We start from the raw sequence: 111,422 nt of genomic DNA, 5'->3' as shown, positions 1-111,422 counted from the left end.
GCCGTAATCATGAACATCGGTCTGGGCGTCATGGCCGTCATGGCCGGGTTCGAGGCGGCGGCCGGACGGATGGGGCCCGGCGATGTGACGGCGGCGGTTTTGATCATGATCAGCCTGTATGCGCCGCTGAACATTCTGGGCTTCGCCTACCGGGAAATCCGGCAGTCCTTCATCGACATGGAGGAGATGCTGAAGGTGACTCGGCAGACGCCACAGGTGGCGGATGCGCCCGACGCCGTGGCTCTGCCGAGGTCAGCGGAAGGATTCGCATCCGAGCTGGCGTTCGAGGACGTCGGCTTCCGGCATGATGCGCGGGCGAACGGGCTGGAGGACGTGTCCTTCGTCGCCGCCCCGGGCACGACGACCGCGCTGGTCGGGCCTTCGGGGTCTGGCAAGTCGACGATCGTCAAGCTGGCGCTGCGGCTGCTGGACCCGCAGGAAGGTCGGGTGCTGATCGACGGGCGCGATGTGCGGGCGGTGACGCAGGAAAGCCTGCGGGCGGCGGTGGCGCTGGTGCCGCAGGACGTGGCGCTGTTCAACGATACGCTGAGGGCCAACATCGGCTTCGCACGGCCGGGGGCGGACGACGCCTCGATCTGGGCGGCGGCGGATGCGGCCGAACTGGACGACTTCATCCGGGCGCTGCCGGACGGGATGGAGACGGTCGTCGGCGAGCGCGGGCTGAAGCTGTCCGGAGGGGAACGTCAGCGGGTCGGGATCGCGCGGGCGTTGCTGGCGGATCCCTGCATCCTGATCCTCGACGAGGCTACCAGCGCGCTGGACAGCCGGACCGAGGCGGCGATCCAGAAGACGCTAAGGAAGGCGCGGACGGGGCGGACCACGCTGGTCGTGGCGCACCGTCTGTCGACCATCGCCGATGCGGAGCAGATCCTAGTGCTCAAGGCCGGTCGGATCATCGAGCGCGGGGCGCACCATGAGCTGGTGGCGCGTCAGGGCGGGGAGTACGCCGCCCTGTGGCGCAAGCAGACGCGCGGCGCGAAGGTCGGGCTGACCTAGCCCAGCCGGCCGATGGCGTAGAAACGGTCGGCGCGGGCCTTGCGGAGCTCGTCGGGCGACAGGCCCGAGAGCTTCTGCAACTCGTCGGTCAGCACGTCGCCGACGTTGGCGATGGCGACCTCGCGATCAGAGTGGGCGCCGCCGATCGGCTCCTCGATCAGGCGATCGACGATCTTCAGCTGCATCAGGTCTGGGCCGGTGATTTTCATCGCCATGGCGGCGTCCTTGGCCCGCGCGCCGTCGCGCCACAGGATGCCTGCAGCGCCTTCCGGCGAGATCACTGAATAGATCGAGTGCTCGAGCATGATCACCCGGCTGGCCGAGGCGATGGCGATAGCGCCGCCCGAGCCGCCTTCGCCGGTGATGGTGGCGATGGAGGGCACGCCCAGCGTCAAGCCGCGCTCGGTCGAGCGGGCGATGGCCTCGGCCTGACCGCGCTCCTCGGCGCCGAGGCCCGGATAGGCGCCGGCGGTGTCGACGAAGGTCAATACGGGCAGGCCGTACTGCTCGGCCATGTCCATCAGACGGACCGCCTTGCGATAGCCCTCGGGCCGGGCCATGCCGAAGTTGTGGACGACGCGGGTCTGGGTGTCGTGGCCCTTCTCATGGCCCATCAGGACCACGGACTGGCCGCGGAAGCGGGCCAGACCGCCAAGGATGGCCTGATCGTCCCCGAACTGACGGTCGCCCTTCAGCTCGACGAAGTCGGTGAACAGGCCGTCGACATAGTCGACGAAGTGCGGACGCTGCGGGTGACGCGCGACCTGCGTCTTCATCCACGGGTCGAGACCCGAATAGATCTTCTTGCGCAGCTGCCCGGCCTTCTTGCGCAGGCCCTCGATCTCGGACTCGAAAGAACCGGCGGACGCTGTGGCCGAGAGCAGCGACAGCTCATCGATCTTCGCTTCGAGATCGGCGATCGGCTTTTCGAAATCGAGATAGTGGGTAGCCATCAAGGCGTCCGGTAAAGGCGCGCCGGGCGGCGCAGCGGAAGGCGGCGGAAACTAGTCACGTCAACGCCGGGGGGCAAGCGCGGTTCAGTCCTCGCGCGCCAGCGGATGTTTCGAATGGACCACCTGCGACAGGCGATCCGTGGCGACGTGGGTGTAGATCTGGGTCGTGCCGATGTCGGCGTGGCCCAGCAAGGTCTGGACGACGCGCAGATCGGCGCCGCCTTCCAGCAGGTGGGTGGCGAAGGCGTGGCGCAGGACGTGGGGGCTGACGCGGGCGGGGTCTATGTTGGCGTCGATCGCGGCCTGATCGAGAAGCTGGGCGAAGCGGCGGGGGGTGAGGTGGCCCTTCGCCGAGGATGATGGGAAGAGCCACGGACTGTCGGGCCCCTTCTCCGGGCGGGCGGCGTCACGGGCGACCAGCCAGCCTTTGACGGCCTCCCGGGCAGAGGCGTTGAGCGGGGCGAGACGCTCCTTGCCGCCCTTGCCGCGCACGATCAGGTAGCCGGGATCCCGGCGGACAGCCTCGACGCGCAGGGCGAGCAGTTCGGACACGCGCAGGCCGGAGGCGTAGGCCAGCTCGATCAGGGCGAGCAGGCGCAGGCCGGCGGCGCCGTCCCGGGCGGCGACGGCGGAGAGGATGGCGGTGACCTCGTCGCGGGAGAGGACCTTGGGCAGGCTGCGTCCCTGTTTCGGGGCGTCGAGGCGGCGGGAGGGGTCGTCGGCGCGCCAGCCTTCGCCCAGCGCGAAGCGGTAGAACTGGCGCACGGCTGAGCGGCGGCGGGCTTGCGTGGCGGGCGACAGGCCGCGCGTGGACAGGGACTGGTACCAGCCTTCGATGGCCTGTTCATCCGCCTGCATCAGGCCGCCGGAGCCGGAGTCGGCGTCTTCAAGGTCGCGGGTGTAGGCCGACAGGGTGTGGGGCGAGGCGTCACGCTCGACCGACATCATCTCCAGAAAGGCCTCGATCTGCGGCGTCACCGGCTGTGACGCCTTGCGCGGAGGGCGCTTCCTGTAGAGGTTCGCAGCGTTATGCCTTCCCGCCGAACGTCCGTCTCCGCCGTACCACGCCATTCCCAACCGGGAGACCGGGCGTGAGCGAGGGTGAATCGGTTCCGGCGCATGCGCGCACCATAGCCCTGGTCGGGCTGATGGGGGTGGGGAAATCCACGGTCGGAAGGCGGCTGGCGAACAGGCTGGGGCTCAAGTTTGCGGATGGGGACGCCGAGATCGAGACGGCGGCGGGCATGTCTGTCTCGGACATCTTCACCAGCTTGGGGGAGGCGGAGTTCCGGGCGGGAGAGGCGCGGGTGATGAAGCGGCTGCTGGAGGGCCCGCGCATCGTGCTGGCGACCGGCGGTGGAGCGATCCTGAACGCGGACACGCGAGCGGCGCTGAAGGCGCGGGCGGTGACGGTATGGATGCGGGCGGATCTGGAGACCGTGGCGCAACGGGTGCAGCGGCGCGACACCCGGCCGCTGTTGAGGGGACACGACCCGCTGGAGCGCCTCAAGGCGCTGGCGGAAGCGCGCTACCCGCTCTACGCCCAGTCAGACCTGACGGTGGATGTCGGCGGCGGCGCACACGCGCAGGCGGTTGAGGCGATCCTGAAGGCGCTGAAGGCCCATGAGGCGGCGGAGGCGGAAGCATGACAACGACGATCGCGGTCTCCGGCGCAGGTTTCCGGCCTTATGACGTCGTGGTGGGCGACGGCCTGCTGGCGGAGCTGGGCGCGCGGGTGGCGCCGCTGGCGCGCGGACGCACGGTCGTGGTGTCGGACGAGACGGTGGCCGCGATCCACGGGCAGGCGGCGCTGGATTCGCTGCGGGCGGCCGGGCTGACGGCGGAACTGGTCGCCGTGCCGGCAGGCGAGGGCTCGAAGTCGTTCGCGGAGCTGGAGCGGGTCATCGACCGGCTGCTGGCAGCCGGGCTGGACCGGACCGACCTGATCGTTGCGCTTGGCGGCGGGGTCGTGGGCGATCTGGCCGGGCTGGCGGCGGCGTTGTTCATGCGCGGGATCGACTTCGTGCAGGTTCCCACGACGCTTCTGGCGCAGGTGGATTCCTCTGTCGGCGGCAAGACGGCGATCGATACGCCGAGAGGGAAGAATCTGGTCGGGGCCTTCCATCAGCCGCGGCTGGTGCTGGCGGATATCGCGGTGCTGAAGACCCTGCCGGCGCGACAGCTGAGGTCGGGGTGGGCCGAGGTGCTGAAGCACGGGCTGATCTGCGACGCGGCCTTCTTCGACTGGCTGGCGGGCGACGGGGCGGCGGGCGCGACGGGGGACGCGGAGGCGCTGCATCGCGCGGTCGTTCGCTCTGTCGAGATCAAGAGCGCCATCGTCGGCGAGGACGAGAAGGAAGCCGGGCGACGCGCCCTGCTGAACCTCGGTCACACCTTCGGTCATGCGATCGAGGCGGAGCTGGGCTTCGATGAAGAGGTGATGACGCACGGCGAAGCGGTGGCCTTGGGGTGCGCGCTGGCTTTCCGGTATTCGGCTTCACGCGGGCTGTGCGATGCGGCGGAGGCGGCGCGGGCGGAGGCTGGCCTGGCAGCGGCCGGATTGCCAACGCGGCTGGATCACATCGGGCCATTCAGCGCGGAACGGCTGCTGGCGCGCATGGCCGGCGACAAGAAGGCGGAGGGCGGACGCCTGACGCTGATCCTCGCCCACGGCGTGGGCGAGGCTTTCGTTGAGAAAGGGGCGGACGCTGATGCTGTGTTGGCGTTCCTGAAGAGCGAAGGCGCGGTCTAGTCCACCGCGCGGCAGTCGGTCGGCTCGCGGCCGTCGGAAGACCAGTTGGCCATCACGCCCTTGCCGCGCAGCTCATAGCCTGAGGCGCGATACCAGATGCCGTCGGCGGAGCGTTCCTGAAACAGGTCGACCGCCTCGCCGTTCGAGTTGCGGACGGTGGCCATCTGACGCGGGTTGTCGAAGTCGACCGACAGCCGCTCGCCGTTGTTGCACAGGTAGACGGTGCGCACGACCCGGTTGAGGGCGCGGTCCTGAAGCTCGGCGCCGGTGCGGCGGCGTGCGGTCTGGGCCTCCTCGGCGCGCTGGCGAACGGCGTCGCCGTCGGTAGGGGCCTTGGAGGGCTGCTGGCCACAGGCGGCCAAGCTGGCGGCCGCGACGAGCAACAGGACGGGACGACGCATCAGGGAACAAGCCTTGCCGTTGGGACGCTGGCCCGATCAACGCGCCGTGTCGGACCCCGTTCCTTTGCGCCGGGCGCGGAAGAAGGCGCGCAGCAGGTCGCCGCCCTCGTCCGCCAGAACGCCGCCCTGAACCGTGGGGCGGGAGTGACAGGTGGGCTGTTCGAAGAAGCGGGGGCCGTGAGCGACGGCGCCGCCCTTGGGATCGTCCGCGCCATAGACCACGCGGCCAATGCGGGCGTGGCTGATGGCCCCGGCGCACATGGCGCAGGGCTCAAGCGTCACATAAAGGGTCAGGCCGGTAAGTCGGTAATTATTCAGCTTTTTCGCGGCAGAGCGCATCGCCACCATCTCCGCGTGGGCGGTCGGGTCGTGAGCGCCGATGGGGCCGTTGCGGCCTTCGGAGACGATCTGGCCCGTCGACTCGTCGACGATCACGCAGCCTACCGGAGTCTCTCCGGCGTCCGCCGCCGCTTGCGCAAGGTCGAGCGCCATGCGCATGAACCGCTCATCATGGTCAGCCATCCCCGAGACAACGACAAGAAGCCCCGCCCGCGTCAAGACGACCGGAAGGACGGCCCCCGAAAACCTTTCGCCAAGGGTCCGCGCGACGGCGGTCCCAAGGGCGCGGGAAAGGGCGGCCCCAAGGTCGAGGAAGCGCCGAAACGCAGCGAGCGTATCGCCAAGGCGATGGCGCGCGCCGGCATTGCCTCGCGCCGCGAGGTCGAGCGCCTGATCGGTCTCGGCAAGGTGGCGGTGAACGGCAAGATTCTGGATACGCCCGCGACGCTGGTGACGCGCGAGGACGTGATCACCGTGGACGGCAAGCCGGTCGGCGCGGCCCAGGCGACGCGCGTCTGGCGGTATCACAAGCCCAGCGGGCTGGTGACCTCGCACAGCGATCCGGGCGGACGGCCGACGGTGTTCGACGCGCTGCCCAGCAGCCTGCCGCGGGTGATCTCGGTCGGGCGACTCGATCTGAACACCGAGGGCCTGCTGCTGCTGACCAACGACGGCGAGCTGAGCCGGGCGCTGGAGCTGCCGGCGACCGAACTGGTGCGCCAGTACCGGGCGCGGGCGCGCGGCCGGGTCAGCCAGCTGCAGCTGGACACGCTGAAGGACGGCGTGACCGTCGACGGCGTGCGGTACGGGCCGATCGAGGCGACGCTGGACAAGGCCAAGGAGACCGCGGACGGCGAGAAGTCGTCGGCCAATCTGTGGATCAGCGTCTCGATCACCGAGGGCAAGAACCGTGAGGTCCGCAAGGTGCTGGAGCATCTTGGCCTGACGGTGAATCGCCTGATCCGTCTCGCTTACGGACCGTTCCAGCTGGGCACGCTGCCGGTCGGGTCGGTGGAAGAGGTCGGTCCGCGGGTGATCCGCGAGATGCTGGCCCAGCACATCCGCCCAGAGAACCTGCCGACGGGCAACACCGTCGAGACTCCGGCGCCGATCCCGGGACGCCGGACGAAGGCGCCGATCGTGAAGGGAAGCTCCGGTTCAGCCATGTCGGATCCTTCGCGCAAGCCCAGCCGGGTGAGGGCGGCCGAGAGCGCGGCGGCCGAGGGCGGCGACACCGGCCGACGGGCTCCGAAGAAGGACGGTTGGGCGAAGGCCAAGCCGAAGTTCGAGCATACCAAGACCTTCAAGCCGCGTGCGCGCACCGAGGCGGCGCCGAAGGCCGAGGGCGCGGGCGAACGGCCGAAGCGCGTCTTCAAGCCGAGGGACGACCAGTTCATCGACAAGCCGCGCGGCGAAGTCCGGGGCGGCGGCACGCGGGGCCCGGGCAAGCCGGCGAGCGGTGACGCCAAACGGTCGTTCGACCGCAAGCCGGGCGGAAAGCCCTTTGCGGGCAAGCCCGGAGGGCGGCCTGACAGCCGGGGCGGACCGAAGCGCGGGCGCTGATCAGCGGGGCGCGGGGCGACCCCGGGCCAGCAGTTCGATGGCGATCAGCATCACCAGCATGGCGACAAGCTCCGCGGCCAGATAGGCAGGCGGCATGGCCCGGCCTGTCTGGGCGGCGGCGGAGAACGGCTCCAGAAACCATGCAATGAAAAGGTTGTTGGCCCAGTGGGCGCCGATCCCGAAGGCGATGCTTCCCAGCCGCAGGGCGGCCCACGCCCAGACCATGCCTGACAGCATCCGGGCGATGAAGGCGACCGGGTCGGGGTCGAGGTGGATCAGTGAAAACAGCGCGCCGTTGAGCAGCAGGACAAGCCAGACCCGGCGGGTCAGGCCGCCAAGGATGCGCAGCAGGACGCCGCGGAAGATGATCTCCTCGGCCGCGGCGGCGAAGAACAGGCCGACAGCCGCGGCGGCGGCGTAGAGCAGGCGCAGCCGGAGCGGCTCGCCGGGATCGAGGATGGGCGAGACGCCGCCCCCCTCGAGCAGGGCGAACAGAGGCCACTGCACGAACAGGATCGCCATCAGGGCGACGAAGCCGACGCCCAGCTGTCGCCAGCCGCCGGACTGATCGGGCCAGAGGAAGGCGCGGCCGGGGCGGCGATAGACGATGATCGCCGCCGCCAGCAGGCAGAGGGTCATCAGCATCAGCATGACCGCCAGGGCGATGACGAAGCTGCTCTCGTCCGTCAGCGGATAGCGGCCGGCGTTGCCCTCCATCATGGCGGGATTGAACAACTCGACCCCGGACCCGCTTGCCAGGCCAATGAAGGCGCCGGCCGCGATCATGAAGGCGATCAGGAAGGCGCCGCCCAGGGCGACGAAGGCGAGCAGGCCCAACCACGGTCGCGGGGTTGCGGCCCCCTCGACATAGGGGCCGCGGCGGACGGCGTCGGCGGCCTGTCGCAGGGCGGCGGGCGAGAGCAGGAGGCGCAGCATCGACGATCCTTGCAATGACCCGCGATTCCGGTCCAGTGCGGGCGCATGAGGATCGTTGCTGGATCGCTGAAGGGCCGGGCCATCGTCGCGCCGGAAGGGCAGGGCACGCGGCCGACGTCGGACCGGGCGCGGCAGGCGGTGTTCAATGTGCTGGAACATGCGGCGTGGAGCGAGCCGCTTGACGGCGCGCGGGTCATCGACCTGTACGCCGGCTCGGGCGCGCTGGGCTTCGAGGCGATCAGCCGGGGCGCGGCTTTCGCCCTCTTCGTCGAGATCGAGGATGAGGCGCGCGGCGCGATCCGCGAGAACGCGGACGTCTATGGCGTTATGGGGCGGACACGGGTGCACCGGCGGAGCGCGACTGATCTGGGTGTTCGGCCGGGCTCGGACGACGAGGCCTTTGACCTGGCCTTTCTGGACCCACCCTACCGCAAGGGACTGGGCGAGCAGACGCTGGCGCGGCTGATCGAGGGGAACTGGTTGAAGCCCGGGGCGATCGTGGTGTTCGAACGAGGCTCGGACGAGCCGGAGATCGAGACGCCGGGCTATGAGCGGCTGGATGCGCGCGATTATGGCGCGGCCCGGGTGCTGTTCCTGCGGCGCAGCGTCGGCTAGTCCTTCCATAGCGGCGTTCGCCGGGAGGAAACATGCTGGGCAGGATCATTCGGCGCGCAGGCGCTGTCGTGGCCTTGATGATGGGTTTGACGCCCGCCGTCGGCTGGAGCCAGGAGGTCGCGGTGACCGAGGTGCCCGGCTTCCCGCACGCCAAGGTGTACGCGACGGAGGGCGCTGACCCACGCCCCGTGGTGGTCATCCTGCATGGCGCCGAGGGCGGGACCGAGGCGGGCGACCGGTTCGGCCCGATCCTGGCGCGCATGGGCTATGCGGCCGTCGGGTTGCCCTACTATTCGCCGGACTGGGGCGCGTATGGCCCGCCGAAGGCCCTGCCCGAGATCGCCGGCAGCTTCGTGGACATCCCCGTGGATCAGCTCGGCCGGCTGCGTGAGGCGTTGAAGACGGTCCCGGCCGCCGATGTGGAGCGCTTCGGCCTGCTGGGCGCGTCCAAGGGGGCGGAGTTCGCCCTGATCGCCGCCAGCCGCTATCCGTGGATCGACGCGGTGATCGCCTATACGCCGTCGGATGTGGTCTGGGAGGGCTGGGGGCTGGAGACGATCGAGGCCGAAGGCGCGCGATCGTCGTTTTCGTTCGAAGGACAGGCGCTGCCGTTCATGCCCTATCGCGGCTTCGTTGAAGGACTCATGGCCGGGCCGGGCGCGGCCGACATGCGGGCCATCCACGCCAACGGCCGCGCCGATCATCCGGAGAAGGAAGCCGAGGCGCGCATCCCGGTCGAGACCTACGCCGGGCCGCTGATCCTGATCGCGGGCGAGAAGGACGCACAGTGGAACTCGGCGGACGCCGCCCGGGCGATCGTGGCGTCGCGTCAGGCGGCGGGCCGTGAGACCACGGCGCTGATCTATCCCGAGGCGGGCCACGATCTGGTCGGCGACGGCGGTCCGCGCGAGAGCCTTCGCAGTGGCGGAACGCCCGAGGCCAACGCCGCCGCTCGTGCGGATGCGTGGCCCAAGGTCGTCGCCTTCATGCGTGAGGCGCTCCAGCCCTGAGGCGTCTCTGACGGATGTCTTTGCGGTGAAGCTGGCTACTGACAGGATGGCCTGAAGCCAGTTCCAGACACGAGCGCCCGCATGCCCCCGATCGATCGCCGCAGCTTCCTCGTCGCCAGCGCCGCCGTGGCGGTCTCACCCGCTCCGGCGAGGGCGCGGGAGGCGGGGTGGGTCTCCAAGGCCAATATGCCGTGGGCGGTGCAGGAGATCTATGCGGCCGTGCATGACGGGAAGATCGTCACGGCAGGGGGGCTGGCGATGCGGCGGGATGCGCCACTGCACGTCGAGGACCGGGTGGGGATGTACGACCCCGTGGCCGATCGCTGGGAGGAGGGCCCAAGGCTGCCGGCGCCCCGGCACCATCCGATGCTGATCTCCGGCGACGCAGACCTATATGCGATCGGGGGTTATGCCGTGTCGCCGGCGGGGGAATGGACCAACCAGACGACCGGCTGGGTGCTTGCCGAGGGTTCGTGGAAGCCGATCGCGCCGCTGCCGTCGCCACAGGCGGAGGCGGTGGGCGTGGGCTGGGGCGAGACCCTGCATCTGGTCACCGGGCGGACCCCGGCGGGCGAGGCCAACGGGAACTGGAACGATCAGGCCGACAGCGACCGGCACCTGATCTATCACGTCGGCGACGACCGGTGGTCGGTCGGCAGGCCCTGTCCGATGGCGCGGAACAGCGCGGCGGCGGCGGCGATGGACGGGGCGATCTGGGTCGCGGGCGGGCGCACCGTCAGTGGCGGCGGCACGGGGCGGCTGGATCGGTACACGCTGTCCGAGGACCGCTGGGACACCCTGGCGCCGGTCCCGAGGTCTTATGCGGCGAACAATCAGGTCGGCGGCGGGCTGGCCATGGCGGCGCTGAACGGCCGACTGGTCGCTTTCGGCGGCGAGTGGTTCCGGCCGCGCGCGCAGGGTGGCGGCGGCGGGGTGTTCGCCGAGACGTGGTTGTACGATCCGAAGCGCGACCTTTGGGAGGCCGGGCCGGAGATGAAGACGCCCAGGCACGGGCTGGCAGCGGCGGCGATGCAGGACGCGGTCTACGCGATCGCCGGCGGAGCGGTGGTGTCCGGCGGGCGGGCGACAGGGACGGTCGAGTCGTTCCGGTTCTGACGCCGGAGAGGATCAAAGGCATGACGACTGTCCCAGATCATGACGCCTATATCGCCGCGGCCCCGGAGCTGTTTCGAGCGCTGCTGATCCGGCTTCGGGCACAGCTGGCCGAGGCGCTGCCCGAGGCGGAGAAGATCATCGCCTATGACATGCCGGGCTTCCGCATCGCCGGAGCGACAGTGGCCGGATATGCCGCCTTCAGCCGACAGTGCGGCCTCTGCCTGCCACTGGAGCGATCACCGCCTGCGCGGACGACCTGACCGCCGCCGGGCTCAAGTTCAGCAAAACCGGCGTGACGTTTCCGAGCGGAAGCCCATTCCGGGCTCGTTGGTCGCCCGCTTGGCCCGCGAGTCGCGTAATGCGCTCAAGGCCTCACTCAGTGCGCCGCTAGCTGCTGCGAACTGAATACAGAATCGCATTGCTGATGGCGTAGACGGCGCCGTCTGCACCGACCAGTGTCGGCGTGTAGGCCTGACCAAGCCCAGTGTTGAGCCGGATATCCTGCGACAGGGTGTTTGTCGTAAGATCCCAGCGGTACAGGATCCCGTCCTCCGCCGTCGCGAGCAACGATCTGCGAAACGGGTCGGCGACCATGGTGTTGTTGCACCACTCGAACCGCCCTGTTGCGCTGCCGTCCGAAGTTGGACTGATGATCGTCATGACTTCGCGCATCACCTGAACGCCCGGTACAATCGGATCGGCCTGGCTCATCCTCGGGTCGAGCACGGCCATCCTGTTGCGTCCGTCTCCCGTCCCTATACCTCTGTAGTTGTTGTACTTTTGTGCAAGCAGATAGGTCGACGGACCGCTATACCCGGGCGCCATCGATGCCGGGATCACGCTGGGCATTACGTCCCACCCGAAGCTGCCCGGCACACCTACGGGATTGAGCTGTGCGTCGAACTGCAGCAGCCATCCGCGCGCGTTATGCGTCGGGAAACGCGCCTCCGACACGCCGTAGAACACACGGCCATCAGGTCCGATCACGGGAGCTGACGTGCCGTCGTCGCTGATGCGCGCACCAACGCCGAGGTTCGGATCCATCAAGGCGACTGTTGCGCGGGTTGAAAGCGTCGTGCTGTCGAGCGCGAGCAGGGAGCCTGTCCCTGTCTGGTACCGGTTGACCGCGATGTAGACTGTGCGGCCATCGGGCGAGAGAGCCGGCGCGCAGTTCATCGCGGGCTTGTCGATTGAAGCGTCACCGGCTGCTGCGGCCGCACCGACCCAGCGGCCCACGCCGTCGGGTGATATGCGGGCGATGCCGCTCAGCAGTCCCGCCGGATTGGCGCCGGTCACCACGAACCCGAAGAAGATGTTGCCCTGCGCGTCGGCGGTCAGCGGCGTATTGATGAATACCGTGCGGTCGAACGACGCCGGATTGGCGTCATAGGCAGCCGCGCCGTAGAAAACCTGCGTCGCGAAGGGTTCGATCAGCGCGTCTGCGTCCGTGCGCATCAGCAACTTGCCGCCGGCGCCCGGCGCATAGAGCCGGCCCTGCTCGGTGAGCAGGATGTTGTAGGGGGGGACCCAGTTGCGCGGCGGGCTGATGTAGTCGGTGTTCAACGTCCATCTGGCCGCGCCCGTCGCACCATTGCGGCCCTCGACCCGGTAGCCGCCGGTAGCGCCCGTCTTCACAGGAATCACGACCGTATTGTTCGTCGTCACGACCGGCGAGCCGTAGTGGGTGAGGAGCGCGCCGCCTGCCGTGTATTGCGGCGCCAGATCAACCGGGGCCGACCAGGTGATCCGCCCGAGATCCTGCGAGGCGACCGCGCTGACGGCCGTATGCTGCGCATCGCGCCCGTAGCCGAACCACGCGGCGGGCGTGGTGGGAGGCGGTGGAGGCGGAGGCGGAGGTGGCGGCGGGGGAGGGGGTGGTGGTGGCGGCGAAGACGATCCGCCGCCCCCACATGCAGCGAGCAGGGCTGCCGACGACAGCATCGTCAGCGTGCCACGGCGCGAAAGCGGGGCGGGCGACGAGGACTTGGAGCGGTTACGCATATTGATTACTCAAATATTACAGTCGAAAGCGAGATTTATTCTACACTGACGCATTTTTGATTCGACTCAAAGCGAGAAATGCTAACCTCGATACTCATGGAGAGACGGCGACGCTTCAGCATCGGGACATATTTCAGAACGGGATGGCGATGAACCGGGGGGTAAAACGAGGGATTGCGCTCGCTTCAACGCTTGTCCTGGTCGCGTGCGGGGATGGGGGAAGCAACCGGCAATCCTCCACCCCGGCCGGTGTGGCGGAACTGACGACGATCGACTTCGCGCACGTCGCTGACTACGCGACGCCGACGCTTCCCACTTGGTTCGATGAGACGGTCACAGTGCTGGACAACAGCCCGGAGACCAATGCCGTCGATGACCGGACAGCCACGCTGGGACGGGTCCTGTTTTATGATCTGCGGCTGAGCACGAATGACCGGGCGTCCTGCGCCTCCTGCCATCAACAGAGGTTCGGCTTCACCGATCCTATGCGGTTCAGCAACGGGATCAGCGGCGCCGCGACGACTGACTTCCACGCGATGCGGCTCGGCAATCTGCGCTACTGGCGACCCGGCACCACCTTCTGGGATCGGCGCGCGACCAGCGTGGAAGCGCAGGCAAGCCATCCGTTCCACAGTCTGGTCGAGCTGGGCTGGGGCGGGGCTGCGGGCGGCTTTGACGACCTGATCCGCAAGATGGACTCGATGTCCTACTATCCCGATCTGTTCGAATGGGCGTTCGGCGACCCCGCGATCACAGAGCCGCGTATCCAGCAGGCGCTGGCGCAGTTCGTGCGCGCGATGATCTCGAGTTCAAGCCGTTGGGACGATGGCTATGCGCGGGTCTTCTCGCCCTCCGCGCCGAACCGTGCGCTGGATGTCGACCTGCCGAACTTCACGCCGGAGGAGAACCGGGGCCGGCATCTGTTCATGACCGGCGTCGGGCAGGGCGGCGCCGGCTGCTCGGCCTGTCACCTTCCTCCCACCTTCGCCCTGACGGCGGATACACGCAGCAACGGGCTGGACGCCGGAGAGACCCGCCTGTTCAAGGCGCCATCGCTGCGCAGTGTCGGGCTGACGGGGCCCTATATGCATGACGGCCGGTTCGCGACCCTGGCCGAGGTGGTCGACTTCTATGACCACGGCATTCAGGACGGCCCGGCCCTCGACGATCGCCTGCGTCAGGGCTCCGGGCCGCAGCGCCTGAAGCTGAGTGTGGAAGACCGTGCGGCGCTGGTCGCCTTTCTGATGACGCTGAACGACACCGCTCTCACCACAGACTCGCGCTTCAGCGATCCGTTCCGGCGGCAAGTCCCGCCAGCCCCCGCGCCGCCGCCGTGACCTCGGCCCAGGTCACGTCGAAGCCGGCCTCGTCGCCGAACCACGGATCGACCACGGACTGGCCCTCGCGGCCGGGAACGTGGTCGAGCAGCAGGCTGAGTTCGGCCGTGGCGTCGGCGGGAGCGAGGCGGCGCAGGTCCTTCAAATTGTCGTGGTCCAGCGCCACGATGTGGTCGAAGCGGGTGAAGTCCGCGCGGGTGACCTGACGGGCGCTTAAGGAGCGGATGTCGACGCCGTTGCGGGCGGCCGTGGCGATGGCGCGTGGGTCCGGCGGTTCGCCGGCATGCCAGTTCCCCGTGCCGGCGGAGTCGACGATCAGGTCGAGGTCGCGACGGCGGGCTTCGTCACGCAGGGCGGCCTCGGCGAGGGGCGAGCGACAGATGTTGCCGAGGCAGACGAAGAGGATGGAGGGCATGGGGGGCTAGTGGGGATTGATTAGCCGGGCCCTAGCTTCAGCAACGCCTAGTCGCAGCTGAACGCCGATGTCTTCGAAAGTGTCACCTCGTCCTCCCAGTCGAACGATTTCGTCGGCGAGTCGTTCGGCAGCCTGATCTAGCCGGGTCACGTCTACGAGCTCCTCATCCATAAAAGTCTCTACCCAGTCGGACGATGCTTTCATCAGACGATCGACTACGCCAGCCCAACTCGCTCGTGCCGCCATGATGAGGTCTACAGACGTCGTAGTCGGCAGTTGATCTAACCGAAATTGCCCCAAGCTTTCTGTGATGATCGTCGTTGCCGGGCTTTCGAGGACGGCGAGGGCATACTCCGTCCGGCGCTGCTCTAGCTGCGCAAAATCGGCATTCGCCTTACTCATACTGGCATGAGCAGAATTCACGACAATCAACGCCGCTTTCAACAGCCGAAGTGAGTTTGCACGCTCGGCATCAGCTCTTTCGAGCCGATCATCTTCAGCAACTTTGAGGGCCAGATTGCCTTGATTGCGGGCAGTGCGAAGCGACACGTAAACGGCGGCCACAGTGGCCAGCCCAGCCGCCCATTCGGCCGCCGACCCAAGCTGGCCAAGAGCAGGACCAGCAAGGAATCCAGTCCAACCCACTACAGAGATACCAAACCAGAATTTTGTCCACGGCGCATCCATTGCCGTAACCTAACATCTCGCCTTTGCTAAGCGAGATCCCTTGGGTTGCGAACTTCCCGTCGGCCTTGACCGCACATCACCTCCGCCCGAACAGCCGCTCCAGATCCGCCAGCTTCAGCTCCACATACGTCGGCCGCCCGTGGTTGCACTGGCCTGAGTGTGGGGTCGCTTCCATCTGTCTAAGCAGGGCGTTCATCTCGGGCGCGCTGAGCACCCGCCCGGCCCGCACGCTCCCGTGGCAGGCCATCGTCCCGCACACCTCGGCCATGCGCTCCTTCAGCGACAGGGCGGCGCCGTGTTCGGCGAGGTCGTCGGCGATGTCGCGGATGAGGCCTTGCACGTCTGTGTCGCCGAGCAGGGCGGGGGTTTCGCGGACGAGGACGGCGCCGGCGCCGAAGGGCTCGACGATGAGGCCGAGCTCGGCCAGTTCGTCGGTGCGGGCGGCGACGCGTTCGGCCTCTGACGGGTCGAGCTCGACGACCTCGGGGGTCAGGAGGGTCTGACGGGTCACCGCGCCCTCGGCCATCTGGGTTTTCATCCGCTCATAGACGAGGCGTTCGTGGGCGGCGTGCTGGTCGACGACGACGAGGCCGTCGCGGGTTTGGGCGACGATGTAGGTGCCGTGGAGCTGGGCGCGGGCGGCGCCGAGGGGGTAGTCGAGGGGATCGAAGACCTCGCCTGTGGGCATGGGAGCCGGGGCGAAGTCGGGCGGAGCCTCGACGCGGGCGCTGCGCTCGTTGAGGCCGGGGATGACCTGGGCCGTGGCGGTGGCCGGGGCGGCCCAGCCCTGCCAGCCGGACCAGCCCTGCGCGGACGGGGCGGAGGGGCTGTAGCCGGAGCCGAGGTCGGTGTGGGGGCGGAAGCCGGCGAGGGCGTCGGCGGCGACGGTGGTGGAGGCGCGGTGGCCGGCGGCGGCGAGGGCGTGACGCAGGGCGCCGACGATCAGGCCGCGCACGAGAGCCGGGTCGCGGAAACGGACCTCGGCCTTGGCGGGGTGGACGTTCACGTCGACGTAGAGCGGGTCGATGTCGAGGAAGAGGACGGCGGCCGGGTGGCGGTCGCGGGCAAGGAAGTCGGCGTAGGCGCCGCGCAGGGCCCCCTGCAGCAGGCGGTCCTTCACCGGGCGGCCGTTGACGAACAAGTACTGGTGGGCGGCGTTGCCCCGGCTGTAGGTCGGCAGGCCCGCGTAGCCGCTGAGGCGGACGTTGTCCCGTTCCTGATCGATCAGCAGGGCGTTGGCCTCGAAGTCGCGGCCCAGCAGGGCGGCGAGGCGTTTCAGCCGGCCTTGATCGCCGGGGTGTTCGGCGGGCAGGCGCAGGGTGGTCTTGCCGTCGAGGTCGAGGGTGAAGGCGACCGTCTCGTGCGCCATGGCCTGACGCTTGATCTCTTCCGAGATGGCCATGGCCTCGGAGCGTTCGGACTTCATGAACTTCAGCCGGGCGGGGGTGGCGTAGAAGAGGTCGCGGACCTCGACGCGGGCGCCGTGCGGGCCGGGGAAGCCGGCGGGGGCGACCGGGCGCTGGTCGCCGCCCTCGACGGTGATCTGGTGGGCGTCGCCGCCGTCTTTGGGGCGGGAGGTGATGGTCAGGCGGGCGACGGAGCCGATGGAGGGCAGGGCCTCGCCGCGGAAGCCGAGGGTGTGGATGCGCAGCAGGTCGACGTCGCCGGCGTCGTCGGGCTCCAGCTTCGAGGTGGCGTGGCGCTCGATGGCGAGGGCCAGCTGGTCGGCGGCCATGCCGTGCCCGTCGTCGGCGATCAGGATGCGGGTCAGGCCGCCGCCGTCGGCCTGGATCTCGACCCGGGTCGCGCCGGCGTCGAGGGCGTTCTCGACCAGCTCCTTGATGGCGCTGGCGGGGCGTTCGACGACCTCGCCGGCGGCGATGCGGTTGACGGTCTCAGGGGGAAGGCGGCGGATAGGCATGACATTCTTTGTGCGCGAATAATCTGAGCCCGAACGCAAGGGCGTTCGGGCCGATTTCGCTGAATGTGAAGTATGGCCTGATTGCCGGGGGACAAGAAGACCGCAACGCTTGGCTAACGGCGATATGCAGGCCATTGTCCCCACGGGCAGGGAGAATAGATATGCGCAGTCTGTGGTTTGCAGGCGTGGCGGCGGCCGCGCTGCTGTCGGGGCCGGCGGCGGTGGCGGATGCGACGGCGGAGGCGGCGCTCGATGCGTTGCTGCAGAATCCGCCGATCTGAGGTGAACCGAATCGGGCTGACGACGCCGCAGGCGCGCCGGTGGCCGACATGGTCATGGTGGACGGCATCGGCTCGGACGGGTTCGATGTGGATGCGAACCCGGAGGCGCAGGCGTGGTTCAACTACGGCGTCCAGCTGCGCTGGGCGTTCCAGCATACGGAGTCGGTGCGGGCGTTCCAGAAGGCGCGGCTGCTGGACCCGACCTGTGCGATGTGCGCCTGGGGCGAGGCCTGGGCGATGGGGCCGAACCTGAACGGCGGGGGCAATGAGGATTCGGTCGCGCCGGCCGCGCTGAAGATGGTGCGGGACGCGCGGCGTAATGCGCGGGACGTGACGCCGGTGCAGCGCCAGCTGATGGATGCGCTGATCCAGCGATACTCTGGCCGCAAGGAGTCGCGTGACGATCGCTACGCCCGGGCCATGGACCGGCTGGCCAAGCGCAATCCGGACGACGTGCAGATCGCGACGATCGCGGCGGACGCCCAGATGCTGGCGGCGGAGTATGGCTGGAACGACGACGGCACGCCGAAGGACCCGCGCACGGGCCGGGCGCTGACCATTCTGGAAGAGGCTCTGGCCAAGGCGCCGGACGATCCGGGCGCGATCCACCTGTATATCCATCTGACCGAATGGTCGGCGGACCCGCACAAGGCGATCCCGTACGGCGAGCGGCTGGCGGCGCTGACGCCGAACGCCAGCCATCTGGTGCACATGCCGTCGCACACCTTCTATCGCGTCGGGCGGTACCGGGACGCGATGGAATCGAACATCAACGCCGTGGCGCTGGACCTGAAATATGACGGGCTGGCGCGGCCGCCGGGCGGGGTGAAGGGCATGCCGCTGCATGGCCACAACATCCACTTCGGCATGGGCGGCGCCCTGATGGCGGGCGGGGGGGAGCAGGGGCTGAAGCTGGCCGAATGGTTCCTGCAGACCTATCCTGACATTCCGGCGGACAACGCCTGGCGGCAGATCATGGCGAACGACGCCTATGCGATCTACGGCCGGTTCGGCACGCAGGCGCAGGTCGCGGCGCTGGAACAGCCGCCCGAGAGCCGGGTGCTGCTGCGGGTCAGCTGGCACTATGCGCGAGGCGAGGCGGCGGCGCGGGCGGGCGATGCGGCGGCGGTAAGAGCCGAGGCCGAGGCGATCGACGCCTTCCGCGGCTCGGCCAACTTCGGCTCTGGCCGGATGGCGGAGATGGCGAAGCTGTTCACCGAACTGTCCCAGCGCATTCTGGAAGGCCGGGCGGCGATGATCACGGGCGACGCCGATGCGGCGGTGGCGGCCTATACGCGGGCGGCCGAGATACAGGCCATGGAGGAGGAGGGCGGCGACCCTCCCGTGATCTGGTATCCGACCCGACGCAGTCTGGCGGCGGCGCTGCTGGCGAAGGGCGATGCGGCGGGGGCGAAGGCCAAGATCGAGGAACTGCTGAAGGACTGGCCCAACGATCCCTACAGCTATTTCGTCCTGGCCGAGGCGGAAACGGCGCTGGGCGACCGCGCGGCGGCGGCCGAGGCGATGCGGATGTCGCGGGTCGAGTGGATCGGCGGAGAGATGAAGCTGGGGCTGGCCTAGCCCGCCTTCGCCGCCCGGATCGCGCGGTCCAGTTCCGCCGGCTGGATGCTGGCCTGGGCCTTGCCAGCGACGAAGAAGGTGGGAGTGCCGACCAGCTGGAGCACGCGGCCGGCGGTGTCGGTGTCGGCCAGATGGCGGGCGACGTCGGGGCCGGCCATGTCGGCGTGGGCCTGGTCCAGAGTGACGCCGTGGGCGGCGAGGACGGCGTTGATGCTCTGTTCGTCCAGCGAGGGCTCGGCCATCAGGGCGCGGAAGACCTCAAGGTATTTGCCCTGACGGTGGGCGGCCAGCGCGGCGCGGGCGGCGTGGTGCGAGACGCCGTCGGAGCCGCGGTCGAGGATCGGCCAGTCCTTGAACACGAAGCGCACGTCGGGGTGGGCCTGCATCAGGCGCAGGACCTCGGGCGCGGTCGCCTTGCAGCCCGGGCAGCGGAAGTCGAAGAACTCCACCACCGTGACCTTGGCGTTCGCCGGGCCGAAGGCGGGGTCGCGGGCGTCGACCTGAAGCAGGGCGGGGTTCTGGTCGGCGCGTTCCTGGATGGAGGCGACCCGAGCCTGGTCTTCCTTGGTCTGCAGGGCGTCGCTGACCTCCTGAAGCACTTCGGGGTGGGTCAGCAGGTAGGTCCGGACGCGCGTATCGAACGGGCCGCTGACGACATAGGGAGCCACCGAGGCGATCAGGGCCACGATCGCCACAACCAGGGCGGCGACGCCCGCACGGCCTTCCGAGAAGTAACGGCTGACACCGGATTTTTCGGGCGACGGTTCGGGCGTGTCGGTCATGCGGGTTCTGATACTCAGCCTGCGGAGGCGGGAATGACGGCGGGGCGGTTGCGGGACTGGCGGCGGTCCAGATCGTCGACATCGTCCTGGGTGGCGCCCGAGGCGAAGACGATGTCCATGGCGCGGGTCCATTCGGCGGTGCCGGGCTGGAGCCGCTCACGGGCGCGCAGGGCGAACTGGGTGGCCTGTTCCTTGGCGCCGGCGGCGAAATACATCTCGGCCGAGGCGAGGCGGGCTTCGCCCTCCTTGCCCTGACTGGCGTAGGCCTGACTGAGCAGACGCCAGCCCATGGAGTTGTCGTGTTCCATGGCGGTGGCGCGCTTCAGCTGGTCGATGGCGCTGTCCAGCTTGTCGGGGTCGCCGGTCTCGATCATGGCGTGGGCCAGGTTGATGCGCAGCAGCGGAGCGTCGGGCTTGATTTCGACCGAGCGCTGGTGGGCGCCGATGGCCTCGGCCGGACGACCTTCCTCGAACAGGATCTGACCCTTCAGCTCCCAGAAGTAGGGGTTCTCGGGCTGCTCGCCGAGCAATACGTCGACGGCCGCGAGCGCCTTGTCGGTCTGGCCGTCGCGGTACAAGGCGATGGCGTGGGCGTAGCGGCCGGGAAGGGACGTGTCCGTCTCCGGGTAGTCGCGCAGTGCCTGCGCCGGCTGGTCCATGAAGGCGTGGATCTTGGCGAGGACCAAGGCGTGCTGGGCCATGCGTTCCGGGCTGTCGGTCTTGCTGTAGTTCGACTGCTCGGTGACGTAGCGGCGCAGATTCTCGATCCGCTGCGACGACAACGGGTGGCTGCGGAAATAGGGGTAGCGGCGGGCGTCGGAGAAGACTTCCTGCGACCGGAAATTCTCGAAGAAAGTGACCAGACCGCGCCCGGATTCCCCGGCGGCCTGCAGGGCGCGGGCGCCGGTGTTGTCGGCCTCGCCTTCCTGATGGGTCATGTAGCGCAGGGCGCTGAGGGTGCCGAAATACTGGCTGTTGCCCAGCAGCACGGCCCCCGCGTCAGGCGCCCCGGCGGCGATGGCGAGCGCGCCCAGGGCCATGGTCATCAGCATGGGCTGCATGCCGGCGTTCTGGGCGCCGTCACGCAGGGTGTGGCGGTTCTTGATGTGCCCCGCCTCGTGCGCGATCACGCCCAGCAACTCCCCGGGGTTGCGGGTGCGCAGGATCAGACCGGTGTTCAGACCCATGATCCGTCCGCGCGTGGCGAAGGCGTTCAGATCGTTCTCGTTGATCAGCAGGATCTCGATCTCGGACGGTTCGAGGCCCATGGCCGTGAAGACCGGGTCCGACCATTCGTGAATGATCGTCTCGATCTCGGTGTCGCGGATCGCACTCTGGGCCGCCGCGGGCGACGCCGCGGCCAGCGTCATCGCGACGGCGGCTGCGGCGCCCAGCGCGCGGACGACGGTCCTGGTTAGCCACGGCATCGCGGTCTCCCGAAAACCAGATACGCCCCCGCGTCCCGACATGGTCACAATCTAATCGCGGCCTTTCAGCGGCGCCACCACCCACGCTTGGGCTTTTCGGGCGGCGCGACGATCTGGTTCGGATCCTCGGCGATGATGGCGGCGACGTCCACCTCGGGCTCCGGAGCCGGCGTCCGCTCGACGACCGGCGCGGGCTTCGGTTCCGGCACGGTCGGCTCAGGCGCGGCAGCGCGCTCCTCGACGGCCTCGGCGGGAGTGACGTCCAGCGGAGCGACCGGGGCGACCGGTTCATCCTCGTTGGGCTCGACGTCCGACACCGGTGCGATGTCCGAATGCTCGGTGGCGCTGGCGGAGACCTTGCGGCGCACGCGGCGACGCTTGGGCTCCTCGACGATGGGCACCGGGGCTTCGTCCACGACGACAGCCATCGGCGTGTCGGGCGATCCGTCCGGCGGCATGCCTTCGTTGGTGGCGCGGGTCTCGACCTTGACCTCGTGCGTCAGGCCGGCGTCCGAACCGCGATCCCGGCCCCGGCCGCGACCGCGACGGCGGCGTGAGCGGCCAGCCCGTTCACCGCCGGGCTCGCCCTCGGGACGCTCGCCCACGAACTCCTCGACGTCGGCGGCGGCAGTTTCACTTGCGGCAGCCTCGGCGCGCGGGGCCCGCTCGGGGTTGATCGGGTCGAACCAGACGTAGGGATCGTCCAGCGACGGCGTACGGCCTCGCACCCAGAAGAAGGCGTCGCGCTCTGGTGCGCCTTCCTCACGGACCCGGCGTCCGCCACGACGACCGCGACGACGGCGGCGTCCGGCTTCGGAATCGTCGTCGTCCTCGCCGGCGTCGACCGGAGCGGCCTCCACGGCGGCATCGGCGTCATCGCGCGATCCGCCACGGCGACGGCGGCGACCGCGTCCACGACCGCCTTCGCCGTCGTGGCGTTCGGCGCGTTCGCGGGGTTCGTCGTCATCGGAGTCTTCGCGATCGAGACCGTCGTCATCGTCGTCGATGATCTCTTCGTCGTCCTCGTCCTCGTCGATGTAAGCGCTGTCGTCGAAGTCGTCGTCCAGATCCACGAAGACCTCCGCGCCCTCGGGCGGGGTGAAGTCCTCATTGGTCTCGGTACGCTCGATCGTCTGCTCGCCCTGACCCAGGGTGTCGTCGATCAGGATGACGACGTTCAGGCCGCGCTGGTCCAGCAGGCTCTGCAAATAGTCGCGCTTGTGGTTCAGGATGTAGAGGCCGACGGCGGTGCAGACGCGCAGGTTCACCGATCCCGCGCCGTTGCGGCCCGCCTCGATATCGACGGCGCGCAGGGTGACCAGAGCGGCGCTCTCGGCCGAACGAATGCGGCCGGCCCCCTGGCAGTGGGGACAGATCTCGGTGGCGCCCTCGATCACGCCGAGGCGGCGACGCTGGCGGCTGATCTCCATCAGGCCGAAGCCGGAGATGCGGCCCATCTGGATGCGGGCGCGGTCGCGGGCCAGCGCATCCTTCAGCGCCTTCTCGACGGCCCGGTTGTTCTTCGACTCCTCCATATCGATGAAGTCGATGACGATCAGGCCGGCGAGGTCGCGCAGGCGCAGCTGGCGGGCGGCCTCGACGGCGGCCTCGAGATTGGTCTTGAACGCCGTCTGCTCGACGTTGCGTTCCTTGGTGGCGCGGCCGGAGTTGACGTCGATGGCGACCAGCGCCTCGGTCTGGTTGATGACCAGATAGCCGCCTGACTTCAGGTTCACGACCGGCTGGTGGATCTGGGTCAGGATCTCCTCGATGCCGTTCGAGGCGAACAGCGGGCGAGATCCCTGGTACAGGTGCACCTTCTTCGCCTGCGAGGGCATCAGCACCCGCATGAAGTCGCGCGCTTCCTTGAAGCCCTGCACGCCCTCAACCTGGATGCCGTCGAAGTCCTTGTCGAACATGTCGCGGACAGCGCGGCGGACGAGGTTTTCTTCCTCGTAGATCAGGGCGGGGGCGTTGGAGGCCAGGGTGGTCTCGCGGATCGTCTCCCACAAGCGCAGCAGATATTCGTAGTCGCGCTTGATCTCGGCCTTGGTGCGCTTGGCGCCGGCGGTGCGGATGATCAGGCCCATACCGCGCGGCACGTCCAGCGCGGCGGCGGCGGCCTTCAGACGCTTGCGGTCGGTGGCCTGGGTGATCTTGCGCGAGATGCCGCCGCCCTTGCCGGTATTGGGCATCAGCACGCAGTAACGGCCGGCCAGCGACAACCAGGTGGTCAGGGCCGCGCCCTTGCCGCCGCGCTCGTCCTTGACGACCTGCACCAGCAGGATCTGACGGCGCTTGATGACGTCCTGGATCTTGTAGCGGCGCATCAGGCGGCGCTTCAGACGCTCCTCGTCGGCCAGACGGGCCTCGGGATCGGCCTCGTCGTCGGTGCTTTCGCGGCCGAGGTCATCCTCGTGGTCATCGTCATCATGCGCTTCGGCCATGATGGCTTCGCGGTCGGCGACCGGGATCTGGTAGTAGTCGGGGTGGATCTCGTTGAAGGCCAGAAAGCCGTGGCGATTGCCGCCATACTCGACGAAGGCGGCCTGAAGGCTGGGTTCTACCCGGGTGACCTTGGCGAGATAGATGTTGCCCCGAAGCTGACGCTTCGAGCGGGATTCAAAGTCGAATTCCTCGACCTGACGGCCCTCGACGATCGCGACGCGCGTTTCTTCCGCGTGCGCGGCGTCGATCAACATGGTCTTTGACATGGAGTGGTTCTTTCTGGCGCGCTCTGGCCGGGCCGGTCAGCGCTGGGCTGACGGGCGGGGCGGCTCGCCGAATGGGGGTGATGCGGGCGGACGCGTGCGCACGGTCGTCGCCACGACGATTGTCGCGGGCGGCGGCGGTCGGTTCAGACCGGTTAAAGGCGCAGGCGGCAGTGCCCATTGATACAGTTCGGTCCTGAACCCGTTCGCGCCCGATAAGGAGGCGGCGGCTGGGTTCGGTCGTCGCACCGGTCGCCTGTCGGGCTTCCGGTCCTCGGATCATTGAAAGTCATCGCCGCGGGGAATGCGCATCCGGTCCGGCGGTGAGCCGAAGGACGCGATCTGTTCGCGAGCGCTACAAGCATAGTGACGCTGTAAGCGAATTGAAAGGCGAATGGCTTTAACGCCTTGTCGACTCTGTTCGCCCATCATCCCGCCGCCGAAGAAGGTGGGTATCCGTCAGAATGCGCGGTCTGTTGCGTTTCAATCTGTCGAAGTGGCGTGGTCGCGAGTGGACGATGACGGCGCTGTCGTTCGTCGTGCTGTGCGCCATGCTGGCGATCGGCGGGCGGAGCCTGGCATCGGGCGCCATGGGCGAGGTGATGCGCGTGCGGTTCGGGGGCGACGCCGAACGGACGCGGGTGGTCATCGATCTGGACCGGACCTCGCGCGGGCAGGTGGTCGACAATGGCGATGACGGGCGCGTCGTCCTGTCGCTGGCTGGCGTTTCTCCCAATGCGGGCCTCAACGGGACCGGAGCCGGTCTGGTGCGGACGTGGCGGGTCGCGGGCGCGGGCGGCGCCTCGCGTCTTGAACTGGAACTGGCGTCGAGCGCCGAGATCGAGCGGCGCTTTCTCCTGCCGCCGGGCGACGGGATCGCTCACTATCGATATGTCGTCGACCTGAAGGCGACCGGTCGGGCCCCGACGGCGCGCACGACGTTGCCGCAGCGTCGACCAACGCCGCGCACAGAGCGGCCGCTGATCTATATTGACGCCGGACACGGCGGGCGCGATCCGGGCGCGCAGGGCGCGCATGCCCGGGAAAGCGAAGTCACCCTCGCGGCGGCGCTCGCCCTGAAGCAGGAGCTTGAGCGCACCGGACGCTATCGTGTGCGGATGACGCGCGAGGCGGACACCTATGTCGACCTGTACCGCCGCGTGTCGATCGCGCGGACGGCGGGGGCGGACCTGTTCATCTCGCTGCACGCCGATGCGGGCGGCGATCCGGCGACGCGGGGGGCGAGCGTCTACACCCTGTCCGAACAGGGCGCGGGTCGGGCGGTGCGGGAGTTCACGCGCGGCGAGAACTGGCACCGCAGTCTGAACCTGCCGGGCCGCGACGCCTCGGTGGACCGTATCCTGCTGGATATGACCCAGCGCGAGACCCAGAACCGCTCGGCGGTGCTGGCGCGCAGCCTGCTGGGCGAACTGGAATCCTCGAACCATCCCATGCTGCGTCGAAGCCACCGCGACGCCGGTCTGGCGGTGCTGCTGGCGCCCGACGTGCCGGCTGTGCTGCTGGAGATGGGCTTCATCACCAATCCGGAGGATGAGCGCCTGCTGACCGACACCCGGGCGCGCCGTCGTCTGATGCGGGCGGTGGCGGAAGGGATCGACGGCTATTTCTCGGCGCCCGCCGGAACGATCCAGATGGCGTCCACCGGCGCTGTCGGGGCGCACTGACAGGCTGAGGCCAAAGACGCTCTAGCCGACGGCCCCCGACGCGGTCTAAACGAACAGTCGCGCGTCACTCGGAGTGCATGGTGAAGATAGCCGAACGCTGGTTCGTGATGGCGGGCGTGGTCCTGCTTGGCGGCATCGCCGCAGCCGGGCTGGCGCTGGCGGTCTATGCGGCGTGGCTGTTCCACGATCTGCCGGACGCGTCCGAGCTGGCGGACTATCGCCCGGCGACGGCGACGCGGGTTTACGCCGGCGACGGCACCCTGATCGGCGAGTTCTCGGACGAGCGTCGGATCTACGTCTCCTACGATCAGGTGCCCGAGCAGGTGCGGCACGCCTTCATGGCGGCCGAGGACCAGAACTTCTTCAACCACGGCGGCATCGACGTGTCGGGGCTGGGCCGGGCGATGTTCAAGAACGTCTTCAACGCGGCCACGGGTCGGCGTCTGGAGGGCGGATCGACCATCACCCAGCAGGTGGCGAAGAACGTGCTGCTGACCAATGAGTCGAGCATCAACCGCAAGGTCAAGGAGGCCATTCTGGCCAACCGACTCGAGGCGGTGCTGACCAAGGAGCAGATCCTCGAACTGTATATGAACGAGATCTTCCTCGGCTATCGCTCGTACGGCGTGGCCGCGGCGGCCTACAACTATTTCGGCAAGTCGCTGGACCAGCTGACGCCGGACGAGGCGGCGTTCCTGGCGGCGCTGCCGAAGGGGCCGAACAACTATCATCCAAAGCGCCACCCCGGCGCGGCCAAGGGCCGGCGCGACTGGGTGCTGGGCGAGATGCGCCAGAACCGCTGGCTGAGCGAGGGCGATTATGAGCAGGCGGTCGCGCGTCCGCTGGTCGCGCAGGACGCGCCGCGCCGGGCCCAGTACGCGGACGCGGACTTCTTCGTGGAGGAGGCGCGCCGTCAGGCCATCGCGCGCTTCGGCCGGGAGCAGGTGCAGCGCGGCGGCTACTACATGCGCACGACGCTGGACCCCACCCTGCAGTCGGCCGCGCGCGACGCGCTGATGAAGGGGCTGGAGAACTACGATCGTCGCCACGGGTGGCGCGGGGCGTGGGGCACGACCGACTTCGCCGAGGGCTGGCAGGCCAAGGCTATGGATGGCCAGCGTCCGCCCGAGCGACGGGCGTGGGAGGCCGCCGCGGTTGAGTCCGTCTCGGGCAACAGCGTGCAGATTCGCACGGCCAAGGACGACCGGACCGGAAGCCTGATCAACGCGGACGCCGCCTGGGCCAATGCGAACAGGCCGCTGAAGCGGGGCGACCTCATCTTCGTCGAGCGGACCGGTTCGGGCTATGCGCTGAAGCAGGTGCCGATCGTGAACGGGGCGCTGGTGGCGATTGAGCCGACGTCGGGCCGGGTGCTGGCGATGGTCGGCGGCTATTCCTACGCCCTGTCCAGCTTTAACCGGGCCACGCAGGCGGAGCGCCAGCCGGGGTCGGCGTTCAAGCCCTTCGTCTACGCGACGGCGCTCGAGGGCGACTACACCCCGGCCTCGATCGTGCTGGACGCGCCGATTAGCTTCGCGGGCGGGCCTAACGGCACGCGCTGGAGCCCCGAGAACTACAGCCGCCAGTACTATGGCCCGCAGACGCTGCGGCGCGGGCTGGAGCTGTCGCGGAACGTCATGACCGTGCGGCTGGCCCAGAGCATCGGCATGAAGAACGTCGTCGACCTCGCGGACAAGATGGGCGTCGGCAAGATGCAGCCGAACCTGTCGGTGTCGCTGGGGGCGGGAGAGACCACGCCCTATCGCCTGACCGCCGCCTACGCCGCCTTCGTCAACGGCGGACGCCGGATCGATCCGTATCTGATCGAGATGGTTCAGGACCGGGACGGCGAGACCATCTATCGCGCCGACGACCGACGCTGCCGCGAGTGCGGCCGACCGTTCAGCGGTCAGGAATCGCCGCGACTGCCGGCGCTGGGCGATCAGGTCATCGATCCGATCACCGCCTATCAGATCAGCTCGATGCTGGAAGGCGTCGTGCAGCGGGGCACAGCCGCCAGCGCGCGAGGGCTGGGACCGTTCGTCGGCGGCAAGACCGGCACGACCAACGAGTACCGTTCGGCCTGGTTCGTGGGATTCACTACCGACATCGTGGTCGGGGTCTTCATCGGCTTCGACGACAACCGGTCGCTCGGTTCCGGCGAAGCGGGCGCGTCGGCCGCCGTGCCGGTGTTCACCGAGTTCATGCAAGCGGCGCTGCGCGAGCGGCCGGCGCGGCCGTTCGTCAAGCCGAAGAACGCGATCTACCGCTCCGTCAACGGCATCGAGGAAGCGTTCCGCCCCGGCACCGAACGGCGTCGCGAGGAGAACCAGCGTCCGCTGGGGCCGACCACGCCGCTTGGTCCCCAGAACTATAACGAGATGGTCCAGCGCGAACGCGAGCAGCGCGACGCCGGCCCGCCGATCGAGGGGCCGAGCCAGCCTGCCGCGCCGCCGCCGAAGAAGGAGCCGGCCGAGGACTTGAGCGGGCTGTACTGAGGCTCTAGGTAAGGGCTCACCCGGGCGCGCTTGGAAACGAGCGCGCCCTTAGTTTCTTCTCTGTCCCTATCGCTCGACCCGCGGGGTCTCGCTGTTTGAGGGACGCTGTCGCACGGAGTTGCGCATGAGACCGGATGTCGAGGCCATGAAGGCCGACATCGAGCAGAGCATCGCTCTGCTCAGGAGGCGTCTTTGACTGGGATGTCGCTCTAAGAAAGCTCGATGAGCTGAATGCGCGGGTCGAGGACCCGACGCTGTGGGACAATCCCGAGGCCGCACAGGCGGTGTCGCGCGACCGGTCGCGGCTGGAGAGCCAGGTCAACACCGTCCGCGAGATGGAGACCGGGCTGGAGGAGGGCGTGATGCTCTCTGAAATGGCCGACGAGGAAGGCGACGAGGCGACGCTCGACGAAGCGCGCGCACAGCTGAAGGCCATCAAGGACCGCGCCGCCCGCGCCGAGCTGGAAGCCCTTCTGTCCGGAGAGGCCGACGGGAACGACGCCTATCTGGAAGTGAACTCCGGCGCCGGCGGCACCGAGTCCAATGACTGGGCCGGCATGCTGCTGCGCATGTACAGCCGCTGGGCGCGGGCGCACGGCTATGAGGTCGAGATCGAGGCCGAGGAGTCGGGCGAACAGGCCGGCATCAAGTCGGCGACCATCCTGATCACCGGGCCGAACGCCTATGGTTGGCTGAAGTCGGAATCGGGCGTGCACCGGCTGGTGCGCATCAGCCCCTACGACGCCGCCGCCAAGCGCCATACCTCGTTCGCCTCGATCGGGGTGTCGCCAGTGGTCGACGACGCCATCGAGATCGACATCAATCCGTCGGACGTGCGGACCGACACCTACCGCGCCTCGGGCGCGGGCGGTCAGCACATCAACAAGACCGACTCCGCGGTGCGACTGACGCACATTCCGACCAATACAGTGGTGGCCTGTCAGGCCGGCCGCTCGCAGCACCAGAACCGCGAACAGGCGTGGAAGATGCTGCGCGCCCGCCTGTACGAACTGGAGCTGCAGAAGCGCGAGGCGGCGGCGCAGGCGCTGGCCGACGCCAAGACCGACATCGGCTGGGGTCACCAGATCCGGTCGTATGTCCTGCAGCCGTATCAGATGGTGAAGGACCTGCGGACCAACGTGGAGACGTCGGATACGCAGGGCGTTCTGGACGGCGATCTGGACGAGTTCATGGGTGCGGCGCTGGCGGCCCGGGTTGGCGAGACCCGCGGCTCGACGACGGAGTAGGGCCGCCTAGGCCCTGATTTCGAAATCCACGACCAAGGGCAGGTGGTCCGACGCCGCGCGGGCCATGGGCGAAAGCGGGGCCAGGACGCGCGTGATCTCGATTTCCGGGCTGACGAAGCAGTGGTCGATCCGGATCGCCGGGAAGTTGGACGGGAATGTCTTCACCGTCGGCCGCATCTTCAGCAGGCGCTGGCAGTCGCCCAGTTTCGCCGCGAGCGCCTGATAGGGGCGGGTGATCGACGTGGCGTTGAAGTCGCCGGTCAACAGGGTCGGACCGACGCACTCCTCATGCCCCAGCCATGCCGGGCCGCAGAGCGCCGCCGCCTGCAGCCGCTGCTCGCGCGGCACCAGACCCAGATGGGTGTTGATGACGTTCAGCGAGGCGCCGCCGATCTCTATCCGGGCCCACAGGGCGCCGCGCGGCTCCAGCCCCGGCACGCCGCGGATGGTCGGCAGGGCGCCGGACTTGATGAGCCGCTCGGGGTGCGGAGTCAGGATGGCGTCGCCGTAGAGCTCGGCCTCGACCCGCATGGCGGCGTGGAAGTGGACCTGCATGGCGAGGTGGTCCGCGATTGTCTGCGCCTGATCGACGTGGCCAGTGCGGGCGCGGCCGACGTCCAGCTCCTGCAGGCAGACAATGTCCGGCTCCTGCTCGGCGATAACGGCGGCGATGCGCGCGACGTCGAGCCGGCGATCCATGCCGACGCAGCGGTGCACATTGTAGGTGAGGAGACGGGGCATGGGGCGGGTTCTGGCTAAGCTCTTTCGCCGCTGATTGCGACCTCAAAGCGGCGTCAGATGACGACCAGCCGGTCCGCCACCTCATTGGGATTGTCCGGGCGCGGAGGGAAGTGCGCGGCCAGCACCTCGCCGCACAGGGCGATGGCGCGTTCGAAACCGGCGGCGGGGTCGTCGGCCTTCATGCCGTCGGCCAGCGCCTCGGCGGCGTCGGCCCAGACTGCATCATCGACCCTGGCGTGGATGCCCTCGTCGGCGACGACCTCGACCTGATGATCCGACAGAGAGGCGAAGATAAGCACGCCGGTGCGGGCTTCGGTGACATGCAGGCCGTGGGCAAGGAACTGTTCGACGGCGGCACGGCGCACCCGGGCGCGACGGATGCTGCGGGGCGTGATGACGCGGCGGACTCCGGGGATGCAGGTGAAGGCGTAGGCCAGTCCGAAGACCAGCGCCTGAACGAGGGCGTAGGCCAGCAGGCTCTGGCCGATCAGCACCGCCGGCGCGACGTTTGCGGCTTCCCAGCCGAACGTCGGCAGGTCGGGGATGAAGCCGAACGGGATCAGGGCGATAGGCAGGATCAGCGCCGCGGCCGCTGACCACAGCAGGGCGACGTCACGATAGGACGACACGCGCCGGGCCAGCACGCAGAAGACCTCGCCGGAGGTAGCCGCCTCGGCCGCCGCGATGGCGCGGGCGATGCGGGCGTGGGCGTCGGGAGCGAGTTCTTTCACCATCCGCCTGACGCGCCTCCGCCGCCGAAACTGCCGCCGCCGCCGCCAAAGCCGCCGCCACCAAAGCCGCCGCCGCCACCGCCCCAGGACGACCGGCCGCCGCGCTGGGACGCTGCGCTCGCCGCGGCCGCCCAGAGCCAGGCGTTGTTGCGCCGTCGTCCGCGCCGTCCTCCACCGCCCATGGCGAACAGGAAGAAGAGGAGAAGCAGGATCAGGAAGATGGTCCCGACGCCGATCGCTGGGGCTGGAGAGCTGCGCTCTTCCGCAGCCTGCGCCGCGCGGGCCTGCGCCTCAGACGGATCGAGGCGGAGCTGCTCGTCGATCGCATCGACGCCCTGAACGATGCCCCGCTCGTAATCTCCATCACGGAAGGCGGGCAGGATGTCGTTGCGGATGATCAGGCCGGACAGGGCGTCGGTCAGGATCGGCTCCAGCCCGTACCCGACCTCGATGCGCACCTTGCGATCGTCGCGGGCGACCAGCAGCAGGACGCCGTTGTCGGTCTCGTTCTGGCCGATGCCCCACGCCCGACCGAGCTGGTAGCCGTATTCCTCGATCTCATAGCCCTGAAGATCGGGCACGGTGACCACGACCAGTTGATCCGACGTGGTGGTCTGCAGGGCTTCCAGTTTCGCGGTGATCTGGCTCTCGGCTGCAGGCGAGAGGAGTTCGGCCTGATCGACGACGCGCCCGGTCAGGGTCGGGAAGTTCGGTGTGCGCTGGGCGAAGGCACTCGGGGCGACGAGCAGGCAGGCGACAAGCGCGATCAGCCAGACCGTCGCGAGACGGACCACCGACGGTCGGGCCGGGATCACCGCGCCGGCGATCACTGGGCCGGGGCTGGCGTGGCGACGGGCGGGGTCGATCCGGGCGTGACCGGCGCCGCGGTTCCGCCGGGCTGGGTCGCGGGGTTCAGGCCGTCGAAGTTGACCGTCGGCGCCGTCTGGGCGCTCTCGGTCGCGGCGAACAGCTGCATGGGCCGCGAGCCGCCGTGGATGGTCTTGGCCCACAGCACCGTCGGGAAGGTCCGCAGCGTCGTGTTGTAGGACTGGACAGCCTCGTTGTAGTCGCGCCGGGCGATGCCGATGCGGTTTTCGGTGCCCTCGATCTGGGTTTGCAGGACGAGGAAGTTCTGGTTCGACTGCAGCGTCGGATAGTTCTCGACCACCATCAGCAGACGCGACAGGGCCTGCGACAGCTCGCCTTGCGCGGCCTGATAGCGCTGGAAGGCCGCGGGATCGTTGACGGTTTCCGGGGTGACGGTGACGCCCGTAGCGCGGGCGCGGGCCTCGACCACCTGCGTCAGGGTCGTGCGCTCCTGAATGGCCGCGCCCTGAACGGTGGCGACGAGGTTGGGGATCAGGTCGGCCCGGCGCTGGTACTGCGACTGGACGTCAGCCCAGCGCGCCTTGGCGGCCTCTTCCTGGGTCGGGATGGCGTTGACGCCGCAACCCGTGGCGGCGGGGGCCAGCACCGCGACGGCGGCTATAGCGGCGAAACGCGAGTTCAACCGAGGCATGGACATCTCCTGACAGCCGGGAACCGGTAAAGGACTATCGGGGCTCAGCCGTTCCCGTTCAAGCGCTCAGCGAGTCCGGCTCGACGCCGGCGGCGCGGCAGGCGGCGGTATAGGTGTTGGCCAGCAGGCAGGCGATGGTCATGGGGCCGACGCCGCCCGGGACGGGCGTGATGCAGCCGGCTACGGCGGCGGCTTCCTCATAGGCGACATCGCCGACGACCCGGGTCTTGCCCTCCGCCGCCTTGACCGGATCGCGGGAGGGCACGCGGTTGATGCCGACGTCGATGACCGCCGCGCCGGGCTTGATCCAGTCGCCGCGCACCATCTCGGGACGGCCCACGGCGGCGACGAGGATGTCGGCGGTGCGGCAGAGGGCCGGCAGGTCGCGGGTGCGGGAGTGGGCGATGGTGACGGTGCAGCTCTCGCCCAGCAGCAGCTGGGCCATCGGCTTGCCGACGATGTTGGAGCGGCCGACGATGACGGCGTTCAGGCCGGTCAGGTCGCCGAGCTGATGCTTCAGCAGCATCAGGCAACCCAGCGGGGTGCAGGGGACCAGCCCGGGCAGGCCCACGGCAAGACGGCCGGCGTTGACGACGTGGAAGCCGTCCACATCTTTGTCCGGATCGATGGCGCCCAGCACGGCCTCGCTGTCGATGTGCGCGGGCAGGGGTAGCTGTACGAGGATGCCGTGAATGCCGGGATCGGCGTTCAGGTCGGCGATCAGGTCCAGCAGATCGGTCTGGCTGGTCGTGTCCGGCAGGCGATGGGTGTCGGAGCGCATTCCCGCCCGCTGCGTGGTTTCGCCCTTGTTCCGGACGTAGATCTGGCTGGCGGGATCTTCGCCGACGATGACTACGGCCAGACCGGGTTTCACGCCACGGGTCGCTTCCAGTCGAGCGGCGGCGGCGGCGACGCGGTCCACAAGTTCGGCGGCGAACGCCTTGCCGTCGATCTGGGTCGCGCGGGCGGGGTCGGCCATCGGAAAGGCTCCGGTCGTCAGGAATCGTGCGGTCACGGCGATTTACAGACGCGGCGGTTCGGCGTCTATGATCGGGTCCGCAATCAGGGGTCCCGCATGCGTCGTTCCATCATTCTCGCCGCCGCCAGCAGTCTGGCTTTCAGCGCGGTTCCGGCGCTGGCGCAGGAGGCGTCGCCGATTGCGGTGGGGGCGACGGTCAATGGCGAGATCACCGGCGAGGACGCGACCGCGGATGACGTCCACTACGACGGCTACAGCTTTCAGGCGCGGCGCGGACAGCGATTCGAGATCAATCTGAGCTCCGACGCCTTCGACGCCTATCTGGAGCTTCGCGGCCCGGGCGGTGAGGACGGCCTGTTGGACAGCGACGACGACGGCGCGGGCGAAGGCACGAACTCCAGGCTGCGCTTTACCGCCACGGAAGACGGGACCTATCAAATCCGCGCCCGCCCGCTGGGCGAGGGGGAAGGAGCCTATACGCTGAGGCTAGCGGAACGTCCGCCAGCGGGTCGCCCGCCCCGCCCGGCCGGCATCCGGATCGGTCAGAGCCAGAACGGTCAGCTGTCGGACACGGATCCGGAGACCGACACCGGCGACGCCTTTGACGCCTACAGCTGGCGCGCGCGGCAGGGTGAGAGGGTCGCGATCGTGCTGGAGAGCGAGGACTTCGATCCGGTGGTTCGCATCGGCCGGATGAACGGCGGCGCCTTCGAGCAACTGGGCGAAAATGACGACGGCGGCGAGGATGGGCTGAACTCCCGGCTGGTCTTCACCGCGCCGTCGAACGGCGAATATGTGATCCGCGCGATGTCGCTTTCGGGCTCTGCCGAAGGCCGTTACCGGCTGGCGCTGGAAGAGGGACCGCCGCCGGTGCAGGCGCAGCCGATCGCCGTCGGCGACACCGCGAACGGTGAACTGGCCAATGACAGCAAGACCAGCCGCTATCGCTTCACCGGACGGGCCGGCCAGCGTGTGCGCGTCGAGATGAGCTCGGATGACTTCGACGCCTTCCTGGAGCTGTTCGACAGCAATGAAGCCAGTCTGGCGACGGACGACGACGGTTCTGGCGACGGGACCGACTCGCGGCTGATCTTCACCCTGCCGGCGGATGGCGACTATCTGATCGAGGCCCGCGCCTTCTCGGAGGGGACCGGCGATTACACCCTGAAGCTGAGCGAGATGGAGCCGGAGAAGGCGCCGGAGACGCTGGCGTTCGGCGCGAAGATCGAGGGCGAGATCGGCGAGGGTGATTCCACCGACAATGAAGACCGCACCTTCGACGCCTTCACCTTCGAGGGACGCGAGGGCCAGCGCGTCCGCGCGATCATGCGCTCGGGCGATTTCGACACCTTCCTGCAGGTCGGCGCCGCCGAGGGCGAATTCTCGGCGCTGGGGCAGGACGACGACGGTCTGGGTGAAGGCACGGACTCGCGCCTGAACTTCACCATCCCAGAAGACGGCACCTATGTGCTGCGCGCCTCGCCGCTGGGAGCGGACGGCAAGGGGCTGTACTCGCTGGAGCTGATCGATCGCGGGCCGCAGCCCGAGCCGGGCAGCATTCTGGTCGGGTCGACGGCGCGGGGTACGCTGAGCGAGAGCGACGCGACGGCCGAGGACAACAGCTTCTATGACGCCTATCGCGTGACGCTGCGCAAGGACGAGAAGCTGCTGATCACCATGGTGTCCAATGAGGTCGACAGCTACCTGACGGTCGGCCAGCAAAAGGGCGAGGCGTTCGAGTCGATGGCGACGGACGACGACGGCCTGTCGGACACCCACGCGAAGATCGAATGGACCGCGCCGGAAGACGGGACTTACGAGATCCGCGCCGGCAGCTTCCAGCAGGGTCAGACCGGCGCCTACGCCATGACGGTCGAGAAGCAGCCCTAGAGGTCGCGATGACCGATCCGTCTCGCCGGTCCGAGGGCTTCGAAAACGTGCGGTTCGTGCATGAGGCCCTGCCGGATATCGACTTGGGCAAAATCGATCTCGGGACGGACTTCCTCGGGCGCAGGCTGAAGGCGCCGCTGCTGGTGGACGGGCGGGGCGCCAGTCCCGAGGAGGCGGTTCGGCTGGCCGAGGCGGCGCAGCAGCTTGGCGTCGCGCTGATGATCGGTCTCGGCCCGGACATGACCGTGCGGCTGAAGGCGCCGGACACGCCCATCCTCGCCAGCGTGCGGGCTGCGGACCTGTTGCGGGGCTTTGGCGTCGATCAGGTGCGCGACGCGCTGGATCGGGTCGCCGCCGACGGCCTGACGGTCGAGCTTAGCCCCTTGAAAGACGCCGGCGATCCCGACGGCACGGGCGACTGGTGGGGACTGGGCGCGGCGCTGGAAGCGCTGGCCAAGGGTCTTGACGCACCCGTCGCCGCGCGAGGGCGTCTCTCGACAGCGACCGCCCGACGGCTGGTCGAGATGGGCGTGGCTGTCGTTGATCTTGCCGGAGACGAGGGGGCGCCGGACCCCGCCTTTGCGGACTGGGGCGGCTCGCTGGCGACGGCGATCGCGCCGGTGAGATCCGCCTGCCCGAGCAGCATGCTGATCGCCTCGGGTCTGACGGATGGCGTGGAGGCCGCGAAGGCGATCCGGCTTGGCGCCGATATGGCTGGGCTGCGCGTGGGGGCGGCCGCCTCGACAGAAGCCGTCATCGAGGCGGTGCAGCAGGTCGCCCGACAGCTTCGGACCGTCTGCTTCTGTACGGGCTCTTCCAGCCTGATCGCACTCAGGCGGGCGCCGCTGCAGACCTGATCAGGCCGAGGGCAGCAGGTCGCCCGCGAACGGCCGGTATAGGCCGGCGCGCACACCCTCGGTCGCCCGCTGGATGTCGGGTGCGAAATAGTGGTCGGACGTGTAGGGCGCCGCCGCCTGACGGACGATGGCGAAGACCTGTTCCAGATCGGGCGAGCTGGTCAGCGGACGGTGGAACTCGAGGCCCTGCGCCGCGGCCAGCAGTTCGATGCCGACGACGGCGGCGGTGTTCTCGGCCATGTCCAGCAGACGTCGCGCGCCGTGGGTGGCCATGGAGACATGGTCCTCCTGATTGGCGCTGGTCGGCACGGTGTCGATGACGCAGGGATGGGCGACCATCCGGTTCTCGGCGACCAGGGCGGCGGCGGTGACCTGGGCGATCATGAAGCCGGAGTTCAGGCCGCTTTCCTTGACGAGGAAGGCGGGGAGTTCGCTCATCTTCGGATCGACGAGGATGGAGGTCCGGCGCTCGGAGATATTGCCGATCTCGCACAGGACCATGGCGATCTGGTCGGCCGCATAGGCGACGGGCTCGGCATGGAAGTTGCCGCCGGAGATGACGTCGCCGTCCTCGATGAAGACCAGCGGATTGTCGGTGACGGCGTTGGCCTCGCGCTCCAGCATGGCGGCGGCGTTGCGCAGGACGTCGAGGGTGGCGCCCATGACCTGCGGCTGGCAGCGCAGGGAGTAGGGATCCTGCACCTTGTGGCAGTCCTCGCGGTGACTGTCGCGGATCGCCGACCCGGCCATCAGGCTGCGCAGACGGGCGGCGACGTCGATCTGACCCGGCTGGCCGCGAAGGGCGTGGATGCGGGCGTCGAACGGGGCGTCGGAGCCCTTCAGCGCATCGACCGACAGGGCGCCGGCGGCGATCCCGGCGGCGAAGGTCGCTTCGGCGGCGAACAGGCCGGCCAGGGCGAGCGCCGTCGAGCACTGGGTGCCGTTGAGAAGGGCAAGGCCTTCCTTGGGGCCCAGCACCAGCGGCTTCAGCCCCACGCGGGCCAGCGCGTCTTCCGCTGACATCGTCTGACCGCCTGCGCGAGCCTCGCCCACGCCAATGAGGACGCAGGACATGTGGGCCAGCGGCGCCAGATCGCCTGAGGCGCCGACCGACCCCTTGGACGGGATGCAGGGCAGGACGTCGGCGTTCACGAGCGCGATCAGGGTTTCCAGCGTCGCGCGGCGGATGCCGGAGGCGCCCTTGGACAGGCTGGCGATCTTCAGCACCATCAGCAGGCGGATGACGTTGTCGTCCAGCAGGGCGCCGACGCCGCAGGCGTGGCTCAGCACGAGGTTCTTCTGAAGCGTTTCAAGGTCTTCCGCGGCGATGCTGGTGTTGGCCAGCAGGCCGAAGCCGGTGTTGATGCCATAGACCGTGCGTCCCTCGGCGAGAATGGCGGCGACGACGGCCGCGCCCTTTTCGACATCAGCCCACGCGGCGTCGGTCAGCGAGACGGTGACCGGACCATCAAGAACAGCGCGAAGCCGGGCGAGGGTGAGAGGCGACTGGCCAATGATGATCTTCGTCATGGTCAGGCCTTCAGGCTGGGCAGGTTGAGGCCGTGTTCGCGGGCGGCGCCGCGGGCGATCTCATAGCCCGCATCGGCATGGCGCATAACGCCGGTGGCCGGGTCGTTCCAGAGGACGCGCTCGAGACGCTTCGCCGCTTCCGGGGTGCCGTCGGCGACGATGACGACGCCCGAGTGCTGGCTGTAGCCCATGCCGACGCCGCCGCCGTGATGCAGGGACACCCAGCTTGCGCCGGAGGCGGTGTTGAGCAGGGCGTTGAGCAGGGGCCAGTCGGAGACGGCGTCGGAGCCATCCATCATGGCTTCGGTTTCGCGGTTGGGGCTGGCGACCGAGCCCGAGTCGAGGTGGTCGCGGCCGATGACGATGGGGCCCGAGAGCTCCCCTGAGGCGACCATGTCGTTGAACATCAGGCCGGCGCGGTGGCGGTCGCCCAGACCGATCCAGCAAATGCGGGCGGGCAGGCCCTGGAAGGCGATGCGCTCGCCCGCCATGTCGAGCCAGCGGTGCAGGCCGGCGTTGTCGGGGAACAGGCGCTTCATGGCCTCGTCGGTCTTGCGGATATCCTCCGGATCGCCGGTCAGGGCGGCCCAGCGGAAAGGGCCGACGCCGCGGCAGAACAGCGGGCGAATGTAGGCGGGGACGAAGCCGGGGAAGTCGAAGGCGTTCGTCACGCCCTGATCGAAGGCGACCTGTCGGATGTTGTTGCCGTAGTCGGTGACGGGGATGCCCATCTTCTGGAAATCCAGCATCGCCTGAACGTGGACAGCGCAGGATTTGCGGGCGGCGGCCGCGACGGCGGCGGGGTCGGAGACGCGTTTGTCCTCCCACTCGGCGACCGTCCAGCCCTGCGGCAGGTAGCCGTTGACCAGATCGTGGGCGCTGGTCTGGTCGGTGACGAGATCGGGGCGGACTCTGCGCTTCACAAGTTCAGGCAGAACATCAGCCGCGTTGCCCAACAGGCCGACCGATATCGCTTTTCCGTCGAGTTTCGCCTGCTCGATGAGGGCCAGGGCCTCGTCCAGCGTTTCGGCCATGACGTCGAGGTAGCGGGTGCGCAGACGCATCTCGATCCGGCTGCGCTGACATTCGACCGCAAGGCACGATGCCCCCGCCATCGTCGCGGCCAGAGGCTGGGCGCCACCCATGCCGCCGAGGCCTGCGGTCAGGATCCATTTGCCGGACCAGTCGCCGCCGTAATGCTGGCGGCCGGCCTCCATGAAGGTCTCGTAGGTGCCCTGAACGATCCCCTGGGTGCCGATGTAGATCCACGAGCCGGCGGTCATCTGGCCGTACATCATGAGGCCCTTGCGATCGAGCTCGTTGAAATGCTCCCACGTCGCCCACTTGGGCACGAGGTTGGAGTTGGCGATCAGGACGCGCGGGGCGTCGACATGGGTGCGGAACACCCCGACCGGCTTGCCGGACTGGACCAGCAACGTCTGGTCGGCCTCCAGCGCGCGGAGCTCGTCGACGATGCGATCGAAGGCCTGCCAGTTGCGGGCCGCCTTGCCGATGCCGCCGTAGACGACGAGGTCCTCCGGGCGCTCGGCGACCTCGGGGTCGAGGTTGTTCATCAGCATGCGCAGGGCGGCCTCGGCGGCCCATGTCTTCGCGGTCATCTCGGGGCCGCGAGGGGCGCGGATGACGCGCGTGTTCGGGGTCTGTTGAGTCGTCATGGCGGCCTCTCTACGCTGCCCGCCCATGACCTTGGAAGACTCAGAAGCATTGGGCTGGCGCAGCGTCGCGAACCTGATCGGCGATCACCCCGATGCGCCCGTCGCCGTGATCGGCGCGGGACTGAACGAGCGGTCGTTGACGCCCGGTCGATGCGATCTGGGCCCGAAGGCGTTCCGCGCCGTTCTGCCGCGGTTCTCGACCTATGATGTCGAAACCGGCCGCGAGCTGCAGACGCGGGTGCATGACGCCGGCGATGTGGTGCTGAAAGCTGTGACGCCGGCGGACGGGTTCGGGCCGATTCGGGAGGCGATGAGTGCGCACGGGAGGCGGGCGCTGACCGTGCTGGTAGGCGGCAACAATGCGATCACGCGGCCGGGCTTACATGGGCTGGGGCTGGAACGGACTGCGCTGCTGACGCTGGACGCCCATTTCGACCTGCGGGATACCGATCAGGGCCTGACGAACGGCAACCCTGTTCAGGCGCTTCTCGAAGACGGGCTGGCCGGCGAGCGGATCAGTCAGGTCGGACTGGCGCCGTTCGCCAACACCCGTCGGGCGCACGAGAAGGCCAAGGCGGCGGGAATTTCGGTCCGGGCAGCGGGGGAGTGTCGGGAGCGTGGGCTGGCGGCCGTAGTCGCTGAGGAGCTGGACCGGTTGTCGGCGCTGGCCGAGGTCATCTACGTCGACTTCGACATCGATGTGATCGACCGTAGCCAGTGGCCAGCCTCGCCGGGTGCGCGACCGGGCGGGGTGTGGGTTCAGGACTTCTTCGACGCGACGCGGGTGATTGGCGCCTGTCCCAAGGTGAAGGCGGTCGATCTGACAGAGTACGACCCGTCGCTGGAGATCGGCGATCTGGGCTCGCTGACGGTCGGGCGGTGGTTTTGTGAGCTGCTGGCGGGATTTGAAGCGCGTGGCTGAGCGGTTCGATCGACTGATCACGGATTGCCGGCTGGCGACCATGGTCGACGGAAGCGCGGCTTATGGCGCGATCGAGGATGGGGCGATCCTTATCCGAGGTGGGCTCATCGCATGGATCGGCGCACGGGAGAACCTGCCGGCGCACGAGGCCGCCGAAACGGACCGGCTGGACGGGCGCTGGGTGACGCCGGGGCTGATCGACTGCCACACGCATCTGGTGTTCGGCGGCGACCGGTCGGGGGAGTTCGAGCAGCGGCTGAACGGCGCGACCTATGAGGAGATCGCGCGGGCAGGGGGCGGGATCGTCAGCTCGATGACGGCGACGCGGGCGGCGTCGGAGGATGAGCTTTACGCGTCCGCGCTGTCACGGCTGGAGGGGCTGAAGCAGACAGGCGTCACCACGGTCGAGATCAAGTCCGGCTATGGGCTGGATCGGGACAGCGAGCTGAAGATGCTGCGCGTGGCCCGGCGGATCGGGCGCGAGGCGGGAGTGCGGGTGCGCACCAGCTATCTGGGCCTGCATGCCGTGCCGCCGGAGCATCGGGCGGAGCGGTCGGCCTATGTTGATCTGGCGGTGGACGACATCCTGCCGACCGCGCATGCCGAGGGGCTGGTCGATGCGGTTGACGCCTATTGCGAGCCGATCGCCTTCTCCGGGGCCGAGGTGGCGCGGCTGTTCGACAAGGCGCGCGACTTGGGATTGCCGGTCAAGCTGCACGCGGACCAGCTCTCAGACGGCGGCGGGGCGGCGCTGGCGGCGCGTTACGGGGCCCTGTCAGCGGACCACGTCGAGCATAGCACCGGAGCGGGCGTCCGGGCCATGGGACAGGCGGGCGTGGTCGCCGTGCTGTTGCCGGGGGCGTTCCTGATGCTGCGCGAGACCACGCCGCCGCCCATTGCCCTGTTCCGAGAGCACGGGGTGTCGATGGCGGTGGCGACGGACTGCAATCCGGGCACCTCGCCGGTGGCGTCGATGACGGCAGCGATCAATCTGGCCTGCGTGCAGTTCCGGTTGACGCCGGAAGAGGCGCTGGCAGGGGTCACGCGCCATGCAGCGAAGGCGCTGGGCCTTGAGAATGAGATCGGTACGCTCGAGGTCGGCAAGGCGGCGGATTTCGCGGTCTGGGACATCGAGCGCCCGGCTGAACTGGGCTACTGGCTGGGCAAACCGATGCTCGCTACACGGTACGTAGCGGGGCTACACACGCAAAAGTAGTTGTCGGAGTTCGAATCGTGTTATGGTCGAGCCATGCGCAAGCCGACTGAAGGCGGCCATGACTGGATCGAGGATGTGATGATCGCCCTCATCGGAGTGGCGACGGTGGTCCAGATCGTGGGTCTGTTCGCGATGGCGGTCATCGTCAGCCGCTGATCAGGGCCGGCGTTCGACCTTGCCGGCCAGATCGGGACGCGGTCGTTCAAGCGGCGCCTCGGCGAGGCTGCCGAGGTGGATGAAACCGGCGACTTGTTCGTTCGATCCGACGCCGTAGAGGGCCTTCGCTTCTTCGTCATAGCTGTACCAGTCGGTGATCCAGCTGGCGCTGAAGCCCAAGGCGTTGGCGGCGTGTTCGATGTTCATGCAGACCGCGCCGGCTGACAGCTGTTGCTCCCATACGGGGACCTTGGGGCTAGGGACGGGGGTCGAGACGACGAGGATGGTCACAGGCGCCGCGACCAGCTTGGACAGGACGGCGCGGGCCTTGTCAGGTCCGGATTGGCGGTCTGCGAGCGGTCGCAGGGCCTGCGCGAGATCGGTGCGACTGAACGGGCCCATGACCACGAACCGCCACGGGAACAGCTTGCCGTGGTCGGGTGTGCGAGCTCCGAGATGGAGAATGCGGTCGATCTGTTCAGGCGATGGGCCTGGCGTCGTCAGGCTTTGCGCGGGGGCTGACCGACGCGTGGCGAGTCGGGCCTCCAGTTCCGGGGACGGGGTGGGGACGGGCAGGGCGCCGCCGAGATCCTGATCGGTCATGTCGCCCATCTAGGGGCTCGCGGCGTCGCTCGCCAGCGTGGCGAGGGGCCGGTGTCGATCCCATATGGCCTTGCGGGGGGCGGACACGGTATCCTGTCCCGTGAAGGAGCCTTGGATGCCCCAACTGGAAGTCGTCGCCTCCGAGCCTGAAACCTGGTCGCTGCTGCGCGCGGCGGCCGAGGAAACGGCGCGCGTCGAGCCTGCGCTGGCGTCGCAGATCAACGCCGTGATCCTGTCGCACAGCGACCTCGCCTCGGCCCTGAGCTTCCAGATCGCCCGCAAGCTCGGTGATTCAGAGCTGGGCCCGATGTCGGTGCGCGAGGTGTGCCGCGAGGCGTTTGACGCCGATCCGGGCATCGTCGCGGCGGCCGAGGCGGACCTGCGCGCCGTAGCGGAACGGGACCCCGCCATCCGGACGCTTCTGCAGCCCTTCCTCTACTTCAAGGGCTTTCAGGCCCTGCAGGCGCATCGCGTGGCGCACTGGCTGTGGGGACAGGGGCGGGAGACGCTGGCCTTCCACTTCCAGAGCCGGATGTCGGAGCTGTTTCAGGTGGACATTCACCCGGCGGCCCGGATGGGCGCGGGTCTGTTCCTCGACCACGGCACGGGCATCGTCATCGGCGAGACCGCTATTGTGGGCGACGAGGTGTCCATGCTGCACGGGGTAACGCTGGGCGGAACGGGCGCCGAGCGGGGCGACCGGCACCCGAAGATCGGCAAGGGCGTGCTGCTGGGCGCGGGCGCCAAGGTGCTGGGCAACATTACGATCGGCGACTACGCCAAGGTGGCGTCGGGCTCGGTGGTGCTGAAGGCCGTGCCGTCGGGATGCACCGTCGCGGGCGTTCCGGCGCGGCTTGTGAACTGCCCGGCGGGCGAGGCTCCGGCGCGGACGATGGACCATACGCTGGCCGACATCGTCTACGACTTCGTCATCTGAGGGTTTCGCTTCCCCGGCGCATTCTTTAGGTTCCGCGCAAATCAACGAGGCCTGACCATGAACACCGCCGATATGAAGCGCGTCGAGACGCACCTGAAGCGCACCTTCAACACCGGCGGCATCATTCTGAAGCCGCGCGGCAAGCCCAGCGACTCGGCCGAGGTCTATGTCGGCGACGAGTTCATCGGCGTGGTCTTCGAGGACGAGGATGAGGCCGGCAGCTTTATGTTCGAGATGGCCATTCTGGCGGAAGACCTGCCGGAATAGGTCGCCGCACAACGCGCAAGAAAAAGGGCCGGAGGAGCGATCCTCCGGCCCTTGGTCATTTCAGGCGCGGCTTACTTCTTGCCGAAGATGGCGTCGAGCAGGCCTGAGAAGAAGCCCTTGCTCTCGGCAGGCTTGGTCGCGGCCGGCGTTGGCGTGGCGGGCGCGGCAGCGGCCGGAGCCGGCTTGGGCGCGGGCGTCGGCGTGGCGGCGACCGGAGCTGCGGCGGGCTTGGCGGCCGGAGCGGCCTTCACGGCAGCGGGCTTGGCGGCAGGCTTGGCAGCCGGTTTCGCAGCGGCCTTGGCGGCGGGCTTCGGCGCTGCTTTGGCGGCAGGCTTTGCAGCGGCCTTCGCAGCCGGCTTGGCCGCGGCCTTGGGCGCGGTCGCCTTCGGAGAAGCGGCCTTGGCCGGAGCGACGATCTTGGTCACAGGCTTGGCGGCGGCCTTCGGCGCAGCCTTGGCGGCGGCGGGCTTGGCGGCCGGCTTCGGCGCAGCGGCCTTGGCCGGAGCCTTGGTCACGGCTTTCACGGCCGGTTTGGCGGCCGCTTTCGGAGCAGCTTTCGCCGCAGCGGGCTTCGCGGCGCTCGACTTTGCCGCCGGTTTCGGCTTGGAAGCGGCGCTAGCCGCTTTGGCGGTACTCGGTTTAGACGGTGCTTTAGCCATGGATTCCCCGACCCCTCGGATGATGTTGCAGCTGGCGAAAGAGCGCACGCCAGCGCGTGTCTCGATTCGCAATCATAGCGGCCTTTGAGAAATGTCCGAGTCCGCTGTTCAGATAATCGCTCGCGGTCCCCGCGCCGTCGCCGAAACCGCCGCGCTCGCGCTGGATGAAAACCCTCTGCTGGAGGGCGCGACCTATTCGATTCTCGAGGAAGACGAGGACAAGGGCATCTGGCGGATCGACGCCTTCCCGACGACGGATGAGGAGGTCGAGGGCATCGAGGCGACTCTGTCGGCGCACCAAGGCCTGACCGTTGTCGTCGAGAAACTGGCTGACGCGGACTGGCTGGCGATGTCGCTGTCGGGGTTGCCTCCGGTCGAGGCGGGGCGGTTCTTTGTCTATGGGGCCCACGATCAGGGACGGGTGCCGCCCAACCGCGTGCAGCTGAAGATCGACGCCGGCGCGGCCTTTGGGACCGGACACCACGGCACGACGGTCGGATGCCTGCTGGCGTTCGACGAGCTGCTGAAGCGCGAGCGGTTCGAGCGGGTTCTGGATGTGGGCTGCGGGACGGGCGTTCTGGCCATCGCGGCAGCGAAAACCGGGTCGAAGGTCGCAATGGGCACCGACATCGACGCGCCCTCGGTCCGCATCGCCAACGAGAACGCCAAGCTGAATCAGGCCGATGCCCGCTTCGTGCACGCCTTCGGGCTGAACGATCGCAAGGTGCGGGGGCAGGGGCCGTACGATCTGGTCTTCGCCAATATTCTCGCTCCGCCCCTCGTCAGCCTGGCCCAGGACATCAAGGATGCGCTGAGGCTGGAGGGTGTGGCGATCCTGTCCGGCCTGCTGCGGACGCAGGAGCGGCGGGTCACGGCGGCCTATCTGTCGCGCGGATTCAAGCTGGAGCGGCGCATCCATCGGGACGCGTGGAGCGCGCTCGTTCTTCGCAGAGTGGGTTAACGGCGGAACGGGTAGACAGCGTAGCCGTTCTCACCGGCCAGAGGGGCCAGGGAGAAGGCTGATGACACAATACGATCCGAATGATCCGAGGCCTGCGGCTCCGGTCTATACCGAGACGACCGAAACCGTCGTGGTGCGCGAATCCAACACCGGCTGGTGGATCGCAGGCATTCTGGGCGGAGTGGTGCTGATCGCCGTGCTCTGGATCCTGTTTGCCCGGGGACAGGCGCCCGCAAGCGATGCGGCCCTGCTTGAGGCGCAGGTCGACGCTGCGACAGCCCAGGCGCAGGCCGATCAGGCCGCCGTTCAGGGGCAGGTCGCGTCGGCGCAGGCCGGCGTCGACATCGGCCGCGCCGATCTGGCCCGATCGCAGGCCGAGGCTGTCCGCGCGGACGCGGAAGCGCGAGCGGCTGAAGCGCGAGCGGCGACACCTGTCGTCGTTGAGCGACCCGTTGTCGTGACCGCGCCCGCGCCGAGCACAGGTCCGGCGGTGGTCACGCCGACTTCGCCGCAGAACTGATCTTGCAGGCATGGCCGGGGACGCTAGGTTCCCGGCCATGCGCCAGTCCTTCGACGAAACCACCGATCCGTCCTTCGGGGCCAGACACCTGCCGCGCGTCCGCGCCCGGATGGCCGAGCAGGGCCTTGACGGCCTGCTGGTCCCGCACGAGGACGAGCACCAGAACGAATATTTGCCCGCCGCCAACGACCGACTGGCGTGGCTGAGCGGCTTCACCGGCTCGGCCGGGGCGGGCGTTGTGTTGGCCGATCGCGCGGCGGTGTTCGCTGACGGCCGCTACACCGTGCAGGTGCGCGCGCAGGTGGACCCGGACCAGTTCGAAATCCTCGACCTCGTCGAGGGTGGGGTGCCCGCCTATCTGGAGGCCGCGCCGAAGGGCGCCGTCATCGGCTATGATCCGCGCCTGCACAGCCCAGACGCGCTGGCGACCCTGCGGCGGGCAGCCGAGAAGGCAGGAGCTACGCTGCGGCCAGTCGAGGTCAATCCGCTCGATCTGGCATGGGCCGACGAACGTCCGGATCAGCCAAGCGCGCCGGTCGTGCCGCATGAGGATCGCTATGCCGGCGAAAGCAGCGCCTCCAAGCGCACGCGCATCGGGCAGGCTGTGGCGGACAAGGGCGCGGACGCGGCCGTCCTTACGGCGCCGGCGTCGCTGGCATGGCTGTTCAACATCCGGGGCGGCGACGTCATCCGTACGCCCCTGCCGCTGGGGCAGGCGGTGGTGAATGCGGACGGGTCGGCGAGGCTGTTCCTCGATCCGCGCAAGGTGACCAACGAACTCCCCGCTTGGCTGGGCGACGCCGTGAGGCTGGAGGCTCCCGAGGCGCTGCCGGGCGTGCTGGACGGGATGAAGGGCCGCAAGGTCCTGATCGATCCCGGCCAGTCCTCGGCCTGGTATTTCGACCGGCTGGAACAGGCGGGCGCGACGGTGGTGCGCGGCATGGACCCCTGCACCCTGCCGCGCGCAGCCAAGAATCCGGTGGAGATCGAGGGCACGCGACAGGCGCACATTCGCGACGGCGCGGCGCTGACCCGCTTCCTTCACTGGGTCGATACGGTCGCGCAGGAAACCCTGCCGACAGAACGCGAGGTCGCCGAGGCGCTGGAGCGGTTCCGGGAAGAGACCGGCGCGTTGAAGGATTTGTCGTTCGACACTATCGCAGGCTCCGGTCCCAACGGCGCCCTGCCGCACTACAAGCCCGTCAGCCGCACCATCCGCCGGATGGAGAAGGGCTCGCTGCTGCTGGTGGATGGCGGCGGCCAGTATCTGGACGGCACGACCGACGTGACGCGGACCATGGCGGTGGGTGAGCCAACGGCCGACCAGCGCCGCATGTTCACCCTCGTGCTGAAGGGCCACATCGCCATGGCTGTCGTGCGCTTCCCGGCCGGAACCACGGGCCACCAGCTGGACGCGCTGGCGCGGCTGCCGATGTGGATGCAGGGCTTCGACTACGATCACGGCACGGGGCACGGCGTCGGCAGCTATTTGGGCGTCCATGAGGGGCCGCAGCGGATCGCAAAGGCCGTAAACACCCAGCCGCTGCTGACCGGCATGATCCTGTCCAACGAGCCCGGCTACTATCGCGAGGGCCACTGGGGCATCCGGATCGAGACGCTGCAGGTCGTGACGCCGCCGGAGCCGATCCCGGGCGGCGAGCGGCCGATGCACGGGTTCGAGCAACTGACCTTCGCGCCTCTGGATCGCCGGCTGATCGATCCGGCCCTGCTGACGCCCGACGAACGCGCCTATGTCGACGCCTATCACGCTGAGACGCTTGCCAAGGTCGGGCCGCTCCTGGATGGCGAGGTGCTGGACTGGCTGAAGGTGGCGTGCGCGCCGCTCTAGCCTTGCGGAACGGCGGGGCGAGCACGACCTGAGGCTCTCAGCCACAGGAGCCTGCCCATGAAGACGCGTCGCCTCGGAAAGTCCGGACCGGAAGTGTCCGCAATCGGCCTCGGCTGCATGGGCATGGCCGCTTTCTACGGGCAGGCCTCCGATGAGGCGCAGGCGACGGCGGTGATCCACCGTGCGCTCGATCTGGGCCTGAACTTCTTTGACACCGCCGAGATGTACGGCCCACACACCAACGAGATTCAGGTTGGCAAGGCGCTGGCCGGCAAACGCGATCAGGCCTTCATCGCGACCAAGTTCGGCATCGGCTACAACGCCGATCGCACGGCCCTGACCGTCGACGGCTCGCCCGCGAATGTACGCCGGGCCATCGAGGGCAGCCTGAAGCGGCTGAACGTCGACCACGTCGACCTCTACTATCTCCACCGCGTCGACCCGAACACGCCGATCGAGGAGACGGTGGGCGCGATGGCCGAGCTGGTGACCGAGGGCAAGGTGCGCTTTCTGGGCCTGTCGGAAGCGGCGCCCGCGACGCTGCGCAAGGCCCATGCGACGCATCCGATCACGGCGCTGCAGACCGAGTATTCGCTGTGGAGCCGGGAGCCGGAAGACGAACTGCTGGCGGCCTGCGAGGAACTGGGCATCGGGTTCGTGCCGTACAGCCCGCTGGGCCGCGGCTTCCTGTCCGGAGAGATCAAGTCGATCGACGATCTGGCGGCCGATGACTTCCGCCGATCCAACCCCCGCTTCATGGGCGAGAACTTCCAGAAGAACCTCGATCTGGTCGAGGCGGTCAGCGGCATCGCGAAGGACAAGGGCGTGACGGCCGCCCAACTGGCGTTGGCATGGGTGCTGGCGCAGGGCGAGCATCTGGTTCCGATCCCCGGCACGCGGCGGATCCGGACGCTGGAAGAGAACATCGCGGCGACGGAGATCGACCTGACGCCGGAAGACCTGTCGCGCATTGGGGACGTGTTCCCCAAGAACGCGGCTTCGGGCCACCGCTACGCCGAGGCGGCGCGGGGCGCGTTGAACCGCTGAACCCAGGCAGCGACCAAAGAAAAACGCCGGCTCCTGACGGGGCCGGCGTTTCTGTATTCAGGATCAGCCGCGCGACTGGATCGGAACGTAGTCCCGCTCGGTCGGGCCCGTGTAGAGCTGGCGTGGGCGGCCGATCTTCTGCGCCGGATCGGCCAGCATTTCTTCCCACTGGGCGATCCAGCCCACGGTGCGGGCCAGGGCGAACAGGACGGTGAACATCGAGGTCGGGAAGCCCATCGCCGACAGGGTGATGCCCGAGTAGAAGTCGACGTTCGGGAACAGCTTGCGCTCGATGAAATACTCGTCCGACAGGGCGACGCGCTCCAGTTCCTTGGCGACCTGGAACAGCGGATCGTTCTCGGCGCCGACGAGGTCGAGGATCTCGTCCGCGGACTCCTTCATCACCGTCGCGCGGGGGTCGTAGTTCTTGTACACGCGGTGGCCGAAGCCCATCAGCTTGTACTTCTTGGCCTTCACGCCCTCGATGAACTCCGGGATCTTGTCCGGGGTGCCGATCTGCTTGAGCATGGTCAGCGCCTCTTCGTTGGCGCCGCCGTGCGACGGGCCCCACAGGCAGGCGATGCCGGCGGCGATACAGGCGAACGGATTGGCGCCCGACGAACCCGCCAGACGGACGGTCGAGGTCGAGGCGTTCTGCTCGTGATCGGCGTGCAGGGTGAAGATCCGGTCCATGGCCTTGGCCATCTTGGGATCGACGACATAGTCCTCGGCCGGTACGGCGAAGCACATGCGCAGGAAGTTCTCGGCGTAGCTGAGGTCGTTGCGCGGCGACACGAACGGCTGGCCGATGTGATATTTGTACGCGCGGGCCGCGATCGTCGGCATCTTGGCGATCAGACGGATGGCCGAGATGTTGCGCTGGACCGGATCATGGATGTCCAGGCTGTCGTGGTAGAAGGCCGACAGGGCGCCGACGGTGCCGACCATAATGGCCATCGGGTGGGCGTCGCGGCGGAAGCCCTGGAAGAACTGGTCGAACTGGGCATGCAGCATGGTGTGCATGGTGATCGAGTTCTCGAACGCCTTGTATTCCGCGGCCGTCGGCAGTTCGCCGTGCAGCAGCAGGTGGCAGACCTCGATGAAGTTCGACTTCGACGCCAGCTGGCCGATCGGATAGCCGCGGTGCAGCAGCACGCCCGCGTCGCCGTCGATATAGGTGATGGCGCTCTCACAGGCGGCGGTGGAGGTGAAGCCGGGGTCGAAGGTGAAGGCGTCGGTCGCGCCGTACAGCTTGCGGATATCGATCACGTCGGGACCGACAGATCCCTTCAGCACCGGCAGTTCAACGGTCTTGCCGGCGTAGTCGATGGTCGCCGTACCGGCGGATTTCGCAGTGTCAGTCATTCGTGCCCCTTACAGCCCTGGGCGGCGCGGACGCGGGGAGGCGTCGGCCGCAATGCTTCATTGATTGTCACTTAGTCTGTTGCAACGCGTCATCCAAGCGGCCGAGGCTTATTTCACGGCCCAGTGAAGCGAGGATGCGCGCGATGTCGGGCGACGGGCTGCCGCCGGTCAGGGCCGCGCGGGCGGCCGGACCGATCTTGCCGAAGCCGACGCCTTCCTCTTCCGCGAAGGCCTTAAGCTCGGCCTCCAGCGCGAAGACGTCCCAGCTCTGGAACAGCGCCAGCCGGTCGCGCAGCCGGCCGATGCGGTCAGCAGCCTCGCCGGCGAGCTGACCCAGCGCCTTCTCATCCAAGGCGAGAGGGCGGGGCTTGAGGACGAAGACGGTCTGGTCCGCCAGCTCCAGCAGGGTCTTCGCCCGGTCCTTCACGAACGGCATGGCGTGCAGCAGGCGCGCCTCGTCCTCGGGACCCAGCGCATGGCCGCGCGACAGGTGGACGTCCAGCGCCGCCTTGGCCAGACGGTCGTCGTCGGCCAGCCGCATCCAGTGGGCGTTGACGTGGGCAAGCTTGTCGAAGTCGAGCCGTGATGGGGCCTTGCCGACACCATCGAGATCGAACCACGCCGCCGCCTGCTCGTCGGAGAACAGCTCGTCGTCACCATGGGCCCAGCCGAGGCGAGCCAGATAGTTGCGCATGGCCTCGGGCAGGTAGCCCATCTCGGCATATTCATGCACCGCCTGCGCTCCATGCCGTTTGGACAGTTTGGCGCCGTCCGGACCGTGGATAAGGGGGATGTGGGCGAAGACGGGCCGGGTCCAGCCGAGCGCGTCATAGATCAGGCTCTGGCGGGCGGCGTTGTTCAGATGGTCGTCGCCCCGGATGACGTGGGTCACGCCCATGTCGTGGTCGTCGACGACGACGGCGAGATTATACGTCGGCGCGCCGTCGGACCGCAGGATGACCAGATCGTCCAGCGCAGAGGACTCCCAGCGCACGGCGCCCTGAACGGCGTCCTCCACGACGACGGCCTGATCCAGCGGGCGACGGAAGCGCACGGTGTGCGGCTTTGACAGGTCATCCACGGTCGGGTCGCGGTCGCGCCACGGCGAAACGAAGTCCCGGCCCTCGGCCTTGGCCTGATCACGCAGCGCGCCGGTCTCGTCGGCGCTCAGGAAGTCGCGATAGGCGTGCCCGGTTTCGAGCAGTGTGTTGGCGACCTCGCGATGGCGGTCGGCGCGAGAGAACTGGAACACCGGCTCGTCGTCGGCGAAGAGGCCCAGCCAGCTCAGACCGTCGAAAATCGCTTTCACCGCCTCGTCGGTGGAGCGTTCGCGATCGGTGTCCTCGACCCGAACCAGAAACCTGCCGTTGTGTCGACGTGCAAACAGATGGTTGAAAAGCGCCGTCCGGGCCCCTCCTATGTGCAGGGAGCCAGTGGGCGAGGGGGCGAAGCGGGTGACGACGGCTGACGTGGGTGCGGACGGGGAGGTCATGGCGGGCGTTATAGCGCCGGCTGCGGCAAAGCCCAGACTGTCGGCCCGGCTGCGCGCATGGTTGGCGGAGCAGGTGGTCGCACAGTCGCTGCGCTGGCGGCTGTGGGCGCCGGTGGCGCTCGGGGGCGGGTGCGCGGTCTATTTCGCGCTGAAGTCGGAGCCGCCGCTGTGGCCCTTGGTGGCGCTGGCGGCCGTCACGGGGCTGGGCTGGCAGGCGGCGCGTCGGCTGGGGGCTGGACGGGTCGTGACCCTGCCGTTGATGCTGCTGGCCTGTTTCGCCCTTGGTCTGGCGATCGCCAAGCTGAGGACCGAGACCGTCGCCGCGCCGATCGCGCCGGCGATGCAGGAGCCGACGGTGATCGAGGGCTGGGTGGTGGACGTCGACAGCCCGGGTTCGGCCGGACCTCGGGTGGTCATCGCGCCGGTCCGCATTCGGGGGCTGGCGCCGGAGGAGACGCCGATCCGCCTGCGCGCCACGGTCCGGGACGCCGCGCCGCCGGAACCGGGACAGGCGATCCGGCTGTTCGCCATCCTGAACCCGCCGCCCGCGCCGGCCAGTCCGGGGGCGTATGACTTCGGGCGGAACGCGTATTTCCAGAGCCTCGGCGGGGTGGCGTTTGGCCTTGGTGAGACGCGACCGGCGTATCTCGAGCCGCCGCCGTGGAAGCTTCGGCTTATCATGTGGGTCAACGGCATCCGCTTTGATCTGGCCTGGCGGATCGTGGCGCGGGAGGGAGAACGGGCGGGCGGCGTGGCGGCGGCGATGACCACCGGGCATGAGGCGTGGCTGGATCCTGAACTGGTCGATGTGATGCGAGACTCCGGTCTGGCGCACATCCTGTCGATTTCGGGGCTGCACATGGCCGTGGTCGGCGGCTTCGCCTTCTTCCTGGTCCGGCTGCTGGTCGCGGCGTGGCCCTGGCTGGCATTGCGCGTGCCGGGTAAGAAGGTCGCGGCGTGGGCCGGGCTGATTGCGACGGGCGTCTATCTGGTCATCTCAGGCGCGCCTCCGCCGGCCGCCATCACGGCTTCGATCGCCTTTCTGGCTGTGCTGCTGGATCGGCAGGCGATCACGATGCATGCGCTGGCGGTGGCGGCGTTCGTGGTCTTGCTGCTGCAGCCTGAGGCGATCGTGACGCCGGGGTTCCAGATGTCCTTTGCGGCCACGGCGGCGTTGGTGGCGCTGGTCGAAGCGTGGCCGAAGCGTCCACGGGAGATTTCGGCGCCATGGCCGATCCTGCTGGTGCAGCGGACGGGCGCCTGGATCGGGGCGGCGGTGCTGGCCAGTCTGGTTGCCGGGGCGGCGACCGCTCCGTTCGCCATGCAGCACTTCAATCGGACGGCGATGTACGGACTGGCCGCCAATCTGGCGACGGCGCCGGCGTCTGACTTCCTGATCATGCCGGCGCTGGCGCTGGGCGCCTTGCTGGAGCCCCTCGGACTGGGCGCGCCTTTCCTGTGGCTGGCGGGGAGGGGGATAGAGCTGATGCTGGCGATCGGCGAGTGGACGGCGGGCTTGCCGGGCGCGGTCCGGACGGTGGCGAGCGCACCAGACTTCGTTCTGCCGATCGCCTTTATGGGCGTGCTGTTCTGCTGCCTGTGGCGCGGGCCGCTGCGGTGGCTGGGGCTACCATTCGCCTGCGCGGTCATGCTGTGGCCGAGAGCGCCTGCGCCGGATATCTGGATCGGCGACGGCGGGACGCAGTCGGCCTTCCTGCGGGAGGGGCAGGCCATCGTCGCGCGTCCGGGCGTCAGGCAGTTCGCGGTCGATGTCTGGAGCCGTCGACGGGGACTACAGGCCATGGAGCGGCCGGAAGAGGGCTGGGTCTGCACCCGGTTCGGCTGCGCGCCGCAAAGCGAGGCGACAGGCCCCGTGGCGCTCTGGTGGGGCCGGCGAGCGCCGTCTGACGCGCAACTGGCCGGACTGTGCGAGGCGGCCGAGGTCGTCAGTATACGAGCGGCAGTCACAGTTCTTCCGGCCGCCTGCGAGGGGCGGCTTGTTCTGGACGGCATCGATTTCGCCCGGGGCGGGGCGGTCGAGTTGTGGCGTGAGGGCGCTGGCTGGCGGGCAGGCTGGACCGCAGAGGGGCGCGGCGATCGGCCATGGAGCCGCTATGGAGATGGGGCGGTCGAATAGATGTCTGTCATCCCGGACCGCCGCTTCGCGTCGTCCGGGAGGACAATGTCAGTGGTAGCGGCGGATCAGTCCGACAAGCTTGCCCTGAACGGCGACCTGGTCCGAGCCGTAGATCTTGGTTTCGTAGTTGCGGTTGGCGGGCTCCAGCGCGATCGACGCGCCCTTCTTGCGAAGGCGCTTCAGCGTCGCCTGCTCGCCCTCGACCAGAGCCACCACGATCTCGCCGGACGCGGCGTTCTCGGTGGATTTGATGATGACCATATCGCCATTGAGGATGCCCGCCTCGATCATCGAGTCGCCCTCGATCTCGAGCAGATAGTGCTCACCAGCGCCCAGCATCGCTTCGGGCACTGGATAGCGGGCGGTCTCGTGTTCGATGGCGTCGATCGGCGTGCCCGCCGCGATCTTGCCCATCAGCGACAGTTCGCGAGTGTCGTTGGCCGGTTCGACATTCCGCGGGCGACCGCCCTCGACGATGCTGGGCTTGAAGCCCGCATGGCCACGGGGCGCTCCGGCGGCGGCCTGCTCCGGCAGCTTGGTCACTTCCAGCGCGCGGGCCCGGTGGGCGAGGCGGCGAATGAAGCCCCGTTCCTCCAGCGCCGTGATCAGCCGGTGGATACCGGACTTGGACGCCAGATCCAGCGCCTCCTTCATCTCGTCGAACGACGGCGACACGCCCGTTTCCTGAATCCGCTCGTGAATGAACATGAGCAGTTCGTGCTGTTTGCGCGTGAGCATGGCGACCTCGAAGCGAATCCGGTTGCTGTGAAGGTAGCGGAACAAACCGCAAACGTCCACAATCTGTTCGTGAGGTGTTCCGGTTAAGGACCCGTTACTGGAGCAGCGCCCGCGTGGCTGCCTCCACGTCGTCCTGACGCATCAGGCTCTCGCCGACGAGGATGGCCTGGGCGTGGGCGGCGCTGACGCGGGCGACGTCGTCAGGGGTGAAGATGCCGCTTTCGGCGACCAGCAGGGCGTGGACCGGGCTAAGCAGGGCGAGGCGTTCGGTGGCTTCGAGGTCGACCTCGAACGTGCGTAGCGATCGGTTGTTGATTCCGACCAGTGCTTCATCGCGATCGGCGACGAGGGCGCAGGCGCGCGACATCTCGCCCTCGTCATGGGTCTCGATCAGGGCGTCCATGCCGAAGCGATCGGCCTCGGCCAGCAGGTCGGCGGCGAGGGCGTCATCGATCATGGCGAGGATGATCAGGATGCAGTCGGCGCCCAGCGCCCGGCTCTCGGCCACCTGCCACGGGTCGACGAGGAAGTCCTTGCGCAGGCAGGGCAGGGCGGTCGCCTCGCGGGCCTGACCCAGATAGGCGTCGTCACCCTGAAAGCTGGGGCCGTCGGTCAGGATCGACAGGCAGGCGGCGCCGCCACGCTCGTAGGCCTTGGCGAGGGAGGGCGGATCGAAGTCGGGGCGGATGAGACCTTTGGATGGGCTGGCCTTCTTGATCTCGGCGATGAGAGCGGGACGGCCGGTCTCTGAAACGCGTTCGAGGGCGGCGTGGAAGCCGCGCGGTGGCGAGGCGTCGCGGGCGCGGGCCTCCATGTCGGCTTGCGGCGTGGCGAGCTTGCGGGCGGCGACGTCCTCGCGCTTGTAGGCGGCGATGCGGTTCAGGACGTCGGTCAAGCGGGCTCATCCTCGATCGGGGTGTTGGTCGCCTCGACCAGACGAGCGAGCGCGGCGGCGGCCCGGCCGTCGTCGATGACGGCGGCGGCCTGTACGGCGCCGTCACGCAAGTCCGCAGCCCGGTCGGCGACGACGAGGGCGGCCGCGGCGTTGAGCAGGACGATGTCGCGGTAGGCGCCGGTCACGCCGTCCAGCAGCTCGCGCAGGGCCGCCGCGTTCTCTTCCGCATCGCCGCCGCGCAGATCGGCGAGATCGGCCGGAGGCAGGCCTGCGTCTTCGGGTGTGACCTGGAAGCGGCGGACAGAGCCGTCCCTCCATTCCGCCACCTCGGTCGGGCCAGTGGTCGTCAGCTCGTCGAGGCCCTGACCGTGGACGGTCCAGGCGCGGACCGCGCCGAGACGACCCAGCACCTCAGCCAGCGGCTCGAGCAAGCGTGGGTCGTAGACGCCCATCACCTGTCGTTTTGCGCCCGCCGGATTGGACAAGGGGCCGAGCAGGTTGAAGACGGTGCGGAAGCCGATCTCTGCGCGCACCGGCCCGACATGGCGCATGGCGCCGTGGTAGGTCGGGGCGAACAGGAAGGCGATGCCGGCCTGATCGAGAGCCACGCGTTGCTGGGCCGGGGTGGCCGCCAGATTGACGCCTAGCGCCGCCAGCACGTCGGAAGAACCGGACTTCGAGCTGAGCGCCCGGTTGCCGTGTTTGGCGACCTTCAGGCCCGCTCCGGCGAGAACCAGCGCCGCGGCAGTCGAGATGTTGAAGGTATGAGCGCCGTCGCCCCCGGTGCCGCAGGTGTCGATGACCTCATACGGATGGTCGAAGGTCAGGGCGGCGTCGCGCATGGCCCCGGCGAAGGCGGCGATCTCGTCCACCGTCTCGCCGCGGATACGCAGGGCGGTGACGGCGGCGGCGACCTGCGCGGGCGTCGGCTCGCCTCTCAGGCAGGCGGCGAAGAAGGCACGCGCCTGTTCGGACGACAGCACGCGGCCATCGACGAGATCGGCGAGCAGGGATTTGAAGCCGTCAGCCACCTCAGACCATCGCCGTCCGGCGCACGCCGGCCAGATCGAGGAAGTTGGCGAGCAGGTCGTGGCCGTGCTCGGTGGCGATGGATTCCGGATGGAACTGGACGCCGTGGATGGGGCGCGTCCGGTGCGACAGGCCCATGATCTCGCCGTCCGCGGTCCATGCTGTGACCTGAAGCACGTCCGGCAGGGTTTCGCGGCGCACGGCCAGCGAATGGTAGCGGGTGGCGGTGAAGGGCGAGGGGAGGCCCTTGAAGACGCTCCGGCCCTCGTGCTCGATCGGCGAGGTCTTGCCGTGCATCAGGGCCTTGGCCCGGATCACGTCGCCGCCGAACGCCTGGCCCATCGCCTGATGGCCAAGGCAGACGCCGAAGATCGGCATGTCGAGCGGTGCGGTGTCCAGCAGGGCGAGGCAGATACCCGCTTCATTGGGCGTGCATGGACCGGGCGACAGCAGGACGGCCTCAGGCTTCAGCGCCCAGGCCTCGGCGGCGGTCAAGTCGTCGTTTCGCACCACGCGCGTCTCGGCGCCCAGTTCCGCAAGGTAGTGGACCAGGTTCCAGGTGAAGCTGTCGTAGTTGTCGACGACGAGGATCATGGCTCGGCTTCTAGGGTCTGTGGCGGCATGCGCCAAGGGTTGGCTTCGGTAAGGCGGCGTTAACCAAAGCGGATCGAACTGGGACAGGCGGAAACGGGGGTGACATGACCGACGGCATCAACAAGGCGCGCATCCTGCTGACCCCGCCTGTGAAGTCGGAAAATCCGTGGGCCCTGCTGGGCGCGGCCAGCTTGGCCGCGATGGCCGCCGTACTGATGGCCGGGATCGTCGTTCTGGGCCCGGGCGTGCGGATCGACGAAGCCGTCGTCAGCGTGGAACAGACCCCCTACTGAGCCCTGTCCCATACAAAAAGGGCCGCCTCCCGAAGGAGACGGCCCCGCATTGTCGGCCGTTTGGCCGGCTCAGGCTTTGAGGCCCGCCTGAAGGCGAGACTGGCTCATGCGCCGGGCCATACGCGGCGTGTGACAATGAGACATTCGATCACCTCCTTTTCTCTGTTGGACAGGATTCCGGAGGTGGGAAGAGCAAGCCTCCCGGTCAAGCGGAGCGTTTAGCCGCCCTTGCGGATCAACTCCGCCGCCAGATCCGCCGTCAGATAGCCGTCGGCGATGCGACCGTTGGCCTGTTGCCACCGACGCAGGGCGGCGCGGCTGTTGGCGCCGATGACGCCGTCGACGCCCTGGGTGTCGTAGCCGAGGGCAGTCAGGGCGCGCTGGGCTCCGATGCGCTGATCGCGGGAAAGGGGCTCATCGGCAGGCCAAGGCGTGGCGAGGCCGGGCTTGCCCATGACGCCGTCGGCGATCATGCCGATGGCGAGGGCGTAGCTGACCGAGTTGTTGTAGCGCCGGATGGCGTAGTGGTTCGGCAGGGCGAGGAAGGCCGGGCCGCGGGCGCCCTGCGGCAGCAGCAGCGTCGCCTCCTCGGCGGCCTCGGCGGGATTCAAGGTCACGCCGTTGGTCAGGGTGACGCCGCGGGCGGCCCAGAAGGACCACGGATGCTTCGGCCCTTCGGCCTCTGAATAGTCAAAGCCCCCCGGCAGCTTGACCTCATAGGCCCAGCCCTGACCGCGCTTCCATCCACCCTGCGCCAGCAGGTTGGCGGCCGAGGCGAGGGCGTCGGCGTCGTCGTTCCAGATGTCGACCTTGCCGTCTTCGTCCTGATCGACGCCGAGGCGCAGATAGTTGTCGGGCATGAACTGGGTCTGGCCCATGGCGCCGGCCCAGCTGCCCAGCAGGCCTGAACGGGCGCGCTTGCCCTCGACCACGATGTCGAGCGCGTTCTTCAACTGGCCCTCGGCCCAGTCGCGGCGACGGCCGTCGTAGGCGAGGGTGGCGAGCGAGCGGACGACGTCGAAGTCGCCCTGCACCTGACCGAAGGCGCTTTCCTGGGCCCAGATGCCCAGCAGGATTTCCGAGGGCACTCCGAAACGCTGGACCACGCCCCACGGCACGCGCTCCGACCGCTGGCGGGCCTGTGCGATGCGGGCGGGCGAGACGGCGTTCTGGATATAGGCGCCGGCGGGGCGGCTGAATTCGGGCTGGTTGCGGTCGAGGCGCACGACGGTCGGGTTGGGCGTCACGCCGCGAAGCTCGCGCTCATAATCAGCCCGTCGGACGCCGCCGTGGCGGGACAGGAAGCTTTGTTTCCAGCCCTCGAAGCCAGCCTGATCGAAGACCTCGCCCGGCGCGGGGGCTGGGGCGGTCACAGGCGGTGGCGCGCCGCCTGCGTCGGCGACTGGCGCCGGTGCGGGGGCGGTGATCACGGGAACGGGCGGCTCAGGCAGCATGGGTGCGCAAGCCGCGACGGTTCCAACGAGGAGGAGACGGAATCCGAGACGCATAAAAAGGACCGTACCGCTCCGGGGCGTCGGAGCCACATAACAAACGCGCGAGTCGACCGATCAGGCGCGACAAAAAGAGGCGATGATTCATCATCTTCCCAAGCCAGCTGTTAACCCCGGGGACGCTATGGAGCGCGCGTCCTCTGTGCGGCCTGGTGGCGGAGGGGAGACGCGTCGGACCCGCAAGTCCGAAGACCCTCCGTTCAACTCGGAGGCCAGGCCTCCAGAGCATTTCCCCGAAAATTGACCGTCTTCGGCTGCACGAACGTATGTCAGCATGGTCAGGCGGACGGGCGCACCCGCGCTGGTCGCAAACTGGTCGCACGGTCCCGATAAATCGGGTGGCCGTGGCGGTTGACGTTTCCGGCGAGCGTCTCTATACGCCCCGTTCCGCCGCTGGCTCGCCCCGCGGCTTTTCTATTTTGATTTGCCTCAGGACGACGACCATGAAGGTCCGCAGCTCGCTCAAGTCGCTCAAGGGTCGCCATCGCGACTGTAAAGTCGTGCGCCGCAAGGGCATCGTCTATGTGATCAACAAGACGGACCCGCGCTTCAAGGCCAAGCAAGGCTAAGAAGACTCTCGCCTTCGGGCGTGTGCGAAAGTTTCGAAGGCTGCGGACTTGTCCGCAGCCTTTTTCGCGTCTGGTGGATAGACGTCGTGGACGCCGCCCGGCCGACATGGTTATTCGCCCCCTGATGTTTTGAGTGCTCCGACGGCCACTGGCCGATCGGGGCCTACGGAGAGTTCCCCTTGGCCGACGACGCTTCCTTCGATTCCTCGCCCGACGTTCTGAACGCGACGGCTCAGGGCCGCCTGCGCACCATCATCGAGCGGCTGGAGCGGCTGGAAGAGGACAAGAAGGCGGTGATGGCCGACCAGAAGGAAGTCTTCGCCGAGGCCAAGGGCGAAGGCTATGATGTGAAGACCCTGCGCAAGGTTCTTCGCATCCGTGCACAGGACAAGGCCAAGCGGCAGGAGGAGGAGGCGATCCTCGATTTGTACCTGTCGGCCCTCGGCGAGATCTGACCCTGAAACGAACCGGCTTCGGCGGGGGCAGGGGCGGTTCGAAGAAGCCGCCCCCGAGCCCGTTCGAGGCCGAACGCAAGGCCAACCAGCGCGCCGCGCTGAACGCCCTCAGACGCGCCCGCCGCTCGGCAGAGAAGGCGGGCGTTTCGCTGTCCGAATGGGAGGGCGAGTTCATCGAATCAGTGGCCGAAAGGGTGAAGACCCATGGCCGCGCGTTCGGTGATCCGGAAAAGGGCGCGCCGGGTCAGGCTCTGTCAGCCATGCAAGGCCGCAAGCTCAAGGAAATCGCCGCCAAGGCGAAGGGGGAGGCTCCGAAGACCCGCTGGAGCCGGAAGCCTCCCGCCCGGGATTGAATGCCGTCATCCTCGGGCTTGACCCGATGATCAGAGGTAGCGGGTACACGGTATCAGGGCGACGGCATCCAAGGGCGATGTTCCGTCCTTGAGGCCATGAAATGCGGAACGTCTGACCCTCGGGCCAAGCCCGAGGGTGACGAGGGGTATTGGTCAGAACAGGATCTTGCGGAACGTCAGGCTGACGGTCCGACCGGCGGGGTCGAGGAAGTCCGGCTGGTAGTTCAGCGGGATGTCGCCGGCGGTGGAGGTGACCTCCACCTCGCTGTCGAACAGGTTCTGGACGCCGAGATTGATGCGCGAGCCCTTGAGGATCGGGAAGCGCTCCACCCACGAGCTGCGCTGGCTGAGGTCCATGAAGACGTTCAGGTTGACCGTGGTCTGGCCCGAGAAGCGCAGGTCCGGACCCGTGCCGCCGTCGATGCGAGTGGCCTCGCGCCAGTTGGCGTTCAGGAAGCCGCCGAACCCGTTGCGGAAGACGCCGGCCTGAAGCTGGATCTCGTTCTTCGGGCTGCCGCCGCGCGAGGACGTGGCGCTGCCGTTCAGAAGGTCGAGGACGGGCAGGCCGTCGCGAATGACGATTTCATCCTGGATCCGGTAGGTGTGATAGAGCGAGAAGTTGAAGCGGCCCTGACCCGGCTGCATGCCGCCGCCGCGCGAGCCCCCGCGAGGTCCGGCCGCTCCGCCGCCGCCGCCGAAGTTCATGCGGACCTGACCGTCGCCGCCGCCCGGACGACGCTCACCACCGCCGCCGCCGGAGGGCGGGCCGCTCATGATGACCATGCCGCCCCCTCCCGGACGACGACCCGCAGCGGCCGCGGCCGGATTGGGCGTTCCGAAGGCGCGGGAAAAGTTGAAGCCTGTTCGGATGTCCTGACGCTCGGCGCGGTCGAAGTTCAGCGCGCGGGCGTCGAACGACAGCAGGTCGCCGTCCGCGTTGCGCACGAAACGCTCCGGCAGGGCGGCCTCCAGCTCGGGCGTCAGGGTCGGGAAGCTGTTGATCGGATCGTCGGTCGTGCTGCGGGTATAGGTCGAGCTGAGGCTCAGGTCCCCTTCCTGCAGCGGACGCAGGGTGATCCCGGCCTTCCAGACCTTGCGGTTGTCCGCGACGAGGTTGGGGTTGCCGCCGTCGATGCGGGTGACGAGCACGGTCTCGCCGGTGGCGAAGTCGAAGACCGGCACGGCCGGCGTCGACAGGATCGGATCGTTCAGCTGCGAGATCGACGGGGCGCCGTCCTCGGCCGTGTAGCTGACGAGGAAGGACACCGCCTTGTTGGGGTTCCAGTTCAGCCCGGCGCCGAGGGTGCTCAGCCCGCCAAAGTCGGACAGATCCTCGTAGCCGACGTTCAGATTGAGATCGAGGTCACCGAAGAGGTTGCGGGCTTCCTCTGGCCGGGTCAGCAGGGGCACATCGAAGCTGGCCTGGCCGTTGAACCGGTCGCGCGACTGCCCCCGCTCGGTGGTCACGCCCTGACGGACGCTGGTCGAGTCGAGAGAGCGGGTGTCGGCGCCGAGGGTGAAGGTGGAGCGAAGTGTGCCGGCCGGCAGCTCGAACCAGTCGCCGCTGATATTCAGCTCGCCCGAAACGGACTGGGACACGGAGTTGGCGGTGTCGAGCGGCAGAGCCGTGAAGTCGGTCGGACTGAGGTCGGCGAAGGGGTTGGCCGTCGGGTCGTTGGCGTCGAGACGGGTCTGGAACGGCGTCGCGGCATAGCCCCGGCCCGTGGTGGTGTCGGTCTCGACCCGATTGTAGGCGCCGGTGAAGGTCCAGCGCCATTCCTCGCCGAGGAAGCCATCCAGTACGACGCCGAGGTCGCCGGTCAGGCTGTCAGTCTGACGCGCCAGAGCGGCGGGCGCATTGAGATAGCGAGGGACCGGCGTGTCGGTCGGCGAGGTCGAGAATGGGTTGCCCGTCGGCAGGTTCAGGTTCACGCGCGGCAGGCCGCTGAAGCTCTCGCTGCTCAGATCGACGAGGCTGGCGCTGACCGTGCCCTGTGTCGTGCCGTTGAGGTCGCGCTTGACCGTGCCGCGGACCGTCGATTGCTCGCTGGCGCTGAGCAGGGTGCGGTAGGCAGTCAGGACGTCGGTCGGGTCGTAGGGCGCGTCATCGGCGTCGCGGACGATATCCCGCTCGGTCTCGTAGAGCGGCGTCGAGCGACGGTAATCCAGGTCCATCGAATAGCGCGAGGCGCCAGCGATGCTCAGGGCGTTGCCGCCGACCTGCAGGGTGGTGCGACCACCCTCGGTCGGGCCGGAGCCGGTGACCTGGCCGGACAACGAACGGAAGTCGGCCTTGAGGACGAAGTTCACCACGCGCTGGTCGGCCTTGTACCCATACTGGAGGGCGACCTCTTCCGGCAGGATGTCGACGCGCTCGATGGCCTCAGGCGGGATGCCGGCGATTTCGCGGAAGCCGGTGGTGCGACGCCCATTCACAAGGGTGACGGGTCCACTGTCTCCGCGGCCTCTGCTGCTGCGGGTCAGAGGCTCGAGATAGGTCAGAAGCTCCTCGATCGACGACGCGCCATAGGCCTGAATGTCCTCGGCGGTGAGGACGACGTCGGCGGGGATGTCGCTGTTCACGCTTCCGCGCGGACGCACGCCGGTGACGGTCACCGTGCCCAGATCGACGGCGTCAGACAGGTCAGCGTCGGGCGTGGTCGCCGGTTCCGGCTCAGGCGCGGGTGCTTGCACGACCGGCGGCTGCTGAGCAGGCGCAGCCTGGGGCGGGGCTGTCTGGATGACGCCGGCCATGAGGCCGGAGAGCGCAGTCGTGACTAGAAGCATAGGGTATCCGGGGAGAGAGTACGGTCTTCGAACGTGCCGCACCCGTGTTTCCGTCGCGTTTCAGCGCTGAAACCGGGAGTTGCGACGCGTCCGCGCCTTTGAGGTCTCTTCGGATGTCCAACGAACGGTGGCCAATGAACTTTTGGTCACCTTGCGGGCGGATTTGGGCCCGTTACGACGCCTGCTTCAGCGCGTCCTCAAGCCCCTGCTCGCGAACCTTCCGGTAGAGCGTCGATCGGCCGATGCCGAGGCGTCGCGCGATCTCGGACATGTGACCAGCGTAGACGTCGATCGCGTGCTCGATCAGGTCGCGCTCGATCTCTTCCAGTGTCCGCAGATGGCCGACGTCGTCGAGGATGCGAACAGGCGCTTCAGGCACGGGAGCACCCGGCAGCTCGACGGCCGAGGCCGCAGGGGCGAAGAAGCCCTCGGCCGGGGGCGTGACCACGCCCGAGATGGCCGGGAAGTCGTGAGGCTGAAGGAACGGCGCATCGGCCAGCACGATGGCGCGGTAGATGGCGTTTTCGAGCTGGCGCACGTTGCCGGGCCAATCGAAGGCGGACAGCATGGCCATGGTCTCGGCCGATGCGCCGGCGACGCGGCGGCCTTCCTCGACGTTGAAGCGGGCGATGAAGTGCTCGACCAGGGCCGGGATATCCTCGCGACGTTCGCGCAGGGCCGGCGCCTCGATCGGGAAGACGTTCAGGCGATAGAAGAGGTCCTCGCGGAAGCGACCGTCGCGCACCTGTTCGGCCAGATCGCGGTTGGTCGCCGAGACGATGCGGGCGTCGACCTTGACCGAACGCTTGGAGCCCACCGGGTCGATCTCGCCTTCCTGCAGCGCGCGCAGCAGCTTGACCTGCATGTCCAGCGGCAGTTCGCCTATCTCGTCGAGGAACAGGGTGCCGCCGGACGCCTCGGCGAACTTGCCGAGGTGTTTGTCGGTCGCGCCGGTGAAGGCGCCCTTCTCGTGCCCGAACAGGATCGACTCGACCAGATTGACGGGCAGGGCGCCGCAGTTGACGGCGATGAAGGGTTTGCCGGCGCGGTCCGAGGCGCCGTGCAGGGCGCGGGCGATGACTTCCTTGCCGACGCCGCTCTCGCCGGTGATCAGCACCGGGATGCCGGACTTTGCGGCGCGCAGGCCAAGGGATTTGACCATACGCATCGGCGCGGACTGGCCGACCAGATCGTCGAAGGAGGTGCGACCGGTGACGTGCTTCTTCAGGCGGCCGACCTCGGCGGTCAGCTGGGTCATCTTCAGCGCATTGCCGACGCCGACGAGAAGGCGTTCCGCCGAGACCGGTTTGACGAAGAAGTCCTGGGCCCCGGCCTGCATGGCCTTGACCACGGTCTCGACGCCCGCGTTGGCGGTCAGGACGATGACAGGAGTTGTAACGCCTGCGGTGCGGATTTCGGCGAGGGCCTCCATGCCGCTCATGCCCGGCATGACCATGTCGAGCAGGACGACGTCCGCGCCGCCGCCCTTGGTCAGGCGATCAATGGCCTCGCCGCCGGACTCGGCGTGGATGACCGCATAGCCCTCACGCTCCAGAACCGCCTGAACGAGGCGGCGCTGGGTCGGATCGTCATCGACGACGAGGACGGTCTTAGCCATGGAAACACCCTTCACTGCACGCGGCCGGCCCTCGCGGAGCTGGCTCATTCCGGCACAGATTTACGGGCGTCAGCGTGAAAATGCCGTTTCGGGGCGTGGTGAACGGGGGGTTAGGGTGACCGCTTCAGGATGCCCCAGCAGGCGGGGAACATTTGTCGACGGCATCGGCCTGGGGGGTGATCACAGCGCCGTCGCCCAAAGCGAGACGAGGCCAGTTGGGGCCTTCAACCCGGATGCGACCTGTGCGTAAGGCGTCGCGGGGATCGGGACGCTCCCGACCTTGGCAGTATGGGTGGCCGTAGCGGGCCTGGGTTTCCCACACGCCTTCTGAATTCCGCGCCCAAAGGACGGTGATGTTGGATTGTGCGAGGAGGACCTCCGGCTGGCCGTCGCCGTTCAGATCAATGGCGGTCGCCACGCATTCGCCCGCGGCCGAGCATCCATATCGCTCGTCATCGCCGCCGACAGGCGCCGTAAAGCCTGACGGAAGCGGGGCGCCTACGACTTCGAAAGTCGGCCTGCGCTCCGGTCGACCTTCGCCCTCCTCACGCCAGCGGTTGTTCAGCACGCTGGCCGCCTTCGCCCGGCGAGCGATTTCCGGGTTCGTTGAGCGGGTCAGGGTTCTCAGGGCCGCGGCGCCGGTCTTGCCACTCTCAAATCTGAGGAAGCGGTAGTCGAACTTGTCAGGCGTCGCCGCCCCGCGCTGGAGTCGTGCGACCTGATCGCCGACGGAGAGCCGGGCCGGATCCGCGATGGGGCTGAAGAGGGCGAGAACTACGGCGACCTCGATCACTGCGGTGATCACATTGGTGCGCTCCAGCGGCTGCATCCAGTCCGCGCCCTTGCGCCAGAAAGGGCGCAGCGCGGCATAGCCGTAGCCAGCGGCATAGGCGGCGCCGATGACGGCGCAGGCGAAGGCGATGATCCGATCAGGCGTCAGGCCGTGCTGACCGATCCGCAGCGCCAGGCCCCAGAAGGCGAGGATGATCAGCGGGGTCAGCAGGACGGCGGCGACGCGCACCGCCGCGCGCAGGACGACCGGCGGCAGATTGTCGGCCCGACCATCCTGATAGGCGGTGTTGATGAGGACGATCAGGGCGGCGGCGGCCGAGAGAACGAGGGCGGTGGCGCTGCCGGTCTCCCACAGCCCGTCCAGTCCGGTGAAGGGCAGGGCGGCGAGGAAGCCGGCGGCCAGCACCGTCATGAGCAGCAGCAACCACGAGAGCAGCATCAGCGCTACGCTGCGAACGCCGCGGATCAGGCCGTCGCGCACGTCGGTCAGGTGTACCGCGACGGAGAACATCAGGCAGGTGACCGGGATCGAGAACCACTCCTCGCCGATCAGATCCTCAAGGAAGTCCAGTCCGATGACCTGAAACAGGGCCGCGCCCAGGAACAGCAGGATCCAGAAGGCGCCGGTGAAGCCGATGGAGAGCGCCAGCTGCACGCCCGCTTTCCACGCCGTGTCGAAATAGGTGGAGAAGGCCGCGATCCACCTGCGCTCCATGTCGGCGGGCAGGATCAGGTGATGGCCGATGAACAGGGCGGCGGCCGCGAACAGGGGCATGGGCCATGGCAGGAAGGGCGGACGGCTGCGAGGGCCGTACTCGCTGACGGACTGGGCGGCGACGCCGTGCCATCCTAGCAGCGCGAGAAAAGCGGTGGCGGCGACCAACCAGAGTATCAGGGTCCGGGGCCGCATGCGTCCGACGCCCGCCAGAGCGACCACAGGGACCATGACAAGGATCATGGCCAGCGGGCCGAACAGTTCCGGCACGGTCGCGGGCCACTGAAGATTTTCGGATGCAGCCGATCGATAAAGCCCCCACAGGGCGACGCCCTGCGCCAGACCGATGACCAGTCGAGCCGTGACCAGTCGGGGCGATCCCGTTCGGCCGAGGCTGTTGCGGCCGGTAGCTTCGGCGACGTCGATCATCTGGCGTTCCCCTGCTTTCGCAAGGCAATCTGCCCCGGATGACCGCCCACGTCCCGGGAATTTACGGTGCGGTTTGCGTGCAGGGACCATGCAGGGCCTGTAGCGGCTTGAGTTCCCGGCGGATGCGTGTATAGAGCGCGCCTCTCGTCGGACCTCCGGGTTCAGCGAACCTGTCCGAGAACTTCGGGGCGTGGGGGTCACCTGCGCCGTAAATGTCAGAGAGCCCTCTGGCGCCGTGGGGAGATGGGGATGCAGACGACTTGCCGTCAGCCCGGTTCCGGGACGGACGGGGGTTTGAGCTTCCTTCGGACAATAAGACCGGCCTGAACGCTTCGCGGCGACGCGTGGCGCTTATGCCAAATCCGGCGTCGGGAATAAGCCCGGCGGCGAATACCAGACTGGAGACCGCAATGGACCGCGCACAAAAGGCCGAGTCGATCGAGACGCTGAAGGGCGTCTTCGCCGACGCCGGCGCCGTGGTCGTGACCCACAACCTGGGTCTGACCGTTGCGGACATGGAAGACCTGCGTGGCCGCCTTCGTAAAGAAGGCGCCGCGTTCAAGGTGGTGAAAAACCGCCTGGCGCTGAAGGCGCTCGGAGCCGACGAAGGCAGCGACTACCACAACCTGTTCAAGGGTCCCGTGGGCATCGCGTACGCCAACGATCCGGTGACGGCCGCCAAGGTGTCGTCCGAGTTCGCCAAGACCAACGACAAGTTCGTTATTCTGGGTGGCTTCATGGGCGAGACCGTCGTCGATGCGAAGGGTGTCGACACCCTGGCCAAGCTGCCGTCGCTCGACCAGATCCGCGCTTCGCTGCTCGGCCTGCTCAACGCGCCCGCGACCAAGATCGCTGGTGTGGTTCAGGCTCCGGCCGCCCAACTGGCGCGGGTGTTCAACGCCTACGCCACGAAGGACGCGGCGTAATCGCCTTCCATCTCTGCAAACCCTCTCTGAAACCCATCCTACCGAAGGAATACCCCTATGGCTGATCTCGCCAAGATCGTTGAAGACCTGTCGGCCCTGACCGTTCTGGAAGCCGCCGAACTCTCCAAGCTGCTGGAAGAAAAGTGGGGCGTCAGCGCCGCTGCTCCGGTCGCCATGGCCGCCGCTCCGGCCGCCGGTGGCGGTGCTCCGGCTGAAGCCGCCGAAGAGCAAACCGAGTTCACCGTTGTCCTGCTGGACGGCGGCGACAAGAAGATCAACGTGATCAAGGAAGTTCGCGGCGCCCGTTCGGACCTCGGTCTGAAGGAAGCCAAGGACCTCGTCGAAGGCGCTCCGCAGAACGTCGTCGAGAACGTCTCCAAGCAGGCCGCCGAAGAGCTGAAGAAGAAGCTCGAGGAAGCCGGCGCCAAGATCCAGATCAAGTAAGATCGGATCAGGCGCATCGCCCATCGCGGCGATGGCTGAAAGCTGGACGGGCCGGAGAGCAATCTCCGGCCCGTTTTTCGTTCCGGTCGGCCAACGTGGACAGTCGATCCGGCTTGTGGCTGGATCGCCATACGGAGGGAGGCCGTTCAATGAAGAGGATGCTTGGTATTCTGCTGGCCGCGGCCAGTCTCGCGGCGTGTGACGAAACCGGAGAGAGCCGGATGGCGACTGTACCGTCGCCTGAACCGACCGCGCCGCCATCGCCTCCGCTACCGCTGACGACTTCCCGCGCACTGGAGATCATGGGGACCCTGTCAAACACCTGTCGCGAGGTGGCGACGATGAAGATGGCGCAGGCGAAGTGCGAGGAGCGTCAGGGCCGGACGGTCGATCACGCGGCGCTGCGCACGGAGTTGCGCGACCTTGCGTGGAACATGGCGAAGCTGACGCCCGACGAGGCGTCGAAGCAGTGCGAAGTCATCATGGGCGAGCTCAGCAGCAAGCCGAAGCCCCAGCCCTGCTGGGACCTCTAGCGTCGACGCGGCGCGTAGATGTCGGCCAGTCGGTCACGGGTTCCCTCGATCCGTTCCAGGCGCGGGTAGCGCAGGCCGTCGTGGTAATCGAAGGACAGGCTGCGGACCTCGTCGCCGCGCCGGACGACCAGAACGATCGGATTGGTCGCGCCCTTGGCGGCGGTGATGGCGTCTCGCAGGACCTCCGCAGAGGCGACGCGGTCGTTGACGGCGATCAGCTCCCATCCGGCGCCGATGTTCTGGCGATACAGGGGGCCGTCCCAACGCACGCCCGTGATGCGATTGCCAGTCGCGAGGGTGAAGCCCAGCGAATACTGGAAGTCGTTTGCCCAGCCCGACAGGATGCGTTTCTCGACGGGGGTCAGAGTGTCCGTATAAGTCAGGCGCCAGCCGGCGCGCGTGACGCCGTCCAGCGGAGCCTTCGCGTCCGGGCCGACGGCGTCCAGACGATCGCGCAGGAAGGTCGCCCAGTCGTGCGGATGCACGGCGTTCAGGGTCTGCACCACATCGTCGAAGGTGTAGGGGCGGGCTTCCCAGACGCCATCCTCGACGCCGAAGAAGGCCTTGGCGAAGTCGTCCAGCGACTTCCGCTCGCCGGTCTGCTCGCGGATCAGGGTGTCGGCGTCCAGCCAGACCAGCAGGGCCTCGCGGTAGTAGTCGCCGGTGCCACGCATCCATGACGACCAAGGATTGGTCGTCCGGTAGCCCAGAAGGTTGTGGTTGGTCGTGTCCTGCAGGGAGCGCCACTGGCGACCCGGCTGATTGTCGTAGAAGGCGGCGATCTCTGCCAGATTGATCGTGGCCTCCTCGATGGTGCCGAGGCCGGCCCGCGGGGTCAGGACCTCGCCCCAGTATTCGGTCTGGCCCTCATAGACCCACATCAGCGTGTTCTGGGTCGGGACGTTGAGGTTGGGCACATATTCATCCGACGGCCGGCGGAACTTGCCGTTCCAGCTGTGGGTGAACTCGTGCGGCAGCAGGGAGCGCGCGCCGTAGTCGGCGTTGGAACCGGTGAAGAACGACGGGCTGGCGGTGTTCTCGGACGAGCGGTGATGCTCAAGACCGATCCCGCCCAGCTTTGAGGTCAGGGCCAGCAGGAAGTCGTAGCGGTCGAAGTGGCGCGCGCCGTACAGGCGGTCAGCCTGCTGAACCAGCGAGGTGTACTGCGCGATTCGCTCTGGCGAGGCCTTGATGCTCTCCGCAGTGTCACCGACGAGGTTCAGATGAACCGGCGACCGGCCCTGCGGGTCGAGCTGGATGCGGCGGAAATGCTTGCCTGCGAACATCGGGCTGTCGGCGAGGTGTTCCAGTGAAATCGGGGCGAAGGTCAGGACGTCGCCCTCGCGCCCGGCGGGCTCCAGCGCGGACGCCTGTTCCCAACCCGTCGGCAGCTTGACAGAGGGCGCGAAGGTGATGCGTCTGTGGGCGTAGCCGGCGGGATAGAGCAGGGCCTTTTCCCACTGCAGATTGACCATCTCGGGCGTCATAACCACGCGCCAGACCGCGTTGTCGGGCTGGGTCAGCCATTCGAAGCTGACCTCGATGGAGGAAACACCGGCAGGGATGTCGAGGTGGAAGGCGTGTGGATCGACCGTGTCGCGGACCCAATCGATCCGCTGGCCATTCCCGGTGACCGTGACGCCGGAGACCAACTGGATCGGGCCGGTGTCGGCGTGGTTGCCGGGGATGAACTTCGGATACTGCAGCACCAGATGGCCAGCGGAGACAGGGACGGTCTGACGCACCCGGATGACGCGGTGGTCGAGGTCAGTCAGGTCGGCCTGAATGGCGATCATCCCGGGATAGTCGCGATCCTGCGGCGCCGGGATCGGCGGCAGGGCGTGCGGCAGGCTGGTGGGCGCGGGCAGGGGCGTCTGCGCCTGACTGGTCTGGGCGAAGACCGGAACCGCCGTCGAGGCGAGCAGAAGGGCGATGGCGGTCGTACGCAACATGATCAGGTCTCTGCTTAACGGCGGCGGGGGCTGAGGATGTCGCCCAGACGATCGGGCGTTCCGGCAATGCGCTCCAGGTGCGGATAGCGCAGACCGCCATGGTAGTCGAAGCGGATGGTGCGGAAACGCTCGCCCTTTCGCAGCATCATCTCGATTTGCGTGGTGTTGTTTTTCGAGGCCGTGATCGCCTCTGCGATGGCGGCGGCGCTTGCGGTGCGGCCGTTGACCGCTACGACTTCCCATCCGGACGTCAGTCCGGCCTCGAACGCGGGCGAGCCCCAGCGGACACCGGTGACGCGGTTGGTCGGGTTCATCGACAGGCCCAGCGAGTACTGGAAGTCGACCCGCTCCAACTCCGCGTTCAGGGCTTTGGAATAGGCGTTGGGCTCCTCACGCCAGACGAGGCGGTAGCCGCCGCGCTCGATGCCTGCCAACGGCGTCGGCGCGTTAGGGCCGACGGCGTCGAGGTGGGTGCGCAGGAACTCGCCCCATTCGCGGGACTGCACCCCGTTCAGCGTCGAGGTCACGTCGTCGAAGGTGTAGGGCGCGGGGTTCCAGTCGCCGTCCTGTACGCCGAAGAAGGCCTTGGCGAAGTCGTCCAGCGACTTGCGCCCGCCCGACCGCTCGCGGATCCAGGTGTCGGCGTCGAGCCAGATCATCGAGCCTTCGCGATAGTAGTCCTCGCTGCGTTGGCGGCTGGGCCAGGGCTGGGCGCGGCGCTGGGCGATGATCGGGTCGTTGGTGGTGTCCTGCATCGCGCGCCACTGGCGGCCGGGGTTGTCCTCGGCATAGCTGGCGGCAGTGTTGGCGAAGACGTCCAGCGCCTGCTGTTTGGTGAGCAGGCCGGCGCGCGCGGTCAGGATCAGGCCCCAGTACTGGGTCTGGCCCTCGTAGACCCACAGCAGGGAGTTCTGCAGCGGCTCGTTCAGGGTCGGGGTCGCCTGATCGGCCGGACGACGCCACTTTCCGTTCCACGAGTGAGTATACTCGTGACCCAGCAGGTCGCGGTCGGCGATCGTGCCGGTCGGGTCGGTGAAGTACTTGGTGTCGACGCTGTTCTCGGACGAGCGCTGGTGCTCCAGCCCGATGCCACCCAGCCGGTCGGTCACGGCCAGCAGGAAGTCGTAGTGGTTGAAGTGGCGTGCGCCGTACAGGCGGTCCGCCTGTTCGACCAGACTGCGGTGCTGGGCGATATGCGCATCGGTGGCGGCCAGCATGTCGGCGTTGTCGGCTACGACATTCAGCCGCACTGGCGATCGGCCGCCCGGATCGAGGTCGATCTGACGATAGTGGGCGCCGGCGAACAGGGGGCTGTCGGCGAAGTGGTCGAGGCTGATCGGTGCGAAGGTCGCCACGCCGTTCTGGAAGGACACGGTGTCCAGCGCCGTGCCGTACTGCCAGCCGGCGGGCAGGCGCAAGGTCGGACGCATGGTGATCTGCCGGGAATAATAGCCGGCCGGGTAGAGAACCGCCTTCTCCCACTGGATGTTCAGCATCTCATCGGTAATGACGACGCGGCCCTGACTGCCCTCGATGGGCGTCAGCCACTTGAACGACACCTCCACCGCGGACGCGCCGGCGGGAACTTCGACCTGAAAGGCGTTGGTGCTGACCGTATTGCGAACCCAGCGCAGGGGCTGGCCGTTGGCCGTGATCTGCAGGTCGGAGATGTCGTCGACCGGACCGGACGGGCCGTGGTTGCCCGGGATCCATTGAGGATAGAGCAGGACCAGCGGCCCGGGGCCGGCGACAGGGATGGTCTGCTTGATCGAGACGATGCGGCGGTCGACGTCGGTGGCGTCCACCTCGATATCGATCGGGCCAACGTAGGGCGCGTCGCGCGGGGCCGGGATCGGGGCGAGGGCGACGGGCAGGGCGGGGGTTCCGACCTGGGCCAGCGCCGGCGCTGAGCCTGCGAGAAGGGCGACGGCGCAGGCGGTGGCGAGCAGGCGGACGGACGGACGCATCATCGACAGGACTTCCACTGTGAGCAGGCGCGCAGATCACGCCGGGCGCGCGCCACGGTCAATCCGACGGGTCGCTCCGCCGGATTAAATCGCTGTCATGTTTGAAGTTCCGCTCAGGCGGCCGGCTTCACTTCCAGCAGGTCCACCGTGAACAGCAGGGTCGAGTTTGGCGGCAACTCGTCGCCGCCGACCCAGCGTTCGCCGTAGCCCAGCGAGGCCGGGATGACGAACTCGAACCGCTCGCCCTCGCGCATCAGGCCGACACCCTCGGTCCAGCCCTTGATGACCCGGTTGAGCGGGAACTCGGTCGGCTCGTTGCGCGACCACGAGCTGTCGAACTCACGCCCGTCGATGAAGGTCCCGCGATAGTGGACCTTGACCGTGTCGGTCGCGGCGGGCTGGCGGCCCTCGGGATGGGCGCGGCCGGTCCGGCGGTACTGCAGGCCGGTATCGGTGGTGCTCCAGCCGTCGCGCGCGCCGTTCCACTCGAGATAGGCGCGTTGGCCGGCGTCCCAGTTCGCCTGACTGGACTCGCCGACGGCGGGTCGAACCACAGAGGTGGGAGCGGTCAACTCGGCCGGGCCCGAGGCGCAGGCGGCGACGAGCAGAAGGGCAGAGCAGGCGATGGGGGTGCGTAACATGCCGCAACGCTTATCAAGACCCGGGGCGTCTCGCCAGATGGGCGCTTGCGTCGAGATGCGCGGTTTGCGACAGCCGCGATCAAGGGAGCGCCATACCAGTGATCATTCAAACGCCCGAGCCGGCGGCGCCAGTCCAAACAGCCGCGCCGATATTCCGTTCTATCGAATCGCTGGACCCGTCCGAGCCGCTGGCCGTCCTTGTGCGCGCGACCGCCGACCCGAACTGGAAGCCGGTGGTCCAGCAGTTGCTGGCGTCATGGACCGCGATGGGTGTCGCGCCAGACTGTACCGACACGACGGTGAACGCCGATAACATCAGGGCTCTGGACGCGCTCGAAACGCTCCCCATCGTCCTCGCGGCCGACGGCGAGCGGGCCGAGCGAGGTGAGGCTCTGGTCCGCACGGTGACGCCGTGGTGCGGCGCCGACCGCAGGATCAATGTGCTGATCTTCTTCCATAACAGCCAGTGGCGCGGGCTGAACCTGAGCGTGGGCGGCACCATGACCGGGGCCCGGCTGTATATGGATATCCTGCAGCAGACGACGCCCCGGCTGATTCCGGTGCTGAACGCCGACAGCCAGTCCTGCAACGCCAGATTCCCGCAGTCCGGAGGACGCCTCACCAACACAGAGGTCACATCCCTGACCGGCGATGTGGCCGATCCGACGACCTGGAGCGAGCGTTGGACGTGGACGGCCTGCGGCAAGGATACGCCTGTCGACTTCGTCATGACCGTCCAGCCGGACGGCTCTACGCGGTTCGCGGTGACGGTTCAGGCCCGGGACTGATCATCGTCCGGACTTTTGGCGGCCGCAGGCCTTTATTTCGCCGACAAAGCGAGTATATGAGCGCGTTCCGCTAACTCCGTACGAGATACGCGCGAAAGCGCCGAGGCCCGGTTTGTCGCCCTCCGACCGGTGCGAAGGCGCGCTCCTCCCCATAGGAGCCCTACATTTCAGGTGTCCTGGCGCCGCAAGGCCCGAGGGTGGACGCCGAAACCGATGGTCACGGGTCGCCGGAAGGCGGAGCCGTGGCTGCTGCATTTGAAGCGGCCGCCCCACGTCACCCTGGGCTGGCCGCATTGGGAAGACAGAATGGCCAAGTCCAAAGCGGAACTCACCGTCAACGGTCAGTTCCTCACCGCCACCTCGTTCACCGGCAAGAAGCGCATCCGTCACTCGTTCGGGCGCATCCCCGAGGCGGTGCAGATGCCGAACCTGATCGAGGTTCAGCGCGCGTCGTACGAGCAGTTCCTGCAACGCGAGGGCCGTCCGGGCGTGCGCAAGGACGAAGGCATCGAGGCGGTCTTCAAGTCGGTCTTCCCGATCAAGGACTTCAACGAACGCGCCATCCTTGAGTATGTCTCCTACGAGTTCGAGGAGCCCAAGTACGACGTCGAGGAATGCATCCAGCGCGACATGACCTATGCCGCGCCGCTGAAGGTCAAGCTGCGCCTGATCGTGTTCGAAACCGACGAGGAAACGGGCGCCCGTTCGGTCAAGGACATCAAGGAGCAGGACGTCTACATGGGCGACATCCCGCTCATGACGGACAAGGGCACGTTCATCGTCAACGGCACCGAGCGCGTGATCGTCTCGCAGATGCACCGTTCGCCGGGCGTCTTCTTCGATCACGACAAGGGCAAGACGCACAGCTCGGGCAAGCTGCTGTTCGCCGCCCGTGTGATCCCGTACCGCGGTTCGTGGCTCGACTTCGAGTTCGACGCCAAGGACATTGTCTACGTTCGTATCGACCGTCGCCGGAAGCTGCCGGCCTCGACCTTCCTGATGGGTCTGGGCATGGACGGCGAAGAGATCCTGAAGACCTTCTACGAGACCGTGCCTTACGAGAAGCGCGGCGAGGGCTGGGTCACGCCGTACAAGGCCGAGCGCTGGCGCGGTGTGAAGCCGGAGTTCGATCTGGTCGACGCCGACACCGGTGAAGTCATCGCTCCGGCCGGCACCAAGATCAGCGCCCGTCAGGCCAAGAAGCTGGGCGACACGACGACCTCGCTGTCGCTGGCCGCCGACGCCCTGCTGACCCGGTATCTGGCTGCTGACGCCGTCAACTATGAGACCGGCGAAATCTATGCCGAGGCCGGCGACGAGCTGGACCAGGCCACGATCGAGCTGCTGGAGTCGCACGGCTTCACGACCATCGACGTGCTGGACATCGACCATGTCACGGTGGGCGCCTACATGCGCAACACCCTGCGCATCGACAAGAACACTGGCCGCGAGGACGCGCTGTTCGACGTCTATCGCGTGATGCGTCCGGGCGAGCCGCCGACCCCGGAAGCCGCCGAAGCCATGTTCAACTCGCTGTTCTTCGACAGCGAACGCTACGATCTGTCGGCCGTTGGCCGGGTCAAGATGAACATGCGTCTGGAGACGCCCGAGGTCTCGGACGAAATCCGCGTCCTGCGCAAGGATGACGTGCTGAAGGTTCTCCAGATTCTCGTCGGCCTGAAGGACGGTCAAGGCGAGATCGACGACATCGACAACCTGGGCAACCGTCGCGTCCGCTCGGTCGGCGAGCTGCTGGAAAACCAGTACCGCGTCGGCCTGCTGCGGATGGAGCGCGCCATCAAGGAGCGCATGTCCTCGGTCGATATCGACACCGTGATGCCGCACGACCTGATCAACGCCAAGCCGGCCGCCGCGGCCGTGCGCGAGTTCTTCGGCTCGTCGCAGCTGTCGCAGTTCATGGACCAGACGAACCCGCTGTCGGAGATCACCCACAAGCGTCGTCTCTCGGCGCTTGGACCGGGCGGTCTGACGCGTGAGCGCGCGGGCTTCGAAGTGCGCGACGTGCACCCGACCCACTACGGCCGCATCTGCCCGATCGAAACGCCGGAAGGCCCGAACATCGGCCTGATCAACTCGCTGGCCACCCACGCCCGCGTGAACAAGTACGGCTTCATCGAAAGCCCCTACCGTCGCGTGAAGGATGGCATGGCCCAGGACGAGGTGGTCTACATCTCGGCCATGGAAGAGGCGAAATACACGATCGCCCAAGCCAACATCGAACTGAAGGCCGGCGAGATCGTCGAGGATCTGGTCCCGGGCCGGATCAACGGTGAATCGCAGCTCCTGAACAAGGACGCGGTCGACATGATGGACGTGTCGCCCAAGCAGGTTGTTTCGGTCGCCGCCGCCCTGATCCCGTTCCTGGAAAACGACGACGCCAACCGCGCACTGATGGGCGCGAACATGCAGAAGCAGGCCGTGCCGCTGGTTCGCACCGACGCGCCGCTGGTCGGCACCGGCATGGAAACGGTGGTCGCCCGCGACTCCGGCGCCGTGGTGGTGGCCCGTCGTGAGGGCGTGGTCGAGCAGATCGACGGCACCCGCATCGTGGTTCGCGCCACGAACGAAGCCGACGCCGGCCGTTCGGGCGTCGACATCTATCGCCTGTCGAAGTTCCAGCGTTCGAACCAGTCCACCTGCATCAACCAGCGCCCCATCGTGCGTGTGGGCGATCAGGTTCAGGCCGGCGACGTCATCGCCGACGGCCCGTCGACGGACCTCGGTGAACTGGCGCTCGGCCGCAACGCCCTCGTCGCGTTCATGCCGTGGAACGGCTACAACTTCGAGGACTCGATCCTGATCTCGGAGCGCATCGTGCGCGACGACGTCTTCACGTCGATCCACATCGACGAGTTCGAGGTGATGGCCCGCGACACCAAGCTGGGTCCGGAAGAAATCACCCGCGATATCCCGAACGTCGGCGAGGAAGCCCTGCGCAACCTCGACGAGGCCGGCATCGTGGCCATCGGCGCCGAGGTTCAACCGGGCGACATCCTGGTCGGCAAGGTGACGCCGAAGGGCGAAAGCCCGATGACCCCGGAAGAGAAGCTGCTGCGCGCCATCTTCGGCGAGAAGGCTTCGGACGTCCGCGACACCAGCCTGCGTCTGCCGCCGGGCGTCGCCGGCACGATCGTCGACGTGCGCGTGTTCAACCGCCACGGCGTCGACAAGGATGAGCGCGCCATGGCCATCGAGCGTTCGGAAATCGAACGTCTCGGCAAGGACCGCGACGACGAGCTCAAGATCCTCGAGCGCAACGTCTACGGCCGCCTGAAGCCCCTGCTGGTCGGCAAGACCGCGACCTCGGGTCCGAAGGGTCTGGGCCGCGGCGAGGTCACCGAAGAGAAGCTGTCCGAGCTGTCGCGCGGCCTGTGGTGGCAGATCGCCCTCGACGACGAGAAGGTCATGGGCGAGCTGGAAGCCATGAAGGGCCAGTTCGAAACGGCCCGGAAGGCTCTGGACCGCCGCTTCGAGGACAAGGTCGAGAAGCTGCAACGCGGCGACGAACTGCCCCCGGGCGTGATGAAGATGGTCAAGGTCTTCGTGGCCGTGAAGCGCAAGCTTCAGCCCGGTGACAAGATGGCCGGCCGTCACGGCAACAAGGGCGTCATCTCCAAGATCCTGCCGATCGAGGACATGCCGCACCTGGAAGACGGCACCACCGTGGACCTGGTTCTGAACCCGCTGGGCGTGCCGTCGCGCATGAACATCGGCCAGATCTTCGAAACCCACCTGGGTTGGGCCGCGGCCGGTCTCGGCAAGCAGATCCAGGACCTGCTGGAAGCCTGGCAACAGGGCGGACAGAAGCAGGCCCTGATCGACCATCTGTCGAGCATCTACGGCCCCGACACGCCTCTTCCGCAGGCGGAAGAGGATCTGGTCGAGCTGGCGCGTAACCTGTCCAAGGGCGTTCCGTTCGCGACCCCGGTCTTCGACGGCGCGCACATCTCGGACATCGAGGACCTGCTGGAGAAGGCGGGTCTGGATCGCACCGGCCAGTCGATCGTCTACGACGGTCAGACCGGCGAGCAGTTCAAGCGTCCGGTCACGGTCGGCTACATCTACATGCTGAAGCTGCACCACCTGGTCGACGACAAGATCCACGCCCGTTCGATCGGACCATACTCGCTCGTCACCCAGCAACCGCTGGGCGGCAAGGCGCAGTTCGGCGGACAGCGTTTCGGCGAGATGGAGGTCTGGGCTCTGGAAGCCTACGGCGCCGCCTACACCCTGCAGGAAATGCTGACGGTGAAGTCGGACGACGTGGCCGGCCGGACCAAGGTCTACGAGGCCATCGTCCGCGGCGACGACAGCTTCGAGGCGGGCATCCCCGAGTCGTTCAACGTGCTCGTCAAGGAAATGCGCTCGCTGGGTCTGAACGTGGAGCTGGAGAACAGCTGACCGACCGGATGATCCCTCTCCGCGCGAGCGGGGAGGGACGGTCTGCCGCTTTTCTCCCTCAATGAATTTTCGCGGGTGAGCCCGCAGAAGGAATCAAGATGAACCAGGAAGTCCTGAACATCTTCAACCCGGTCCCGGTCACCCCGACCTTCGACCAGATCCGCATCGCCCTGGCCTCGCCGGAGAAGATCCGGTCGTGGTCGTTCGGCGAGATCAAGAAGCCGGAAACCATCAACTACCGCACGTTCAAGCCCGAGCGTGACGGCCTGTTCTGCGCCCGTATCTTTGGCCCGACCAAGGATTACGAATGCCTGTGCGGCAAGTACAAGCGCATGAAATACAAGGGCATCATCTGCGAGAAGTGCGGGGTTGAGGTCACCCTGGCCCGCGTCCGTCGCGAGCGCATGGGCCACATCGAACTGGCCGCGCCGGTCGCGCACATCTGGTTCCTGAAGTCGCTGCCGTCGCGCATCTCCACGATGCTGGACATGGCGCTCAAGGACGTCGAGCGCGTCCTGTATTTCGAGAACTACATCGTCACCGAGCCGGGCCTGACCCCGCTGAAGCAGAACCAGCTGCTGACGGAAGACGAGTTCTACACCTACCAGGACGAGTACGGCGATGACGGCTTCACCGCCGAGATCGGCGCCGAGGCCGTGCGCAACCTGCTGATCGGCATCGACCTGCACGCCGAAGCCGAGAAACACCGCGCCGAGCTGGCCGACAGCCCTTCGGAAATGAAGGCCAAGAAGGCGTCCAAGCGCCTGAAGCTGATCGAGGCCTTCCTCGAGAGCGGCAACAAGCCCGAGTGGATGATCCTGACGGTCGTCCCGGTCATCCCGCCGGAACTGCGTCCGCTGGTGCCGCTGGACGGCGGCCGCTTCGCGACCTCCGACCTGAACGACCTCTATCGCCGGGTCATCAACCGGAACAACCGCCTGAAGCGCCTGATCGAGCTGCGCGCGCCGGACATCATCATCCGCAACGAAAAGCGGATGCTGCAGGAATCCGTCGACGCCCTGTTCGACAACGGCCGTCGTGGTCGCGTCATCACCGGCGCGAACAAGCGTCCGCTGAAGTCGCTGGCTGACATGCTGAAGGGCAAGCAGGGTCGCTTCCGTCAGAACCTGCTCGGCAAGCGCGTCGACTACTCGGGCCGTTCGGTCATCACTGTGGGTCCTGAACTGAAGCTGCACGAGTGCGGCCTGCCCAAGAAGATGGCGCTCGAGCTCTTCAAGCCGTTCATCTACGCGCGTCTGGACGCCAAGGGCCTGTCGGGCACCGTCAAGCAGTCCAAGCGCATGGTGGAGCGCGAGCAGCCGCAGGTCTGGGATATCCTCGACGAGGTCATCCGCGAGCACCCGGTCCTGCTGAACCGCGCGCCGACGCTTCACCGTCTGGGCATCCAAGCGTTCGAGCCGAAGCTGATCGAGGGCAAGGCCATCCGGCTGCACCCGCTGGTCTGTACCGCGTTCAACGCCGACTTCGATGGCGACCAGATGGCCGTGCACGTCCCGCTGAGCCTCGAGGCCCAGCTGGAAGCGCGCGTGCTGATGATGTCGACAAACAACATCCTGTCGCCCGCAAACGGCAAGCCGATCATCGTGCCGTCGCAGGACATCGTCCTTGGTCTGTACTACCTGTCGCTGGTCAAGGACGGCGAGCCGGGTGAAGGCAAGCTGTTCGCCAACATGGGCGAGATCGACGCCGCGCTCGACGCCAAGGTCGTGTCGCTGCACACGAAGATCAAAGCTCGCTGGACCGAGATGAACGCCGAAGGCGCCGTCATCACCAAGGTCATCGACACGACCCCCGGCCGGATGAAGCTGGGCGCGCTGCTGCCGCACAACGCCAACATCGGCTACCGCCTGCTCGAGAAGAACCTGACCAAGAAGGAGATCGGCAACCTGATCGATCAGGTCTATCGCCACTGCGGTCAGAAGGCGACGGTCATCTTCGCCGACCAGATGATGCAACTCGGCTTCCGCGAGGCGGCCAAGGCGGGCATCTCCTTCGGCAAGGACGACATCGTCATCCCCGCCAAGAAGGTCGAGTACGTCGAGGAAACCAAGACGCAGGTCGAGGAGTACGAGCAACAGTACGCCGACGGCCTGATCACCAAGGGCGAGAAGTACAACAAGGTCGTCGACGCCTGGGCCAAGGCCACGGACCGGATCGCCGACGCCATGATGGGCGAGATCGCCCAGCCGCGCGTGCTGGCCAAGGGGCAGGCCCCGGACATCAACTCGGTGTTCATGATGGCCAACTCCGGCGCCCGTGGTTCGCAGGCCCAGATGAAGCAACTCGGCGGTATGCGCGGCCTGATGGCGAAGCCGTCCGGCGAGATCATCGAGACGCCGATTATCTCGAACTTCAAGGAAGGCCTGACCGTCCTCGAGTACTTCAACTCCACCCACGGCGCCCGTAAGGGTCTGGCCGACACCGCGCTGAAGACCGCCAACTCCGGCTATCTGACGCGTCGTCTGGTCGACGTGGCGCAGGACTCCATCGTCACCGAGGACGATTGTGGCTCGACGCGGGGCATCACCCTGCGGGCCGTGGTCGAAGGCGGTGACGTGCTGGTCTCGCTCGGCCAACGTGTGCTGGGTCGCTACGCGGCCGAGGACATCAAGGAGCCGGGCGGCGACACCATCCTGTTCCCTGCGGACACCTACCTGCAGGAAGAGGAAGTCGAGGTCATCGACAACGCCGGCGTCCAGTCGATCAAGGTGCGTTCGGCCCTGACCTGTGAAGCCGAAGCCGGCATCTGCGGCTACTGCTACGGTCGCGACCTGGCGCGCGGCACCAACGTCAACATCGGCGAAGCGGTCGGCGTCATCGCCGCCCAGTCGATCGGCGAACCCGGCACCCAGCTGACGATGCGGACCTTCCACATCGGCGGCACCGCCCAGGTGGCCGAGACCTCGTTCTACGAGGCGACCAACGCGGGTGTCGCCAAGATCACCGGCCCGACCGTCAAGGCGGCCCACGGCGATCTGGTGGCCATGAGCCGCAACGTCGTGGTGACGATCGTCGTCGACGGCAAGGACCGCGAGACCCACAAGGTCCCGTACGGCGCCCGTCTTCGGGTCGTCGAAGGCTCCGACGTCAAGCGCAGCCAACGTCTGGCCGAATGGGATCCCTACACCTCGCCGATCCTGACGGAAGTCGGCGGCGTGGTGCGCTTCGAGGATCTGGTCGAAGGTCTGTCCGTCAAGGAAGAGACCGACGAGGCGACGGGCATCGCCCAGCGCGTCGTCAGCGACTGGCGCGCCAGCCCGCGCGGCGCCGACCTGCGTCCCGCCCTCGGCGTGACCCAGGGCGACGCCTACGCCAAGCTGGCCTCGGGTTCCGACGCTCGCTACCTGCTGCCGGTGGGGGCCATTCTGTCGGTTTCCAACGGCGACGAAGTGAAGCCCGGCGAGGTCATCGCCCGTATCCCGACCGAAGGCGCCAAGACGCGCGACATCACCGGCGGTCTGCCGCGGGTGGCCGAGCTGTTCGAAGCCCGTCGTCCGAAGGATTGCGCGGTCATCGCCGAGATGGACGGCCGCGTCGAATTCGGTCGCGACTACAAGAACAAGCGCCGCATCAAGATCACCCCGGAACTGGACGCCGACGGCAACCAGGCCGATGCGGTCGAATTCCTGATCCCGAAGGGCAAGCACATCTCCGTCCACGACGGCGATCTGATCCAGAAGGGCGACTACATCATCGACGGCAACCCGGATCCGCACGATCTGCTGCGCATCCAGGGCGTCGAGGCGCTGGCCGAGTATCTGGTGAACGAAGTGCAGGAGGTCTACCGACTGCAGGGCGTGCCGATCAACGACAAGCACATCGAGGTCATCGTCCGTCAGATGCTGCAGAAGGTGGAAGTGCTGGATTCGGGTGAAACCACCCTGATCCGCGGCGACACCGTCGAAGTGGCCGAAGCCGTTCTGGAAAATCAGAAGGTCGAGAAGCGCGGCGGCCGTCCGGCCATCACGCAACCCGTCCTGCTGGGCATCACCAAGGCGTCGCTGCAAACCCGCAGCTTCATCTCGGCGGCGTCGTTCCAGGAGACCACCCGCGTCCTCACCGACGCCTCGGTCAACGGCAAGCGCGACACGCTGGAAGGCCTGAAGGAGAACGTGATCGTCGGCCGCCTGATCCCGGCGGGTACGGGCGCCTATCTGCGCTCGCTGCAGAAGATCGCCAACGAGCGCGACGCGGAACTGACGCAAGCGCGCGAAGACGCGATCGAGCCCCTGCCGCTCGACCTCGCGATGGAGCTGGAAAAGTCGGAAGGCTGATCCGGGTTCAGGATTGAGTAGAAGGGAGCGGCTCCGGCGACGGGCCCGCTCTTTTCTTTTGGCGCTGACGCTTACCGCGCGGCGGCGCGCTGTGTGAGCGCTAGTCCCTCCGCGACGAGGCCCCCGGCGTCAGCGGCACGCCGGCGGCTCTTGGACCATCGCGGCGGGTGCGGATGTTGCTGGTTGAGTCCGGACGCAACGACGGATCCAGATGCGCGCCTGCGACGCCCATGCCGAAGTTCGAGCCCGGGCCATCCTGAGGGCCCACGACACCCACTCCGCCGCTGAGCGGTCGGCGGCGAGCCTCGTATTCCCGAAGCGCCCGTGCGCCTTCGCGTGCAAAGCGGGCGTCGCGCTCCGCATTTCCGGAGCCCTCTATGGGACGAGCGTTGGCGGCGCGCTCTCCGAACCGATCGTCGCAGATCTCGCGTTCGGCGATGCTCAGGTATTGCGGATTGGCGCAGCCGACAGGGCTGGTGCGCATGCCGCGCGCGACGCGGTCGCCTGTCGTCTCCGGCCGAACGGACCATTGGCCGACGCCGACATTGGCTGGCGGGGTTGTGGCCGGGGCCCCGCCTTGGGCAAAGCGCGGAGCGGGCGGAGTCGGGCGTGCCACGACATCGGCCGAGCCCGTGTTGGTGGCCGTCTCACCGGGCCGGGAACCCGCGTCGGTCACTGTATTGACAGGCGTGTCCGGCGTCTCGGTCTGGCGGGTGCGGGCGGTCTCGCCACGCATCAGCGGCCGGGGCTCGATCTGTATGTAGATGGGGGGAGGGGGCGGCGGTAGTAGATCGCCCCCGCCGTACCGCCTGCGCTCCTCGATGACCTGAAAGGCCATGTAGCCCAGCACCAGGGCGTGGAATCCCAAAGACGCCGCGACGATGGCCGGCTTGCGCCAGCGTCCCTCGTGCATCGGCCAGTTCAGGCGCAGGTCCGTCATCCACCCTCCATCGGATCGGGAGGAGGCGGGACGAGCGTGGCCGTATTGCGACCATGCGGAGAGTCGCGTTCGTCGGGGCGCGCGCCTTGACCTCAGGCCTTCGTGGGCGTAGAAGCCGCCCACTTTCGAGAGAACCGGTTCGCCGGATCTGGCGAACGTGACAACCGAATGCGACGGGCTGTGCCCGCCGGAACGCCCGAAGCGCGCGTTCCGGCTTTTGCGTTTGTCACGTCCGCAACTCGGAACTCCACCCGGGGCGGCGTCCACGCCGTCCGAAAAGAAGGCTCACCGGGGCGCTCCGGCCGAAAGGCACACGCCCCCATCGACTTAGAAGAGAACGAGTACTCGATGCCGACTATCAACCAGCTGATCCGCAAGCCGCGCGCCCCCAAGCCGGTCCGTAACAAGGTCCCGGCCCTGAAGGGTTGCCCGCAGCGTCGCGGCGTCTGCACCCGCGTTTATACGACGACCCCGAAGAAGCCGAACTCGGCTCTGCGTAAGGTCGCCAAGGTCCGTCTGACCACCGGCATCGAAGCCGTGTGCTACATCCCGGGCGAAGGCCACAACCTGCAGGAGCACTCCGTTGTGCTGATCCGCGGCGGCCGCGTGAAGGACCTTCCCGGCGTTCGCTACCACATCCTGCGCGGCGTGCTCGACACGCAAGGCGTCAAGGACCGCAAGCAGCGCCGTTCGCACTACGGCGCCAAGCGTCCGAAGTAAGCGACCCGCTCATTCCATTCACCGGCGTCAGCCGGCCGTACGATACGTCTTTAGAAGGCCAAGCCCATGTCCCGTCGTCACCGCGCCCAGAAGCGCGAAGTCCTGCCGGATCCCAAGTTCGGCGACCTGATCGTCACCAAGTTCATGAATTACGTCATGTACGAGGGCAAGAAGGCCGTCGCCGAGAACATCGTCTACGGCGCCTTCGACATCCTGGCCGACAAGAAGAAGGACCAGGAGCCCGTCGCGACCTTCCACACCGCGCTGGAAAACGTCGCTCCGGCCGTCGAAGTCCGTTCGCGTCGCGTCGGCGGCGCCACCTATCAGGTGCCGGTCGAGGTCCGTCCGGACCGTCGCCGCGCCCTGGCCATCCGCTGGCTGGTCAACGCCGCGCGCAAGCGTGGTGAGAACACCATGACCGAAAAGCTGGCCGCCGAGCTGCTGGACGCCTCGAACAACCGCGGCACCGCGGTCAAGAAGCGCGAAGACACCCACAAGATGGCCGAAGCCAACCGCGCCTTCAGCCACTACCGCTGGTAACGCCTTCAAAGGGACCGTTTCGGTTCCTATTTACGTGACTATCCGGCGCGGGCGGTTTGAGCTAAATCGCCCGCGCTCGCTTATCCGAACATATCCGAGGGCGCCCGCAGCGTCCGCCACGCATACCCAAGGCACGCTCCCATGCCCCGCACACATAAAATCGAAGACTACCGCAACTTCGGCATCATGGCGCACATCGACGCCGGCAAGACGACGACGACCGAACGGATCCTGTATTACACCGGCAAGTCTCACAAGATCGGCGAAGTCCACGACGGCGCCGCCACCATGGACTGGATGGACCAGGAACAGGAACGCGGCATCACCATCACGTCGGCCGCGACGACCGCGTTCTGGAACGACAAGCGCCTGAACATCATCGACACCCCCGGACACGTGGACTTCACCATTGAAGTCGAGCGTTCGCTGCGCGTCCTCGACGGCGCCGTGACGGTGCTGGACGGCAACGCCGGCGTCGAGCCGCAGACCGAAACCGTCTGGCGTCAGGCCGACAAGTACAACGTTCCCCGGATCGTCTTCGTCAACAAGATGGACAAGATCGGCGCCGACTTCGACAAGTCGGTCGAGTCGATCCGCGACCGTCTGGGCGCCAAGGCCGTGCCGATCCAGTTCCCGATCGGCGCCGAAAGCTCGCTGGCGGGTCTGGTCGATCTGGTCCGCATGAAAGCCGTGGTCTGGGACAACGACGCCCTGGGCGCGAACTTCCGCGACGAGGAAATCCCCGCCGATCTGGTCGACAAGGCCAATGAAGCCCGCCAGTACCTGATCGACAACGCCGTCGAGCTGGATGACGAGGCGATGGAAGCCTACCTCGAAGGCAACGAGCCTTCGGAAGAGGTCATCAAGAAGTGCATCCGCAAGGCTGTTCTGACCGGCGCCTTCTATCCGATCCTCTGCGGCTCGGCCTTCAAGAACAAGGGCGTGCAGACGCTGCTGGACGCCGTCGTCGACTACCTGCCGTCGCCGGTCGACATCCCGCCGACCCCTGGCATCGACTACAAGACCGAAGAGCCCGTCACCCGCAAGGCGTCGGACGAAGAGCCCCTGTCGGTTCTCGCGTTCAAGATCATGGACGACCCCTTCGTCGGCTCGCTGACCTTCTGCCGCCTGTACTCGGGCAAGATGGAAACGGGCATGGGCCTGCTGAACTCGACCCGCGACAAGAAAGAGCGCGTCGGCCGCATGCTGCTGATGCACTCGAACAACCGCGAAGACATCAAGGAAGCCTACGCCGGCGACATCGTCGCCCTGGCCGGCCTGAAGGACACCCGCACGGGCGACACCCTGTGCGACCCGATCAAGTCGCCGGTCATCCTTGAGCGCATGGAGTTCCCGGCGCCGGTCATCGAGATCGCCGTCGAGCCCAAGTCGAAGGCCGACCAGGAGAAGCTGGGCGTCGCCCTGCAGAAGCTGGCTTCGGAAGATCCGTCCTTCACCGTCTCGACCGACTTCGAGTCGGGCCAGACGATCCTGAAGGGCATGGGCGAGCTGCACCTGGACATCAAGATCGACATCCTGAAGCGTACCTACAAGGTCGAGGCCAACATCGGCGCGCCGCAGGTCGCCTATCGCGAGTCCATCAGCCGCAAGGCCGAGATCGACTACACCCACAAGAAGCAGACCGGCGGTACGGGCCAGTTCGCCCGCGTCATGATCACCTTCGAGCCGGGTGAGCCGGGTTCGGGCTTCGTGTTCGAAAGCGGCATCGTCGGCGGCGCCGTGCCCAAGGAATACATCCCGGGCGTCGAGAAGGGCCTCGAGTCCGCCAAGGAAAACGGCCTGCTGGCCGGCTTCCCGCTGATCGACTTCAAGGCGACCCTGACGGACGGCAAGTTCCACGACGTCGACTCCAGCGTGCTGGCGTTCGAAATCGCGGCCCGCGCCGCCTTCAAGGAACTGCGCGAGAAGGGCGGACCCAAGCTGCTGGAACCGATCATGGCCGTCGAGGTCGTGACCCCGGAAGAGTATCTGGGTTCGGTCATCGGCGACCTGAACGGCCGTCGCGGCATGATCCAGGGTCAGGACATGCGCGGCAACGCCACCGTCGTGAACGCCTTCGTGCCGCTGGCCAACATGTTCGGCTATGTGAACACGCTGCGTGGCATGTCGCAGGGCCGCGCCGCCTTCACCATGCAGTACGACCACTACGAAGCGGTGCCGCAACACGTCGCCGACGAAGTCATCAAGAAGTACAGCGCCTAAACCCAACCAATCCCGGCGGCTCCTCGGGGCCGCCGGACCCCTGAAAAACCCAGGACTAAAGCCCCCTGTTCAGGGGACGGAGAGAAGAGAATGGCCAAGGAAAAGTTCGAACGCACCAAGCCGCACTGCAACATCGGCACGATTGGTCACGTTGACCACGGCAAGACGACGCTGACGGCGGCGATCACGATGACGCTGGCGAAGGCCGGCGGCGCCAAGGCGATGAACTACGCCGACATCGACGCTGCGCCGGAAGAGAAGGCGCGGGGCATCACGATCAACACGGCGCACGTGGAATATGAGACGGCCAACCGTCACTACGCCCACGTCGATTGCCCGGGCCACGCCGACTATGTGAAGAACATGATCACGGGCGCCGCGCAGATGGACGGCGCGATCCTGGTGGTTTCGGCCGCTGACGGTCCGATGCCGCAGACGCGCGAGCACATCCTTCTGGCCCGTCAGGTCGGCGTGCCGGCTCTGGTGGTGTTCATGAACAAGGTCGATCTGGTCGACGACGAGGAGCTGCTCGAGCTCGTCGAGATGGAAGTGCGCGAGCTGCTTTCGTCCTACCAGTTCCCGGGCGACGACATTCCGATCACCAAGGGCTCGGCCAAGGCCGCGACCGACGGCGTGAACCCGGAGATCGGCGAACAGCGCGTGCTGGAGCTGATGCAGACGGTCGACGACTACATCCCGCAGCCGGAGCGTCCGGTGGACCTGCCGTTCCTGATGCCGGTCGAAGACGTGTTCTCGATCTCGGGCCGCGGCACCGTGGTCACGGGCCGCGTCGAGAAGGGCATCGTCAAGGTCGGTGAGGAAGTCGAGATCGTCGGCATCCGTCCGGTCCAGAAGACGACCTGCACGGGCGTTGAAATGTTCCGCAAGCTGCTGGACCAGGGTCAGGCCGGCGACAACGTGGGCGTGCTGCTGCGCGGCACCAAGCGTGAAGACGTCGAGCGCGGTCAGGTTCTCTGCAAGCCGGGCTCCATCACCCCGCACACCAAGTTCGTGGCCGAGGCCTACATCCTGACCAAGGAAGAAGGCGGCCGTCACACGCCGTTCTTCACCAACTACCGTCCGCAGTTCTACTTCCGTACGACGGACGTGACCGGCATCGTGCACCTGAAGGAAGGTGTCGAGATGATCATGCCCGGCGACAACGCCGAGCTGAACGTCGAGCTGATCACCCCGATCGCCATGGACCAGGGCCTGCGCTTCGCCATCCGCGAAGGCGGCCGCACCGTCGGCGCCGGCGTCGTGGCCAAGATCACCGAGTAATCGGACGATCCGACTGATCGACTACAGAGCGGCCCCCGGAGCGATCCGGGGGCCGTTTTGCTGTGCGCGCAATGGAAACCGGAGAAGATTCGGGCGTTCCCATCCTCTCCCTGTACGGCCAAGGTTTCTGATGCATCGGGCGCTTCTGCTGATCCTGTCCCTCATCGCGCTCGCGGGCTGCGCGACGCATCCGGGCAAGGTCGGCCATGTGCGAAGCGTAGCGGATCGTGCGGCCGTGGTGGCTGAAACCGCCTCTGGCCCGGTTCGGGGCATGGAGGGGGCAGGCGTTCGCGCGTTTCTCGGCGTGCCCTACGCCGCGCCGCCTGTAGGCGAGCTGAGATGGCGGGCGCCGAGGCCGCCGGAGCCGTGGACGGAACCGCGGGACGCCACGCGGATCGGGGCGGACTGCACCCAGGCGATCGGGCGCAAGGCGATCCTCGGGGGCGGGGGCGGACTGGTCTTCGGCAAGGAGGACTGCCTGTATGTGAACGTCTATGCGCCGGCCGGGGCGGAAGGGCCGTTGCCGGTGATGGTGTTCCTGCCGGGCGGGGCGTTCACAATCGGGTCGGGGGCGAACTATGACCCGTCGAGGCTGGTCGGGCGCGGGCGGGTGCTGGTGACGGTCAACTATCGATTGGGAGCGTTGGGTTGGCTGGCGCATGAGGATTTCGCCGCGGACGGCGAGGGGATCGGCGGCAATTGGGGGCTGATGGACCAGCAGGCGGCGCTGCGTTGGGTGCAGGACAATATCGCGGCGTTCGGGGGCGATCCGGCGGACGTGACCGTCTTCGCAGAGAGCGCGGGGGCGTGGAGCCTCTGTTCGCTGATGACCTCGCCGGGGTCGGAGGGGCTGTGGTCGCGGGTGATCCTGCAGAGCGGGACCTGTGTGGAGCCGACCTCGCTGTGGTCGGCCGGGGAGGCGGCGGAGAGCGGGAACACTTTCGCAGCCTCGGTCGGGTGTACGGATGAGGATGTGCGGGCTTGTCTGAGGCGGACGCCGGCCTCGCGGCTGGCTAAGGCGGCGTCGAGGCGGCAGGGGCTGAACGGGCCGGGGTCGTGGGGCCCGGTCTATGGCGATGCGGTCGTACCGATGGCGCCGCCCGAAGCTTTTGCCCGGGGCGCGTTCGTGAAGACGCCGGTGATGATCGGCAGCAATGCCGACGAGGGCCGGCTGTTTGCGGTCGAGGTGCGGGACGGCGAGCGCTACGACAAGGAGACGGTCTGGATGTACGGCGAGGAGATCGGGTCGCGCGTGCTGGAGCGCTATCCTGTGGAGGACGAGGCGTGGGGTCTGACCATGGCCCGACAGTTCACGGACCAGAAGTTCGCCTGTCCTGCAGATGCGCTGAGGCGAATGCTGGCCCGGCATGTACCGGTGTGGGGCTATCAGTTCGCCGACCCGGATGCGCCGATCGTCATTCCGCGCTGGCTGACGCCCTATGACATGGGCGCCTATCACGCCTCGGAACTGACCTATGTGTTCGGGACGCGCTGGGCGTTCGCGGATCCGGCGCGGTTCACGCCGGAACAGAAGGCTCTGTCGGAGCGGATGGGCGATCTGTGGGCCGGGTTCGGCAGCGAGGGGTTCGAGGTGAACTGGCCGCGCATGGCGGCGGACGGCGGCGCTGTCCGGGTGTTTTCGCCAGAGGGCGACCGCGTCGATGACGGCTTTTCAGACCGCCACGAGTGCGGCTTCTGGGCGACGACCGTGTTCGGGCCGGTTGGCGGCTAGACGAACTCGACGATCACCCCCGGCTTGACCGCGGCCGCCAGCTGCTCGGCGTCCCAGTTGGTCAGACGGACGCAGCCATTCGAGGCCGTCTTGGCGATCTTCGACGGATCAGGCGTGCCGTGGATACCGTAGCTGTCGCGGGAAAGATCGATCCAGACCGAGCCGACCGGATTGTTGGGGCCCGCGGGGACGACGATCTTTTTGTTACCCCGGTCGTAGCTGAGCTTGTCCGGATCGTAGGTGTAGTCGGGCTCAGGGGCGACCCCGAGAACGCGGAGGGTCCCCGAGGGGGCAGGACGTTCTGTCGAGCCGATGGTGGCCGGGTAGAAGGCCAGCAGACGGCCGGAGGCGTCGAAGGCTCGGGCCGAGCGCTCGGTCTTGTCGATCACGATGCGGGCGACCTCGCCGAGAGCGGGACTGCCCAGCGACGGGACCGTGATCGTCTGGCCGGCGCGGGTGAAGTCGGCGCCGGGATTGAGCGCGCCGAGCAGGCGTTCGCTGATATGGAACTGCTCGGCGATGCGCTCCATGGCGCTGGTGTAGCCGGCGCCGGAGCGGGCCAGCGTCTCCAGGTCGGTGGACGCGGGCGAGAAGGGGCCGGCCACGTCAGCTGCAGTCAGTGTGTAGGTGGTCATGACCTGACGGCTGTCGGCTGCCGCGAGGTGGCGAAGCAGGGCTTCGTCGGCGGCGTCGCCCTCGCCGAGATTGTTGGCCTTGCGATAGGCGGCGATGGCCTGACGGGTGTTGTCGCCCCAGAAGCCGTCGATGATGCCGGGCGAGAAGACCGAGCGGTCGAGCAGGATCTGGAGTCTGATCAGGCCCGGGTCGGCCGTCGGATTAGCCGTTGCTCCGTCCGGGGAGACGGGCGCAGCCGTGGTCGAGGGCAGGGCCTGCTCGATGGCCTGAGCCGAGACCAGCGCGGCCTGTCCGCCCTGCGTCTGACCCGCGGGCGCCGGGGCCTCCTGTTCGGGGGCGCCGCAGGCGGCGAGGACGAGAAGGCTGGAGGCGGCGGTAAGCAGCAGGCGGGTGCGCATGGGGTGTCCGGTGTGATTGCCGGATTTCAATCCCTCGTGCGGACGGACGTTCCCAATGCCGACGCCAGACCTTCGGCCGCGATCGCTGCCCAGCAGGCGTATCCGCCGTCGTTCAGGTGCAGATCGTCCGGGCCGACGCCGCCACGATCCAGTCCGCTCCAGTCCGCCATGGCGCGGAAGCGGTGCAGGACGGCGAAGTGAGAGGCAGCGCCCTCGGCGTCGATGTGGCGCGAGATCATGTCCAGCGCCGGATTGCGGGCGATGAAGTTCCGGTCCGCGGTCGTCTCGGGCAGTCGCTGCGGGTCGATCAGAAGGACATCGACTCCCGCACGGTTCAGAATGTCCGCGCCTCGGTGAAAGTCGGTCAGCACATCGCTCAGCGGGCGGTCGCGCAGCACGTCGTTGGTGCCTAGCTGCCAGATGACCAGATCAGGCTGGCCCATCATGATTTCGGGCTCCAGCCGGCCGACGGTGTCAAAGGCGGTCTCGCCGCCGATGCCCTTGTTGATCACCGTGACGTCGACGCCGGGCAGGCGGCGCTCCAGCCCCATCTCGAACAGGGGCACGAAGCTGAGCTCAGGGCGGCTGGCGCCGTGGCCCTGAATTGAGGACGAGCCCATGGCGAGGATCGTCAGCCGACCGGACGCTACCGCGGCGCGGCTGCGGCTGAGGTCGCCGTTGGCGACGAAGTGGTTCGCCACTACGGGGCAGCCGTAGGGGACTTCCTGGGCGACGGCGGGCGCCGCGAGGGCGGCGATGGCGAAGGCGAGGCTGACGATCTTCAGGGGTTCGGCTTTCCGGTGGCGGGGTCGGTGGCGGTGTCGCCGGAGTTGGACGAGCCCTCCGCTCCGTTCGGCTCGGTGGCGGGCCGGGGCGACTGGCCGTCGCGAGCGGGCGTGCGTTGGTTTTCGTTCTCGGTTTCGCGGTTGTCGGGTCGGGGATCGGTCATCGGGTGTGTCCTGAATGGTCTGGAATGGCAACGCCCGAAGACCGGTTGAGGCTCCGTTCACCATGACTGGTCACCGCGTTGAAACGGCGGGCGGGTCAGACTGAGGCCGAGGGACGGTCAGACGTGGCCGCATCCGGGAAAGAGTCATGAGCGAACTGAAGGTCGATATCGTCGGGGTGGACGCCCTTGGCGAGGCCGACTGGGCGGAATGGCACGCCATGCTGGCGGCCGACCCGGCTCTGAACAGCCCCTATTTCCGACCGGAGTTCACGCAGGTCGCTGCGCGCATCAGCCCTGAGGCGACGGTGGCCGTATTCCGGCGTGACGGACGCGTCGTCGGCTTCTTCCCGCACCAGAAGCGGGGCGGCGCGATGCAGCCGCTGGCCGCGCCGATGAACGACTACCACGGCATCATCGCCCGTCCCGGCGAGGCTCCGAGCCTCGAGGAGGCCGCTAGCCTGCTGGGCGCATCGCGTCTGAACGTGACGGCGTGGGTGGGCGAGACCGGGCTGGGCGAGCCGCGCCGGACGGTGCAGGTCCAGCTGGGCGAGGACGGCTATGACGGCTGGTACGCCGAACGCCGCGCCGCGCAGGGCAAGTTCTTCAAGGACAAGGAGCGGGCCCGGCGAAGTATGCAGGCCGAGCTGGGCGAGCTGAGAGTCGAGCGTGGGCTGCGCGATCCGGCGATGCTGGACTGGCTGATCGCGCTGAAGCGGGATCAGTACCGGCGCACCAACCGCCACGACATCTTCGCCTGCGGCTGGACCGTGCGGTTGCTGCATGCCCTGATGGCGACCGAGCTCGAGGACTTCGGCGCGTCAATGGCCGCGCTGTGGGCCGGGGAGAAGCTGGTCGCGGTCGAGTATTCGCTGCTGGCCGGCGACCAGTGCCACTTCTGGTTCCCGGGCTATGAGCCCAGTCTGGCGCGGTGTTCGCCGGGCATCCTGCTGAGCATGGACACGATGCGGCTGGCCTCGGCGCAGGGATATCGCACCTTCGACTTCGGGTTCGAGGGCGAGCACTACAAGAAATACTTCTGCAACGCCGAGCGCTGGGTGCGCGAGGCAATGGTGGTCAAGCCGGGACTGGGCGCGGCGATGAGTCAGGCGGCCGTGCAGGCGCTGAACGTCGCTGGCGGTGGACGCGGCGACCGGCTGCGGGCCAGCGTGCGCCGTCGCTGGGCGGCCATCGAGGCCTGCGAGACCACGCCAGGCGACCGGTTCCGCGGCGCCGTTCAGGCGGCGGGCGCGGCTTTTGCAAAGGCGCGGTCAGGCGCCGCCCGTTCCGTTTCGGCCTGAGACACCAGATGACGACACGCACCCGCTATCCCGGCCCGATCACCGAGGCCAAGATTCACCCGCACAGTCTTGTCGAGCAGGGCTTCGCCTCCGACGAAGCGCTGGCGGCGATGCTGGACCACTATCCGGCCGAGCTGTTCGACATCAACCTGTACGACTACGACGACGAGGGGCAGGTGTCCCTGCGCACCGGCGCGCGGGGGCGGTTGAACGGCGCCGAGCTGCTTGAGGCGATCCAGCAGGGACGGCTGTGGGTCAACCTGCGGGAGGTCGAGACCGGCTGGCCGGAGCTGTGGGCCGCGGCCATGGACGAGTTCCGCAAGGTGCAGGCGACCTATCCCGGCATGCGGGCCGTGCGGAACGCGGGGCAGTTGATCCTGTCGTCGCCCAAGGCGCGGGTGCCGTATCATTTCGATCCGGCGGGCGTGATCCTGTTCCACATGCGGGGGCGCAAGCGGATCTTCGTCTATCCGGGCGACGAGGCGCACCTGCCCGAAACCAATATGGAACAGGTGGTCACCCGTCAGACGACGGAAGAGCTGCCCTATACGCTCGCCTTCGAGGGCGATGCGCAGGTGATGGATCTGGAGCCGGGGCAGGCGCTGACCTGGCCGGTCTACGCGCCGCACCGGGTGGAGAACCTTGACCGGTTCTGCGTCTCGCTGTCGATGGACTTCCAGACCTGGCCATCGCGGTTCCGTAACGGCGCGCTCTACGCCAACGCCGTGGCGCGCAGCCGGGGCGGGCGTCCGCGCCAGACCGAAGGCATGACCACGCCGGAGCTGGCCGCCCGCTGGGCCGCCTCGCTGGCCTTCAAGAAGATGGGCGTGCTGAAAAGCCGGATCGCCCACTTCGAGCGGGACTTCGAACCGCAGGTCGGGGCGGCCGACGGCGCGGGCGAGCTGCGCACGTCCTGATGGCCTATTCTTAAATCGAGGTCATGACCTCCTTTTAAGCTGACTTGCCGATCGCGCGGTCGCACCTTCCGGACACATTCCGGAGAGGGAACACCGTCATGAAACCCGTTCTGCTGACCACAGCCGCCGCCGTCGCATTCGCCGCCTTCGCTGCGTCCGCTCCCGCTTTCGCCAAGGATGGTCCGGAGGTCGAGATCGACCACGCCGTGGCTCGCGTGGTGGTGATCGTCGAGGACCGCAGCGATGTGGCCGTGGAGATCGAACAGGGCGCGTCGCGCCTTCCGGCCCTGCGGGTTGAGCGCCAACGTGATGGCGACATTCGCATTGACGGCGGCCTTGGACGTCGGGCGGGTGGCATCAACATGGGCGACCGCATCCGCAGCTGTCACTCGGGACCCGAGAACGCCGCCCGTCCCGGCGACGGCGCATGGGTCGAGGTTCGCGATCTCGGCCGGATCAACGTTTCCGACGCGCCGCTGATCGTGGTCCGCACGCCCCGCGATGTGAACGTCGACGCCGGAGGCGCCGTCTACGGCTCGGTTGGACGCGGCGCGCGGACGCTGGAGTTGGGGAGCGGAGGCTGTGGCGCCTGGCACGTAGCCAATACGGATGGCCCGATGTCGCTGAGCATCGGCGGGTCGGGCGACATCCGCGCGGGGACGTCGAGCGCTCTTGATGTGAACATCGGCGGCTCCGGATCAGTGACTGCCGGCGCCACGCGCGATCTGGAAGTGAACATCGGCGGCTCGGGCGACGTGTCCGTCGCCAGCATCGACGGTCCTCTGGACGTGAACATCGGCGGCACAGGCGATGTGGTTGTGCGCCGCGGCACCAGCCCGAATGTCAGCATCAACGTCGCCGGCTCGGGCGATATCCGGTTCGACGGAACCGCCAGGGACGTGGATGTCTCCATCGTTGGTTCGGGAGACGTGACCATCGCTCGCGCCACCGGCAACGTCAGCCGCTCGATCATGGGCGGCGGGGACATCAATATCGGCCGCTGAGCCGTTCGACAGGAGAGGGGAGAGAGGGCCCGGGAGCGTGGAACCCCCCGGGCCCTTTTTGCTGTCAGGATCGGAGGGGTGGTTCTTGCCGCCTGTCGCGACAAGACTGGGTGTCGGAGGGGCCGATGCGCACACGGATGATGATGGCGGCGATGCTGGCTTTGGCGGCCTGTGCGCCGGCGACCGCCCAGACTCCGCCAGAGGGAATCGTCTGGGTCGCCCTGCGCGACATCAATGAATACGCCTTCGATGAGGATGACACGACGAACCGTCCGCCGCTGGCGATGGAAGCGCCTGCGGGGATGCTCCGGGCGGTCGACGTGTCGCCAGACGGCAAGCCGGACTGGCTGATCGACTACCAGAACAGCGGCCTGAACGGTTTCTGCGGTACGGGCGGCTGCCTGCAGCGTCTCTACGTCAGCGACGGCGACCGCTATGTCCGCGCCCTCGACAATCAGGCGCTGGAGCTGACCGTCGAGGGCGGCGAGGTGCGCGTGTGGGTGCACCATCTCTATTGTGCGAACGACAACCCGGATTGCCGCTACAGGTTCAGCTGGGATCAACCAGCGCTGGCGCTGGTCCAGCGCTCCACGACGAGCGCACGGCCCATGGGCGACGAGGCGTGGAAACCGATCCGGCCGCCGGAAGACTGACGACCGACGAAAAGCCCGCCGGGTCACAGTTTCGCCGCTTGACGAAACCCGACTCGATAGGCATAAGCCGCCCCTCTTGTTGGACCGGCTGTGCACCCCCGGGTGCAGACGCGGTTCGCAGGAACGACCTGAGACCCTGTTCTTTGCAGTGACCCAGGACTTCAACGGCCTTCGCGGGCGACTGCGTGGGCCGATCGTTTTTGCGGACGTGCGTACTCTGAAGGCGTTTTCGCCTGAAGACCTCCGGTCTTTGAAATGGTTCACAGGGACGCAGGTTCAGACCTGCTTGGGAATACGACCGATATGGATCAAAGCATCCGCATCAGGCTCAAGGCCTTTGATCACCGCGTCCTCGACTTTTCGACGCGCGAGATCGTGAATACCGCCAAGCGCACCGGCGCGACCGTTCGCGGTCCGATTCCGCTGCCGACCCTGATCGAAAAGTTCACCGTGAACCGCTCGCCGCACGTCGACAAGAAGTCGCGCGAGCAGTTTGAAATCCGCACGCACAAGCGCGTGCTCGACATCGTCGACCCCACCCCGCAGACCGTGGACGCGCTCATGAAGCTCGACCTGTCCGCCGGCGTGGACGTCGAGATCAAGATTTAATCGAGAAAGAGGCGGGATCCGATGCGCACGGGCGTGATCGCCAAGAAGCTGGGCATGACCCGCGTGTTCGCCGAAGACGGCGCGCACGTACCGGTCACTGTGCTGCAGCTCGACGGCTGCCAGGTCGTCGGCCAACGTACCCAGGAGCGTGACGGCTACGTCGCTCTCCAGCTGGGCGCTGGCACCAAGAAGGCCAAGAACACCAACAAGGCCCAACGCGAAGTCTTCGCGAAGGCTGAAGTTGAGCCGAAGGCCTATGTCACTGAATTCCGCATCGATGCGGACGGCATGCTGGATATCGGCGCCGAACTGACCGCCGACCACTTCGTCGCCGGCCAGAAGGTGGACATCCAGGGCCTGACCATCGGTAAGGGCTTTGCAGGCGCAATGAAGCGCTGGAACTTCGGCGGCCTGCGGGCGACCCACGGCGTCTCGGTCTCGCACCGTTCGCATGGTTCGACCGGCAACCGTCAGGATCCGGGTCGTACCTTCCCGGGCAAGAAGATGGCTGGCCACCTCGGTCAGGAAACCGTCACCCAGCAGAACCTGACTGTGTTCCGCGTGGACGCCGAGCGCGGCCTGATCCTGATCAAGGGCGCTGTCCCCGGTCACGACGGCACGTTCCTGAAGGTCCGCGATGCGGTCAAGAAGGCCCGTCCGGCCGACGCCCCGTTCCCGGGCGCCGTCAAGTCGAACAAGGCTGCTGCTGCTCAACCCGCTGAAACCCCGGCTGAACAAGCTCCGGCGGTTGAAGCGACCGAAGGCGGTGAAGCGTAATGAAACTCTCGGTCATCAAACTCGACGGCAAGGCCTCGGGCGACGTTGAACTGTCGGACGCCGTTTTCGGCATCACCGACATTCGCGGCGACCTGCTGGCCCGCTATGTCAACTGGCAACTGGCCAAGCGCCGCGCCGGTACGCACAAGGTTCAAACCCGCAACGAGAACTCTCGTACGGGCAAGAAGATGTACAAGCAGAAGGGCACGGGCGGCGCCCGTCACGGTTCGCGCCGTGCGCCGCAGTTCGTCGGCGGTTCGCGCGCCTTCGGTCCGGTCGTCCGTGACCACGGCTTCTCGCTGCCGAAGAAGGTCCGCGCCCTGGCCCTGCGCCATGCGCTGTCCTCCAAGGCGAAGTCGGGTGATCTGGTCGTCGTCGACAGCCTGACCCTGAAGGACGCCAAGACCGCCGGTCTGCGGGACACCTTCGGCAAGCTGGGCTGGACGAAGACGCTGATCATCGCCGGTCCGGAAGTGGACGCCAACTTCGGTCTGGCCGCCCGCAACATCCCGATGGTGGATGTGCTGCCGAACGCCGGTCTGAACGTCTATGACATCCTGCGCGCGCAGAAGCTGGTCCTGACCAAGGCCGCCGTGGAAGCCATCGAGGCTCGCTACGCCGAGGCCAGGCCCTCGCGTCGCGAACAAGCTGCGAAGGAGGCCGCGTAATGGCCGGCGCCCAACCCACTGTGCGTCACTACGACACCATCCTGGCTCCGGTGATCACCGAGAAGGCCACGATCCTGTCGGAACAGAACAAGGTCGTCTTCCGCGTGGCCGATAACGCCACCAAGGACGAGATCGCTGCTGCGGTCGAAAGCCTGTTCAAGGTGAACGTGCTCAAGGTCAACACTCTCGTCCAGAAGGGCAAGACCAAGCGTTTCCGCGGCATCATGGGCCGTCGGGTCGACATCAAAAAAGCGATCGTGACGCTGGCTGAAGGCCAGTCGATCGACGTCACCACGGGGCTCTGATCAGATGGCCTTGAAGACTTACAATCCGACATCGCCGGGCCGTCGCGCCCTGGTGCTGATCGACCGCTCGGAGCTCCACAAGGGCCGTCCCGAGAAGTCGCTGACCGAAGGCCTGACCAAGTCGGGCGGACGTGGTCAGGGCGGTCGCATCGCTGTCCGCTTCCGCGGCGGCGGCGCCAAGACCCTGTACCGCAAGATCGACTTCAAGCGTCGCAAGTTCGCCTCGGCGACCGTCGAACGCCTGGAATACGATCCGAACCGCACGGCGTTCATCGCCCTCATCACCTATGAGGACGGCGAAAAGGCCTACATCATCGCGCCGCAACGCCTGAAGGCGGGCGACACGGTCGTGGCTGGTGAAAAGGTCGACGTGAAGCCGGGCAACGCCATGCCGCTGCGCGCGATGCCGGTCGGTACGATCATCCACAATATCGAGATGAAGCCGGGCAAGGGCGCCCAGCTGGCCCGTTCGGCCGGCGCCTACGCCCAGCTGGTCGGTCGCGATCAGGGTTACGCCCAGATCCGTCTCGGCTCGGGCGAGCTTCGCATGGTTCTGGACGGCTGCATGGCCACGGTGGGCGCGGTTTCGAACCCCGACCACATGAACCAGAACCTCGGCAAGGCCGGCCGCGTCCGTCACATGGGCTGGCGTCCGCACGTTCGCGGCGTCGCCATGAACCCGATCGACCACCCGCACGGTGGTGGTGAAGGCCGGACCTCTGGTGGTCGTACCCCGGTTACGCCGTGGGGCAAGGACACCAAGGGCACCCGCACCCGCAAGAACAAGGCGACGGACAAGTACATCATCCGCACTCGCCACGTTAAGAAGGCTCGCTAAGAATGGCCCGCTCCTCCTGGAAAGGCCCGTTTGTCGACGGGTATCTGCTCAAGAAGGCCGACGCCGTTCAGACGTCGGGCCGCAAGGACGTGATCAAGACCTGGTCGCGCCGCTCCACCATCCTGCCGCAGTTCGTCGGCCTGACGTTCGGCGTCCACAACGGCCAGAAGCATGTGCCGGTGTCGGTCTCCGAAGAAATGGTCGGCATGAAGCTCGGCGAGTTCGCCCCGACCCGGAACTTCCCGGGCCACGCGGCGGACAAGAAGGCCAAGAGGAAGTAACCGATGGCCCAGACGAAGAACGCACGTCGGGTTGCCCCGACCGAGGCCCGCGCAAAGCTGGTGAACGTCCGGATCAGCCCGCAAAAGCTGAACCTGGTCGCCCAGTCGATCCGTGGCCTGCCGGTGCAGAAGGCGCTGAACGAGCTGGAATTCAGCCGCAAGCGCATCGCCACCGACGTCCGCAAGGTCCTGTACTCGGCCGTTTCCAACGCCGAGAACAACCACAACCTCGACATCGACAACCTCGTTGTCGCCGAGGCTTTCGTGGGCAAGAACCTGGTGATGAAGCGTTTCGCGAGCCGTGCTCGTGGCCGCTCGTCGCGCATCCTGAAACCTTTCGCGGAGATCACCATCGTGGTCCGCGAAGCTGGTGAGGCCGCCTGATGGGTCAGAAAGTCAATCCGATCGGTCTGCGCCTCGGCGTCAACCGTACGTGGGACAGCCGCTGGTTCGCCGGCGGCGCCGATTACGCCAAGCTCCTGCATCAGGACCTGAAGCTGCGCGAGTGGCTGAAGGAACGCCTGTCGGCCGCCGGCGTGTCGCGCATCATCATCGAGCGTCCGCACAAGAAGTGCCGCGTGACGATCTACGCCGCCCGTCCGGGTGTCGTGATCGGCAAGAAGGGCGCCGACATCGAGAAGCTCCGCAAGGACATCTCGGCCCAGACGGAAGGCGAGGTTCACCTGAACATCGTCGAAGTCCGCAAGCCGGAAACCGACGCGCAGCTGATCGCCGAGAACATCGCCCAGCAGCTGGAGCGCCGTATCGCGTTCCGCCGCGCCATGAAGCGCGCGATGCAGTCCGCCATGCGCCTCGGCGCCAAGGGCGTCCGCATCAACGTTTCGGGTCGTCTGGGCGGCGCTGAAATCGCCCGCATGGAGTGGTACCGCGAAGGTCGCGTGCCGCTGCACACCCTGCGCGCCGACATCGACTACGGCTTCTACGAAGCCAAGACGACGTACGGCATCATCGGCGTGAAGGTCTGGGTCTTCAAAGGTGAAGTGCTCGAGCACGATCCGATGGCCCAGGACAAGCGCTGGGCCCAGGAAGCCGCTGGCCCGTCGTCGAATGAAGGCCGTGAGCGCGGCGGTCCCCGTGGGGATCGTGGTCCGCGTCGCGACCGGGGACGTGAGAACTAAGTCATGCTGCAACCGAAGAAGACCAAGTACCGCAAGGCCTTCAAGGGCCGCATCCACGGCTCCGCCAAGGGTGGCTTCTCGCTGAACTTCGGCTCGTACGGGCTGAAGACGGTCGAGCCGGAACGCATCACTGCGCGTCAGATCGAGGCGGCCCGCCGCGCGATCACCCGCCAGATGAAGCGTCAGGGCCGCGTCTGGATCCGCGTGTTCCCCGACCTGCCCGTCACGGGCAAGCCGGCCGAAGTGCGGATGGGTAAGGGCAAGGGCGCTGTGGACCACTGGGCCGCGCGCTGCCACCCGGGCCGTATCCTGTTCGAAATCGACGGCGTGCCGGACGACATCGCCCGCGAGGCCCTGCGCCTCGGCGCCGCCAAGCTGCCGGTCCGCACCAAGGTGGTCACCCGCCTCGACGCCGGCATCGCCCATGTAGAGGCCGCTGCCTGATGACCAAGATCGCCGATCTGCGGGCCCAAACGCCCGATCAGCTGTCCGAGGAGCTGCTGAAGCTCAAGAAGGAACAGTTCAACCTGCGCTTCCAGGCCGCCACCGGCCAGATGGAAAAGACCCACCGGGTCTCGGAAGTGCGCAAGGACATCGCCCGCATCTCCACGCTTCTGCGTGCGAACCGCGCGGCGGGTTAAGGAGACACCGATGCCGAAACGTATTCTCGAAGGCGTGGTCGTCTCCGACAAGGGCGACAAGACCATCGTCGTCAAGGTCGAGCGCACCCTGCTGCACCCGGTCCTGAAAAAGACCGTGCGTCTGTCCAAGAAGTACCACGCTCACGACGAGGGCAACGCCCTGAAGGTGGGCGACATCGCCCGCATCGTCGAGTGCGCCCCGAAGTCCAAGCTGAAGCGGTGGGAAGTCCTCGCCGCCGCGGCTTCGTAATCAAGAAGGATCGGATCCCATGATCCAGATGCAAACTAACCTGGAGGTGGCCGATAACTCGGGCGCTCGCCGGGTCATGTGCATCAAGGTGTTGGGCGGCTCCAAGCGCCGCTACGCCTCGGTGGGCGACACCATTGTCGCCTCGGTGAAGGAAGCGATTCCTCGCGGCCGCGTGAAGAAGGGCGACGTCGTTCGCGCCATCGTCGTTCGCACCGCCAAGGACATCCAGCGCAAGGACGGCTCTGTCATCCGTTTCGACAAGTCGGCCGCCGTCATCGTCAACAAGCAGAACGAGCCCGTCGGCACGCGGATCTTCGGCCCGGTTCCCCGCGAACTGCGCGCCAAGAACCACATGAAGATCATCTCGCTGGCTCCGGAGGTCCTGTAACATGGCCGCCAAGATCAAATCGGGCGACAACGTCGTCGTCCTGACCGGCAAGGACAAGGGCCGCACCGGCAAGGTGACCAAGGTTCTGCCGACCGAAAACCGCGTCGTCGTGCAAGGCGTCAACATGGTTCAGCGCCACACGCGCCCGACCCAGGCTGACCCGCAAGGCGGCATCAAGAACAAGGAAGCGTCGCTTCACCTGTCGAACGTCGCGATCGCCGACGCCAACGGCAAGGCGACCCGCGTCGGCTTCAAGATCGAAGACGGCAAGAAGGTTCGCTTCGCCAAGACGACGGGAGACGTCATCTGATGGCCGACACCAAATACACCCCGCGCCTCAAGGCCGAATACAACGACCGCATCAAGGGCGTGCTGACCGAGAAGTTCGGCTACACCAACCCGATGCAGACGCCCAAGCTGGACAAGATCGTCCTGAACATGGGCATCGGTGAAGCTGTCGCCGACTCCAAGAAGGCCACCGCGGCCCTCAAGGACCTGACGCAGATCGCCGGTCAGAAGGCCGTGCCGACCAAGGCCCGCAACTCCATCGCCGGCTTCAAGCTGCGCGAAGGCATGGTTGTCGGCGGCAAGGTCACGCTGCGCGGCGACCAGATGTACGAGTTCCTGGACCGGTTCATCACGATCGCGCTGCCGCGCGTGAAGGATTTCCGCGGCCTGAAGGGCACCTCGTTTGACGGTCGCGGCAACTACGCCACCGGTCTGAAGGAGCACATCGTGTTCCCGGAGATCAACTACGACCAGATCGATCAGATGTGGGGCATGGACATCATCGTCTGCACCACGGCCAAGACCGATGAGGAAGCCAAGGCTCTCCTCACCGAGTTCAAGTTCCCGTTCGTGACGAACTGAGCGGGAAGGGAAGAGAACAATGGCTAAGAAGTCCGCTGTAAACCGTAACGAGATGGTCAAGGCCCTCGTCGCGAAGTACGCCGACAAGCGCGCCGCCCTGAAGGCGACCGCGAACGACGAATCCCTGCCGCTGGAGGAGCGCTTCGAGGCGCGCCTGAAGCTGGCTCAGCTGCCGCGTAACTCGGCCGCGAACCGGATCCGCAACCGCTGCGAAGTGACAGGCCGTCCGCGCGCCTTCTATCGCAAGCTCAAGATGAGCCGTATCGCCCTGCGCGAACTCGGCAACCTGGGACAGATCCCGGGCCTGACGAAGTCCAGCTGGTAAGGGGAGCGACAGACATGATGATCAACGATCCCCTGAGCGACATGATCGCTCGCATCAAGAACGCGGCGACCCGCAAGCGTTCCAAGGTGCTGACCCCGGCTTCGCGTCTGCGCCAGCGCGTCCTCGACGTGCTGCAGGACGAAGGCTACATCCGCGGCTATTCGCTGGTTCAGAACCCTGGCGAATTCCCGCAGTTCGAGATCGAGCTGAAGTACTTCGATGGCCAGCCGGTGATCGCCGAGATCGCCCGCGTGTCGAAGCCCGGTCGCCGCGTCTATTCGGCGATCACCGACCTGAAGCCGATCAAGAACGGCCTCGGCATCTCGATCCTTTCGACGTCCAAGGGCGTCATGTCGGACGCCGCCGCCCGCGACCAGAATGTCGGCGGCGAAGTCCTCTGCAGGGTCTACTGATATGTCCCGTATCGGCAAGAAAACCATCGCGATCCCGAAGGGCGTGACTGTCGCGCTCGACGGTCAGACCATTTCGGTGAAGGGTCCCAAGGGCGAGCGCTCCTGGACCGTCGCCGAAGAGATCGAGATCAAGCAGGAAGGCGACGAGCTGTCGCTGACCCCGCGTTCCGACACCCAGCGCGCCCGCGCGATGTGGGGCCTGTCGCGGACCCTGGTCGACAACATGGTCACCGGCGTCACCTCCGGCTTCGAGAAGACCCTCGAGCTGGTCGGCGTGGGTTACCGCGCGGCGATGAAGGGCAACGCCCTGTCGCTGCAGCTCGGCTTCTCGCACGATGTCGACATCCAGCCGCCGGCCGGCGTCAGCTTCGCTGTCCCCAAGCAGACCGAGATCAAGATCTCTGGTGCTGACAAGCAGGCCGTCGGTCAGATCGCCGCCGTCATCCGCAAGCTGCGTCCGCCGGAGCCCTACAAGGGCAAGGGCGTCCGCTACGAAGGCGAATACGTGCGCCGCAAGGAAGGCAAGAAGAAGTAAGTCATGGCTCTTTCTCTTCGACAACAAGCCAAGCGTCGCTCGGACCGCACTCGCCGCCACCTGAAGGCGGTCGCCAACGGTCGCCTGCGTCTGTCGGTCAGCCGTTCGGACAAGAACATCTCGGCCCAGATCATCGACGACGCCCAAGGCGTCACGATCGCAGCCGCCTCGTCGCTGGAAGGCGGCAAGGGCTCCAAGGGTTCGGACGTCGCATCGGCCGCCAAGATCGGCAAGCTGATCGCCGAACGCGCCATGGAGAAGGGCGTCAAGGACGTCATCTTCGACCGCGGTCAGTACATCTATCACGGACGGGTGAAGGCGCTGGCGGAAGCCGCGCGTGAAGCCGGCCTGAACTTCTAAGGGACGCGACAGATGGCGCAACAACCCCAACGCGGCGGCGGCGGCAACGATCGCAACCGTCGTGACAACCGCAACGCTCCTGCCGTCGACGGTCCGGATTCGGACATCGTCGAAAAGCTGGTGCACATCAACCGCGTCGCGGCCACGGTCAAAGGCGGCCGTCGCTTCTCGTTCGCGGCCCTGATGGTCGTCGGCGATGGCAAGGGCCGCGTCGGCTTCGGTCACGGCAAGGCGCGCGAAGTGCCGGAAGCCATCCGCAAGGCGACCGAAGAAGCCAAGAAGACCATGATCAAGGTTCCGCTGCGCGAGAACCGCACCCTGCACCACGACGGCAACGGCCGTTGGGGCGCCGGCAAGATCATGATGCGTGCGGCTCCTCCGGGAACCGGCGTCATCGCCGGCGGTCCGATGCGCGCCGTCCTCGAAACCCTCGGCGTCCAGGACGTCGTGGGCAAGTCGACCGGCTCTTCGAACCCCTACAACATGATCCGTGCGACCTTCGAAGCTCTGAAGGTCCAGTCGTCGCCGCGTCAGGTGGCCTCGAAGCGTGGCAAGAAGGTCGCTGACCTGATGGGCCGTCGCAACGACGGCGCCTCGGCTCCGGAAGCGGCGCCTGAAGCCCAGGAAGCCTAAGTCATGGCCAAATCAGACGCCAAGAACACCGTCACCATCCGCCAGACTGGTTCGCCGATCCGCCGCAAGTCGGACCAGCGCGCCACCCTGGCCGGCCTCGGCCTGAACCGCATGGGCCGCGAGTCCACGCTTGAAGACACACCGTCGGTCCGCGGCATGATCGCCAAGGTCCAGCACATGGTGGAAGTGGTCGAGAAGTAAGAAACAGGACCCTTCTCTCCTTGGGGGAGAAGGTGGCCCGTCAGGGCCGGATGAGGGGGCTGCTTGATGCAGACCCCCTCTTTGTCTTATAGGGCGCGACGGATCGAGCCCCCCCATCCGTCTCGCTTCGCGAGCCACCTTCTCCCCCGAGGGGAGAAGGAACCCAAAACAGCCGAGTCCGGAGCTGCTCCGGGCGCTAGCACCCGAAAGGATCAGGCACATGAAACTGAACGAAATCCGCGACAACGAGGGCGCCCACAAGAAGCGCATGCGCGTCGGCCGTGGCCCGGGCTCCGGCAAGGGCAAGACCGCTGGCCGTGGCGTCAAGGGTCAGAAGTCCCGTTCGGGCGTCGCCATCGGCGGCTTCGAAGGCGGCCAGATGCCGCTGTACATGCGTATGCCCAAGCGCGGCTTCAACAACGCCAACGCCCTGAAGCTGGCTGAAGTGAACCTGTGGCGCCTGCAGGACGCCATCGACGCCGGCAAGCTGGACGCCAAGGGTGAGATCAAGGGCGACGCCCTGGTCGCCGCCGGCGTCATCCGCCGCGTCAAGGACGGCGTCCGCATTCTGGGCACCGGCGAAATCAAGGCCAAGCTGAACCTGGTCGTCTGGTCGGCCTCAGCCGGCGCCGTGAAGGCGATCGAAGCCGCCGGCGGCAGCGTGACGCAACAGCGCATCGCGGCCGAGGAAAAGGCTGCTGCGCGCGTCGAGAAGCGCAACGCCGCCAAGGGCAAGGCTCCGGCTCCCAAGGCTCCGAAGGGCGACGCCAACAAGGTTTCGGCCCGCGCCAAGCGGACCGCTTCCAAGGCCGCCAAGTAAAAAGAAAGCGGGGCGGTCTGGCTGACAGGCCGCCCTTCGCCTATCTGGACGGCTGGCCCGGACTCATCTCCGATACGCCGCGTTCTGATCACTCGGGGTGACGACACATGGCTTCGGCCGCCGAACAACTTGCCGCAAACATGAACATGGGTTCGTTCGCCAAGGCGACCGAGCTCCATAAACGCCTGCTGTTCACGCTGGGCGCGCTGATCGTCTACCGGATCGGCACCTATGTTCCGATCCCGGGCATCAACTCCGAAGCCTTCCTGCAGTTCTTCCAGAACCCGGATCAGACCCGCGGCATTCTGGACATGTTCAACATGTTCTCGGGCGGCGCCGTCGAGCGGATGGCCGTCTTTGCCCTGAACGTGATGCCGTACATCTCGGCGTCGATCATCGTGCAGCTGATGGGCACGGTGTATCCGCCATGGGAAAAGCTGCGCAAGGAAGGCGGCGACAGCGGCCGCAAGCAGCTTAACCAGTACACCCGCTATCTGACCGTCGTCCTGGCCCTGTTCCAGTCGGCCGGCATCGCCGTCGGCCTGAACGCCACGCCGGGGCTGGTGTCGGATCCCGGCATCTTCTTCGTCGTCTCGACCGTCACCGTCCTGACCGGCGGCACCATGCTGCTGATGTGGCTGGGCGAGCAGGTTACGGCGCGCGGCGTCGGCAACGGCATCTCGCTAATCATCTTCGCCGGCATCGTGGCCGTTCTGCCGGGCACCATCGCCCGCCTGTTCGGTCTGGCCCAGGAAGGCCAGATGTCGGTGATCGCACTGCTGGCCATCGCCGCTCTCGCTGTCGGCGTGGTGGTCTTCATCGTCTTCATGGAACGCGCCCAGCGCCGCCTGCTGATCCAGTATCCGAAGCGTCAGGAAGGCAACCGCATGGCCGGGGGGGAACGCTCGTTCCTGCCGCTGAAGGTCAACACCGCCGGCGTCATCCCGCCGATCTTCGCCTCGTCCCTGCTGATGCTGCCCTCGACGGTTGCCAGCATGACGGCGACGGCCAACCTGCCGTCCTGGCTGTCGTGGGTGCCCACGGTCGCCGGCCAGATGCAGCACGGCCAGCCGCTGTTCAGCGTGCTGTACGCGGTCCTGATCGTCTTCTTCTGCTTCTTCTACACCTCGATCACCTTCAACCCCGAGGACACCGCCGAAAACCTGCGCAAGTACGGCGGCTTCCTGCCGGGCATTCGTCCGGGCAAGCGTACGGCCGAGTATCTGGACTATGTCCTGACCCGTCTGACCGTCATCGGCGCCGCCTACATCACCGCGGTCTGCCTGCTGCCGGAAATCCTGGTCGCCAACTTCGGCAACAGCCTTTATTTCGGCGGCACCTCGATCCTGATCGTGGTTTCGGTGACGATGGACACGGTCTCCCAGATCCAGTCCCAGTTGCTGGCGCACCAGTACGAAGGCCTGATCAAGAAGGCCAAGCTGCGTGGTCGTGGCCGGGGCGCTACCGCCCCCGCGCGGCGCTAACGTCGAACCGGGGGGCGGCGCGATGAACCTGATCCTGTTCGGGCCGCCAGCGGCCGGCAAGGGAACGCAGGCCAAACGACTGGTCGAACAGCGCGGCATGGTCCAGCTGTCGACCGGCGACATGCTTCGCGCCGCCATCGCCAGCGGCTCGGATCTGGGCCTGAAGGTCAAGGATGTGCTGGCCCGCGGCGATCTGGTCACCGATGAGATCGTCATCGCCCTGATCGAGGATCGCCTGCCCGAGGCCGAGGCCGCAGGCGGCGCCATCTTCGACGGCTTTCCCCGCACCGTGGCGCAGGCAGAGGCGCTGGACGCCATGCTGGCCAAGCGAGGTTCGCAGATCGACACCGTCATTCGTTTGAAGGTCGACGACCAGGCCCTGACCGCGCGGATCGCCAGGCGGTTCGCCGAACAGGGCCGTCCGGACGACAATCCCGACACCTTCAAGGACCGTCTGGCCGTCTACAACCGCCAGACCGCGCCTTTGCTGCCCTATTACGAGGGCAAGGGCCTGCTGACCGAGATCGACGGCATGGGCGATATCCAGACGGTCGCGGGCGCGATCGACGGCGCGCTGGACGCCTGAACCGTCGCTGACTTTTCGCCGTCCGGCGCGTTCATGCCGGATGTGGGACAAGGCCGACGTGGAAGACCGGACTCCATTCTGGACGCCGAAGAGGACGCGCAAGGCCGGCGTCTTTGCGCTGGTGGCCGCCGCGCATGTCGCCGTGTTCATGGTCATCGCGCGCACCCAGCCGCCGACGCCGGCTTCGCTGCCGCCCTCGATCATCGATATCGTCCTGATGCGCCCCCCGGCGCCCCCACCGCCGCCTCCGCCGCCGCCTGACCCGTCACCCGTGGCTGGTGGAGGCGCACCGGCGGCGCCCTCGCGCGTGCACCGCTCGCCTCTGCCTGTCCCGGCGCCCGAGCTGCCGGCCCCTGTGAATCCCGCTCCCGCACCCGCACTGACCGTCGGCGTGTCCGACATCGCCTCGCCATCGCCCGGCATGGGACAGGGCGGGCAGGGGACCGGAACCGGCAACGGCGTGGGGGCCGGCGACGGGCCGGGCAGGGGCGCGCGCACCGGGCCCCAAAATCTGCGCCGTCCCCAAGGCGACGATCTACGCCGTTTCCACCCGCGTGAGGCGCTGCGTCGGGGCGTGTCGGGGACGGCCGTCGTGCGCTGCCGGATCCTTGAGGACACGACTCTGGATCAGTGCGAGGTCATGAGCGAGACGCCGGCAGGGCAGGGGTTCGGTGCGGCCGGCCTCGCCGCGGCGCGGGAACTGTACCGGTTCAGGCCCGCGACCATTGACGGCCGTCCGGACTACGAACTGCGGGCCGTGATGATCCTGCGCTTCGGCCGGGACGCGCCGGCCGTCGGGTAACACCGCTACCGCAAGGCTTCCCGGCCGGCTGAAGCTGTGCCATCGTCATGGCAAGGGCAGGGAGGCTGACATGATCGACTACGATCGCACGCCGTCGATCGACCGTTCGCGCAAGACCGCAATCTTCGTGGCTGTCGTGCTGCTGCATCTGGTGGTGCTTTGGTGGCTGGCCATGACCCGTATCGCTGAACCGGTTCTGTCCTCCCTGCCAGTCTTCGAGGTGAGGCTGTTCAGCCCATCTCCCGGCGGCGGCGGAGGCCAACCCGCGCAGAATGCCGATGAGCCGACCCCTGCTGGACGATCGACGCCGTCAACCCTGCACGTTCCGGAAAAGACGCTGCCGTGGCCCGAGGCATTGATCGCGCCGACTGAACCGGACGCCGCGCAGTCCGTGGTTGCCTCGGGCGCTACGGCGGACCTTGTTGCGCGTGAAGCCGGGACGGCCGCGATCGGCGGAGCGGGGTCCGGAGCCGGCGGCGGCTTGGGGTCGGGCGTGGGATCGGGTGTCGGGAGCGGCGTGGGCCCTGGACGGAGCAGTGGCGCGGCGGCCAGCGACCTTTCCGGACCGCAACTCCTGCGTCGACCGACTCAGGTGCAGGTGAATCGCTCCTATCCCCAGTACGCGCGGTTCAGGGGTATCGACGGTCAGGCGGTCGTTTCGTGCGTTGTGGGCATGGACACGCGGCTGCGGGACTGCCGTTTACTGGGTGAGACGCCGGGTCAGCTCGGATTCGGCGAGGCGGGTTTGAAGCTGGCCCGCGAGTACCGTTATCGGCCACCGATGCGTAACGGCCGCGCGGTTGACGGTCAGACCGTCACTTTCTCCGTCGACTACCTGCGAGGCGGGCGCTAGCGACGCCTCAGGCGTTGACGGAAATGAAATCCCCTGTATAAGGCCCGCTTCCGCGAAGGGCGCCACACGCTCCAGGTCTGTTGACCGGAGCGTTTGCTGCGTCTGAACACGCGTATCTGGAGAATTTCGTGGCCCGTATCGCTGGCGTCAATATCCCGACCAACAAGCGCGTCGAAATCGCGCTGCAGTACATTCATGGCATTGGCGCGCACGCCGCCAAGGACATCACGGCGAAGGTCGGCATCGAGCCGGCCCGTCGCGTCAACCAACTGACCGACGCCGAAGTGCTGCAGATCCGCGAAACCATCGACCGTGACCACACCGTCGAGGGCGACCTGCGCCGCGAGACGTCGATGAACATCAAGCGTCTGATGGACCTGGCCTGCTACCGCGGCCTGCGTCACCGCAAGGGCCTTCCGGTCCGCGGTCAGCGCACGCATACCAACGCCCGCACCCGCAAGGGTCCCGCTAAGCCGATCGCCGGCAAGAAGAAGTAAGAGGCACCGATGGCCAAGGAACCGGGTCGCGTAAAGAAGCGCGAGCGCAAGAACATCACCTCGGGCGTCGCCCACGTGAACGCGTCCTTCAACAACACCATGGTGACCATCACCGACGCTCAAGGGAACGCGATTTCCTGGTCGTCGGCCGGTCACATGGGCTTCAAGGGTTCGCGTAAGTCGACCCCTTACGCCGCCCAGATGGCTGCTGAAGACGCGGGCAAGAAGGCGCAGGAACACGGCGTGAAGACGCTGGAAGTCAACGTCTCGGGTCCGGGTTCCGGCCGTGAGTCGGCCCTGCGTGCTCTTCAGGCCGTGGGCCTGACCATCACGACCATCCGCGACGTCACGCCGATGCCGCACAACGGCTGCCGTCCGCCCAAGCGCCGCCGCGTCTAAGCGTCGTCGCCGACTACCCTATCTCCCCGCCGATCCCGCCCTCCCTGACGAGGCGAGGGGGATCGGCGAAACCCGTTTCGAGGGACACCTATGATCGAACGTAACTGGCAAGAGCTGATCCGTCCCGAGAAGCCGCAAATCGAGGCGAGCTCCGACCCGCAGCGCAAGTCGCGCCTGGTCGCCGAGCCCCTGGAACGCGGCTTCGGTGTGACGCTCGGCAACGCCCTGCGCCGCGTTCTCCTGTCGTCGCTGCAAGGCGCGGCGGTGACCGCGATCCAAATCGACGGCGTCGTCCACGAATTCTCCTCGCTGGAAGGCGTGCGGGAAGACGTTGTCGACATCGTGCTGAACATCAAGCAACTGGCCCTGCGCATGCATGCCGAGGGTCCGAAGCGCATGACCCTGCGCGCCACGGGCCCGGGCCCGGTGACCGCCGGCCAGATCGACGTCCCGGCGGACATCGAGGTGCTGAATCCCGACCACGTGATCTGCACGCTGGACGACGGCGCTTCGGTGCGCATGGAACTGACCGTCCAGAACGGCAAGGGCTATGTTGCGTCGGAAATGAACCGTCCGGAAGACGCGCCGATCGGCCTGATCGCCGTCGACGCCCTGTACTCCCCGGTGAAGCGCGTCGCCTATCGCGTCGAGCCGACCCGCCAGGGCCAGTCGCTGGACTATGACAAGCTGATCCTCGAGGTCGAAACCAACGGCGCCGTCTCGCCGGTTGACGCGGTGGCCTACGCCTCGCGCATCCTGCAGGACCAGCTCCAGATCTTCATCACCTTCGACGAGCCGAAGAAGGCTGTGGAAGCGGCGGACGGCAAGCCCGACCTGCCCTTCAACCCGGCGCTGCTGAAGAAGGTCGACGAGCTGGAACTGTCGGTCCGTTCGGCCAACTGCCTGAAGAACGACAACATCGTCTACATCGGCGACCTGATCCAGAAGACCGAGGGCGAAATGCTTCGCACCCCGAACTTCGGTCGCAAGTCGCTGAACGAGATCAAGGAAGTTCTCGCGACGATGGGCCTCAGCCTCGGCATGGACGTGCCGAACTGGCCGCCCGAAAACATCGAAGACCTGGCCAAGAAGTTCGACGACCAGATCTAGTTTCAACCCTCCGCCCAACGGCCCTTGGGTCTGCGGAGCGGTTAGAAGGAAAAGGCCCAGGCCCGCATCTGGTACGCGGGAACCGGGACTGAGTAGGAGAGACCCCGATGCGCCACGGCGCCGCATATCGTAAGCTCGGCCGCACGGTCAGCCACCGCCAGGCCATGTTCGCCAACATGGCGGCCTCGCTGATCAAGCACGAGCAGATCACGACGACCCTGCCCAAGGCTAAGGAACTGCGTCCCTTCGTCGAGAAGCTGGTCACGCTCGGC

110 protein-coding genes and 1 pseudogene (2 of these 111 running past the window's edge) are annotated in these 111,422 nt (G+C 67.4%); 73 read left to right on the top strand and 38 right to left on the bottom strand.

Features of this window, described 5'->3' with window-relative positions:
- A protein-coding gene (locus tag ACIQC9_RS08310) for an ABCB family ABC transporter ATP-binding protein/permease (RefSeq protein ID WP_400615438.1) crosses the window boundary here: on the top strand, positions 1–1,017 show its 3' portion. The gene continues 828 nt to the left of window position 1, outside the view; the window shows 1,017 of its 1,845 coding nt (coding positions 829–1,845); the start codon falls outside the window, past its left edge; the stop codon is at positions 1,015–1,017.
- Here the strand turns inward: ACIQC9_RS08310 and ACIQC9_RS08305 are convergent.
- Both ACIQC9_RS08305 and ACIQC9_RS08300 read right to left on the bottom strand, forming a co-directional pair.
- On the bottom strand, positions 1,014–1,970 hold the full coding sequence (locus ACIQC9_RS08305) for an acetyl-CoA carboxylase carboxyltransferase subunit alpha (protein WP_400614337.1): 957 nt from the start codon (positions 1,968–1,970) through the stop codon (positions 1,014–1,016). The two genes, ACIQC9_RS08310 and ACIQC9_RS08305, sit on opposite strands and share 4 nt — an antisense overlap.
- Positions 1,971–2,054: 84 nt before the next feature.
- A complete protein-coding gene (locus ACIQC9_RS08300) occupies positions 2,055–2,918 on the bottom strand; it encodes a site-specific tyrosine recombinase XerD (RefSeq protein ID WP_400615436.1) in 864 nt (287 codons plus the stop codon).
- 143 nt (positions 2,919–3,061) lie between these two features.
- On the opposite strand from ACIQC9_RS08300, the gene ACIQC9_RS08295 reads away from it, so the two are divergent.
- Positions 3,062–3,619, top strand: coding sequence for a shikimate kinase (locus ACIQC9_RS08295; RefSeq protein ID WP_400614335.1), 558 nt, complete (start codon positions 3,062–3,064; stop codon positions 3,617–3,619).
- On the top strand, positions 3,616–4,722 hold the full coding sequence (gene aroB, locus ACIQC9_RS08290) for a 3-dehydroquinate synthase (protein ID WP_400614333.1): 1,107 nt from the start codon (positions 3,616–3,618) through the stop codon (positions 4,720–4,722). The genes ACIQC9_RS08295 and aroB overlap by 4 nt, the downstream gene beginning before the upstream one ends.
- Here aroB and ACIQC9_RS08285 read toward each other — a convergent pair.
- Both ACIQC9_RS08285 and tadA read right to left on the bottom strand, forming a co-directional pair.
- Entirely contained in the window at positions 4,719–5,123 is a 405-nt protein-coding gene (locus tag ACIQC9_RS08285; protein WP_400614330.1) for an MliC family protein, read from the bottom strand. The two genes, aroB and ACIQC9_RS08285, sit on opposite strands and share 4 nt — an antisense overlap.
- A 36-nt stretch (positions 5,124–5,159) precedes the next feature.
- Complete coding sequence (tadA, locus tag ACIQC9_RS08280) at positions 5,160–5,645, bottom strand: tRNA adenosine(34) deaminase TadA (protein WP_400614328.1); 486 nt, start codon at positions 5,643–5,645, stop codon at positions 5,160–5,162.
- Here tadA and ACIQC9_RS08275 point away from each other — a divergent pair.
- Positions 5,634–7,025: a pseudouridine synthase gene (locus ACIQC9_RS08275; RefSeq protein WP_400614325.1), complete on the top strand. Its 1,392-nt coding sequence runs from the start codon at positions 5,634–5,636 to the stop codon at positions 7,023–7,025. The two genes, tadA and ACIQC9_RS08275, sit on opposite strands and share 12 nt — an antisense overlap.
- Here ACIQC9_RS08275 and ACIQC9_RS08270 read toward each other — a convergent pair whose 3' ends face one another.
- Entirely contained in the window at positions 7,026–7,961 is a 936-nt protein-coding gene (locus tag ACIQC9_RS08270) for a lysostaphin resistance A-like protein (RefSeq protein ID WP_400614323.1), read from the bottom strand.
- Positions 7,962–8,006: 45 nt separating this feature from the next.
- On the opposite strand from ACIQC9_RS08270, the gene rsmD reads away from it, so the two are divergent.
- The 4 genes from rsmD (at position 8,007) to ACIQC9_RS08250 (ending at position 10,962) form a co-directional block, all read left to right on the top strand.
- Positions 8,007–8,576 carry a 16S rRNA (guanine(966)-N(2))-methyltransferase RsmD gene (gene rsmD, locus ACIQC9_RS08265; RefSeq protein ID WP_400614322.1) on the top strand — a complete coding sequence of 190 codons (570 nt, stop codon included), beginning with the start codon at positions 8,007–8,009 and terminating at the stop codon, positions 8,574–8,576.
- Between the two features lie 32 nt (positions 8,577–8,608).
- Complete coding sequence (locus tag ACIQC9_RS08260; protein ID WP_400614320.1) at positions 8,609–9,586, top strand: acyl-CoA thioester hydrolase/BAAT C-terminal domain-containing protein; 978 nt, start codon at positions 8,609–8,611, stop codon at positions 9,584–9,586.
- 81 nt (positions 9,587–9,667) lie between these two features.
- Positions 9,668–10,702 (top strand): Kelch repeat-containing protein, encoded by a 1,035-nt coding sequence (locus tag ACIQC9_RS08255; protein ID WP_400614319.1) that lies wholly within the window; start codon positions 9,668–9,670, stop codon positions 10,700–10,702.
- Positions 10,703–10,722: 20 nt separating this feature from the next.
- Positions 10,723–10,962 (top strand): hypothetical protein, encoded by a 240-nt coding sequence (locus ACIQC9_RS08250; protein ID WP_400614318.1) that lies wholly within the window; start codon positions 10,723–10,725, stop codon positions 10,960–10,962.
- A gap of 127 nt (positions 10,963–11,089) precedes the next feature.
- Here ACIQC9_RS08250 and ACIQC9_RS08245 read toward each other — a convergent pair whose 3' ends face one another.
- A complete protein-coding gene (locus ACIQC9_RS08245) occupies positions 11,090–12,703 on the bottom strand; it encodes a hypothetical protein (RefSeq protein ID WP_400614317.1) in 1,614 nt (537 codons plus the stop codon).
- Between the two features lie 251 nt (positions 12,704–12,954).
- Here ACIQC9_RS08245 and ACIQC9_RS08240 point away from each other — a divergent pair, with 251 nt between their 5' ends.
- Positions 12,955–14,040, top strand: a complete 1,086-nt coding sequence (locus ACIQC9_RS08240) for a cytochrome-c peroxidase (RefSeq protein WP_400614315.1) — start codon at positions 12,955–12,957, stop codon at positions 14,038–14,040.
- On the opposite strand, the gene ACIQC9_RS08235 is transcribed toward ACIQC9_RS08240, so the two are convergent.
- The 3 genes from ACIQC9_RS08235 to mutL form a co-directional block, all read right to left on the bottom strand.
- Positions 13,988–14,455: a low molecular weight protein-tyrosine-phosphatase gene (locus ACIQC9_RS08235; protein ID WP_400614314.1), complete on the bottom strand. Its 468-nt coding sequence runs from the start codon at positions 14,453–14,455 to the stop codon at positions 13,988–13,990. The two genes, ACIQC9_RS08240 and ACIQC9_RS08235, sit on opposite strands and share 53 nt — an antisense overlap.
- Before the next feature lie 6 nt (positions 14,456–14,461).
- A complete protein-coding gene (locus ACIQC9_RS08230; protein ID WP_400614313.1) occupies positions 14,462–15,142 on the bottom strand; it encodes a hypothetical protein in 681 nt (226 codons plus the stop codon).
- A gap of 76 nt (positions 15,143–15,218) precedes the next feature.
- The gene (gene mutL / locus ACIQC9_RS08225) at positions 15,219–17,063 is read right to left on the bottom strand and encodes a DNA mismatch repair endonuclease MutL (protein ID WP_400614312.1); all 1,845 of its coding nucleotides are present in this window, start codon (positions 17,061–17,063) and stop codon (positions 15,219–15,221) included.
- Between the two features lie 320 nt (positions 17,064–17,383).
- Here mutL and ACIQC9_RS08220 point away from each other — a divergent pair, with 320 nt between their 5' ends.
- Positions 17,384–18,925 carry a tetratricopeptide repeat protein gene (locus tag ACIQC9_RS08220; protein WP_400614310.1) on the top strand — a complete coding sequence of 514 codons (1,542 nt, stop codon included), beginning with the start codon at positions 17,384–17,386 and terminating at the stop codon, positions 18,923–18,925.
- Here ACIQC9_RS08220 and ACIQC9_RS08215 read toward each other — a convergent pair.
- From ACIQC9_RS08215 to ACIQC9_RS08205, 3 genes are all read right to left on the bottom strand, one after another.
- Entirely contained in the window at positions 18,922–19,707 is a 786-nt protein-coding gene (locus ACIQC9_RS08215) for a DsbA family protein (protein ID WP_400614309.1), read from the bottom strand. The two genes, ACIQC9_RS08220 and ACIQC9_RS08215, sit on opposite strands and share 4 nt — an antisense overlap.
- Before the next feature lie 14 nt (positions 19,708–19,721).
- Positions 19,722–21,134: a M48 family metalloprotease gene (locus ACIQC9_RS08210; protein WP_400614308.1), complete on the bottom strand. Its 1,413-nt coding sequence runs from the start codon at positions 21,132–21,134 to the stop codon at positions 19,722–19,724.
- Between the two features lie 65 nt (positions 21,135–21,199).
- Positions 21,200–23,848 (bottom strand): ribonuclease E/G, encoded by a 2,649-nt coding sequence (locus ACIQC9_RS08205; RefSeq protein ID WP_400614305.1) that lies wholly within the window; start codon positions 23,846–23,848, stop codon positions 21,200–21,202.
- A 515-nt stretch (positions 23,849–24,363) separates the two neighbouring features.
- On the opposite strand from ACIQC9_RS08205, the gene ACIQC9_RS08200 reads away from it, so the two are divergent.
- The 3 genes from ACIQC9_RS08200 to prfB all read left to right on the top strand — a co-directional run bounded on the left by ACIQC9_RS08200 (position 24,364) and on the right by prfB (position 29,275).
- Positions 24,364–25,530 carry an N-acetylmuramoyl-L-alanine amidase gene (locus ACIQC9_RS08200; RefSeq protein ID WP_400615434.1) on the top strand — a complete coding sequence of 389 codons (1,167 nt, stop codon included), beginning with the start codon at positions 24,364–24,366 and terminating at the stop codon, positions 25,528–25,530.
- Positions 25,531–25,607: 77 nt separating this feature from the next.
- On the top strand, positions 25,608–28,028 hold the full coding sequence (locus ACIQC9_RS08195) for a penicillin-binding protein 1A (RefSeq protein ID WP_400614303.1): 2,421 nt from the start codon (positions 25,608–25,610) through the stop codon (positions 28,026–28,028).
- Between the two features lie 124 nt (positions 28,029–28,152).
- Positions 28,153–29,275, top strand: a protein-coding gene (gene prfB, locus ACIQC9_RS08190; protein WP_400614300.1) for a peptide chain release factor 2 whose coding sequence is annotated in 2 segments (ribosomal slippage) — positions 28,153–28,221 and positions 28,223–29,275 — 1,122 coding nt in all. Because the reading frame shifts where the segments join, the coding sequence is not laid out codon by codon here.
- Positions 29,276–29,281: 6 nt separating this feature from the next.
- Here the strand turns inward: prfB and ACIQC9_RS08185 are convergent.
- The 5 genes from ACIQC9_RS08185 to folD are packed head-to-tail and all read right to left on the bottom strand — an operon-like array spanning position 29,282 to position 33,245.
- Entirely contained in the window at positions 29,282–30,016 is a 735-nt protein-coding gene (locus tag ACIQC9_RS08185; protein WP_400614297.1) for an endonuclease/exonuclease/phosphatase family protein, read from the bottom strand.
- A 53-nt stretch (positions 30,017–30,069) separates the two neighbouring features.
- The gene (locus ACIQC9_RS08180; RefSeq protein WP_400614295.1) at positions 30,070–30,750 is read right to left on the bottom strand and encodes a TPM domain-containing protein; all 681 of its coding nucleotides are present in this window, start codon (positions 30,748–30,750) and stop codon (positions 30,070–30,072) included.
- On the bottom strand, positions 30,744–31,577 hold the full coding sequence (locus tag ACIQC9_RS08175) for a TPM domain-containing protein (RefSeq protein ID WP_400614293.1): 834 nt from the start codon (positions 31,575–31,577) through the stop codon (positions 30,744–30,746). The genes ACIQC9_RS08180 and ACIQC9_RS08175 overlap by 7 nt, the downstream gene beginning before the upstream one ends.
- Entirely contained in the window at positions 31,574–32,266 is a 693-nt protein-coding gene (locus tag ACIQC9_RS08170; protein WP_400614290.1) for a LemA family protein, read from the bottom strand. The genes ACIQC9_RS08175 and ACIQC9_RS08170 overlap by 4 nt, the downstream gene beginning before the upstream one ends.
- A 58-nt stretch (positions 32,267–32,324) precedes the next feature.
- Positions 32,325–33,245 carry a bifunctional methylenetetrahydrofolate dehydrogenase/methenyltetrahydrofolate cyclohydrolase FolD gene (gene folD / locus ACIQC9_RS08165; RefSeq protein ID WP_400614287.1) on the bottom strand — a complete coding sequence of 307 codons (921 nt, stop codon included), beginning with the start codon at positions 33,243–33,245 and terminating at the stop codon, positions 32,325–32,327.
- Between the two features lie 96 nt (positions 33,246–33,341).
- On the opposite strand from folD, the gene ACIQC9_RS08160 reads away from it, so the two are divergent.
- Both ACIQC9_RS08160 and ACIQC9_RS08155 read left to right on the top strand, forming a co-directional pair.
- Positions 33,342–35,135, top strand: a complete 1,794-nt coding sequence (locus ACIQC9_RS08160; RefSeq protein WP_400614285.1) for a PPC domain-containing protein — start codon at positions 33,342–33,344, stop codon at positions 35,133–35,135.
- Positions 35,136–35,143: 8 nt separating this feature from the next.
- Entirely contained in the window at positions 35,144–35,992 is an 849-nt protein-coding gene (locus tag ACIQC9_RS08155; RefSeq protein WP_400614284.1) for a type 2 isopentenyl-diphosphate Delta-isomerase, read from the top strand.
- On the opposite strand, the gene hutH is transcribed toward ACIQC9_RS08155, so the two are convergent.
- Positions 35,993–37,522 (bottom strand): histidine ammonia-lyase, encoded by a 1,530-nt coding sequence (gene hutH / locus ACIQC9_RS08150; protein WP_400614282.1) that lies wholly within the window; start codon positions 37,520–37,522, stop codon positions 35,993–35,995. It lies immediately after the preceding gene.
- Positions 37,523–37,524: 2 nt separating this feature from the next.
- Positions 37,525–39,198 (bottom strand): urocanate hydratase, encoded by a 1,674-nt coding sequence (hutU, locus tag ACIQC9_RS08145; protein WP_400614280.1) that lies wholly within the window; start codon positions 39,196–39,198, stop codon positions 37,525–37,527.
- A 25-nt stretch (positions 39,199–39,223) separates the two neighbouring features.
- Between hutU and ACIQC9_RS08140 the strand changes: the two genes are divergently transcribed.
- Genes ACIQC9_RS08140 through ACIQC9_RS08130 form a run of 3 tightly spaced genes read left to right on the top strand, consistent with a single transcriptional unit; the run spans position 39,224 to position 41,492 of the window.
- Positions 39,224–40,120: an arginase family protein gene (locus ACIQC9_RS08140; protein ID WP_400614277.1), complete on the top strand. Its 897-nt coding sequence runs from the start codon at positions 39,224–39,226 to the stop codon at positions 40,118–40,120.
- A 40-nt stretch (positions 40,121–40,160) separates the two neighbouring features.
- Positions 40,161–41,336 (top strand): imidazolonepropionase, encoded by a 1,176-nt coding sequence (hutI, locus tag ACIQC9_RS08135; RefSeq protein WP_400615432.1) that lies wholly within the window; start codon positions 40,161–40,163, stop codon positions 41,334–41,336.
- Positions 41,337–41,369: 33 nt separating this feature from the next.
- Complete coding sequence (locus tag ACIQC9_RS08130) at positions 41,370–41,492, top strand: hypothetical protein (RefSeq protein WP_400614275.1); 123 nt, start codon at positions 41,370–41,372, stop codon at positions 41,490–41,492.
- On the opposite strand, the gene ACIQC9_RS08125 is transcribed toward ACIQC9_RS08130, so the two are convergent.
- Entirely contained in the window at positions 41,493–42,104 is a 612-nt protein-coding gene (locus ACIQC9_RS08125; protein WP_400614272.1) for a nitroreductase, read from the bottom strand. It abuts the gene before it with no gap.
- A 106-nt stretch (positions 42,105–42,210) separates the two neighbouring features.
- Here ACIQC9_RS08125 and cysE point away from each other — a divergent pair, with 106 nt between their 5' ends.
- Together cysE and ACIQC9_RS08115 are read left to right on the top strand one after the other, a co-directional pair.
- On the top strand, positions 42,211–43,032 hold the full coding sequence (gene cysE / locus ACIQC9_RS08120) for a serine O-acetyltransferase (protein WP_400614270.1): 822 nt from the start codon (positions 42,211–42,213) through the stop codon (positions 43,030–43,032).
- 57 nt (positions 43,033–43,089) lie between these two features.
- On the top strand, positions 43,090–43,299 hold the full coding sequence (locus ACIQC9_RS08115; protein ID WP_056449995.1) for a DUF3126 family protein: 210 nt from the start codon (positions 43,090–43,092) through the stop codon (positions 43,297–43,299).
- A 71-nt stretch (positions 43,300–43,370) separates the two neighbouring features.
- On the opposite strand, the gene ACIQC9_RS08110 is transcribed toward ACIQC9_RS08115, so the two are convergent.
- Entirely contained in the window at positions 43,371–43,823 is a 453-nt protein-coding gene (locus tag ACIQC9_RS08110) for a hypothetical protein (RefSeq protein WP_400614266.1), read from the bottom strand.
- 226 nt (positions 43,824–44,049) lie between these two features.
- Between ACIQC9_RS08110 and ACIQC9_RS08105 the strand changes: the two genes are divergently transcribed.
- From ACIQC9_RS08105 to ACIQC9_RS08090, 4 genes are all read left to right on the top strand, one after another.
- Positions 44,050–44,919: a 50S ribosomal protein L11 methyltransferase gene (locus ACIQC9_RS08105; RefSeq protein ID WP_400614263.1), complete on the top strand. Its 870-nt coding sequence runs from the start codon at positions 44,050–44,052 to the stop codon at positions 44,917–44,919.
- Between the two features lie 61 nt (positions 44,920–44,980).
- On the top strand, positions 44,981–45,439 hold the full coding sequence (locus ACIQC9_RS08100) for a hypothetical protein (protein WP_400614261.1): 459 nt from the start codon (positions 44,981–44,983) through the stop codon (positions 45,437–45,439).
- Between the two features lie 37 nt (positions 45,440–45,476).
- Positions 45,477–47,288: an aminopeptidase P family protein gene (locus ACIQC9_RS08095; RefSeq protein WP_400614259.1), complete on the top strand. Its 1,812-nt coding sequence runs from the start codon at positions 45,477–45,479 to the stop codon at positions 47,286–47,288.
- Between the two features lie 57 nt (positions 47,289–47,345).
- On the top strand, positions 47,346–48,335 hold the full coding sequence (locus tag ACIQC9_RS08090; RefSeq protein WP_400614257.1) for an aldo/keto reductase: 990 nt from the start codon (positions 47,346–47,348) through the stop codon (positions 48,333–48,335).
- 63 nt (positions 48,336–48,398) lie between these two features.
- Here ACIQC9_RS08090 and gltA read toward each other — a convergent pair whose 3' ends face one another.
- Positions 48,399–49,700 (bottom strand): citrate synthase, encoded by a 1,302-nt coding sequence (gene gltA / locus ACIQC9_RS08085; protein WP_400614255.1) that lies wholly within the window; start codon positions 49,698–49,700, stop codon positions 48,399–48,401.
- 67 nt (positions 49,701–49,767) lie between these two features.
- Entirely contained in the window at positions 49,768–51,192 is a 1,425-nt protein-coding gene (gene gltX, locus ACIQC9_RS08080) for a glutamate--tRNA ligase (RefSeq protein WP_400614252.1), read from the bottom strand.
- Here gltX and ACIQC9_RS08075 point away from each other — a divergent pair.
- The gene (locus tag ACIQC9_RS08075; RefSeq protein ID WP_400614250.1) at positions 51,155–53,329 is read left to right on the top strand and encodes a ComEC/Rec2 family competence protein; all 2,175 of its coding nucleotides are present in this window, start codon (positions 51,155–51,157) and stop codon (positions 53,327–53,329) included. The genes gltX and ACIQC9_RS08075 overlap by 38 nt on opposite strands.
- A 48-nt stretch (positions 53,330–53,377) precedes the next feature.
- Here ACIQC9_RS08075 and lexA read toward each other — a convergent pair whose 3' ends face one another.
- From lexA to ACIQC9_RS08055, 4 genes are all read right to left on the bottom strand, one after another.
- Complete coding sequence (lexA, locus tag ACIQC9_RS08070) at positions 53,378–54,067, bottom strand: transcriptional repressor LexA (RefSeq protein WP_400614248.1); 690 nt, start codon at positions 54,065–54,067, stop codon at positions 53,378–53,380.
- 94 nt (positions 54,068–54,161) lie between these two features.
- Complete coding sequence (gene trpC / locus ACIQC9_RS08065; RefSeq protein ID WP_400614246.1) at positions 54,162–54,962, bottom strand: indole-3-glycerol phosphate synthase TrpC; 801 nt, start codon at positions 54,960–54,962, stop codon at positions 54,162–54,164.
- Positions 54,959–55,993: an anthranilate phosphoribosyltransferase gene (gene trpD, locus ACIQC9_RS08060; protein ID WP_400614244.1), complete on the bottom strand. Its 1,035-nt coding sequence runs from the start codon at positions 55,991–55,993 to the stop codon at positions 54,959–54,961. The genes trpC and trpD overlap by 4 nt, the downstream gene beginning before the upstream one ends.
- Position 55,994: 1 nt before the next feature.
- Positions 55,995–56,585, bottom strand: a complete 591-nt coding sequence (locus tag ACIQC9_RS08055) for an anthranilate synthase component II (protein WP_400614242.1) — start codon at positions 56,583–56,585, stop codon at positions 55,995–55,997.
- Between the two features lie 104 nt (positions 56,586–56,689).
- Between ACIQC9_RS08055 and ACIQC9_RS08050 the strand changes: the two genes are divergently transcribed.
- Entirely contained in the window at positions 56,690–56,878 is a 189-nt protein-coding gene (locus tag ACIQC9_RS08050) for a peptidoglycan-binding protein (protein ID WP_400614239.1), read from the top strand.
- 218 nt (positions 56,879–57,096) lie between these two features.
- Here the strand turns inward: ACIQC9_RS08050 and ACIQC9_RS08045 are convergent, their stop codons facing one another.
- On the bottom strand, positions 57,097–58,386 hold the full coding sequence (locus tag ACIQC9_RS08045; protein WP_400614237.1) for a lytic murein transglycosylase: 1,290 nt from the start codon (positions 58,384–58,386) through the stop codon (positions 57,097–57,099).
- 446 nt (positions 58,387–58,832) lie between these two features.
- On the opposite strand from ACIQC9_RS08045, the gene ykgO reads away from it, so the two are divergent.
- From ykgO to ACIQC9_RS08030, 3 genes are all read left to right on the top strand, one after another.
- Positions 58,833–58,958, top strand: coding sequence for a type B 50S ribosomal protein L36 (ykgO, locus tag ACIQC9_RS08040; protein WP_056453617.1), 126 nt, complete (start codon positions 58,833–58,835; stop codon positions 58,956–58,958).
- 179 nt (positions 58,959–59,137) lie between these two features.
- Positions 59,138–59,413 carry a DUF2312 domain-containing protein gene (locus tag ACIQC9_RS08035; protein ID WP_400614236.1) on the top strand — a complete coding sequence of 92 codons (276 nt, stop codon included), beginning with the start codon at positions 59,138–59,140 and terminating at the stop codon, positions 59,411–59,413.
- Positions 59,414–59,415: 2 nt separating this feature from the next.
- Positions 59,416–59,766 (top strand): hypothetical protein, encoded by a 351-nt coding sequence (locus ACIQC9_RS08030; RefSeq protein ID WP_400615430.1) that lies wholly within the window; start codon positions 59,416–59,418, stop codon positions 59,764–59,766.
- Positions 59,767–59,919: 153 nt separating this feature from the next.
- Here the strand turns inward: ACIQC9_RS08030 and ACIQC9_RS08025 are convergent, their stop codons facing one another.
- The 3 genes from ACIQC9_RS08025 to ACIQC9_RS08015 form a co-directional block, all read right to left on the bottom strand.
- Positions 59,920–62,553, bottom strand: coding sequence for a TonB-dependent receptor plug domain-containing protein (locus ACIQC9_RS08025; RefSeq protein ID WP_400614234.1), 2,634 nt, complete (start codon positions 62,551–62,553; stop codon positions 59,920–59,922).
- Positions 62,554–62,725: 172 nt separating this feature from the next.
- Complete coding sequence (locus tag ACIQC9_RS08020; RefSeq protein WP_400614232.1) at positions 62,726–64,171, bottom strand: sigma-54-dependent transcriptional regulator; 1,446 nt, start codon at positions 64,169–64,171, stop codon at positions 62,726–62,728.
- Positions 64,172–64,295: 124 nt separating this feature from the next.
- Entirely contained in the window at positions 64,296–66,107 is a 1,812-nt protein-coding gene (locus tag ACIQC9_RS08015) for a DUF4153 domain-containing protein (protein WP_400614230.1), read from the bottom strand.
- Positions 66,108–66,517: 410 nt separating this feature from the next.
- On the opposite strand from ACIQC9_RS08015, the gene rplJ reads away from it, so the two are divergent.
- From rplJ to ACIQC9_RS08000, 3 genes are all read left to right on the top strand, one after another.
- Entirely contained in the window at positions 66,518–67,033 is a 516-nt protein-coding gene (rplJ, locus tag ACIQC9_RS08010; RefSeq protein ID WP_400614228.1) for a 50S ribosomal protein L10, read from the top strand.
- A gap of 57 nt (positions 67,034–67,090) precedes the next feature.
- A complete protein-coding gene (gene rplL, locus ACIQC9_RS08005) occupies positions 67,091–67,477 on the top strand; it encodes a 50S ribosomal protein L7/L12 (protein ID WP_400614226.1) in 387 nt (128 codons plus the stop codon).
- A gap of 149 nt (positions 67,478–67,626) precedes the next feature.
- Entirely contained in the window at positions 67,627–68,010 is a 384-nt protein-coding gene (locus tag ACIQC9_RS08000) for a hypothetical protein (protein ID WP_400614224.1), read from the top strand.
- Here ACIQC9_RS08000 and ACIQC9_RS07995 read toward each other — a convergent pair.
- The 3 genes from ACIQC9_RS07995 to ACIQC9_RS07985 all read right to left on the bottom strand — a co-directional run bounded on the left by ACIQC9_RS07995 (position 68,007) and on the right by ACIQC9_RS07985 (position 72,570).
- Positions 68,007–69,962 (bottom strand): M61 family metallopeptidase, encoded by a 1,956-nt coding sequence (locus tag ACIQC9_RS07995; protein ID WP_400614222.1) that lies wholly within the window; start codon positions 69,960–69,962, stop codon positions 68,007–68,009. The two genes, ACIQC9_RS08000 and ACIQC9_RS07995, sit on opposite strands and share 4 nt — an antisense overlap.
- 14 nt (positions 69,963–69,976) lie before the next feature.
- On the bottom strand, positions 69,977–71,929 hold the full coding sequence (locus ACIQC9_RS07990; RefSeq protein WP_400615428.1) for a M61 family metallopeptidase: 1,953 nt from the start codon (positions 71,927–71,929) through the stop codon (positions 69,977–69,979).
- A gap of 113 nt (positions 71,930–72,042) precedes the next feature.
- Positions 72,043–72,570, bottom strand: coding sequence for an FKBP-type peptidyl-prolyl cis-trans isomerase (locus ACIQC9_RS07985; RefSeq protein WP_400614220.1), 528 nt, complete (start codon positions 72,568–72,570; stop codon positions 72,043–72,045).
- A gap of 98 nt (positions 72,571–72,668) precedes the next feature.
- Here ACIQC9_RS07985 and ACIQC9_RS07980 point away from each other — a divergent pair, with 98 nt between their 5' ends.
- From ACIQC9_RS07980 to rpoC, 3 genes are all read left to right on the top strand, one after another.
- Positions 72,669–73,358 (top strand): hypothetical protein, encoded by a 690-nt coding sequence (locus tag ACIQC9_RS07980; RefSeq protein ID WP_400614218.1) that lies wholly within the window; start codon positions 72,669–72,671, stop codon positions 73,356–73,358.
- Between the two features lie 306 nt (positions 73,359–73,664).
- Positions 73,665–77,780, top strand: coding sequence for a DNA-directed RNA polymerase subunit beta (rpoB, locus tag ACIQC9_RS07975; RefSeq protein WP_400614216.1), 4,116 nt, complete (start codon positions 73,665–73,667; stop codon positions 77,778–77,780).
- Between the two features lie 98 nt (positions 77,781–77,878).
- Positions 77,879–82,075 (top strand): DNA-directed RNA polymerase subunit beta', encoded by a 4,197-nt coding sequence (gene rpoC / locus ACIQC9_RS07970; RefSeq protein ID WP_400614214.1) that lies wholly within the window; start codon positions 77,879–77,881, stop codon positions 82,073–82,075.
- 100 nt (positions 82,076–82,175) lie between these two features.
- Here rpoC and ACIQC9_RS07965 read toward each other — a convergent pair whose 3' ends face one another.
- Positions 82,176–83,015 carry a hypothetical protein gene (locus ACIQC9_RS07965; RefSeq protein WP_400614212.1) on the bottom strand — a complete coding sequence of 280 codons (840 nt, stop codon included), beginning with the start codon at positions 83,013–83,015 and terminating at the stop codon, positions 82,176–82,178.
- A gap of 348 nt (positions 83,016–83,363) precedes the next feature.
- On the opposite strand from ACIQC9_RS07965, the gene rpsL reads away from it, so the two are divergent.
- The 5 genes from rpsL (at position 83,364) to ACIQC9_RS07940 (ending at position 89,511) form a co-directional block, all read left to right on the top strand.
- A complete protein-coding gene (gene rpsL, locus ACIQC9_RS07960) occupies positions 83,364–83,735 on the top strand; it encodes a 30S ribosomal protein S12 (protein ID WP_056453566.1) in 372 nt (123 codons plus the stop codon).
- A 66-nt stretch (positions 83,736–83,801) separates the two neighbouring features.
- Positions 83,802–84,275 carry a 30S ribosomal protein S7 gene (rpsG, locus tag ACIQC9_RS07955; RefSeq protein WP_400614208.1) on the top strand — a complete coding sequence of 158 codons (474 nt, stop codon included), beginning with the start codon at positions 83,802–83,804 and terminating at the stop codon, positions 84,273–84,275.
- Between the two features lie 141 nt (positions 84,276–84,416).
- Positions 84,417–86,498 (top strand): elongation factor G, encoded by a 2,082-nt coding sequence (gene fusA, locus ACIQC9_RS07950; RefSeq protein ID WP_400614206.1) that lies wholly within the window; start codon positions 84,417–84,419, stop codon positions 86,496–86,498.
- Positions 86,499–86,588: 90 nt separating this feature from the next.
- On the top strand, positions 86,589–87,779 hold the full coding sequence (gene tuf, locus ACIQC9_RS07945) for an elongation factor Tu (protein WP_400612376.1): 1,191 nt from the start codon (positions 86,589–86,591) through the stop codon (positions 87,777–87,779).
- Positions 87,780–87,909: 130 nt separating this feature from the next.
- Positions 87,910–89,511, top strand: coding sequence for a carboxylesterase/lipase family protein (locus tag ACIQC9_RS07940; protein WP_400614204.1), 1,602 nt, complete (start codon positions 87,910–87,912; stop codon positions 89,509–89,511).
- On the opposite strand, the gene ACIQC9_RS07935 is transcribed toward ACIQC9_RS07940, so the two are convergent.
- From ACIQC9_RS07935 to ACIQC9_RS07925, 3 genes are all read right to left on the bottom strand, one after another.
- Positions 89,508–90,545 (bottom strand): L,D-transpeptidase family protein, encoded by a 1,038-nt coding sequence (locus tag ACIQC9_RS07935; RefSeq protein ID WP_400614202.1) that lies wholly within the window; start codon positions 90,543–90,545, stop codon positions 89,508–89,510. The two genes, ACIQC9_RS07940 and ACIQC9_RS07935, sit on opposite strands and share 4 nt — an antisense overlap.
- A gap of 26 nt (positions 90,546–90,571) precedes the next feature.
- Positions 90,572–91,246, bottom strand: a complete 675-nt coding sequence (locus tag ACIQC9_RS07930; protein ID WP_400614200.1) for an SGNH/GDSL hydrolase family protein — start codon at positions 91,244–91,246, stop codon at positions 90,572–90,574.
- 80 nt (positions 91,247–91,326) lie between these two features.
- A complete protein-coding gene (locus ACIQC9_RS07925) occupies positions 91,327–91,494 on the bottom strand; it encodes a hypothetical protein (RefSeq protein WP_400614197.1) in 168 nt (55 codons plus the stop codon).
- A gap of 146 nt (positions 91,495–91,640) precedes the next feature.
- On the opposite strand from ACIQC9_RS07925, the gene ACIQC9_RS07920 reads away from it, so the two are divergent.
- The 33 genes and pseudogenes from ACIQC9_RS07920 to rplQ form a co-directional block, all read left to right on the top strand.
- A complete protein-coding gene (locus ACIQC9_RS07920) occupies positions 91,641–92,792 on the top strand; it encodes a GNAT family N-acetyltransferase (protein WP_400614195.1) in 1,152 nt (383 codons plus the stop codon).
- A gap of 8 nt (positions 92,793–92,800) precedes the next feature.
- On the top strand, positions 92,801–93,709 hold the full coding sequence (locus ACIQC9_RS07915; protein ID WP_400614193.1) for a cupin-like domain-containing protein: 909 nt from the start codon (positions 92,801–92,803) through the stop codon (positions 93,707–93,709).
- A 98-nt stretch (positions 93,710–93,807) separates the two neighbouring features.
- Positions 93,808–94,713, top strand: a complete 906-nt coding sequence (locus tag ACIQC9_RS07910) for a GIN domain-containing protein (protein WP_400614191.1) — start codon at positions 93,808–93,810, stop codon at positions 94,711–94,713.
- Positions 94,714–94,838: 125 nt separating this feature from the next.
- A complete protein-coding gene (locus ACIQC9_RS07905) occupies positions 94,839–95,366 on the top strand; it encodes a hypothetical protein (RefSeq protein WP_400614189.1) in 528 nt (175 codons plus the stop codon).
- Between the two features lie 303 nt (positions 95,367–95,669).
- Positions 95,670–95,975: a 30S ribosomal protein S10 gene (gene rpsJ, locus ACIQC9_RS07900; protein ID WP_003164367.1), complete on the top strand. Its 306-nt coding sequence runs from the start codon at positions 95,670–95,672 to the stop codon at positions 95,973–95,975.
- Between the two features lie 21 nt (positions 95,976–95,996).
- Complete coding sequence (gene rplC, locus ACIQC9_RS07895) at positions 95,997–96,752, top strand: 50S ribosomal protein L3 (RefSeq protein WP_400614183.1); 756 nt, start codon at positions 95,997–95,999, stop codon at positions 96,750–96,752.
- Positions 96,752–97,420 carry a 50S ribosomal protein L4 gene (rplD, locus tag ACIQC9_RS07890; RefSeq protein ID WP_400614181.1) on the top strand — a complete coding sequence of 223 codons (669 nt, stop codon included), beginning with the start codon at positions 96,752–96,754 and terminating at the stop codon, positions 97,418–97,420. The genes rplC and rplD overlap by 1 nt, the downstream gene beginning before the upstream one ends.
- Entirely contained in the window at positions 97,420–97,725 is a 306-nt protein-coding gene (locus ACIQC9_RS07885; protein ID WP_400614179.1) for a 50S ribosomal protein L23, read from the top strand. Before rplD ends, ACIQC9_RS07885 begins: the two co-directional genes overlap by 1 nt.
- A 4-nt stretch (positions 97,726–97,729) precedes the next feature.
- Positions 97,730–98,563 carry a 50S ribosomal protein L2 gene (gene rplB, locus ACIQC9_RS07880; protein WP_400614177.1) on the top strand — a complete coding sequence of 278 codons (834 nt, stop codon included), beginning with the start codon at positions 97,730–97,732 and terminating at the stop codon, positions 98,561–98,563.
- A gap of 2 nt (positions 98,564–98,565) precedes the next feature.
- A complete protein-coding gene (gene rpsS / locus ACIQC9_RS07875) occupies positions 98,566–98,844 on the top strand; it encodes a 30S ribosomal protein S19 (RefSeq protein ID WP_008262211.1) in 279 nt (92 codons plus the stop codon).
- A gap of 3 nt (positions 98,845–98,847) precedes the next feature.
- Positions 98,848–99,228, top strand: a complete 381-nt coding sequence (gene rplV / locus ACIQC9_RS07870; RefSeq protein WP_400614175.1) for a 50S ribosomal protein L22 — start codon at positions 98,848–98,850, stop codon at positions 99,226–99,228.
- The gene (gene rpsC / locus ACIQC9_RS07865; RefSeq protein ID WP_400614172.1) at positions 99,228–99,983 is read left to right on the top strand and encodes a 30S ribosomal protein S3; all 756 of its coding nucleotides are present in this window, start codon (positions 99,228–99,230) and stop codon (positions 99,981–99,983) included. Before rplV ends, rpsC begins: the two co-directional genes overlap by 1 nt.
- A gap of 3 nt (positions 99,984–99,986) precedes the next feature.
- A complete protein-coding gene (gene rplP, locus ACIQC9_RS07860) occupies positions 99,987–100,427 on the top strand; it encodes a 50S ribosomal protein L16 (RefSeq protein WP_183203626.1) in 441 nt (146 codons plus the stop codon).
- Positions 100,427–100,624 (top strand): 50S ribosomal protein L29, encoded by a 198-nt coding sequence (rpmC, locus tag ACIQC9_RS07855; RefSeq protein ID WP_354088005.1) that lies wholly within the window; start codon positions 100,427–100,429, stop codon positions 100,622–100,624. The genes rplP and rpmC overlap by 1 nt, the downstream gene beginning before the upstream one ends.
- Before the next feature lie 10 nt (positions 100,625–100,634).
- Entirely contained in the window at positions 100,635–100,874 is a 240-nt protein-coding gene (rpsQ, locus tag ACIQC9_RS07850; protein ID WP_400614169.1) for a 30S ribosomal protein S17, read from the top strand.
- A 19-nt stretch (positions 100,875–100,893) separates the two neighbouring features.
- On the top strand, positions 100,894–101,262 hold the full coding sequence (gene rplN, locus ACIQC9_RS07845) for a 50S ribosomal protein L14 (protein ID WP_021698481.1): 369 nt from the start codon (positions 100,894–100,896) through the stop codon (positions 101,260–101,262).
- 1 nt (position 101,263) lies between these two features.
- Positions 101,264–101,572, top strand: coding sequence for a 50S ribosomal protein L24 (gene rplX, locus ACIQC9_RS07840; RefSeq protein WP_400614166.1), 309 nt, complete (start codon positions 101,264–101,266; stop codon positions 101,570–101,572).
- Positions 101,572–102,132 carry a 50S ribosomal protein L5 gene (gene rplE, locus ACIQC9_RS07835; protein ID WP_400614164.1) on the top strand — a complete coding sequence of 187 codons (561 nt, stop codon included), beginning with the start codon at positions 101,572–101,574 and terminating at the stop codon, positions 102,130–102,132. Before rplX ends, rplE begins: the two co-directional genes overlap by 1 nt.
- A gap of 19 nt (positions 102,133–102,151) precedes the next feature.
- The gene (rpsN, locus tag ACIQC9_RS07830; protein ID WP_400614162.1) at positions 102,152–102,457 is read left to right on the top strand and encodes a 30S ribosomal protein S14; all 306 of its coding nucleotides are present in this window, start codon (positions 102,152–102,154) and stop codon (positions 102,455–102,457) included.
- Positions 102,458–102,471: 14 nt separating this feature from the next.
- Positions 102,472–102,870 carry a 30S ribosomal protein S8 gene (gene rpsH / locus ACIQC9_RS07825; protein WP_400614160.1) on the top strand — a complete coding sequence of 133 codons (399 nt, stop codon included), beginning with the start codon at positions 102,472–102,474 and terminating at the stop codon, positions 102,868–102,870.
- A 1-nt stretch (position 102,871) separates the two neighbouring features.
- On the top strand, positions 102,872–103,405 hold the full coding sequence (gene rplF / locus ACIQC9_RS07820) for a 50S ribosomal protein L6 (protein WP_400614158.1): 534 nt from the start codon (positions 102,872–102,874) through the stop codon (positions 103,403–103,405).
- A gap of 3 nt (positions 103,406–103,408) precedes the next feature.
- A complete protein-coding gene (rplR, locus tag ACIQC9_RS07815; RefSeq protein ID WP_400614157.1) occupies positions 103,409–103,765 on the top strand; it encodes a 50S ribosomal protein L18 in 357 nt (118 codons plus the stop codon).
- Between the two features lie 12 nt (positions 103,766–103,777).
- Positions 103,778–104,398, top strand: a complete 621-nt coding sequence (rpsE, locus tag ACIQC9_RS07810) for a 30S ribosomal protein S5 (protein ID WP_400614155.1) — start codon at positions 103,778–103,780, stop codon at positions 104,396–104,398.
- A gap of 3 nt (positions 104,399–104,401) precedes the next feature.
- Complete coding sequence (rpmD, locus tag ACIQC9_RS07805; protein ID WP_400614153.1) at positions 104,402–104,599, top strand: 50S ribosomal protein L30; 198 nt, start codon at positions 104,402–104,404, stop codon at positions 104,597–104,599.
- A gap of 220 nt (positions 104,600–104,819) precedes the next feature.
- Positions 104,820–105,260: pseudogene (gene rplO, locus ACIQC9_RS07800) on the top strand (50S ribosomal protein L15); the annotation flags it as partial.
- 266 nt (positions 105,261–105,526) lie between these two features.
- Positions 105,527–106,903 (top strand): preprotein translocase subunit SecY, encoded by a 1,377-nt coding sequence (gene secY, locus ACIQC9_RS07795; protein WP_400614151.1) that lies wholly within the window; start codon positions 105,527–105,529, stop codon positions 106,901–106,903.
- A gap of 22 nt (positions 106,904–106,925) precedes the next feature.
- Positions 106,926–107,489, top strand: a complete 564-nt coding sequence (locus tag ACIQC9_RS07790; RefSeq protein WP_400614148.1) for an adenylate kinase — start codon at positions 106,926–106,928, stop codon at positions 107,487–107,489.
- Positions 107,490–107,547: 58 nt separating this feature from the next.
- Entirely contained in the window at positions 107,548–108,291 is a 744-nt protein-coding gene (locus ACIQC9_RS07785) for an energy transducer TonB (protein WP_400614146.1), read from the top strand.
- Between the two features lie 70 nt (positions 108,292–108,361).
- A complete protein-coding gene (locus ACIQC9_RS07780; protein WP_400614144.1) occupies positions 108,362–109,144 on the top strand; it encodes a TonB family protein in 783 nt (260 codons plus the stop codon).
- A 128-nt stretch (positions 109,145–109,272) separates the two neighbouring features.
- Positions 109,273–109,641, top strand: a complete 369-nt coding sequence (gene rpsM, locus ACIQC9_RS07775) for a 30S ribosomal protein S13 (protein WP_292096020.1) — start codon at positions 109,273–109,275, stop codon at positions 109,639–109,641.
- Between the two features lie 9 nt (positions 109,642–109,650).
- On the top strand, positions 109,651–110,040 hold the full coding sequence (gene rpsK / locus ACIQC9_RS07770; RefSeq protein ID WP_400614141.1) for a 30S ribosomal protein S11: 390 nt from the start codon (positions 109,651–109,653) through the stop codon (positions 110,038–110,040).
- 90 nt (positions 110,041–110,130) lie between these two features.
- Positions 110,131–111,150 carry a DNA-directed RNA polymerase subunit alpha gene (locus ACIQC9_RS07765; RefSeq protein ID WP_400614139.1) on the top strand — a complete coding sequence of 340 codons (1,020 nt, stop codon included), beginning with the start codon at positions 110,131–110,133 and terminating at the stop codon, positions 111,148–111,150.
- A gap of 107 nt (positions 111,151–111,257) precedes the next feature.
- On the top strand, positions 111,258–111,422 hold the 5' end (the start) of the coding sequence (gene rplQ, locus ACIQC9_RS07760) for a 50S ribosomal protein L17 (protein ID WP_400614138.1). The gene runs 255 nt beyond the window's last position; only the first 165 of its 420 coding nucleotides appear in the window; it begins with the start codon at positions 111,258–111,260; the stop codon falls past the right edge of the window.

It is taken from the genome of Brevundimonas sp. NPDC092305, from assembly GCF_044755415.1.
In the GTDB taxonomy this organism is placed as follows: domain Bacteria; phylum Pseudomonadota; class Alphaproteobacteria; order Caulobacterales; family Caulobacteraceae; genus Brevundimonas.
Note: the sequence above shows the minus strand (reverse complement) of the source record. Positions and strands in the feature narration are given on the sequence as shown.

Bases quoted from the DNA above. Each gene is read 5' to 3' on its own strand.
- ACIQC9_RS08305 (WP_400614337.1), bottom strand. From the start codon at position 1,970: ATGGCTACCCACTATCTCGATTTCGAAAAGCCGATCGCCGATCTCGAA.
- ACIQC9_RS08300 (WP_400615436.1), bottom strand. From the start codon at position 2,918: ATGATGTCGGTCGAGCGTGACGCCTCGCCCCACACCCTGTCGGCCTAC.
- aroB (WP_400614333.1), top strand. From the start codon at position 3,616: ATGACAACGACGATCGCGGTCTCCGGCGCAGGTTTCCGGCCTTATGAC.
- ACIQC9_RS08285 (WP_400614330.1), bottom strand. From the start codon at position 5,123: ATGCGTCGTCCCGTCCTGTTGCTCGTCGCGGCCGCCAGCTTGGCCGCC.
- ACIQC9_RS08275 (WP_400614325.1), top strand. From the start codon at position 5,634: ATGGTCAGCCATCCCCGAGACAACGACAAGAAGCCCCGCCCGCGTCAA.
- tadA (WP_400614328.1), bottom strand. From the start codon at position 5,645: ATGGCTGACCATGATGAGCGGTTCATGCGCATGGCGCTCGACCTTGCG.
- ACIQC9_RS08270 (WP_400614323.1), bottom strand. From the start codon at position 7,961: ATGCTGCGCCTCCTGCTCTCGCCCGCCGCCCTGCGACAGGCCGCCGAC.
- rsmD (WP_400614322.1), top strand. From the start codon at position 8,007: ATGAGGATCGTTGCTGGATCGCTGAAGGGCCGGGCCATCGTCGCGCCG.
- ACIQC9_RS08260 (WP_400614320.1), top strand. From the start codon at position 8,609: ATGCTGGGCAGGATCATTCGGCGCGCAGGCGCTGTCGTGGCCTTGATG.
- ACIQC9_RS08255 (WP_400614319.1), top strand. From the start codon at position 9,668: ATGCCCCCGATCGATCGCCGCAGCTTCCTCGTCGCCAGCGCCGCCGTG.
- ACIQC9_RS08250 (WP_400614318.1), top strand. From the start codon at position 10,723: ATGACGACTGTCCCAGATCATGACGCCTATATCGCCGCGGCCCCGGAG.
- ACIQC9_RS08245 (WP_400614317.1), bottom strand. From the start codon at position 12,703: ATGCGTAACCGCTCCAAGTCCTCGTCGCCCGCCCCGCTTTCGCGCCGT.
- ACIQC9_RS08235 (WP_400614314.1), bottom strand. From the start codon at position 14,455: ATGCCCTCCATCCTCTTCGTCTGCCTCGGCAACATCTGTCGCTCGCCC.
- ACIQC9_RS08230 (WP_400614313.1), bottom strand. From the start codon at position 15,142: ATGGATGCGCCGTGGACAAAATTCTGGTTTGGTATCTCTGTAGTGGGT.
- mutL (WP_400614312.1), bottom strand. From the start codon at position 17,063: ATGCCTATCCGCCGCCTTCCCCCTGAGACCGTCAACCGCATCGCCGCC.
- ACIQC9_RS08215 (WP_400614309.1), bottom strand. From the start codon at position 19,707: ATGACCGACACGCCCGAACCGTCGCCCGAAAAATCCGGTGTCAGCCGT.
- ACIQC9_RS08210 (WP_400614308.1), bottom strand. From the start codon at position 21,134: ATGCCGTGGCTAACCAGGACCGTCGTCCGCGCGCTGGGCGCCGCAGCC.
- ACIQC9_RS08205 (WP_400614305.1), bottom strand. From the start codon at position 23,848: ATGTCAAAGACCATGTTGATCGACGCCGCGCACGCGGAAGAAACGCGC.
- ACIQC9_RS08200 (WP_400615434.1), top strand. From the start codon at position 24,364: ATGACGGCGCTGTCGTTCGTCGTGCTGTGCGCCATGCTGGCGATCGGC.
- ACIQC9_RS08195 (WP_400614303.1), top strand. From the start codon at position 25,608: ATGGTGAAGATAGCCGAACGCTGGTTCGTGATGGCGGGCGTGGTCCTG.
- ACIQC9_RS08185 (WP_400614297.1), bottom strand. From the start codon at position 30,016: ATGCCCCGTCTCCTCACCTACAATGTGCACCGCTGCGTCGGCATGGAT.
- ACIQC9_RS08180 (WP_400614295.1), bottom strand. From the start codon at position 30,750: ATGGTGAAAGAACTCGCTCCCGACGCCCACGCCCGCATCGCCCGCGCC.
- ACIQC9_RS08170 (WP_400614290.1), bottom strand. From the start codon at position 32,266: ATGCCTCGGTTGAACTCGCGTTTCGCCGCTATAGCCGCCGTCGCGGTG.
- folD (WP_400614287.1), bottom strand. From the start codon at position 33,245: ATGGCCGACCCCGCCCGCGCGACCCAGATCGACGGCAAGGCGTTCGCC.
- ACIQC9_RS08160 (WP_400614285.1), top strand. From the start codon at position 33,342: ATGCGTCGTTCCATCATTCTCGCCGCCGCCAGCAGTCTGGCTTTCAGC.
- ACIQC9_RS08155 (WP_400614284.1), top strand. From the start codon at position 35,144: ATGACCGATCCGTCTCGCCGGTCCGAGGGCTTCGAAAACGTGCGGTTC.
- hutH (WP_400614282.1), bottom strand. From the start codon at position 37,522: ATGACGAAGATCATCATTGGCCAGTCGCCTCTCACCCTCGCCCGGCTT.
- hutU (WP_400614280.1), bottom strand. From the start codon at position 39,198: ATGACGACTCAACAGACCCCGAACACGCGCGTCATCCGCGCCCCTCGC.
- ACIQC9_RS08140 (WP_400614277.1), top strand. From the start codon at position 39,224: ATGACCTTGGAAGACTCAGAAGCATTGGGCTGGCGCAGCGTCGCGAAC.
- hutI (WP_400615432.1), top strand. From the start codon at position 40,161: ATGGTCGACGGAAGCGCGGCTTATGGCGCGATCGAGGATGGGGCGATC.
- ACIQC9_RS08130 (WP_400614275.1), top strand. From the start codon at position 41,370: ATGCGCAAGCCGACTGAAGGCGGCCATGACTGGATCGAGGATGTGATG.
- ACIQC9_RS08125 (WP_400614272.1), bottom strand. From the start codon at position 42,104: ATGGGCGACATGACCGATCAGGATCTCGGCGGCGCCCTGCCCGTCCCC.
- cysE (WP_400614270.1), top strand. From the start codon at position 42,211: ATGCCCCAACTGGAAGTCGTCGCCTCCGAGCCTGAAACCTGGTCGCTG.
- ACIQC9_RS08115 (WP_056449995.1), top strand. From the start codon at position 43,090: ATGAACACCGCCGATATGAAGCGCGTCGAGACGCACCTGAAGCGCACC.
- ACIQC9_RS08105 (WP_400614263.1), top strand. From the start codon at position 44,050: ATGTCCGAGTCCGCTGTTCAGATAATCGCTCGCGGTCCCCGCGCCGTC.
- ACIQC9_RS08100 (WP_400614261.1), top strand. From the start codon at position 44,981: ATGACACAATACGATCCGAATGATCCGAGGCCTGCGGCTCCGGTCTAT.
- ACIQC9_RS08095 (WP_400614259.1), top strand. From the start codon at position 45,477: ATGCGCCAGTCCTTCGACGAAACCACCGATCCGTCCTTCGGGGCCAGA.
- ACIQC9_RS08090 (WP_400614257.1), top strand. From the start codon at position 47,346: ATGAAGACGCGTCGCCTCGGAAAGTCCGGACCGGAAGTGTCCGCAATC.
- gltA (WP_400614255.1), bottom strand. From the start codon at position 49,700: ATGACTGACACTGCGAAATCCGCCGGTACGGCGACCATCGACTACGCC.
- gltX (WP_400614252.1), bottom strand. From the start codon at position 51,192: ATGACCTCCCCGTCCGCACCCACGTCAGCCGTCGTCACCCGCTTCGCC.
- lexA (WP_400614248.1), bottom strand. From the start codon at position 54,067: ATGCTCACGCGCAAACAGCACGAACTGCTCATGTTCATTCACGAGCGG.
- ACIQC9_RS08055 (WP_400614242.1), bottom strand. From the start codon at position 56,585: ATGATCCTCGTCGTCGACAACTACGACAGCTTCACCTGGAACCTGGTC.
- ACIQC9_RS08050 (WP_400614239.1), top strand. From the start codon at position 56,690: ATGACCGACGGCATCAACAAGGCGCGCATCCTGCTGACCCCGCCTGTG.
- ACIQC9_RS08045 (WP_400614237.1), bottom strand. From the start codon at position 58,386: ATGCGTCTCGGATTCCGTCTCCTCCTCGTTGGAACCGTCGCGGCTTGC.
- ykgO (WP_056453617.1), top strand. From the start codon at position 58,833: ATGAAGGTCCGCAGCTCGCTCAAGTCGCTCAAGGGTCGCCATCGCGAC.
- ACIQC9_RS08025 (WP_400614234.1), bottom strand. From the start codon at position 62,553: ATGCTTCTAGTCACGACTGCGCTCTCCGGCCTCATGGCCGGCGTCATC.
- ACIQC9_RS08020 (WP_400614232.1), bottom strand. From the start codon at position 64,171: ATGGCTAAGACCGTCCTCGTCGTCGATGACGATCCGACCCAGCGCCGC.
- ACIQC9_RS08015 (WP_400614230.1), bottom strand. From the start codon at position 66,107: ATGATCGACGTCGCCGAAGCTACCGGCCGCAACAGCCTCGGCCGAACG.
- rplJ (WP_400614228.1), top strand. From the start codon at position 66,518: ATGGACCGCGCACAAAAGGCCGAGTCGATCGAGACGCTGAAGGGCGTC.
- rplL (WP_400614226.1), top strand. From the start codon at position 67,091: ATGGCTGATCTCGCCAAGATCGTTGAAGACCTGTCGGCCCTGACCGTT.
- ACIQC9_RS08000 (WP_400614224.1), top strand. From the start codon at position 67,627: ATGAAGAGGATGCTTGGTATTCTGCTGGCCGCGGCCAGTCTCGCGGCG.
- ACIQC9_RS07995 (WP_400614222.1), bottom strand. From the start codon at position 69,962: ATGTTGCGTACGACCGCCATCGCCCTTCTGCTCGCCTCGACGGCGGTT.
- ACIQC9_RS07990 (WP_400615428.1), bottom strand. From the start codon at position 71,929: ATGCGTCCGTCCGTCCGCCTGCTCGCCACCGCCTGCGCCGTCGCCCTT.
- ACIQC9_RS07985 (WP_400614220.1), bottom strand. From the start codon at position 72,570: ATGTTACGCACCCCCATCGCCTGCTCTGCCCTTCTGCTCGTCGCCGCC.
- rpoB (WP_400614216.1), top strand. From the start codon at position 73,665: ATGGCCAAGTCCAAAGCGGAACTCACCGTCAACGGTCAGTTCCTCACC.
- rpoC (WP_400614214.1), top strand. From the start codon at position 77,879: ATGAACCAGGAAGTCCTGAACATCTTCAACCCGGTCCCGGTCACCCCG.
- ACIQC9_RS07965 (WP_400614212.1), bottom strand. From the start codon at position 83,015: ATGACGGACCTGCGCCTGAACTGGCCGATGCACGAGGGACGCTGGCGC.
- rpsL (WP_056453566.1), top strand. From the start codon at position 83,364: ATGCCGACTATCAACCAGCTGATCCGCAAGCCGCGCGCCCCCAAGCCG.
- rpsG (WP_400614208.1), top strand. From the start codon at position 83,802: ATGTCCCGTCGTCACCGCGCCCAGAAGCGCGAAGTCCTGCCGGATCCC.
- fusA (WP_400614206.1), top strand. From the start codon at position 84,417: ATGCCCCGCACACATAAAATCGAAGACTACCGCAACTTCGGCATCATG.
- tuf (WP_400612376.1), top strand. From the start codon at position 86,589: ATGGCCAAGGAAAAGTTCGAACGCACCAAGCCGCACTGCAACATCGGC.
- ACIQC9_RS07940 (WP_400614204.1), top strand. From the start codon at position 87,910: ATGCATCGGGCGCTTCTGCTGATCCTGTCCCTCATCGCGCTCGCGGGC.
- ACIQC9_RS07935 (WP_400614202.1), bottom strand. From the start codon at position 90,545: ATGCGCACCCGCCTGCTGCTTACCGCCGCCTCCAGCCTTCTCGTCCTC.
- ACIQC9_RS07925 (WP_400614197.1), bottom strand. From the start codon at position 91,494: ATGACCGATCCCCGACCCGACAACCGCGAAACCGAGAACGAAAACCAA.
- ACIQC9_RS07920 (WP_400614195.1), top strand. From the start codon at position 91,641: ATGAGCGAACTGAAGGTCGATATCGTCGGGGTGGACGCCCTTGGCGAG.
- ACIQC9_RS07915 (WP_400614193.1), top strand. From the start codon at position 92,801: ATGACGACACGCACCCGCTATCCCGGCCCGATCACCGAGGCCAAGATT.
- ACIQC9_RS07910 (WP_400614191.1), top strand. From the start codon at position 93,808: ATGAAACCCGTTCTGCTGACCACAGCCGCCGCCGTCGCATTCGCCGCC.
- ACIQC9_RS07905 (WP_400614189.1), top strand. From the start codon at position 94,839: ATGCGCACACGGATGATGATGGCGGCGATGCTGGCTTTGGCGGCCTGT.
- rpsJ (WP_003164367.1), top strand. From the start codon at position 95,670: ATGGATCAAAGCATCCGCATCAGGCTCAAGGCCTTTGATCACCGCGTC.
- rplC (WP_400614183.1), top strand. From the start codon at position 95,997: ATGCGCACGGGCGTGATCGCCAAGAAGCTGGGCATGACCCGCGTGTTC.
- rplD (WP_400614181.1), top strand. From the start codon at position 96,752: ATGAAACTCTCGGTCATCAAACTCGACGGCAAGGCCTCGGGCGACGTT.
- ACIQC9_RS07885 (WP_400614179.1), top strand. From the start codon at position 97,420: ATGGCCGGCGCCCAACCCACTGTGCGTCACTACGACACCATCCTGGCT.
- rplB (WP_400614177.1), top strand. From the start codon at position 97,730: ATGGCCTTGAAGACTTACAATCCGACATCGCCGGGCCGTCGCGCCCTG.
- rpsS (WP_008262211.1), top strand. From the start codon at position 98,566: ATGGCCCGCTCCTCCTGGAAAGGCCCGTTTGTCGACGGGTATCTGCTC.
- rplV (WP_400614175.1), top strand. From the start codon at position 98,848: ATGGCCCAGACGAAGAACGCACGTCGGGTTGCCCCGACCGAGGCCCGC.
- rpsC (WP_400614172.1), top strand. From the start codon at position 99,228: ATGGGTCAGAAAGTCAATCCGATCGGTCTGCGCCTCGGCGTCAACCGT.
- rplP (WP_183203626.1), top strand. From the start codon at position 99,987: ATGCTGCAACCGAAGAAGACCAAGTACCGCAAGGCCTTCAAGGGCCGC.
- rpmC (WP_354088005.1), top strand. From the start codon at position 100,427: ATGACCAAGATCGCCGATCTGCGGGCCCAAACGCCCGATCAGCTGTCC.
- rpsQ (WP_400614169.1), top strand. From the start codon at position 100,635: ATGCCGAAACGTATTCTCGAAGGCGTGGTCGTCTCCGACAAGGGCGAC.
- rplN (WP_021698481.1), top strand. From the start codon at position 100,894: ATGATCCAGATGCAAACTAACCTGGAGGTGGCCGATAACTCGGGCGCT.
- rplX (WP_400614166.1), top strand. From the start codon at position 101,264: ATGGCCGCCAAGATCAAATCGGGCGACAACGTCGTCGTCCTGACCGGC.
- rplE (WP_400614164.1), top strand. From the start codon at position 101,572: ATGGCCGACACCAAATACACCCCGCGCCTCAAGGCCGAATACAACGAC.
- rpsN (WP_400614162.1), top strand. From the start codon at position 102,152: ATGGCTAAGAAGTCCGCTGTAAACCGTAACGAGATGGTCAAGGCCCTC.
- rpsH (WP_400614160.1), top strand. From the start codon at position 102,472: ATGATGATCAACGATCCCCTGAGCGACATGATCGCTCGCATCAAGAAC.
- rplF (WP_400614158.1), top strand. From the start codon at position 102,872: ATGTCCCGTATCGGCAAGAAAACCATCGCGATCCCGAAGGGCGTGACT.
- rplR (WP_400614157.1), top strand. From the start codon at position 103,409: ATGGCTCTTTCTCTTCGACAACAAGCCAAGCGTCGCTCGGACCGCACT.
- rpsE (WP_400614155.1), top strand. From the start codon at position 103,778: ATGGCGCAACAACCCCAACGCGGCGGCGGCGGCAACGATCGCAACCGT.
- rpmD (WP_400614153.1), top strand. From the start codon at position 104,402: ATGGCCAAATCAGACGCCAAGAACACCGTCACCATCCGCCAGACTGGT.
- secY (WP_400614151.1), top strand. From the start codon at position 105,527: ATGGCTTCGGCCGCCGAACAACTTGCCGCAAACATGAACATGGGTTCG.
- ACIQC9_RS07790 (WP_400614148.1), top strand. From the start codon at position 106,926: ATGAACCTGATCCTGTTCGGGCCGCCAGCGGCCGGCAAGGGAACGCAG.
- ACIQC9_RS07780 (WP_400614144.1), top strand. From the start codon at position 108,362: ATGATCGACTACGATCGCACGCCGTCGATCGACCGTTCGCGCAAGACC.
- rpsK (WP_400614141.1), top strand. From the start codon at position 109,651: ATGGCCAAGGAACCGGGTCGCGTAAAGAAGCGCGAGCGCAAGAACATC.
- ACIQC9_RS07765 (WP_400614139.1), top strand. From the start codon at position 110,131: ATGATCGAACGTAACTGGCAAGAGCTGATCCGTCCCGAGAAGCCGCAA.